This window comes from Serratia sp. NPDC087055 (assembly GCF_044900985.1).
Classification (GTDB): domain Bacteria; phylum Pseudomonadota; class Gammaproteobacteria; order Enterobacterales; family Enterobacteriaceae; genus Serratia.
This window is the reverse complement of the sequence record NZ_JBJDOG010000004.1, coordinates 115,343-230,685: the sequence shown is the minus strand read 5'-3', so window position 1 is coordinate 230,685 and position 115,343 is coordinate 115,343. Positions and strand designations below refer to the sequence as shown.

General features: G+C 54.7%; 93 protein-coding genes and 2 tRNA genes (2 of these 95 running past the window's edge). 63 read left to right on the top strand and 32 right to left on the bottom strand.

What is annotated here, in order from left to right:
- On the bottom strand, nucleotides 1–608 hold the start of the coding sequence (locus ACI2J2_RS19215; RefSeq protein WP_404760639.1) for an MFS transporter. It extends 727 nt beyond the left edge of the window; only the first 608 of its 1,335 coding nucleotides appear in the window; it begins with the start codon at nucleotides 606–608; its stop codon lies beyond the left edge, outside the window.
- A gap of 262 nt (nucleotides 609–870) precedes the next feature.
- Between ACI2J2_RS19215 and glyQ the strand changes: the two genes are divergently transcribed.
- The 6 genes from glyQ (at nucleotide 871) to ACI2J2_RS19185 (ending at nucleotide 9,265) form a co-directional block, all read left to right on the top strand.
- Nucleotides 871–1,785, top strand: a complete 915-nt coding sequence (gene glyQ / locus ACI2J2_RS19210) for a glycine--tRNA ligase subunit alpha (RefSeq protein WP_012004542.1) — start codon at nucleotides 871–873, stop codon at nucleotides 1,783–1,785.
- A 9-nt stretch (nucleotides 1,786–1,794) separates the two neighbouring features.
- Nucleotides 1,795–3,864, top strand: coding sequence for a glycine--tRNA ligase subunit beta (gene glyS, locus ACI2J2_RS19205; RefSeq protein WP_265556651.1), 2,070 nt, complete (start codon nucleotides 1,795–1,797; stop codon nucleotides 3,862–3,864).
- Nucleotides 3,865–4,139: 275 nt separating this feature from the next.
- On the top strand, nucleotides 4,140–4,859 hold the full coding sequence (locus ACI2J2_RS19200) for a DUF3053 domain-containing protein (protein WP_037421136.1): 720 nt from the start codon (nucleotides 4,140–4,142) through the stop codon (nucleotides 4,857–4,859).
- Nucleotides 4,860–5,407: 548 nt separating this feature from the next.
- A complete protein-coding gene (locus ACI2J2_RS19195; protein WP_209638019.1) occupies nucleotides 5,408–7,324 on the top strand; it encodes a PTS mannitol transporter subunit IICBA in 1,917 nt (638 codons plus the stop codon).
- A gap of 61 nt (nucleotides 7,325–7,385) precedes the next feature.
- On the top strand, nucleotides 7,386–8,540 hold the full coding sequence (locus tag ACI2J2_RS19190; protein ID WP_404760638.1) for a mannitol-1-phosphate 5-dehydrogenase: 1,155 nt from the start codon (nucleotides 7,386–7,388) through the stop codon (nucleotides 8,538–8,540).
- Nucleotides 8,541–8,713: 173 nt separating this feature from the next.
- Entirely contained in the window at nucleotides 8,714–9,265 is a 552-nt protein-coding gene (locus ACI2J2_RS19185; RefSeq protein WP_037421127.1) for an MltR family transcriptional regulator, read from the top strand.
- On the opposite strand, the gene ACI2J2_RS19180 is transcribed toward ACI2J2_RS19185, so the two are convergent.
- Nucleotides 9,262–9,870, bottom strand: a complete 609-nt coding sequence (locus tag ACI2J2_RS19180) for a LysE family translocator (protein WP_209638015.1) — start codon at nucleotides 9,868–9,870, stop codon at nucleotides 9,262–9,264. The two genes, ACI2J2_RS19185 and ACI2J2_RS19180, sit on opposite strands and share 4 nt — an antisense overlap.
- Nucleotides 9,871–10,009: 139 nt before the next feature.
- Between ACI2J2_RS19180 and ACI2J2_RS19175 the strand changes: the two genes are divergently transcribed.
- On the top strand, nucleotides 10,010–11,476 hold the full coding sequence (locus ACI2J2_RS19175) for a PLP-dependent aminotransferase family protein (protein ID WP_209638013.1): 1,467 nt from the start codon (nucleotides 10,010–10,012) through the stop codon (nucleotides 11,474–11,476).
- Nucleotides 11,477–11,548: 72 nt separating this feature from the next.
- Nucleotides 11,549–11,911, top strand: coding sequence for a YibL family ribosome-associated protein (locus ACI2J2_RS19170; RefSeq protein WP_209638011.1), 363 nt, complete (start codon nucleotides 11,549–11,551; stop codon nucleotides 11,909–11,911).
- 107 nt (nucleotides 11,912–12,018) lie between these two features.
- On the opposite strand, the gene ACI2J2_RS19165 is transcribed toward ACI2J2_RS19170, so the two are convergent.
- From ACI2J2_RS19165 to fdhD, 5 genes are all read right to left on the bottom strand, one after another.
- Entirely contained in the window at nucleotides 12,019–12,798 is a 780-nt protein-coding gene (locus ACI2J2_RS19165) for a class I SAM-dependent methyltransferase (protein WP_265556653.1), read from the bottom strand.
- Between the two features lie 111 nt (nucleotides 12,799–12,909).
- A complete protein-coding gene (gene yiiM / locus ACI2J2_RS19160) occupies nucleotides 12,910–13,581 on the bottom strand; it encodes a 6-hydroxyaminopurine reductase (protein ID WP_209638008.1) in 672 nt (223 codons plus the stop codon).
- A 93-nt stretch (nucleotides 13,582–13,674) separates the two neighbouring features.
- Nucleotides 13,675–15,603 (bottom strand): methyl-accepting chemotaxis protein, encoded by a 1,929-nt coding sequence (locus ACI2J2_RS19155; RefSeq protein WP_404760637.1) that lies wholly within the window; start codon nucleotides 15,601–15,603, stop codon nucleotides 13,675–13,677.
- Between the two features lie 124 nt (nucleotides 15,604–15,727).
- Nucleotides 15,728–16,348 carry a superoxide dismutase [Mn] gene (gene sodA, locus ACI2J2_RS19150; protein WP_037421110.1) on the bottom strand — a complete coding sequence of 207 codons (621 nt, stop codon included), beginning with the start codon at nucleotides 16,346–16,348 and terminating at the stop codon, nucleotides 15,728–15,730.
- A gap of 127 nt (nucleotides 16,349–16,475) precedes the next feature.
- Complete coding sequence (gene fdhD, locus ACI2J2_RS19145; RefSeq protein WP_265556673.1) at nucleotides 16,476–17,294, bottom strand: formate dehydrogenase accessory sulfurtransferase FdhD; 819 nt, start codon at nucleotides 17,292–17,294, stop codon at nucleotides 16,476–16,478.
- A 154-nt stretch (nucleotides 17,295–17,448) separates the two neighbouring features.
- On the opposite strand from fdhD, the gene fdnG reads away from it, so the two are divergent.
- The 8 genes from fdnG (at nucleotide 17,449) to selB (ending at nucleotide 27,914) form a co-directional block, all read left to right on the top strand.
- On the top strand, nucleotides 17,449–20,496 hold the full coding sequence (fdnG, locus tag ACI2J2_RS19140) for a formate dehydrogenase-N subunit alpha (protein ID WP_209638001.1): 3,048 nt from the start codon (nucleotides 17,449–17,451) through the stop codon (nucleotides 20,494–20,496).
- A gap of 12 nt (nucleotides 20,497–20,508) precedes the next feature.
- A complete protein-coding gene (gene fdxH / locus ACI2J2_RS19135) occupies nucleotides 20,509–21,408 on the top strand; it encodes a formate dehydrogenase subunit beta (protein ID WP_209637999.1) in 900 nt (299 codons plus the stop codon).
- A complete protein-coding gene (gene fdoI, locus ACI2J2_RS19130) occupies nucleotides 21,405–22,040 on the top strand; it encodes a formate dehydrogenase cytochrome b556 subunit (protein ID WP_209637997.1) in 636 nt (211 codons plus the stop codon). The genes fdxH and fdoI overlap by 4 nt, the downstream gene beginning before the upstream one ends.
- Entirely contained in the window at nucleotides 22,041–22,970 is a 930-nt protein-coding gene (fdhE, locus tag ACI2J2_RS19125; protein ID WP_209637995.1) for a formate dehydrogenase accessory protein FdhE, read from the top strand.
- Between the two features lie 358 nt (nucleotides 22,971–23,328).
- Complete coding sequence (locus ACI2J2_RS19120) at nucleotides 23,329–23,976, top strand: DcrB-related protein (protein WP_209637993.1); 648 nt, start codon at nucleotides 23,329–23,331, stop codon at nucleotides 23,974–23,976.
- A 34-nt stretch (nucleotides 23,977–24,010) separates the two neighbouring features.
- Nucleotides 24,011–24,616, top strand: coding sequence for a glutathione S-transferase (locus ACI2J2_RS19115; RefSeq protein ID WP_209637991.1), 606 nt, complete (start codon nucleotides 24,011–24,013; stop codon nucleotides 24,614–24,616).
- Nucleotides 24,617–24,684: 68 nt separating this feature from the next.
- A complete protein-coding gene (gene selA, locus ACI2J2_RS19110) occupies nucleotides 24,685–26,076 on the top strand; it encodes an L-seryl-tRNA(Sec) selenium transferase (RefSeq protein WP_404760636.1) in 1,392 nt (463 codons plus the stop codon).
- Nucleotides 26,073–27,914 carry a selenocysteine-specific translation elongation factor gene (gene selB / locus ACI2J2_RS19105; protein ID WP_404760635.1) on the top strand — a complete coding sequence of 614 codons (1,842 nt, stop codon included), beginning with the start codon at nucleotides 26,073–26,075 and terminating at the stop codon, nucleotides 27,912–27,914. The genes selA and selB overlap by 4 nt, the downstream gene beginning before the upstream one ends.
- Before the next feature lie 23 nt (nucleotides 27,915–27,937).
- On the opposite strand, the gene ACI2J2_RS19100 is transcribed toward selB, so the two are convergent.
- The gene (locus ACI2J2_RS19100) at nucleotides 27,938–29,185 is read right to left on the bottom strand and encodes an MFS transporter (protein ID WP_404760634.1); all 1,248 of its coding nucleotides are present in this window, start codon (nucleotides 29,183–29,185) and stop codon (nucleotides 27,938–27,940) included.
- 219 nt (nucleotides 29,186–29,404) lie between these two features.
- Between ACI2J2_RS19100 and ACI2J2_RS19095 the strand changes: the two genes are divergently transcribed.
- Entirely contained in the window at nucleotides 29,405–30,397 is a 993-nt protein-coding gene (locus ACI2J2_RS19095) for an acyltransferase (protein ID WP_209637984.1), read from the top strand.
- Here the strand turns inward: ACI2J2_RS19095 and ACI2J2_RS19090 are convergent.
- The 5 genes from ACI2J2_RS19090 to xylA all read right to left on the bottom strand — a co-directional run bounded on the left by ACI2J2_RS19090 (nucleotide 30,392) and on the right by xylA (nucleotide 36,469).
- Complete coding sequence (locus ACI2J2_RS19090; protein ID WP_404760633.1) at nucleotides 30,392–31,315, bottom strand: GlxA family transcriptional regulator; 924 nt, start codon at nucleotides 31,313–31,315, stop codon at nucleotides 30,392–30,394. The genes ACI2J2_RS19095 and ACI2J2_RS19090 overlap by 6 nt on opposite strands.
- Nucleotides 31,316–31,323: 8 nt before the next feature.
- The gene (locus tag ACI2J2_RS19085) at nucleotides 31,324–31,869 is read right to left on the bottom strand and encodes a cysteine hydrolase family protein (RefSeq protein WP_265556666.1); all 546 of its coding nucleotides are present in this window, start codon (nucleotides 31,867–31,869) and stop codon (nucleotides 31,324–31,326) included.
- A 100-nt stretch (nucleotides 31,870–31,969) separates the two neighbouring features.
- The gene (locus ACI2J2_RS19080; protein ID WP_404760632.1) at nucleotides 31,970–33,364 is read right to left on the bottom strand and encodes an amidohydrolase family protein; all 1,395 of its coding nucleotides are present in this window, start codon (nucleotides 33,362–33,364) and stop codon (nucleotides 31,970–31,972) included.
- A gap of 290 nt (nucleotides 33,365–33,654) precedes the next feature.
- The gene (gene xylB, locus ACI2J2_RS19075) at nucleotides 33,655–35,106 is read right to left on the bottom strand and encodes a xylulokinase (protein WP_404760631.1); all 1,452 of its coding nucleotides are present in this window, start codon (nucleotides 35,104–35,106) and stop codon (nucleotides 33,655–33,657) included.
- Nucleotides 35,107–35,149: 43 nt separating this feature from the next.
- Nucleotides 35,150–36,469 carry a xylose isomerase gene (gene xylA / locus ACI2J2_RS19070; RefSeq protein WP_209637974.1) on the bottom strand — a complete coding sequence of 440 codons (1,320 nt, stop codon included), beginning with the start codon at nucleotides 36,467–36,469 and terminating at the stop codon, nucleotides 35,150–35,152.
- 365 nt (nucleotides 36,470–36,834) lie between these two features.
- Here xylA and xylF point away from each other — a divergent pair, with 365 nt between their 5' ends.
- The 4 genes from xylF to xylR all read left to right on the top strand — a co-directional run bounded on the left by xylF (nucleotide 36,835) and on the right by xylR (nucleotide 42,040).
- Nucleotides 36,835–37,830: a D-xylose ABC transporter substrate-binding protein gene (gene xylF / locus ACI2J2_RS19065; protein WP_209637972.1), complete on the top strand. Its 996-nt coding sequence runs from the start codon at nucleotides 36,835–36,837 to the stop codon at nucleotides 37,828–37,830.
- Nucleotides 37,831–37,859: 29 nt separating this feature from the next.
- Nucleotides 37,860–39,401 carry a xylose ABC transporter ATP-binding protein gene (locus tag ACI2J2_RS19060; protein ID WP_265556669.1) on the top strand — a complete coding sequence of 514 codons (1,542 nt, stop codon included), beginning with the start codon at nucleotides 37,860–37,862 and terminating at the stop codon, nucleotides 39,399–39,401.
- On the top strand, nucleotides 39,379–40,563 hold the full coding sequence (xylH, locus tag ACI2J2_RS19055) for a xylose ABC transporter permease XylH (protein WP_404760630.1): 1,185 nt from the start codon (nucleotides 39,379–39,381) through the stop codon (nucleotides 40,561–40,563). Before ACI2J2_RS19060 ends, xylH begins: the two co-directional genes overlap by 23 nt.
- Before the next feature lie 298 nt (nucleotides 40,564–40,861).
- Complete coding sequence (gene xylR, locus ACI2J2_RS19050; protein WP_209637965.1) at nucleotides 40,862–42,040, top strand: D-xylose utilization transcriptional activator XylR; 1,179 nt, start codon at nucleotides 40,862–40,864, stop codon at nucleotides 42,038–42,040.
- A 53-nt stretch (nucleotides 42,041–42,093) separates the two neighbouring features.
- On the opposite strand, the gene ACI2J2_RS19045 is transcribed toward xylR, so the two are convergent.
- Nucleotides 42,094–42,948 (bottom strand): LysR family transcriptional regulator, encoded by an 855-nt coding sequence (locus ACI2J2_RS19045; protein WP_404760629.1) that lies wholly within the window; start codon nucleotides 42,946–42,948, stop codon nucleotides 42,094–42,096.
- Between the two features lie 126 nt (nucleotides 42,949–43,074).
- On the opposite strand from ACI2J2_RS19045, the gene ACI2J2_RS19040 reads away from it, so the two are divergent.
- The 8 genes from ACI2J2_RS19040 to ACI2J2_RS19005 all read left to right on the top strand — a co-directional run bounded on the left by ACI2J2_RS19040 (nucleotide 43,075) and on the right by ACI2J2_RS19005 (nucleotide 50,225).
- The gene (locus tag ACI2J2_RS19040) at nucleotides 43,075–44,274 is read left to right on the top strand and encodes a CynX/NimT family MFS transporter (RefSeq protein ID WP_404760628.1); all 1,200 of its coding nucleotides are present in this window, start codon (nucleotides 43,075–43,077) and stop codon (nucleotides 44,272–44,274) included.
- Nucleotides 44,275–44,350: 76 nt separating this feature from the next.
- Entirely contained in the window at nucleotides 44,351–45,697 is a 1,347-nt protein-coding gene (locus ACI2J2_RS19035) for an esterase-like activity of phytase family protein (protein ID WP_209637959.1), read from the top strand.
- 101 nt (nucleotides 45,698–45,798) lie between these two features.
- A tRNA-Sec gene (locus tag ACI2J2_RS19030) sits at nucleotides 45,799–45,893 on the top strand.
- 196 nt (nucleotides 45,894–46,089) lie between these two features.
- Nucleotides 46,090–46,458 (top strand): hypothetical protein, encoded by a 369-nt coding sequence (locus ACI2J2_RS19025; RefSeq protein ID WP_404760627.1) that lies wholly within the window; start codon nucleotides 46,090–46,092, stop codon nucleotides 46,456–46,458.
- Between the two features lie 2 nt (nucleotides 46,459–46,460).
- On the top strand, nucleotides 46,461–46,700 hold the full coding sequence (locus ACI2J2_RS19020) for an ogr/Delta-like zinc finger family protein (RefSeq protein WP_404760626.1): 240 nt from the start codon (nucleotides 46,461–46,463) through the stop codon (nucleotides 46,698–46,700).
- Nucleotides 46,701–47,071: 371 nt separating this feature from the next.
- A complete protein-coding gene (locus ACI2J2_RS19015; RefSeq protein WP_404760625.1) occupies nucleotides 47,072–48,154 on the top strand; it encodes a DUF262 domain-containing protein in 1,083 nt (360 codons plus the stop codon).
- Nucleotides 48,151–49,281: a DUF3696 domain-containing protein gene (locus ACI2J2_RS19010; protein ID WP_404760624.1), complete on the top strand. Its 1,131-nt coding sequence runs from the start codon at nucleotides 48,151–48,153 to the stop codon at nucleotides 49,279–49,281. The genes ACI2J2_RS19015 and ACI2J2_RS19010 overlap by 4 nt, the downstream gene beginning before the upstream one ends.
- Nucleotides 49,281–50,225: a hypothetical protein gene (locus ACI2J2_RS19005; RefSeq protein ID WP_404760623.1), complete on the top strand. Its 945-nt coding sequence runs from the start codon at nucleotides 49,281–49,283 to the stop codon at nucleotides 50,223–50,225. The genes ACI2J2_RS19010 and ACI2J2_RS19005 overlap by 1 nt, the downstream gene beginning before the upstream one ends.
- Nucleotides 50,226–50,527: 302 nt before the next feature.
- Here ACI2J2_RS19005 and ACI2J2_RS19000 read toward each other — a convergent pair whose 3' ends face one another.
- On the bottom strand, nucleotides 50,528–50,929 hold the full coding sequence (locus ACI2J2_RS19000) for a MerR family transcriptional regulator (protein ID WP_209637929.1): 402 nt from the start codon (nucleotides 50,927–50,929) through the stop codon (nucleotides 50,528–50,530).
- Between the two features lie 70 nt (nucleotides 50,930–50,999).
- On the opposite strand from ACI2J2_RS19000, the gene ACI2J2_RS18995 reads away from it, so the two are divergent.
- Nucleotides 51,000–52,223 carry an NADH:flavin oxidoreductase/NADH oxidase family protein gene (locus ACI2J2_RS18995; RefSeq protein ID WP_404760622.1) on the top strand — a complete coding sequence of 408 codons (1,224 nt, stop codon included), beginning with the start codon at nucleotides 51,000–51,002 and terminating at the stop codon, nucleotides 52,221–52,223.
- A gap of 355 nt (nucleotides 52,224–52,578) precedes the next feature.
- The gene (locus ACI2J2_RS18990; RefSeq protein WP_404760621.1) at nucleotides 52,579–53,319 is read left to right on the top strand and encodes an autoinducer binding domain-containing protein; all 741 of its coding nucleotides are present in this window, start codon (nucleotides 52,579–52,581) and stop codon (nucleotides 53,317–53,319) included.
- 42 nt (nucleotides 53,320–53,361) lie between these two features.
- On the opposite strand, the gene ACI2J2_RS18985 is transcribed toward ACI2J2_RS18990, so the two are convergent.
- Nucleotides 53,362–53,949, bottom strand: coding sequence for a histidine phosphatase family protein (locus ACI2J2_RS18985; protein WP_404760620.1), 588 nt, complete (start codon nucleotides 53,947–53,949; stop codon nucleotides 53,362–53,364).
- Between the two features lie 146 nt (nucleotides 53,950–54,095).
- On the opposite strand from ACI2J2_RS18985, the gene ACI2J2_RS18980 reads away from it, so the two are divergent.
- Nucleotides 54,096–54,332: a DUF4282 domain-containing protein gene (locus tag ACI2J2_RS18980; protein WP_404760619.1), complete on the top strand. Its 237-nt coding sequence runs from the start codon at nucleotides 54,096–54,098 to the stop codon at nucleotides 54,330–54,332.
- A gap of 35 nt (nucleotides 54,333–54,367) precedes the next feature.
- On the opposite strand, the gene ACI2J2_RS18975 is transcribed toward ACI2J2_RS18980, so the two are convergent.
- The 5 genes from ACI2J2_RS18975 to ACI2J2_RS18955 all read right to left on the bottom strand — a co-directional run bounded on the left by ACI2J2_RS18975 (nucleotide 54,368) and on the right by ACI2J2_RS18955 (nucleotide 59,692).
- Entirely contained in the window at nucleotides 54,368–54,790 is a 423-nt protein-coding gene (locus tag ACI2J2_RS18975) for an HIT family protein (protein ID WP_404760618.1), read from the bottom strand.
- Nucleotides 54,791–54,893: 103 nt separating this feature from the next.
- A complete protein-coding gene (locus ACI2J2_RS18970; protein WP_404760617.1) occupies nucleotides 54,894–55,931 on the bottom strand; it encodes a LacI family DNA-binding transcriptional regulator in 1,038 nt (345 codons plus the stop codon).
- A gap of 68 nt (nucleotides 55,932–55,999) precedes the next feature.
- Nucleotides 56,000–56,761, bottom strand: coding sequence for an SDR family NAD(P)-dependent oxidoreductase (locus tag ACI2J2_RS18965; RefSeq protein ID WP_404760616.1), 762 nt, complete (start codon nucleotides 56,759–56,761; stop codon nucleotides 56,000–56,002).
- A 22-nt stretch (nucleotides 56,762–56,783) separates the two neighbouring features.
- A complete protein-coding gene (locus ACI2J2_RS18960) occupies nucleotides 56,784–58,655 on the bottom strand; it encodes a TRAP transporter large permease subunit (RefSeq protein ID WP_404760615.1) in 1,872 nt (623 codons plus the stop codon).
- 23 nt (nucleotides 58,656–58,678) lie between these two features.
- Nucleotides 58,679–59,692, bottom strand: a complete 1,014-nt coding sequence (locus tag ACI2J2_RS18955; protein ID WP_404760614.1) for a TRAP transporter substrate-binding protein — start codon at nucleotides 59,690–59,692, stop codon at nucleotides 58,679–58,681.
- Between the two features lie 322 nt (nucleotides 59,693–60,014).
- Between ACI2J2_RS18955 and ACI2J2_RS18950 the strand changes: the two genes are divergently transcribed.
- Nucleotides 60,015–61,463 carry an alpha/beta hydrolase gene (locus ACI2J2_RS18950; RefSeq protein WP_404760613.1) on the top strand — a complete coding sequence of 483 codons (1,449 nt, stop codon included), beginning with the start codon at nucleotides 60,015–60,017 and terminating at the stop codon, nucleotides 61,461–61,463.
- Here ACI2J2_RS18950 and ACI2J2_RS18945 read toward each other — a convergent pair.
- Together ACI2J2_RS18945 and ACI2J2_RS18940 are read right to left on the bottom strand one after the other, a co-directional pair.
- Nucleotides 61,460–62,209 carry an NAD(P)-dependent oxidoreductase gene (locus ACI2J2_RS18945; RefSeq protein WP_209637916.1) on the bottom strand — a complete coding sequence of 250 codons (750 nt, stop codon included), beginning with the start codon at nucleotides 62,207–62,209 and terminating at the stop codon, nucleotides 61,460–61,462. The genes ACI2J2_RS18950 and ACI2J2_RS18945 overlap by 4 nt on opposite strands.
- Nucleotides 62,210–62,301: 92 nt before the next feature.
- The gene (locus ACI2J2_RS18940) at nucleotides 62,302–63,165 is read right to left on the bottom strand and encodes a LysR family transcriptional regulator (RefSeq protein WP_265556444.1); all 864 of its coding nucleotides are present in this window, start codon (nucleotides 63,163–63,165) and stop codon (nucleotides 62,302–62,304) included.
- A 114-nt stretch (nucleotides 63,166–63,279) separates the two neighbouring features.
- On the opposite strand from ACI2J2_RS18940, the gene ACI2J2_RS18935 reads away from it, so the two are divergent.
- The 4 genes from ACI2J2_RS18935 to ACI2J2_RS18920 all read left to right on the top strand — a co-directional run bounded on the left by ACI2J2_RS18935 (nucleotide 63,280) and on the right by ACI2J2_RS18920 (nucleotide 69,217).
- Nucleotides 63,280–64,038 (top strand): SDR family NAD(P)-dependent oxidoreductase, encoded by a 759-nt coding sequence (locus ACI2J2_RS18935; protein ID WP_404760612.1) that lies wholly within the window; start codon nucleotides 63,280–63,282, stop codon nucleotides 64,036–64,038.
- A gap of 261 nt (nucleotides 64,039–64,299) precedes the next feature.
- Nucleotides 64,300–66,159 (top strand): PTS beta-glucoside transporter subunit IIABC, encoded by a 1,860-nt coding sequence (bglF, locus tag ACI2J2_RS18930; protein WP_404760611.1) that lies wholly within the window; start codon nucleotides 64,300–64,302, stop codon nucleotides 66,157–66,159.
- Between the two features lie 14 nt (nucleotides 66,160–66,173).
- Complete coding sequence (locus ACI2J2_RS18925; protein WP_404760610.1) at nucleotides 66,174–67,577, top strand: glycoside hydrolase family 1 protein; 1,404 nt, start codon at nucleotides 66,174–66,176, stop codon at nucleotides 67,575–67,577.
- A 245-nt stretch (nucleotides 67,578–67,822) separates the two neighbouring features.
- A complete protein-coding gene (locus ACI2J2_RS18920; RefSeq protein ID WP_404760609.1) occupies nucleotides 67,823–69,217 on the top strand; it encodes a carbohydrate porin in 1,395 nt (464 codons plus the stop codon).
- A 3-nt stretch (nucleotides 69,218–69,220) separates the two neighbouring features.
- Here the strand turns inward: ACI2J2_RS18920 and ACI2J2_RS18915 are convergent, their stop codons facing one another.
- Nucleotides 69,221–69,820, bottom strand: a complete 600-nt coding sequence (locus ACI2J2_RS18915; RefSeq protein ID WP_209637904.1) for an HD domain-containing protein — start codon at nucleotides 69,818–69,820, stop codon at nucleotides 69,221–69,223.
- A 109-nt stretch (nucleotides 69,821–69,929) separates the two neighbouring features.
- Here ACI2J2_RS18915 and ACI2J2_RS18910 point away from each other — a divergent pair, with 109 nt between their 5' ends.
- The 7 genes from ACI2J2_RS18910 to ACI2J2_RS18880 all read left to right on the top strand — a co-directional run bounded on the left by ACI2J2_RS18910 (nucleotide 69,930) and on the right by ACI2J2_RS18880 (nucleotide 76,959).
- Nucleotides 69,930–70,394 (top strand): MarR family winged helix-turn-helix transcriptional regulator, encoded by a 465-nt coding sequence (locus tag ACI2J2_RS18910; RefSeq protein WP_265556438.1) that lies wholly within the window; start codon nucleotides 69,930–69,932, stop codon nucleotides 70,392–70,394.
- A gap of 158 nt (nucleotides 70,395–70,552) precedes the next feature.
- On the top strand, nucleotides 70,553–70,978 hold the full coding sequence (locus ACI2J2_RS18905) for an organic hydroperoxide resistance protein (protein WP_209637900.1): 426 nt from the start codon (nucleotides 70,553–70,555) through the stop codon (nucleotides 70,976–70,978).
- Between the two features lie 225 nt (nucleotides 70,979–71,203).
- A complete protein-coding gene (gene eptB, locus ACI2J2_RS18900) occupies nucleotides 71,204–72,898 on the top strand; it encodes a kdo(2)-lipid A phosphoethanolamine 7''-transferase (RefSeq protein WP_404760608.1) in 1,695 nt (564 codons plus the stop codon).
- Nucleotides 72,899–73,204: 306 nt separating this feature from the next.
- Nucleotides 73,205–73,795, top strand: coding sequence for a transcriptional regulator UhpA (gene uhpA, locus ACI2J2_RS18895; RefSeq protein WP_265556435.1), 591 nt, complete (start codon nucleotides 73,205–73,207; stop codon nucleotides 73,793–73,795).
- Nucleotides 73,795–75,336 carry a signal transduction histidine-protein kinase/phosphatase UhpB gene (gene uhpB, locus ACI2J2_RS18890; protein WP_404760660.1) on the top strand — a complete coding sequence of 514 codons (1,542 nt, stop codon included), beginning with the start codon at nucleotides 73,795–73,797 and terminating at the stop codon, nucleotides 75,334–75,336. Before uhpA ends, uhpB begins: the two co-directional genes overlap by 1 nt.
- Before the next feature lie 94 nt (nucleotides 75,337–75,430).
- Nucleotides 75,431–76,762, top strand: coding sequence for an MFS transporter (locus tag ACI2J2_RS18885; RefSeq protein WP_209637893.1), 1,332 nt, complete (start codon nucleotides 75,431–75,433; stop codon nucleotides 76,760–76,762).
- A 120-nt stretch (nucleotides 76,763–76,882) separates the two neighbouring features.
- Nucleotides 76,883–76,959 (top strand) — tRNA-Pro (locus ACI2J2_RS18880).
- 54 nt (nucleotides 76,960–77,013) lie between these two features.
- Here the strand turns inward: ACI2J2_RS18880 and ACI2J2_RS18875 are convergent.
- Nucleotides 77,014–77,370: a transcriptional regulator gene (locus tag ACI2J2_RS18875; RefSeq protein WP_265556433.1), complete on the bottom strand. Its 357-nt coding sequence runs from the start codon at nucleotides 77,368–77,370 to the stop codon at nucleotides 77,014–77,016.
- Complete coding sequence (locus tag ACI2J2_RS18870; protein WP_265556432.1) at nucleotides 77,358–77,654, bottom strand: DUF6516 family protein; 297 nt, start codon at nucleotides 77,652–77,654, stop codon at nucleotides 77,358–77,360. Before ACI2J2_RS18870 ends, ACI2J2_RS18875 begins: the two co-directional genes overlap by 13 nt.
- Before the next feature lie 372 nt (nucleotides 77,655–78,026).
- On the opposite strand from ACI2J2_RS18870, the gene ACI2J2_RS18865 reads away from it, so the two are divergent.
- From ACI2J2_RS18865 to dppF, 6 genes are all read left to right on the top strand, one after another.
- Nucleotides 78,027–79,718: a glycosyl hydrolase family 18 protein gene (locus ACI2J2_RS18865; RefSeq protein WP_265556431.1), complete on the top strand. Its 1,692-nt coding sequence runs from the start codon at nucleotides 78,027–78,029 to the stop codon at nucleotides 79,716–79,718.
- A gap of 720 nt (nucleotides 79,719–80,438) precedes the next feature.
- Nucleotides 80,439–82,046, top strand: coding sequence for a dipeptide ABC transporter periplasmic-binding protein DppA (dppA, locus tag ACI2J2_RS18860; protein WP_209637885.1), 1,608 nt, complete (start codon nucleotides 80,439–80,441; stop codon nucleotides 82,044–82,046).
- A 169-nt stretch (nucleotides 82,047–82,215) separates the two neighbouring features.
- Nucleotides 82,216–83,235 (top strand): dipeptide ABC transporter permease DppB, encoded by a 1,020-nt coding sequence (gene dppB / locus ACI2J2_RS18855; protein WP_209637883.1) that lies wholly within the window; start codon nucleotides 82,216–82,218, stop codon nucleotides 83,233–83,235.
- Between the two features lie 11 nt (nucleotides 83,236–83,246).
- Complete coding sequence (gene dppC, locus ACI2J2_RS18850) at nucleotides 83,247–84,149, top strand: dipeptide ABC transporter permease DppC (protein ID WP_209637881.1); 903 nt, start codon at nucleotides 83,247–83,249, stop codon at nucleotides 84,147–84,149.
- 15 nt (nucleotides 84,150–84,164) lie between these two features.
- Nucleotides 84,165–85,145, top strand: a complete 981-nt coding sequence (gene dppD, locus ACI2J2_RS18845; protein WP_209637879.1) for a dipeptide ABC transporter ATP-binding protein — start codon at nucleotides 84,165–84,167, stop codon at nucleotides 85,143–85,145.
- Nucleotides 85,142–86,131 (top strand): dipeptide ABC transporter ATP-binding subunit DppF, encoded by a 990-nt coding sequence (dppF, locus tag ACI2J2_RS18840; protein ID WP_209637877.1) that lies wholly within the window; start codon nucleotides 85,142–85,144, stop codon nucleotides 86,129–86,131. Before dppD ends, dppF begins: the two co-directional genes overlap by 4 nt.
- A gap of 336 nt (nucleotides 86,132–86,467) precedes the next feature.
- Here the strand turns inward: dppF and bcsG are convergent, their stop codons facing one another.
- From bcsG to bcsE, 3 genes are read right to left on the bottom strand one after another with little or no spacing between them, the layout of a single operon-like run.
- Nucleotides 86,468–88,123, bottom strand: a complete 1,656-nt coding sequence (bcsG, locus tag ACI2J2_RS18835) for a cellulose biosynthesis protein BcsG (RefSeq protein ID WP_404760607.1) — start codon at nucleotides 88,121–88,123, stop codon at nucleotides 86,468–86,470.
- Entirely contained in the window at nucleotides 88,120–88,323 is a 204-nt protein-coding gene (bcsF, locus tag ACI2J2_RS18830; protein WP_209637873.1) for a cellulose biosynthesis protein BcsF, read from the bottom strand. The genes bcsG and bcsF overlap by 4 nt, the downstream gene beginning before the upstream one ends.
- Complete coding sequence (bcsE, locus tag ACI2J2_RS18825; protein ID WP_404760606.1) at nucleotides 88,310–89,878, bottom strand: cellulose biosynthesis protein BcsE; 1,569 nt, start codon at nucleotides 89,876–89,878, stop codon at nucleotides 88,310–88,312. The genes bcsF and bcsE overlap by 14 nt, the downstream gene beginning before the upstream one ends.
- 199 nt (nucleotides 89,879–90,077) lie before the next feature.
- Here bcsE and bcsR point away from each other — a divergent pair, with 199 nt between their 5' ends.
- From bcsR to ACI2J2_RS18780, 9 genes are all read left to right on the top strand, one after another.
- Nucleotides 90,078–90,269, top strand: coding sequence for a cellulose biosynthesis protein BcsR (bcsR, locus tag ACI2J2_RS18820; RefSeq protein ID WP_209637870.1), 192 nt, complete (start codon nucleotides 90,078–90,080; stop codon nucleotides 90,267–90,269).
- Nucleotides 90,270–90,272: 3 nt separating this feature from the next.
- Entirely contained in the window at nucleotides 90,273–91,010 is a 738-nt protein-coding gene (gene bcsQ / locus ACI2J2_RS18815; protein WP_404760605.1) for a cellulose biosynthesis protein BcsQ, read from the top strand.
- On the top strand, nucleotides 91,007–93,610 hold the full coding sequence (gene bcsA / locus ACI2J2_RS18810) for a UDP-forming cellulose synthase catalytic subunit (protein WP_404760604.1): 2,604 nt from the start codon (nucleotides 91,007–91,009) through the stop codon (nucleotides 93,608–93,610). Before bcsQ ends, bcsA begins: the two co-directional genes overlap by 4 nt.
- A gap of 55 nt (nucleotides 93,611–93,665) precedes the next feature.
- Nucleotides 93,666–95,975 (top strand): cellulose biosynthesis cyclic di-GMP-binding regulatory protein BcsB, encoded by a 2,310-nt coding sequence (gene bcsB / locus ACI2J2_RS18805; RefSeq protein WP_404760603.1) that lies wholly within the window; start codon nucleotides 93,666–93,668, stop codon nucleotides 95,973–95,975.
- Nucleotides 95,976–95,980: 5 nt separating this feature from the next.
- Entirely contained in the window at nucleotides 95,981–97,093 is a 1,113-nt protein-coding gene (gene bcsZ / locus ACI2J2_RS18800) for a cellulose synthase complex periplasmic endoglucanase BcsZ (RefSeq protein WP_404760602.1), read from the top strand.
- Nucleotides 97,075–100,548 carry a cellulose synthase complex outer membrane protein BcsC gene (gene bcsC, locus ACI2J2_RS18795; protein ID WP_404760601.1) on the top strand — a complete coding sequence of 1,158 codons (3,474 nt, stop codon included), beginning with the start codon at nucleotides 97,075–97,077 and terminating at the stop codon, nucleotides 100,546–100,548. Before bcsZ ends, bcsC begins: the two co-directional genes overlap by 19 nt.
- Before the next feature lie 417 nt (nucleotides 100,549–100,965).
- On the top strand, nucleotides 100,966–102,972 hold the full coding sequence (gene hmsP / locus ACI2J2_RS18790; RefSeq protein WP_209637858.1) for a biofilm formation regulator HmsP: 2,007 nt from the start codon (nucleotides 100,966–100,968) through the stop codon (nucleotides 102,970–102,972).
- Nucleotides 102,973–103,265: 293 nt separating this feature from the next.
- Nucleotides 103,266–104,555: a dicarboxylate/amino acid:cation symporter gene (locus ACI2J2_RS18785; protein WP_209637856.1), complete on the top strand. Its 1,290-nt coding sequence runs from the start codon at nucleotides 103,266–103,268 to the stop codon at nucleotides 104,553–104,555.
- 279 nt (nucleotides 104,556–104,834) lie between these two features.
- Entirely contained in the window at nucleotides 104,835–106,328 is a 1,494-nt protein-coding gene (locus ACI2J2_RS18780; protein ID WP_404760600.1) for a M16 family metallopeptidase, read from the top strand.
- Nucleotides 106,329–106,351: 23 nt separating this feature from the next.
- Here the strand turns inward: ACI2J2_RS18780 and ppiC are convergent, their stop codons facing one another.
- Complete coding sequence (gene ppiC, locus ACI2J2_RS18775; RefSeq protein ID WP_037422904.1) at nucleotides 106,352–106,633, bottom strand: peptidylprolyl isomerase PpiC; 282 nt, start codon at nucleotides 106,631–106,633, stop codon at nucleotides 106,352–106,354.
- Nucleotides 106,634–106,851: 218 nt separating this feature from the next.
- On the opposite strand from ppiC, the gene rep reads away from it, so the two are divergent.
- A complete protein-coding gene (gene rep / locus ACI2J2_RS18770) occupies nucleotides 106,852–108,876 on the top strand; it encodes a DNA helicase Rep (RefSeq protein WP_404760599.1) in 2,025 nt (674 codons plus the stop codon).
- 31 nt (nucleotides 108,877–108,907) lie between these two features.
- Here the strand turns inward: rep and ppx are convergent, their stop codons facing one another.
- Together ppx and rhlB are read right to left on the bottom strand one after the other, a co-directional pair.
- Nucleotides 108,908–110,404: an exopolyphosphatase gene (gene ppx / locus ACI2J2_RS18765; RefSeq protein ID WP_209637850.1), complete on the bottom strand. Its 1,497-nt coding sequence runs from the start codon at nucleotides 110,402–110,404 to the stop codon at nucleotides 108,908–108,910.
- A gap of 6 nt (nucleotides 110,405–110,410) precedes the next feature.
- On the bottom strand, nucleotides 110,411–111,697 hold the full coding sequence (gene rhlB, locus ACI2J2_RS18760; RefSeq protein WP_209637847.1) for an ATP-dependent RNA helicase RhlB: 1,287 nt from the start codon (nucleotides 111,695–111,697) through the stop codon (nucleotides 110,411–110,413).
- Nucleotides 111,698–111,814: 117 nt separating this feature from the next.
- Here rhlB and trxA point away from each other — a divergent pair, with 117 nt between their 5' ends.
- From trxA to wecA, 3 genes are all read left to right on the top strand, one after another.
- Nucleotides 111,815–112,141, top strand: coding sequence for a thioredoxin TrxA (trxA, locus tag ACI2J2_RS18755; protein ID WP_209637845.1), 327 nt, complete (start codon nucleotides 111,815–111,817; stop codon nucleotides 112,139–112,141).
- A gap of 578 nt (nucleotides 112,142–112,719) precedes the next feature.
- A complete protein-coding gene (gene rho, locus ACI2J2_RS18750; RefSeq protein ID WP_037422810.1) occupies nucleotides 112,720–113,979 on the top strand; it encodes a transcription termination factor Rho in 1,260 nt (419 codons plus the stop codon).
- Between the two features lie 314 nt (nucleotides 113,980–114,293).
- Nucleotides 114,294–115,343: the 5' portion of a UDP-N-acetylglucosamine--undecaprenyl-phosphate N-acetylglucosaminephosphotransferase gene (wecA, locus tag ACI2J2_RS18745; protein WP_209637843.1), read on the top strand. 48 nt of this gene lie beyond the right edge of the window; 1,050 of the gene's 1,098 nt are visible here — the first part of the coding sequence; the start codon lies at nucleotides 114,294–114,296; its stop codon lies beyond the right edge, outside the window.

Here is a 115,343-nt window from a genome sequence, read left to right as displayed (position 1 = left end):
GGTGTGTCGGTGAAGAAACGTGCGAACAGCAAAATGGCGATTAACGAGAACAGGCCCAGCAGGATAAACATGCTGCGCCAGTCATCAGTTAACAGCAGCAATCCGACTGCCAGCGGTGCCGTCAACAGCGAACCCACCTGGGTACTCAATAGGCCTATGCCCAGAGAGAACCCTCGCTCTTTGCGCGGAGCCCAGTTGGCGATGGTTTTGTTCATCAGTGCATAGGCCGGGCCTTCGGCAAAGCCAAACATGATTCGCAGCGCGGCGAAACCCATGATTGCTGAGCCGCCAAACAGTGCCACACCCAGTTCACCAGCCCAGGCGGTGGCGATCTCCAACAGCGACCACAGCGCTCCGGCGAGCAGCCAGACCTTTTTGGTGCCGATGCGGTCGGCCAGAAGACCCCCACACAATGAGCCAAACAAATAGCCAAAGCCAAAGTAACCCAATACGGCACCCAGTTGAGCCTTGTCGAAGTTGAATTCATGGGAGATATCATTGGCGGCGAAGGACAGTGCCCCACGGTCGACGTAGTTAATCAGCGCAATAAAAAACACCATGGCGAAAATACGGTAGCGATAGCGGCTGTCGGTTAAGTCGGTAGTCATCAGCGAATCTCCTGAAATGTTGAATATCAGGACACTAGCAAGGTTGATGCCAGCCTCTGTGGCTACTGGGATAAGGGAGAATGGCGGTCAGCCGGGTATGAACAGGCGCTATGTGAGCGCATTTGCCCCAATTCAGTGCGCGAAAAGGCTGCGCTTCTTTGATGATTCGCACTTGTTGCTGGATTCAGGCTGTATATCTTACGGTCAACGGGTATACTGGCGCATCCCATTTAAATCCACTTGTATCGCGTGCGAATTCAACATGCAAAAGTTTGATACCAAGACCTTTCAGGGCCTGATCCTGACACTGCAGGACTATTGGGCGCGCCAAGGCTGCACCATCGTTCAACCGCTGGACATGGAAGTTGGCGCGGGAACCTCACACCCGATGACGTGCCTGCGCGCACTGGGGCCGGAGCCAATGGCCACCGCCTATGTGCAACCGTCCCGCCGTCCAACCGACGGCCGCTACGGTGAAAACCCGAACCGCCTGCAACATTACTACCAGTTCCAGGTCGTGATTAAGCCATCGCCGGACAACATTCAGGAACTGTACCTGGGCTCGTTGAAAGAGCTGGGTTTGGATCCGACCATTCACGACATCCGCTTCGTTGAAGACAACTGGGAAAACCCGACGCTCGGCGCCTGGGGCCTAGGTTGGGAAGTGTGGCTGAACGGCATGGAAGTGACGCAGTTCACTTACTTCCAGCAGGTTGGCGGTATGGAGTGCAAGCCAGTCACTGGCGAGATCACTTACGGCCTTGAACGTCTGGCGATGTACATTCAGGGCGTGGACAGCGTTTACGATCTGGTGTGGAGCGACGGCCCGTTGGGCGTTACCACCTATGGCGATGTGTTCCACCAGAACGAAGTGGAACAGTCCACTTACAACTTCGAATACGCTGACGTGGACTTCCTGTTCTCCTGCTTCGAGCAGTACGAGAAAGAAGCTCAGTCGCTGCTGGCGCTGGAAAAACCACTGCCGTTGCCGGCGTACGAACGTATTCTGAAGGCTGGCCACACCTTCAACCTGTTGGATGCGCGCAAGGCGATCTCCGTGACTGAGCGCCAGCGTTATATTCTGCGTATCCGCACGCTGACCAAAGCCGTTGCTGAGGCCTACTACGCTTCCCGCGAAGCGCTGGGCTTCCCAATGTGCAAAAAGAACAAGAGCTAAGAGGCAGCCATGACTCAACAGACTTTCCTGGTGGAAATCGGCACGGAAGAGCTGCCGCCGAAGGCTCTTCGTTCACTGGCAGAAGCTTTTGCCGCGAATTTTACCGCCGAGCTGGATAACGCCAATCTCGAACACGGCGAAGTGAGCTGGTTTGCCGCTCCGCGCCGTCTGGCGTTGAAAGTGGCTAACTTGAGCGCTGCACAGGCCGATCGCGAAGTCGAAAAACGCGGCCCGGCAATTGCTCAGGCGTTTGACGCCGAAGGCAAACCCAGCAAAGCGGCCGAAGGTTGGGCTCGCGGTTGTGGTATCACCGTCGATCAGGCCGAACGCCTGGCTACCGACAAAGGTGAATGGTTGCTGTATCGCGCCCATGTTAAAGGTCAGTCCGCACAAGCGCTGCTGGCGGGCATGGTCAGCAGTTCGCTGGCCAAGTTACCGATCCCGAAATTGATGCGCTGGGGTGATTCCGACGTGCAGTTCGTGCGTCCGGTCCACACCGTGACGATGCTGCTGGGTGCAGAGCTGATCCCGGGCACCGTGCTGGGTATTGATTCTGCCCGCACCCTTCGCGGCCATCGCTTTATGGGCGAAGCTGAATTCACTGTCGATAACGCCGACCAATACCCGCAGATCCTGCAGGAACGCGGCAAGGTCATCGCCGATTACGATACGCGCAAAGCGCTGATCAAGCGTGACGCGGAACTGGCGGCAGCGAAGCTTGGTGGTAAAGCCGATCTGAGCGAAAACCTGCTGGAAGAAGTGGCTTCGTTAGTAGAATGGCCGGTGGTATTGACCGCTAAATTCGAAGAAAAATTCCTGGCAGTACCGGCGGAAGCGTTGGTGTACACCATGAAGGGCGACCAAAAGTATTTCCCGGTGTATGACGCCGCGGGCAAACTGATGCCGAACTTTATCTTCGTCGCCAATATCGAATCCAAAGATCCGCAGCAAATCATCTCCGGTAACGAGAAGGTAGTGCGTCCGCGTTTGGCTGATGCCGAATTCTTCTTCAACACCGACCGCAAGAAACGTCTGGAAGACAATCTGCCGCGTCTGGAAACCGTGCTGTTCCAACAGCAACTGGGGACCCTGCGTGACAAGACTGACCGTATTCAGGCGTTGGCAGGCTGGGTTGCCGGCCAGATTGGTGCCGACGTTAACCACGCTACCCGTGCAGGCCTGCTGTCGAAGTGCGATCTGATGACCAACATGGTCTTCGAATTCACCGACACCCAGGGCGTGATGGGTATGCACTACGCGCGCCATGACGGCGAAGCGGAAGACGTTGCCGTAGCGCTGAACGAGCAGTACCAGCCACGTTTTGCTGGTGATGCGCTGCCAGAATCACTGGTGGCTTGCTCACTGGCGATCGCCGACAAGATGGACACCCTGGCCGGTATTTTCGGCATCGGGCAGCATCCAAAAGGGGATAAAGACCCGTTTGCGCTGCGTCGTGCCGCATTGGGCGTGCTGCGTATCATCGTTGAGAAGAACCTGACGCTGGATCTGCAGACACTGACCGAAGAGGCTGTGCGCCTGTATGGCAGCAAGCTGACCAACGCCAAGGTTGTCGATGACGTTGTCGAGTTCATGCTGGGTCGTTTCCGCGCTTGGTATCAGGAAGAAGGCCACGCGGTTGACACCATTCAGGCTGTGCTGGCACGCCGTCCAACCAAACCGGCTGACTTTGATGCGCGTGTGAAGGCGGTAACGCACTTCCGTACGTTGGAAGCCGCGGCAGCGTTGGCTGCGGCCAACAAACGCGTTTCCAATATTTTGGCTAAGTCTACCGATACCTTGAATGACCGTGTACATGCCTCGGTATTGAAAGAGTCGGCTGAGATCAAACTGGCGACCCATCTGGTGGTGTTGCGCGATAAGCTGGAGCCGTATTTCGCCGCAGGCAACTATCAAGATGCGTTGGTAGAGCTGGCTGACCTGCGTGAACCGGTCGACGCCTTCTTCGACAACGTGATGGTGATGGCAGAAGACGATGCGGTGCGTGTGAACCGTCTGACGTTGCTGAGCAAGCTGCGTGAGCTGTTCCTGCAGGTGGCGGATATTTCCGTACTGCAGTAAACCGTCCTGTCAGTAAAAGGCGCCTTAGGGCGCCTTTTTTATTGCTGCTGGCGTGCCCCCCGGTTTTTTCCTTTGGCATCGCCAATAGCCCGCCGATTTGGGGGGAAGGCTTTGTTTCAGATACTGCCATTAGCCGCTATTGCCAAAGAATAGCCCCTGAACGGTGAATCGCGTATCGGATCGCACTCAGTTGATCTATTCTTATAGGCGCAAGGAGTGCAGCAAAAGGGACGGAGTCCGATGAAAAAGCAGGTTTATAACAGGAGTTATGTCACATGGCGGTAGGGATCCAGAGCAGGAGTTTCGCGCGTTGGTTGGCCCCGGTATTGGCATTGTTGGTGGTCATGCAGCTGACTGCCTGCGGCGATAAAGAGCCGGAACAACGCAAGGCGTTTATTGATTACTTACAGAATACGGTGATGCGCAGCGGCGCGAAAATCCCGACGCTGAGCGAAGACCAGAAACAGAAATTCGGTAACTATGCCGGGGATTACGCCATCTTGGTCGGTTTTTCCCAGCAATTGTCCAAGTCATTGGATGCGAGCCTGACACCGGCGTTGGATCAGATTAACCAGATCCGCACCGCACAGGACTACATGAGCAAACGTGATACGTTGCAGCAGTCCGTTGGAGCGCTGAACCTGCTGGGGCAGCAGATTCAGTCGGCGAAGTCACAGGCAGACACTGCCCGGGCAGCACTGAAGCAACCCGACGATCTGAAAGCCGTATATAACCAGGCTTATGACAAGATTGTCACCGGGCCGGCCAATGCGCTGATGCCGGTTATTCCTACCACCGCCAGTTTCGTCCAGGATCTGGTTCAGGTCGGGGATTTCCTGCGTACCCAAGGTAATCAGGTTAGCTTCAACAATAACGGCGTGCAGTTCCGTACTTCCCAGCAGGCGACGCAGTACAACACCATGATGTCGAATCTGGTGGCCAAGCAGCAGGATTTACTGAATGCACAGAAAACCGTCTCAAGCGTGACCCAGTAATCGTAGAAAGGCAGAAGCCGATGTCCCGGCTTCTGCCTTTCTGTTCCAGGTATTCCCTTTCAGTCTTTCCAACGGCTTGCCCACTTCTTGCGCGACGCTTCTGTACTACACTTCAATTAATCATCGTTTTTCGACATGTAGTTTTCTTTCATTCATCGCCCCGTTATTTCCCGACGGGATGAATGCTCACAGGGAAGACCACCCCCAAGCCAGGATTCGGTAGTGACCGAAAAATAGATTGTGATAAACATCACAATTTAAAAACAAACACGCATCAATTAAATGTGACAAACATCACATTTAATTGAGTTTTAAGCGCATTTCGTTCTCGTTGTGGCTTTTTTACACTCATTAAATGTGAGCTGCATCACTATAAGTAACCTGTTTATGGGGGTGTTTGTGTGATGTTAATCACAAAAAATCCGTGAAGTTCGCGCGGTAAAAACAGCGTGATAGAGTCCATTGCGCATACAGCAACAACACGGCTGGATCGTAACAACAATAATCACGCGCTCTATTGTCAGCGCGTAACAATAGGGGTGTGTTTTATGTTTTCACCAGACATCAAAGTCAAAGTTCAAAACTTTGGCCGCTTCTTAAGCAACATGGTGATGCCCAACATTGGCGCATTTATCGCCTGGGGTATCATCACTGCCTTATTCATTCCTACAGGTTGGCTGCCTAACGAAACCTTAGCCAAGCTGGTTGGCCCAATGATCACCTATCTGCTGCCGTTGCTTATCGGTTTCACCGGTGGCCGGTTGGTCGGTGGCGATCGCGGTGGCGTGGTCGGTGCGATCACCACCATGGGGGTGATTGTCGGGGCTGACATGCCGATGTTCCTCGGCGCGATGATTGCGGGTCCGTTGGGTGGCTGGGCGATAAAGCATTTTGACCGCTGGGTAGACGGCAAGATCAAAAGCGGTTTTGAGATGCTGGTGAACAACTTCTCTGCCGGCATTATCGGCATGCTGCTGGCAATTCTGGCCTTCTTGGGCATAGGCCCACTGGTCGAAGTGCTGTCGAAGCTATTGGCAGCCGGCGTGCATGTGATGGTGGTGAACAACCTGCTGCCACTGGCGTCGATCTTCGTCGAACCGGCGAAAATTCTCTTCCTGAACAACGCTATCAACCACGGCATCTTCTCGCCACTGGGCATCCAGCAGGCGACCGAAGCCGGCAAATCTGTCTTCTTCCTGATCGAAGCTAACCCAGGCCCGGGTATGGGCGTGCTGATGGCCTACATGTTCTTTGGTCGCGGTAGTGCCAAGCAGTCTGCGGGCGGTGCGGCAATCATCCATTTCCTGGGGGGTATCCACGAAATCTACTTCCCGTACGTGCTGATGAATCCACGCCTGCTGCTGGCGGTAATTCTGGGCGGCATGACCGGCGTATTCACGCTCACCATGCTGAACGGCGGCCTGGTGTCCCCGGCCTCACCGGGTTCAATCCTGGCGGTGCTGGCAATGACGCCAAAAGGCGCTTACTTCGCCAACATTGCAGCCGTGGTCGCGGCCTTTGCCGTGTCCTTCGTGGTGTCAGCGTTCCTGCTGAAAACGTCAAAAGTGAAAGAAGAGGATGATCTGGAAGAAGCGACTCGCCGCATGCAGGAAATGAAGTCTCAGTCCAAAGGGGGGGCAGCGGCACACGCAGCGGTAGATGGTGATCTGACGACGGTGCGCAAAATCATCGTCGCCTGCGATGCCGGTATGGGGTCCAGTGCGATGGGCGCTGGCGTACTGCGCAAGAAGGTGGCGGACGCTGGGTTGAAAAACATTTCGGTGACCAACAGTGCCATCAACAGCCTGCCGGATGATGTCGATCTGGTGATCACCCACCGTGATCTGACTGAGCGTGCGATGCGCCATGCGCCTCAGGCTCAGCATATTTCGCTGACCAACTTCCTCGACAGCAAGCTGTACAGCGATCTGACCGAGCGCCTGGTGGCCGCTAACAAAACCACGGATAACCAGCAGAAAGTCATCAGCACACTGGACGATAGCTTTGAGGCATCCGAACAAAACCTGTTCAGACTCAGTGAAAGCAACGTGTTCCTTAACTTACAGGCCAGCGACAAAGAGCAGGCGATTCGCTTTGCCGGTGAACAGCTGGTCAAAGGCGGCTACGTTGAGCCGGAATACGTCCCGGCGATGCTGGAACGCGAAAAACTGACCTCTACCTACCTGGGTGAGTCGATCGCCGTACCGCACGGCACCATCGAAGCCAAAGACCGGGTATTGCGTACCGGTGTGGTGTTCTGCCAATACCCACAGGGTGTGCGTTTCGGTGATGAAGAGGATGAAGTGGCGCGGTTGGTTATCGGTATCGCAGCACGCAACAACGAACACATCCAGGTGATTACCAGCCTGACCAATGCATTGGATGACGACGGTGTCATCGAACGGCTGGCGAACACGACCAGCGTGCAGGAAGTGCTGGATCTGCTGGGCGGCAAAAAAGCCTGATAACAGAATCATTTTAAGGGGTGCAGCTTGCTGCACCCTTCGACATTAGAAAGGTAGGACTATGAAAGCATTACATTTCGGTGCGGGAAATATTGGGCGAGGTTTTATCGGCAAGCTGTTGGCGGATGCGCACGCCGAACTGACCTTTGCCGACGTTAACCAGACGGTGCTGGACCTGCTGAACAGCCGTAAAAGCTATCAGGTTCACGTGGTTGGCGAGCAGGCCCGGGTCGAACAGGTCAACAATGTCAGTGCAGTTAACAGCGGCAGTGACGAGGCGGTTGCATTGATCGCCGAAGCGGATATCGTGACCACCGCCGTGGGCCCACAAATCCTGGCTAAAATTGCGGGCACGATCGCCAAAGGGCTTAGCAAACGTCATCAGCAGGGTAACAGCCAACCGCTAAACATCATTGCCTGCGAGAACATGGTGCGTGGCACCAGCCAGTTAAAACAGCACGTGTTCGATGTGTTGCCGCAGGAAGATAAGGCGTGGGTCGAACAGCATGTTGGCTTCGTTGACTCGGCGGTTGACCGTATTGTGCCGCCGGCGGAAGCGGGTAGCAGCGATCCGTTGGAAGTGACGGTAGAAACCTTCAGCGAATGGATTGTTGACCAGACCCAGTTCAAAGGCCAACCACCGGCGATCGCCGGCATGGAACTGACCGATAACCTAATGGCATTTGTTGAGCGCAAGTTGTTTACGCTTAATACCGGCCATGCGATCACGGCTTATCTCGGGCAACAGGCTCGCTTGCTGACGATCCGCGATGCCATTCTCGACCCGGCGATCCGCCGCGTGGTAAAAGGCGCGATGGAAGAGAGCGGTGCCGTGTTGATCAAACGCTACGGCTTCGATGCTGCCAAGCACGCTGCTTACATCGACAAAATCCTCAGCCGTTTTGAGAACCCGTACCTGCATGACGACGTTGAGCGTGTGGGCCGTCAGCCGCTGCGTAAATTGAGTGCCGGCGACCGTCTGATCAAACCGTTACTCGGTACGCTGGAATATGGCTTACCGCATGCCAATCTGATTCAGGGCATTGCTGCCGCGATGAGCTACCGCAGCGAACAGGATCCGCAGGCCAAAGAGCTGGTAGAACTGTTGGCCGAGTTGGGGCCAAAAGCCGCGCTGGCGCAAATTTCCGGTCTGCAGGCTGAAAGTGAGGTTGTAGAACAGGCCATTGCTGTGTATAACGCCATGCAGCGCCAATAGGCTATTTTACTTGCCATTTTACGGTTGGGCAGTGCTCGAATTCCTCACGTACTACGTGTACGCTCCGGATTCTGCGCGCTGTCCGCTCGCAAACTGGCTGCGACAATAACGCCTATGGTATTAAATTAGTGACCGATACAGCATACCCCTCCCACGCCATTCGAAAAGCGACGATGGAAGAAGCACAGGCATTTGAAAATAAGGTTCTGGAAAGGCTGAACGCTGGCAAGACGGTGCGCAGTTTTCTGATCGCAGCGGTAGAGCTGTTGGCAGAAGCGCTCAACGTGCTGGTGGTGCAGGTGTTCCGTAAGGACGACTATGCGGTGAAGTATGCCGTCGAACCACTATTGTCCGGTGCGGGCCCGCTGGGTGAACTGTCGGTGCGTCTGAAGCTGATGTATGGGCTGGGCGTGATCTCTCGCCATGAGTACGAAGACGCCGAGCTGCTGATGGCAATGCGTGAAGAGCTGAACCACGACGGCTCGGAATACCGTTTTGTCGATGATGAAATCCTCGGGCCCTTCGGCGAACTGCACTGCGTGGCTGCGCTGCCGCCGGTACCGACCTTCCTGCAGCCCGGCGAAGCGGAAGAATCGCTGATCGCCATGCAGCGTCAGCGATACCAGCAGGTGTTGCGCTCTACTATGGTGCTGTCGGTGACCGATCTGATCGCCGGTATCGGTGCCAAACAACCCTCCCGGCTTTCACCTCTCGGTCGCAGTTAAGCAAAGGCCGCACGCCACTCGTCGAATAACAGCCACAGCGCCGTGGCTGCCATCAATCCTGCCATTACGCCATTGAACAACCGCAGTTTCCAGGTCACTCGTAGCGCATCACGCAGACGATCGCCCAATATCGCCCACACCAATACGCAAGGAATGTTCAATGCGGTAAAACCGGCAATGATCATCAGCGTGTGGCTGAGGCTGGTCCCTTCGCGTGGGGTGAAGAGAATAGCCACGTTAATTGCCATCAGCCAGGCCTTAGGGTTTACCGCCTGGAACAGGGCGCCGTTGATTAAGCGCATCGGTTGCGCCTGTTGTTTGCCGTCCGGTGACGCGGCCTGGAATAATTTCCATGATAGCCAGAGTAGATAGGTACAGCCGATCACCGCCAGCGGAAAGCGAATCATACCGGCCCAACTCAGGATGAGCGCCAGCAGGGTGGTGGTCAGGGCCAGCTGCACCGCGCAACCGACGCTAATGCCAAATACCATCGGCAGCGTGCGGCGCAGGCCAAAGTTCACTCCGGACGATGCCAGCAGCAGGTTGTTGGGACCCGGCGTAATCGACATAACGGTGACATAACTGATAAAGGCTGAGTCCAACATAACGGGTTCCTTAAAGGGGACGGGAGCAAAGGAACCAGCATAAAACCTGCGGACGGATGGTGACAGAACCAGAAACAAGCTATTGTCATGGGTACAGTTTCTGCAATATGAAACTGTACCCATTGCCTGGAGACAAACTGTGACCCTGCTCGATGAAATACCGGAAACGCGCTACCAGCAACTGGCGGATACGCTGGCGGAAGCCATACGCCGCGGTACCTTGCTGCCCGGCAGCCGTTTACCTTCGGTGCGCCGCTGCGCGCAGACCCATAACGTCAGTATCAACACCGTGGTGGCGGCTTACCGCACATTGGAAGATCGCGGGTTGATAGAGGCACGACCGCAGTCGGGCTTTTATGTCTGCAACACCCTACCGGCGTTAAAGGCGGCCTCGCCGACCAGTAACCGCATAGAGCCTCCGGCGGACGATGTGCTGGCGTTGATCGACACCGTGTTTGCCGCCCAGCAGAATCCGGCCTTCACCAACCTTTCGCTTGCCTGTCCCCAAACCTCAGATTTTTATCCCGGCGGCAAGTTGGGGCGGATGCTGTCGTCGCAACTGCGCCGTCAGCCAAACCTGATCGGGCAGTACGCGCTGCCGCCGGGGAGCCTGCGGCTGCGCCAGCAGATCACACGGCGTTCGATGGCGCTGGGCATGTTGCTGGAGCCAAACGACATCACGCTGACGCACGGCTGTATGGAAGCGCTGCAGCTGGCGCTGCGGGTGACGACCAAGCCGGGGGACTGCGTCGGGCTGGAGTCGCCGACCTATTTTTACCTGTTGCCGTTGCTGGCCAGTCTGGGGCTAAAGGCGTTGGAAATCCCAACCGATCCGCAACACGGGCTGTCGCTTGACGCGCTGGAACTGCTGCTGAACGAGAAGCGGCTGAACGCGGTCATTGCCATGCCGACGGTACAGAATCCGCTAGGCTGCACCATGCCGCTGGCGGCGAAAAAACGCCTGGCGCGGCTGATGAACGATCATCAGGTACCGCTCATTGAGGATGGGTTATACGCGGAGATCCAGTTCGGGGGGGCACTTTCTCCCGCGGTGAAGTCTTTCGATCGTGGTGGCTGGGTGCTGTTTTGTTCCAGCTTTACCAAGACGCTGGCTCCGGATTTCCGCATCGGCTGGATTAGCGGTGGGCGTTTCAACGACGCGTTGCGCAAACTGAAGGCGGTATCGTCGATGTCCGAGTCACAGTTACTGTCGGAAACGTTGGCGATGTTCCTGGAAACCGGCGGCTACGATCATCATCTGCGTAACCTGCGCAAACGCTACGCAGCCCAGGTGGATGAGGCACGGGCGTTGATCGCACGTCACTTCCCGCAGGGGACTCGAGCCACGCAGCCTGCAGGCGGCTTTGTCTTTTGGGTAGAATTCCCGAGCGGGGTCGACAGCGTGGCACTGTTCCACCAGTTACTGGAGGAGCAGATCTGTCTGACGCCGGGTACGCTGTACTCTCCCAGCGGTCGTTACCGCAATGCGCTGCGACTCTCCTGTTGTTATCCGTTTAATGCACGTTACAGCCAGGCGTTGGCGCGTGTCGGTGCCAAAGCCTGCGAGATGAGCGGCCTGCCGCCGGGCATTGCGCAAGACGGGTAACCACGCGCGCATTTTGCTACAATGTGGGCATCATTGATTAGCGTGCCGTACAGGCACAACAGGCCAGACACCATGAAAGAGATAGAAAAGGCAGAGATTAAGCGCCTTAGCGACCTGCTGGACGCACTGAACCACAAAGACACCCTGGTGATCCAACAGGGTAATCTTGATTTGATTGCGCAGCACACCAAAGAAAAAGAGAAGCTGGCAGCGGAAATCGAACGTTTGAAAGGCGTTCGCGTTGAGAAGCTGAGTGCAGAAGCGCAAAAGCTGAACCAATTGCCGTTCAGCCGTGAAATCACCAAGAAAGAACAGGCGGATATGGGCACGTTGAAGAAAAACGTGCGCGGCCTGATCGTGGTGCATCCGATGACTGCGCTGGGCCGTGAGATGGGCCTGAAAGTGGTCACCGGTTACGCCAAAAAAGCCTTCTGATCGTCGGTACCCGTCATCACTGACGTTGAATTCCCCGTCACTGACTTGAGTCTGTGACGGGAGTTCTTGCCGCAACGCCGATTATTTTGGCTATGTGGTGCCCAGCGTTATAGCTTGGTGGTGAAATACGCCTTGGTCTGATAGGGCACAGTGACGGTTTCTCTGCCTTGCAACTCCCCCTCTTCTGCCACCAATTGCCGAATCTGATCGATCACCTGTTCTTGCTGTTGCCGCGGCAACGCGGCGATAAAGCTGGTGGAACGCACCCGGTTATAAATCACATCCTCTATCGCGCCTTGATGGCCAAGCATAAATACCTGTTCTTGTAGCGCATCCAGCCCTTTGAACGGGAAAAGTTTACGCCATTCGCCGGTGTAAAAACGCGGTGCGTCGCCTTCGTGGCGGTCGACAATCTGATTCAGCTTACGTACCCAGCTCACGCGAGCATCACGCATATTCCACACCAAACCAAGCTTGCCACCGGGCTTGAGGATACGTTGGATCTCGGCCAACGCCTTCGGCGTGGCAAACCAATGGAAAGACTGCGCGCAGACCACTGCGTCAACCGACTCATCCGGCAGCGGGATCGACTCGGCCGTGCCCGCCAATGTCTTCACCTGCGGCAGCGCTGCCGAGAGTTTTTCCAGCATCTGTGCCACGGGTTCAACGGCGATGACCTGTGCCCCCGTTTCCAGTAAGCGTGGGGTGAACTTGCCGGTGCCGGCCCCAAGATCGATCACCGTCATACCTGCATGAAGGCCGATGGTATCGCGCAGCCAGGCAGCGATCTCCGGTGGATAATCCGGCCGTCCTTTAACGTAACGATCGGCGTTGGCCTGGTAACCCGCGGCTGCGGCATGGTGGATCGGATGAGACGAGGTGTTCATAACGTTGCTCCTGCCTGAAAGAGGTTGTCGGAACGACCGACGCTGAACAGTATAGGCGGATGAAAAGGGGTGGCGCAGCATGCCGCGCCACGTTTATTCCCAACAACCTATTTAGCGGCCCAACAAACGGCGATTAAAGTCTTCGAGACGGCCTTCGGTGATACGCGTGAGCATGGTTTTGCTCCAACTGGCAGATAGCCCAGCAACGGCCAGCAGGCGGCGATATTGTTCTTCATCAAACGGCATATGCCAGGCGATGCTAATGGCTTCGGCGACAGAAACATCACTGTTGCGCATGACCCGTTCCAGCGGATGATCGCCGCTGACTTTACCGGCAGACACCACGCGGTACAGCCAGCCACACCGGCCACTTTGCTGCATCAGCACTGAAATGTCATCGATATCAAAATGGTAGTTGAGCTTGAAGCAGGGGGAGCGTGGCTGGGTGACCTGGATCAGCGCTTCGCCCCAGCGGAAGATGTCACCCATAAACACGTTGTGTTCGGTCAGCCCCAGGGTAGAGATATTCTCGCCAAAAGCGGGTGCGCTGAACTGTTCGGCCTGCGCCGGGAACTGTTCACGCCAGTGGTCATAATGCTCACGTGGATAGTGGCACAGCGCGCGGTCTGGCCCGCCGTGATAACTTTTCTCCGCCTGTTCGTCGCCTTCCAGGCCAAGCGGGGTCAGCTTGACTGCACCGTCCACCAAGCGCTTGGCGATGCCGCTAGGCCGCCCGCCTTCATAGGGTTGGACAGTGCCGATATAAACCTCAGGTTGATGCATATGCGCCTCCATGTCTCGCGTCGATGGACAAGCATAGCCTGAGTTGGTAGAGGGGAACAATAACCCGCCCGAGAGGTTTCGGGCGGGAGATAATTAGAACGTAGTCCAGTTGTCTTGTGCGTCGGTATGGGGGGCAGGTTGTTTACTGGTTGAGGCTTTCGGTGCTGAGGTTCTCACCGCAACAGGTGCCTGCTGCTCCGCCAAACGGAACACCGACACGCTTTGCAGCAGCATTTCCGCCTGTTCTTCCAGGGAGTCGGCAGCGGCAGCAGATTCTTCCACCAACGCGGCGTTCTGCTGGGTGGTGTGATCCATTTCGACGATTGCCTGGCCGATTTGGGCGATGCCGCGGGTTTGCTCGTCGGAGGCTGCGGCGATTTCCGCCATAATGTCACGCACATGGGTAACCGACAGGACAATTTGTTCCATGGTATTGCCGGTGTTTTCCACCAGGGTGGTACCGGTCTGTACCCGACTGACGGATTCGGTAATCAGCCCTTCGATCTCTTTCGCTGCCTGGGCGCTGCGCTGTGCCAGATTACGGACCTCGCTGGCCACTACCGAGAAGCCGCGGCCTTGCTCCCCGGCGCGCGCGGCTTCTACTGCCGCGTTAAGCGCCAGAATATTGGTCTGGAAAGCAATGCCGTTGATCAGGGTGGTAATTTCGGCGATTCGCTGCGAACTGCTGGAAATGTCGCGCATCGTGCTGACCACGTTCTCGACCAGCTTGCCGCCCTGCTGGGCCGTTTGTGACGCATCGGTGGCCAGCTGATTGGCGTGGTGGGCGTTTTCGGCGTTTTGTTTCACCGTAGCGGTCAGTTGCTCCATGCTGGCGGCCGTCTCTTCCACTGCGGCAGCCTGTTGTTCAGTACGTGAGGACAAATCGGTATTACCCGCGGCAATCTCTGCGGCGGCGGTGGACACCTGGCTGACCCCCATCTGGATTTTCTCAATCATATCGCGCAGGTTTTGGCTCATGGCCGCGACGGCGTTCAGTAACTGGCCCAGTTCATCACGACGGGTGCTGGTCTGTGCCTGTCGCAGATCGCCACTGGCGATGCGTTCCGCCAGCGCGAGAGTGCTTTGCAACGGCCGGGTGATCTGCAATGTGATACGCCAGGCAACCAGCAAGCCGACGATGATGGCAATCAGCGTGGTAATGCCCATTTGCATCTGTGCCGAATTGATGTCGTTATGGGTTTGCGTCAATTCATCCTGTAAGAAGGCGTTGACCAGTGTGCCGACTTCCTGCGCACTGTTGCCCAGGCGTTGGCTGATTAACTGTTCCTGTTGATAGGCCGGCAGGTAGGCTTCAATGCGGTTTTTATAGTCGTCGAGAGCGGTCAGCAAGGGTTGCAGCAGAGGACGTTGGGCGTCGCTGAGCCGTCGGCTCAGCGCATTTGCGGCGCTACGTGCGTCGTCAATTGCTGCGATCAGCGGTGCTTCGGATTCGGCGCTCAGGCTCAGTAACAGGCCGCGAGCCCCGTAGCGCACCAGCGTCAGCTTCTGGTTCAACTGAATAAAGGCCAGTTGCAGGTCACCATTAGTGAGTTGGCGCTCCACCTGGTTCAGGTTGTCCTGCACTTCCGACATGTTCCAGCTTTGGCGCACGGCATCTTTCGCCGCCACCGCCTTTTCGAAGGCGTTTTGCTGCTGCTGGTATTGGCTGATCAGCACGACCAAACGCTGAAGGTCTTTTTTGCTCTGAGGATCCCAATTCAGGTTCTGGCCCTGGTTGATCAGCTTCACCGCATTTTCGATGCTGGTGCGGTTATTGTTGAGGTATTCCGGTTTGTAGGTTTGCCCGAAGAGCGCACGGTTATATTTGGCCTGATTGATTTCGTCGTTCAGACGATTGCTAAAATCGATGCGATAGGCCCGTGATTCAATGATATGGAGATACTGTGCGCCAGTACCGGCGATGATTGCGGTCAGCAACAGCATGAGACCAAATCCGAGACCGAGCTTTTTACCGACGGTGAGATGAACGAACTTTCCTGCCAATGTTTGCAATGCCGCCATAATGATTTTCCTTTCCGGGCGAACGTCAATTGAACAAACCATCGGCAAAGAGCGGTCAAACTTTAGCGAATTTTGGTCAAAAAAATACCCGCATTAAGCGGGTATCTTTATTGCCGGGTGCGAATTACTTCTTCGCAGCGAAGCGTGCAGCGGCTTCATCCCAGTTAACCACGTTCCAGAATGCTTTGATGTAGTCTGGACGTTTGTTTTGATATTTCAGGTAGTAAGCGTGTTCCCACACGTCCAGGCCCACGATTGGGAAACCTGAAGCGCCGGCAACGGCTTCGCCCATCAGCGGGCTGTCTTGGTTAGCGGTAGAGACTACAGCCAGTTTGTCGCCTTTCAGCACCAGCCAAGCCCAACCTGAACCGAAGCGGGTCGCTGCGGCTTTCTCGAACTCTTCCTGGAATTTCTCAACGCTGCCGAAATCACGTTCGATAGCCGCTTTCAGATCGCCACCCAGGGTGGTGCCGATTTTCAGGCCTTTCCAGAACAGGCTGTGGTTAGCGTGACCGCCAGCGTTGTTACGCATGAAGGTGCGCTTGTCAGCAGGCACTTTATCCAGATCCTGGATCAGTTCTTCAACGCTGTATTGAGCCAGTTCTGGGTAAGCTTCCAGCACGGTGTTGGCGTTGTTAACGTAAGTCTGGTGGTGTTTGGTGTGATGGATTTCCATCGTCTGCTTGTCGAAATGCGGTTCCAGTGCGTCGTAGGCGTACGGCAGGGATGGCAGTGAGTAACTCATAATCATCATCTCCAAGGGTATATGGGCGGCGCATTATGTGAGCACCGCGTAAGCAGTCGGATCATTATAGTTATTTAAATGATATTGAAAATGATTATCAATGCCCTACTTATTGTGTGGCTTTAGCCTAATCAACAATGCGCTGCGGGTGGGTAAACACCGTGGCACGGCCGGGTTTACTGAAGCCGACCAACGTGAGGTTGCTGCGTTCGGCGATCTCCACGGCTAATGAAGTGGCCGCCGACACCACGAACAAAATCTCCACGCCACACATCGCAGCCTTCTGCACCATTTCATAGCTGGCACGGCTGGACGTTAATACCGCGCCCTGCTGCCAACCCTGTTGTGCACGGACGCCGAGCAGTTTATCCAGGGCAACATGACGGCCGACGTCTTCACATCCACCGAGCAATTCCCCTTGCGGCGATAACCAGGCGGCGGCATGGGTGCAACCGGTCAGTTGCCCCACTTCCTGCACTTCTCGCAGTTGTTTCAATGCGGAATCAAGATGGGTGAGGGAAAAGCGCTGGGTGAAAGGTAGCGCAGGCAGCGGACGGAAAATATCCGCCAACTGTTCAATACCACATACGCCGCAGCCGGTGCGGCCTGCCATGGCGCGACGGCGTGCCTTCAAACCGGTAAAACGACGGCTGGAGAGCTCTATTTGTACCTCCAACCCGTTACAGGTTTGGTTAATCTCTATACTGTAGATATCGCGTGGTGATTCGATGATGCCTTCCGACAGGGAAAAACCCAGGGCGAATGCCTCCAGATCTTTGGGCGTGCACATCATGACCACGTGAGAGATGCCGTTATAGACCAGCGCAACCGGGACTTCTTCCGCCAGCCAGTCCGGCTGTGCGGTGGCGAGTTGCCCGCGTTGATGAACCTGAGCCTGGGTCACCCCTGTGAGCTGTGTCTCATTTATAAGTTGGTCTGAGTTTATATTGTTCACTTAACTGGCACCTGTTTGTAACAACCACATACACGCTGTGGTAATATTGCCACCGTAAAAACAACAGTAATTTTAGCGCTTCCCGCTTCCAGGGGGAAAGCGCCATTTGAAACAATGTGACAATCGCGAGTGAAAGGAGACCCCCATGCAGGTCAGCAGAAGGCAGTTCTTTAAGATCTGCGCTGGCGGTATGGCAGGAACGACGGTGGCTGCGCTGGGTTTTGCCCCAGAAGTCGCGTTAGCGGAAACCCGGCAGTACAAACTGCTGCGCGCCCGTGAAACCCGTAATACCTGTACGTATTGTTCCGTCGGCTGTGGGCTGTTGATGTACAGCCTTGGTGATGGCGCCAAAAACGCCAAAGAAAGCATTTTCCACATTGAAGGGGACCCGGATCACCCGGTCAACCGCGGCGCGCTTTGCCCGAAAGGCGCGGGTCTGGTCGACTTTATCCACAGTGCAAGCCGTCTTCAGTATCCAGAATACCGTGCGCCAGGCTCTGACAAATGGCAACGCCTCACTTGGGACGACGCCTTCACGCGCATCGCCAAGCTGATGAAAGAAGACCGTGACGCCAATTTTGTGAAAACGAACGAACAGGGCGTGACCGTCAACCGCTGGCTCAGCACCGGCATGTTGTGTGCCTCCGCGTCCAGTAACGAAACCGGGTATTTGACCCAAAAATTTAGTCGCGCTCTCGGCATGCTTGCCGTAGACAACCAAGCACGTGTCTGACACGGACCAACGGTAGCAAGTCTTGCTCCAACATTTGGTCGCGGTGCGATGACCAACCACTGGGTTGATATCAAGAACGCGAATCTGATTATCGTCATGGGCGGTAATGCGGCGGAAGCGCATCCGGTGGGGTTCCGCTGGGCGATGGAAGCCAAAATTCATAATAAAGCCAAGCTGATCGTGATCGATCCGCGCTTTACCCGTACCGCATCGGTGGCGGATTTTTACACGCCTATTCGTTCCGGGACCGACATTGCTTTCCTGTCGGGCGTGTTGCTGTACCTGATGACCAACGACAAAATTAACCGCGAATACGTTCACGCCTACACCAACGCCAGCTTGCTGGTGCGAGAAGACTTCACCTTCGAAGATGGCCTGTTCAGCGGTTACGATGCAGAAAACCGCAAGTACGATAAAACCACCTGGAACTACCAGCTCGATGAAAACGGCTTTGCCAAGCGTGATCTGACGCTGCAGGATCCGCGTTGCGTGTGGAACATGCTGAAACAGCACGTCAGCCGTTATACGCCAGAGGTGGTGAACAACATCTGCGGTACGCCTACCGACGATTTCATCAAGGTGTGCGAATACATTGCCGAAACGTGCGTGGCGGATAAAACCGCGTCGTTCCTGTACGCCCTGGGCTGGACTCAGCACTCGGTCGGCGCACAGAACATTCGCACCATGGCAATGATCCAGCTGTTGCTCGGCAACATGGGTATGGCTGGCGGTGGCGTCAATGCGCTACGTGGCCACTCCAATATCCAGGGGCTGACCGATCTGGGCCTGCTGTCACAGAGCCTGCCAGGCTATATGACATTACCTTCAGAAAAGCAGACCGATATCGACACTTACCTGAAAGCAAACACGCCGAAAGCGGTGTTGCCGGGCCAGGTGAACTACTGGAGCAACTATCCGAAATTCTTCGTCAGCATGATGAAGAGCTTCTACGGTGATAAGGCGCAGAAGGACAACAGTTGGGGCTTTGACTGGTTGCCGAAGTGGGACAAAGGCTACGATGTGTTGCAGTACTTCGAGCTGATGTCACAAGGCAAGGTCAACGGTTACTTCTGCCAGGGCTTCAACCCGGTGGCGTCGTTCCCGAACAAGAACAAGGTGGTGGCGTCGCTGTCAAAACTGAAGTTCCTTGTGACCATTGATCCACTCAATACCGAAACGTCCAACTTCTGGCAGAACCACGGTGAATTTAACGACGTCGATCCGTCGAAGATTCAAACCGAGGTATTCCGTTTGCCGTCCAGCTGCTTCGCCGAAGAAAACGGGTCTATCGTGAATTCCGGGCGCTGGCTGCAATGGCACTGGAAAGGGGCTGATGCCCCAGGTGAAGCGAAGCACGACGGGGAAATCCTGGCGGGCATCTTCATGCGTCTGCGTGAGATGTATGCGCGTGATGGCGGTGCAGTGCCGGAGCAGGTACTGAACATGACCTGGGATTACCTGACGCCGGAAGATCCCGCTTCGGAAGAAGTGGCGATGGAAAGCAACGGCAAGGCATTGGCAGATATCCTCGACGCTGACGGCAAAGTGTTGGCGAAGAAGGGTGAGCAACTCAGTACTTTTGCGCATCTGCGCGATGACGGTACCACTGCCAGCGGCTGTTGGATCTTCGCCGGTAGCTGGACGCAGGCCGGTAACCAGATGGCACGACGTGACAATGCCGATCCGTCTGGCCTCGGCAATACGCTGGGCTGGGCCTGGGCTTGGCCGCTCAATCGCCGCATTCTGTACAACCGTGCTTCGGCCGATCCGCAAGGCAAGCCTTGGGATCCAAAACGTCAGTTGCTGGAGTGGGACGGTGCCAAGTGGGGCGGGGTGGATATCCCGGACTACAGTGCCGCTGCACCAGGCAGTGATGTCGGACCATTCATCATGCAGCCAGAAGGCATGGGCCGCTTGTTTGCCGTCGATAAAATGGCGGAAGGGCCGTTCCCGGAACACTACGAGCCGTTTGAAACGCCGCTCGGCACTAACCCGCTGCACCCGAACGTGGTTTCCAACCCGGCGGCGCGGGTGTTCAAGGACGATCTGGCGGCGATGGGAACCTCCGACAAGTTCCCGTATGTCGGTACGACGTACCGGTTGACCGAACACTTCCACTACTGGACCAAGCATGCGGTGCTAAACGCTATCGCGCAGCCGGAGCAGTTTGTGGAAATTGGCGAGTCGCTGGCGGCGAAAAAAGGCATCCAGCATGGCGATACGGTGAAGGTCAGCTCCAACCGCGGCTTTATCAAGGCCAAGGCTGTAGTGACCAAGCGTATTCGTACCTTGCAGGTGCACGGTCAGGATGTGGACACCATCGGTATCCCGATCCACTGGGGTTACGAAGGGGTGGCGAAGAAAGGCTTTATTGCCAACACGCTGACGCCGTTTGTCGGTGATGCCAATACGCAGACGCCAGAGTTCAAGGCGTTCCTGGTTAACGTGGAAAAGGTGTAACGGAGACGAATTATGGCAATGCAATCTCAAGACATCATTCGTAAATCCGCCACCAATGGCTTCACGCCGGCGCCCCGCGCCCGTGACCACCAGGAAGAAGTGGCTAAACTGATCGATGTCACCACCTGTATCGGCTGTAAGGCCTGTCAGGTGGCTTGTTCCGAATGGAACGACATCCGCGATGAAATCGGTCACAACGTCGGGGTATACGATAACCCCGCCGATCTGACGGCCAAGTCGTGGACGGTGATGCGCTTCTCCGAAGTGGAGGAAAACGGCAAGCTGGAGTGGCTGATCCGCAAAGACGGCTGCATGCACTGTGCCGATCCGGGCTGCCTGAAGGCGTGCCCGTCGGAAGGGGCGATCATCCAGTACGCCAACGGCATTGTCGACTTCCAGTCAGAGCACTGCATCGGCTGTGGTTACTGCATCGCGGGTTGCCCCTTTGATGTGCCGCGCATGAACAAGGACGACAACCGGGTTTACAAATGTACCCTGTGCGTCGATCGCGTTGATGTCGGCCAGGAGCCCGCGTGTGTGAAGACCTGTCCGACCGGTGCCATCCATTTCGGCACCAAGGACGCCATGAAGGAGATCGCCGCCGAACGCGTCAGCGAGCTGAACAGCCGTGGTTATCAGAACGCCGGTCTGTACGATCCGGCAGGCGTAGGCGGCACCCATGTGATGTACGTGCTGCACCATGCCGACAAACCGCAGCTCTATCACGGTTTGCCAGATAACCCGACGATCAGCCCGGCGATCACGTTCTGGAAAGGCGTGTGGAAGCCCCTGGCGGCCATCGGCTTTGCCGCCACCTTTGCGGCCAGCGTGTTCCACTATGTCGGTGTCGGTCCTAACCGCGTCGACGAGGACGAAGACGATGAGCCGCACGATGAGGAGACGCGCAAATGAAGAAGGAAAAGCGTATTCAGCGTTATAGCGCGCCGGAACGAATCAACCATTGGATTGTGGCGTTCTGCTTTGTGTTTGCCGCCATCAGTGGGTTGGGGTTCTTTTTCCCCTCCTTCAACTGGTTGATGAACATTCTCGGTACGCCGCAGTTGGCGCGTATTCTGCACCCCTTTGTTGGGGTGATTATGTTTGCGGCCTTCCTGCTGATGTTCCTGCGTTACTGGAAGCACAATCTGATCAACCGTGAAGACATCGTCTGGGCTAAAAACATCCAAAAAATCGTCATGAACGAGGAAGTGGGTGACACCGGGCGTTATAATTTCGGTCAGAAGTGCGTATTCTGGGCGGCAATCATTAGCCTGGTGCTGCTGTTGGCCAGCGGTGTAGTGATCTGGCGGCCATACTTTGCGCCAGCCTTCCCGATACCGCTGATCCGTATCGCGCTGTTGGTGCATTCGCTGGCGGCGGTGGGTCTTATCATCGTGATTATGGTGCACATTTACGCCGCGCTTTGGGTAAAAGGCACCATTACTGCCATGGTGGAAGGCTGGGTGCCGGCGGCCTGGGCTAAAAAACATCACCCGCGCTGGTACCGAGAGGTCCGCGAGAAACAACAGGAAGACAAACCCTGAATGAGTATCCGCATTGTTCCTAAAGAGCAGCTAGGGGCACAGCGCGAGAAGTCCACAACGGCGGAAACCATCCCGCCGTTACTTTTCGCGAATCTGAAAAGCCTGTATAGCCGCCGCGCTGAACGTCTTCGCACGTTGGCGACTGATAATCCGCTGGGCGACTATCTGAACTTTGCCGCACAGTTGGCTGAAGCGCAGCACCACGCGCTGCATGACAACCCACTACAGCTTGATCTTACCGAAGCCCTGCAGCAAGGGGCCGCCAGCGGCAAACCGCCCTTGGATTTGAGCATTTACCCGCGTAGTGAGCATTGGCACAAGCTGTTGAACTCGCTGATCGCGGAGCTGCGCCCGGAAGCGCCAGAGCATGTTCTGGCGGTGCTGGATAATCTGGAAAAGGCATCGGCACATGAGTTGGAACTGATGGCTCAGGCGCTGCTTAACCAAGAATTCAGCAAAATCGGCAGTGAGAAGGCCCCCTTTATCTGGGCGGCGTTATCGCTCTATTGGGCGCAGATGGCCAGCCAGATCCCGGGCAAGGCACGGGCTGAATATGGTGAGCATCGCCAATTCTGCCCCGTGTGCGGTAGCATCCCGGTAGCCAGTGTTGTGCATATTGGCACCGTCAGCGGTCTGCGCTATTTGCACTGTAACCTGTGTGAAAGCGAGTGGCATGTGGTGCGGATAAAATGCAGCAACTGCGAACAGACCCGCGATCTCAACTACTGGTCGTTGGACAGCGAACTGGCTGCGGTGAAGGCGGAGAGCTGTGGCGACTGCGGCACCTACCTGAAAATTCTTTATCAGGAAAAAGACCCGCAGGTTGAGGCGGTGGCGGACGATTTGGCCACGCTGGTGCTCGATGCCAAAATGGAAGACGAAGGTTTTGCCCGTAGCAGCATCAACCCATTCCTGTTCCCTGGGGAATGATGGCCTCCGGCTACTGCGCTGCGGCATGTTGACCTTGGGCAGTGCCGGCCTCCTCAGATACTGCGTGTACGCTGCGGGGCCTGTGCGCTGTCCGCGCTCACACTGCCGTTGCTCGCTACGCGTCTTCGGCAGTGAACAACAATGATCAATTTCAGACTGGGCTTCTGGCATTCGCCCGGGCGAGTTGCTACGTTTATACCCGTCATACTTGAAGCAGCATCTTTGTTGGCTGCGCCTACTCACCCCTGTCACATAGTTGGCTATGTTCCCGGGGATTTGCAGACTTGCCGCCTCGATGCAGCTCCAATTATTTAAGGTATACGCAATGACGTGCAAAGCGAAAGGAAAGGGACGGACGATGTTGAAGACCATTGCGAAATTCACTGCGGTTGCTGTTGTCGCTATCGGGCTGGCGGCCTGTGACAACAAGGACGATACCAAACCGGCAGTACCAAAACCGGATACCAAACCGACCGTCACGCAACCCGCGCCGCCCCCAGCGGTAGTGGAGACCCAACCGGCCCCGGCTCCCGGGCTGAAAGTCTTGCTGCAAAAAGGCAGTATTAGCTTTGAACTGCCGCCGGGCTTTAGCGATCAGACCAAGAACAGCGGCATCATTAACGACAACAAGTCGACGATTCAACGCTTCCTCGACGGAAAATCGCGCCAAAGTACGGTATCTTCTGAGGTGATCCCGCCTGACGATATGAAGCTCAATACCAGCGATAAAATGCTCAAAGAGCTCACCCAGAGCATTATCACCGAGCTGGGGGATCGCTATCAAAATATCCAGACCACCAAAGAAGAGACGTTTACCGTGGGTAAACAGAAATTCCACCGGGTGGATACTGAGCAGAGCGTCAACGGGCAGAAGGTGGTGTCTACCATCGTGTTAACGGTGTTCAATAAGCGGGTGGTGACATTGCAAATGTTGTCGCCGGCCAAAACGCCGGAGGCGCATCAGGCGCTGGTTCAGCGGATTATCGACTCGCTGGCGGTGAAATAACAACGCTGTGGTTTGCAAGCCGAGGGGAAGACTGATGAAGCTTATAGGCAGTTACACCAGCCCTTTTGTCCGCAAGATTTCCGTGATGCTGCTGGAAAAGGAGATCGCGTTCGAATTTGTTAACGATCCGCCCTATGAGCCCGGCAGCCGGGTAGTGGAGCTAAATCCGCTTGCCAAGGTACCGGTGCTGGTGGCCGATGACGGCGCGGTATTTTACGATTCGCGCGTGATCGCCGAATACCTGGAAACCTTGCCCCTGGCGCCGGCGTTTTTACCTGCCGACCGCATGGCAGCACTGCATATCCGCCAGGTAGAAGCGTTAGCCGATGGCGTGACTGAGGCCGCCGCCACGCTGTTTCGCGAGAGCAAACGGGCATCGGAGAAACAGGACGAAAACTGGATCCTACGGCACCGTGACAAGCTGACACACGGGCTGGATGCGCTGGAAAAACTGGCGCAGGAAAAAAAACGCCTGAATGCCGAGGTGCTGACGCTGGCGGATATAGCGACCGGCTGCGCGCTGGGTTATCTCAATTTTCGCCGTATCATGCCTAACTGGTGCGTTGAGCGCCCTGCGTTGATCAAACTGGCCGAACGCTTGTTTGCCCGCGAAAGCTTTGCCCGCACGATGCCCCCCTGATTTTCTCTCACCCCGCTGCGGCGGGGTTCTGCTTTATGCCGAGACCACAACACTTAAACCGAGCGACCATGAGCACTGAATCCCAGCACCTTTACAGCCAGTTACCCGCCATTGATCGTCTGCTGCGTGACCCCGCGATCGAGCCCTTAGTGGCGCAGCATGGCCAAACGTTGATAAGCGAACTGTTGCGCCAACTGCAATTGCAGGCGCGTGAGACGATAAAACAACAGCAACAGTTACCCGACTGGTGCGGTGACTGGCCGCAGGCGCTTGGCGCCGCGTTGATGCAACGGCAGCGTTCAGCATTGGCGCCCGTGTTTAACCTGAGCGGTACCGTGCTGCACACTAACCTTGGCCGCGCCTTACTGGCGCAACCGGCTATCGAGGCGGTAACGCGCTCGATGGGCTCGGCGGTGACGCTGGAATATGATCTGGATGGTGCCGGGCGTGGGCATCGCGACCGTGCTATTGCAGATGTGCTGTGTCAGCTGACGGGGGCGGAGGATGCCTGCATCGTCAATAACAATGCGGCGGCAGTATTGCTGATGTTGGCGGCGATCGCGCCGGGTAAGCAGGTGGTCGTGTCACGCGGTGAGCTGGTAGAAATTGGCGGGGCTTTCCGTATCCCCGACGTGATGCGTCAGGCAGGCTGCCAGTTGGTCGAAGTGGGCACTACCAACCGCACTCATCTGAAAGACTACCGCAATGCGATTAACGATCAGACTGGCCTGCTGATGAAAGTACATACCAGTAATTACAGTATTCAAGGATTTACCGCTGCGGTAGACGAAGCTGAACTGGCGCAGCTTGGCGCAGAATATGGCCTGCCAACGGCTACCGATCTGGGCAGTGGCTCGCTGATTGATATGGCGCAGTACGGCCTGCCGGCCGAACCTATGCCACAACGGCTGCTGGCGGCCGGGGTGGATCTGGTGACATTTTCCGGCGACAAACTGCTGGGTGGCCCGCAGGCGGGCATTATCTTAGGCAAAAAGGCGCTGATTGCCCGGTTGCAGCAGCACCCACTGAAGCGCGCACTGCGCGTTGGCAAACTGACGCTGGCTGCGCTGGAGGCCACCTTGCGCCTCTATCAGCAACCCGAACTGCTGGCGCAACATCTGCCGACGCTGCGTTTATTGACGCGCCCACAGCAGGCAATGGAAGACGCCGCACAGCGTCTGTTACAGGCGCTCACACCGCAGTTCAGTGCGCAATTCCGCCTGCGAGCCGAACCCTGTTGGTCGCAGATTGGCAGTGGCTCGTTGCCGGTGGATCGGCTACCGAGCTATGCATTGACCTTTGAGCCGCTTGATGGCCGTGGGGCAACCCTGGAGGCATTGGCTGAGCGTTGGCGCCGTCTGCCGCAGCCGGTGATTGGCCGGATTAACGACGGCAGGCTCTGGCTGGATCTACGCTGTCTGGAGCAGGAAGACGCATTGATTGAGGCGCTGAGCGCATGATTATTGCCACCGCCGGCCATGTCGATCATGGCAAAACCACCCTGTTACAGGCGATCTCCGGGATCAACGCAGATCGCCTGCCGGAAGAAAAACGCCGTGGCATGACCATAGATCTGGGCTATGCCTACTGGCCACAGCCTGATGGCCGAGTGTTGGGTTTTATCGACGTGCCTGGCCATGAAAAATTCCTCGCCAATATGCTGGCGGGCGTTGGCGGCATCGATCATGCCTTATTGGTGGTGGCCTGCGACGATGGCGTGATGGCACAAACCCGAGAACATTTGGCTATCCTGCGTTTGAGCGGGCGCCCGGCATTGACGGTGGTACTCACCAAGGCCGATCGAGTAGATGACGCGCGTGTTGATGACGTGCGGCGGCAGATTGACGACGAGCTGACGCGGCAGGGCTGGCCTCAAACACCCCTGTTCGTGACGGCTGCACAACAGGCTCGGGGTATCGACGCATTACGTACGCACCTGCTGGCGTTGCAACCTGATGAACACGCGTTAACGCGCCGCTTCCGCCTGGCGGTGGATCGCGCGTTCAGCGTGAAAGGCGCAGGTTTGGTGGTGACAGGCACCGCGTTGGGGGGGCAGGTCGCGGTGGGCGATACCTTGTGGCTGACGGGCGCAGATGCCCCCGTGCGGGTACGCGGCTTGCACGCCCAAAACCAATCGGTTGAGCAGGCGCAGGCCGGGCAGCGTATCGCATTAAACATCAGCGGTGATATCAGTAAAGAACAGGTGGCGCGCGGTGACTGGCTGCTGGCCAAGAAACCGCGGGTGGCCACCGAGCGTATTCTTGTCGCGTTGGATGCCGACCAGCCGATACGGCACTGGCAGCCTTTGCATTTGCATCATGCTGCCAGCCATATCACCGGGCGGATTTCTCTGCTGAATGAGACGTTGGCGGAGCTTATCCTCGATCGCCCGCTGTGGTTGGCGGAAAACGACCGGCTGGTGCTGCGGGATATTGGCGCACGCCAGACACTGGGCGGCGCAAGGGTGTTGAGTTTGACGACGCCGAAGCGTGGCAAGCGCCAACCGGAATATCTGGCCTGGCTGGCATCACTGGCGCAGGCTGACAACGACCGGCAAGCCTTGGCACTGCATCTGCCCAATGGGGCGCTGGATCTGGCGGCGTTTGCCTGGGCACGGCAGCTCACCGACAGCGAGCTGGCAGCGATGTTGGCGGGCCACGAGCTGCTGATTGCCGGCGATATGGCGCTAGCGCAGGAGAATGCGCTGCAGAGCCAACAGAGGTTGTTGCAGGTATTGGCTGAGTATCACCAACAGCATGCCGATCAACTCGGCCTCGGGCGTGCCCGGCTGCGGCGTATGGCTCTGCCACAGCTCTCTGAACCACTGGTATTTATGATGATCGATCGGCTGTTGTCAGCCGGGTTGATCATTAATACGCGAGGCTGGTTGCACTTGCCGGAGCATGGCCTGGCGTTCAGTGCAGAAGAACAGACACTGTGGGCACGTATCGACCCCCTGTTCGGCGACGAGGCCTGGTGGGTGCGCGATCTGGCTGCTGAGTTGGGCGAGGACGAGGCGCGCGTGCGGGCGACATTGCGTAAAGCCGCACAGTTAGGCCAGGTTACGGCGGTGGTGGTGGATCGGTACTATTCAAGTCGGCGTATTGAACAGTTTGCCGCGTTGATTCGTGAGCTGGATGCGGCGCAGGGCAGTGCGAACGCGGCGGACTTCCGCGATCGGCTCGGCGTCGGCCGCAAGCTGGCCATTCAGGTATTGGAATTCTTCGATCGCAGCGGTTTTACCCGCCGCAAGGGTAACCAGCATCTGCTGCGAGATGCTGGTCTTTTTGGCGGGTAAGCGGGGCGAAGGCCCCGCTTGGTTTAAAGCGCTTCGGTCGGCGTCGAGGTTGCGTCGCCATTGCGGCGTTTGCTGAGGAACAGCGCCACCAGTGCCAGCCAACACAGGCCGCTTATCAGGTTGAACAGATTGAACACCCCACTGCCGCCCCACACGTAAGCCACTTTTGCCAGTTCGATGCCGACGGTAAATACCATCATGCTCAGCATGCCCATGGTGGCGGAGACGGTACCCTTACTGACGTTACTGGAGAACAGCGTCAGGCGGTACAACCCGGCGTTAGCCAGCCCAATACCGTAAGCGTACAGGCTCAGGCCCGCGGTCATCCACAGGTAAGCGTGGCTAGAGAATAGCGTAGCCAGTGCCGCAATCAGCAGCCCCAGCATCATGGGTACCGCACCCAGTTTGATCAGGCGTTGTACGCTGTTCTTACCGGTCATGCGTGCCAGCGTTAGGTTACCGAGGATCAGCGCGCCAAATACCGGGATTTGCAGCAGACCGTAGTCCAGCGTCGACAGTGACTCGCCGCTGATCAGGATCACCGGTGATTGGGCGATCCAGGCCAGCAGCGGCAGGCTGGCGAAGCCGATAGCCAGCGCTCCACAGATAAAGCGGCGGTTGGCCAGAACCTGGCGATAGTCGCGCCACAGATTGGCTGCCGAGAGTTTTTCACCCTGTAGCGAAGCGGTTTCCGGCATGGCTTTCCACAGGCCGTAAAACGCAAAAGCCGCCAATGCCGCAAACAGCACGAACATGCTCTGCCACGGCGCGACGTGGATCAGCGCGGCACCGGCCAGCGGCCCGAGCAGCGGGGCAATCAGCGCCACGTTGGCCATCAGCGCGGTGATTTTTATGCACACCGACTCTTCAAAGGATTCCTGTATCGTGGCGTACCCCACCGCACCGATAAAGCACAAGCCAATCCCCTGCAAGAAACGCATAAAGATAAACTGCTCGATGTTAGTCACCAGCAAAATGGCGAGACAGGCGACGATAAAGAACGCCACGCCAGCCAGCATCACCGGACGACGACCACGGCGATCCGACAACGGCCCCAGTAGCCATTGCAGGAAAATACCGCCAGCCAGATAGGCGGTCATTGAGGTTGGCACCCACTCTTCACCGGCGTTGAAATCTGCCACCACGGCCAGCATGCCCGGCTGGATCATATCGTTAGCGATATAGGTGGCAAATTCAAACAGCACCAGACAAAGAGGGAATAAAAGCGCCTGTCGACCCAAGCGAGCCGCAGGTGGTAATGTTGTTTTCATATTTATTGTACTGAAAGTAAAGAGAAAATAAGGAACTGTCAGGGCGGGAAGCGCAATCTGAGCGAGTTGTGGCGGCTATTTTGCCGCCAATTGTTCACCTTAGCAATAATAAGGTGTTGTTTCAGCACATTCTGATATTACCCGCCAGGGTTGCCACCCACACTTTCGCTCGTTAACCTCTTTTTAACAGACAAAGATGACAACACTGCGGACGACCTTTTGAGTAATAAAATTGGCTGGATAGATAACTTGCGTGCGGTGGCGTGCATGATGGTGGTGATGATCCACGCGACCACCTATTACGTCACCAGCGGGGTGACTGTGGGTGAGCATAACTGGGACATTGCCAACGTGCTCAATTCTATGTCGCGCGTCTCGGTGCCGTTATTTTTCATGATTTCCGGCTATCTGTTTTTCGGTGAAAAAAGTGCCGGCAAAAAGCATTTCATTCGCATTGGTTGTTGCATCCTGTTCTACAGCGCCATCGCGCTAATCTATATTGCTGCGTTCACTAAAATCGGTTTTTGGCCGTCGCTGCGCGGCATCCTGTTGAAGCCGGTGTTTTACCACCTGTGGTTCTTCTATGCGATCGCAGTGATTTATCTGCTGTCGCCGCTGATCAACGTCAAACCGGTATCACGTCGCTATCTGGCCGGCGTACTGGTGATCCTGGCGGTCATCGCCAACCCCAATACCCATTCCATGACGCTGGGGAATACTCACTTACTGCCGGTCAATTTGTACATCTACGGCGATACTTTTTACTACTTGCTGTATGCGTTGGCTGGCCGAGCCATTGGCATGATGAACACACAAGGGCGCGGTGTCAGCGGGTTGGCGGCATTGGGCTTTGTGGTGAGCGTGGTGTTGATCATCCATGGCACTAAAAGCCAGATGTTTATCAACGGCAACTTCGCCGATACCTACTACATCTACTGCGGCCCACTGGTGTTTATCGCGGCGGTATCACTGATGATCTGGTTTAAGAACTGTTTGCCGGAGCCGATTGGCTGGTTGAGCGTTTTTTCCCGACATTCGCTGGCGATATACGGTTTTCACGCCATTATCGTCAATTTTATGCGTAGCCGACACCTGGAGCTGACGCCCCACCCGTTATTGGATATTTTCTGGGTATTCGGTGTGGCACTGGCGCTCAGTCTACTGCTGTCGATGGGGTTACAGAAAATAGACGGCCGACGGCTGGTATCATAACAGCGTCGCACCGCGCTGCTGGGCGCGGCGCAGTTGGCGGCCAGAGGAAAACCCGGCGGCCAACGCCGCTTTCTCCAGCCCGTACCCTTGCTGCAAGCGCTGTTGCGCCACCGCCAGCCGCAGCTGCTCATGATATTCTCGCACGCTGATGCCGATATGGCTGCGGAACAAGCGCGCCAGATGGCGGCTGCTAACGTGGGCTTTTTCCGCCACCTGTGGCACTGACCATTCGGCTTCCGGTTCGGCGGCCATGACATCCTGTGCGCGATGCACCGCCGGGTGCAAATGGTTGCGGTAGCGCAGCCAGGGCGAAAGCTGTGGGTCGTCGCCGGAGCGGCGAAAATAGACCACCATCTCGCGAGCGATTTCCATCGCCCGTGTGGCACCGCACTGGCGGCTAATCAGGTGCAGCGCCAGATCGATCCCCGCGGTAATGCCTGCGCTGGTGTATAGGCTGCGATCTTCAACAAAGATACGGTTTTCTTTTACTAATGCGCTGGGTGCCTGCTGGCGCAGGCGTTCGATCACGTCGTGATGCGTCGTGCATTGATGGTTGTCGAGTAAACCCGCCTGTGCTGCCAGCAGCGCACCGGAACAGACGCAGACCAGCGTGATACGCTGCCGTTGCAAATCGGGTTGCAGTGTCGCCAGCCAGTGGCGGGCCTGCTCCGCCGGTTCATTGGCGAAGAAACGCTGCGAATCACCCACGCCAGGGACCACCAAAATAGCGCCGTCTTCCAGCCGTTCGGGCAAGGGCAGCAGCTGACTCAGCGTCATGCCTATAGAACAGGTTATCTGCGGTAGCGGGCTTATGTAGTGCAGACTGAACTGCCCGGCCAGACGCAAGGTTTCTGCCGGGCCGCTGACGTCCAGTGACAGCACGTTGGGCAGCATCAGAAAGTAGACGGCCTGCAGCATGATGACTCCTATGAGAGTTGCGCCAGCACCTCATCCACACTGGCGAGCTGGGCGAAGCGGTCGACCAGCACGGTCTCAGTATGCCGTTTGAGCTGTTCAGTGGTAAAGACTTCCCCGTTGGGGTGCTGCATTGGAAACGTCATCGTGGCTTCGGTGACGAAAGTCACCCGATAACCCAGATCGGACGCTACCCGAGTGGTGGTTTCGCAGCACTGTTCAGTGCGGATACCGGAGATAATGAGATGATCAATATTCCGTTCGCGCAACCAGGCGTCCAGGCCGGATTCGGTCAGCGCGTTGTGCACGTGTTTGTGTACTGTGATATCGGCCTGATGATCGAGGAACGGCAGGCGTTTCACCCAACCTGAGGCCAATGAAAAAGGCCCCTGTGGGGACACGTGGAATACATCAACCAGCGCGACACCTTGCTGGTGACACCCCGCGATCAGCCGCGTCAACGCCTGTTGGAAAGCGGGAACATCCTCCTCTTGCCAGAATGGACGGTGCTGGAATGATTGCTGAACATCGATGATCAATAACGCGCTACGTGACATTTTCGGCCCTCCGCCAATTAGGTATAACGCCATACTGCGCCGTTACCTTTCATGACAGAAGGCCAAAAACGGCCATCATAGTGACATCAGCGGACCAGCATCAGGCTTTGCCAACCTGACCTGCCACCAGGCGTCCCCGATGGAAGGTCGCACTGCGCGCCGGCAGGCGAGCGACGGCCTCGGCGGAACAACTGGCATTGACCAGCACGAACTCCGCGCTATCACCGGCTTTGGGCCAGACCCGTTGGCCTTTATCGTTCAACGGCAGCACACCGCCGGTGGAAATCGCCATGGCGCGTGACAGGTGGAACTCGTCGGAACTCCGATAGAGTTGGGCGTAAAGGTTGGCCTTTTCCAGGATGTCACCGGTGCCGAACGGCGACCAGTGGTCGATCACACTGTCGGTTCCGGTCATCACAAATACCCCTTTTTCACTGAGCTGCGGTAGCGGCATCATCAGCCCGCCAATCGGCACCGTAGAGGCAATGGTGATTTGCTGCGCTGCCAGTCGGGTGGCGGTTTCCTCCAGTTCTTTCGGGTTTAGCACGGTCAGGGCAAAGGCGTGGCTGATGGTGACTTTTCCGCGCAAAGAGGGGGTCTTTTCTACGGTGGCGATCATGTAATTGATTGCCGCCACGCCGGCCGGGCTGGTTTCATGCAGGTGAATATCGACGCCTTTACCGGTGTCGAGCGCAATCTGGAACATCGCGTCCAGCGACTTCTCCATGGCGCCGTCGACGTTGGTCGGATCCAGCCCGCCAACGTATTGCACCCCCATCTGCATAGCTTCACGCATCAAACCGTCGACTTTCGAATGCAGCAGGCCGTGCTGCGGGAAGGCAACGATTTCGCAGCTGAAGTCTGCCTGATGTTTTTCCAGTGCCAGTTGCAGGTGTTCCAGGCTTTTCAGCCCGCTGACCGGATCGATATTGCAGTGGCTGCGCGCCACGGTGCTGCCTTTGGATTGCAGCAGGGCGATCAGGTTTTCTGCGCGCTGTTGCGAGGTGGGCAAGAGTTTGGGGATCAGCGTCTGTTCCAGCGCGATCATGTCCATGATGGTTTTGCCCTGACGCGGGCGCGGTGCCTGCCATGGGCCGCTGTAAAAAGTTTTATCCAGATGGATATGCATGTCGCGAAATGCCGGAAGCAGCAACTGACCCTGCGCCTGATAGCGCGGTACACCGGCAGGTGCCGGCGCATCCTTGGCGTGGATAGCGGCAATGTTGCCGTCTTTGATTTCAAGCTGATAGAGCGCAGTGCGGGTGCCGATGACGGTGTCGCCGTCATACTCAAAACCCTCTTCCAGCCGAACGTCGCTCAGCCAGTAGTGGCTGTCGGTCAGGGTCATAGGTGTGGTCTCCGGGACGCATGTGCTGCCCGTTGGTGTGGCGGCCTGCGCCACGCCCCCCGTCAGGCCGATTACTGCACAGGCGGTGGTGATTTTACCGGTTTGGCTGAGGAAAGCTCTGCGGCTTTGTTGTTGGTTTTTTTCCACGTTCAGTTCCTTAATCCAGAGGTGAGGTGCGTCAAAAGACAGCCACCAATTTAGGAGAGGAACCGATGGGGTGGCAGTGACATTTGCCACTGGCGACTATTCGATTTGGCAATAATAGGGGGCGCTGTTTGCCCCCTGAGACTGCTGACAAAGTCCATTGCGGTTAAAAGCTCTGATCTGAGGGCTAATAAGAACAAAGGATTATATCTTCTGATTTACCCCAAACACCCGAAAACCACGTTTTTCGGGTGTTTGTCATCAATCTGGGGGCGCTTTGCCCCCTCCCGGTTTTACATCAAGGGTAACAGGCGGGAATAGAGCTCGCGGAAGGTGCTGCGCAGCGCGGTGTAATGCGAGTGGCGCTCGGCATCGGGGATATGCACCTGCTCCAGCGGCAACTCAGGCAGCAGCGCGCTGAGTGGGCGCTGCGGGTTCAGGGCAATTTGGGCCAGTCGGGCGGCACCCAGCGCCGGGCCAACGTCGCCGCCGGTGCGATACTCCAGCCGTTGACCACTGATATCTGCCAGCATCTGCCGCCAGAATGGGCTGCGTGCGCCGCCGCCAATCAGGGTGATGCCAGAGGGTTGCAAGCCGCTGGCATGCAAGACATCCATACCGTCCGCCAGGGCGAAGCCGACGCCCTCCAGCACGGCTCGCGCCAGATCGTTCGGCCCATGTTGATGGGTCAGGCCCCAGAAGGCGCCTTTGGCATTGGGGTTGTTGTGCGGCGTGCGTTCGCCGGACAGATAGGGCAAAAACCACAGCGGGGCCGCCGCCGGGGGGGCCTGTTCGACATTGCGCAGCAAAGTGGCGACGTCATCGACGTTGGTCAGTTTGCACACCCAGTCCAGACAGGATGCTGCACTGAGGGTAACTGACATCAGGTGCCAGGTGTCAGGCAGCGCATGGCAAAAGCTGTGCACCGCGCTGGCCGGGTTGCTGAGAAAGCCGTCGCTGACCGCAAAGTAGACGCCGGAAGTGCCAAGCGACAGCATTGCCTGTCCGGCCCGATACAACCCGACACCGATAGCCCCGGCGGCATTATCCCCACCGCCTGCCACGACGGGTACTGGCGGCATACCCCAGCGCCGGGCCAGGTCGGTATGCGTTTGCCCAGTAATCTGATTGCCCTCGAAGAGGTGTGGCATTTGGCGGCGGTTCAGGCCGCAGGCGGCCAGCATCTCGTCACTCCAGTCACGCTGCGCCACGTTCAGCCAGCCGGTGCCAGCGGCGTCCGACATGTCGCTGGCGAATTCACCGGTGATACACCAGCGTAAATAATCTTTCGGCAACAGTACTTTATCGATCTGTTCAAATAGCTGGGGTTCATGTTGTTGTACCCACAGCAGTTTAGGGGCGGTGAAACCCGGCATCATCAGGTTACCGGTGATTTGCCGTGATTGCGGCACCGCCTGTTCCAGCGCCTGGCATTGCGCACCACTTCTGCCGTCATTCCACAAGATTGCCGGGCGTAATACCTGTTGCCGCGCATCTAACAGCGTGGCGCCGTGCATCTGCCCGCTGAGGCCAATGGCTTTCACCTGTTGCAGGCTGTGTTGCTTACCCAGCGCCAGCATGGCGCGATCGGTGGCGAGCCACCAGTCCTGCGGCGCTTGTTCTGACCACAGGGGATGGGGGCGGGATATAGGCAACGACTCACCATGGCTGGCAAGCAGTTGGCCCTGCTCACTGAGCAAAATGACTTTTACGCCGGACGTGCCGAGATCGATGCCGATATACATTGAAAAGATCCTTAAAGGCGCGGCGAGTGCCGCGCGGGGTCAATTAGCCGAACAAATAGCGGTTCATCAGGTTTTCGAGCTGTTCCTGGCGGCCGCTGACGTGCTGTGGCGCCAGTGCATGTCCTTCAGCGTACTGTGCCAGCGCTTCGAGCGACAGTTTGCCCTGCAAAATTTGCTGGCCCAATTCACCATTCCAGCCGGCATAGCGTTTCGATACCTGCTGATGTAGCTGACCGTCAGCCACCATTTTTGCCGCAACCTTCAGTGCCAGAGCCATCGTATCCATGGCGCCGATATGGCCATAGAACAGATCGTACTTGTCGGTGCTTTGGCGACGGACCTTGGCATCGAAGTTCAACCCGCCGGTGGTAAAGCCCCCGGCCTTGAGGATCTCGAACATGACCAGCGCGTTCTCTTCTACGCTGATCGGGAACTGATCGGTATCCCAGCCCAGTTGCGGGTCACCCCGATTGGCATCGACAGAACCGAAGATACCCAGCGCGATGGCGGTGGCGATCTCATGGTGGAATGAGTGACCCGCCAGCGTGGCGTGGTTGGCTTCGATATTCACCTTAATCTCTTTTTCCAGGCCGAACTGCTTGAGGAAGCCGTAGACGGTGGCGACATCGTAGTCGTATTGGTGTTTGGTCGGCTCCTGCGGCTTGGGTTCAATCAGCAGGGTGCCCTGGAAGCCGGTTTTATGCTTGTGCTCCACCACCATTTGCATAAAGCGACCAATTTGTTCGCGCTCCTGCCGCAGATCGGTATTGAGCAGGGTTTCATAGCCTTCACGACCGCCCCACAACACGTAGTTTTCACCGCCCAGCCGCTGGGTGGCGTTCATGGCGGTGAACACTTGAGTGGCTGCCCAACTGAAGACCTCCGGATCCGGGTTGGTGGCGGCACCGGCACCGTAACGCGGATGGGTAAAGCAGTTGGCGGTGCCCCACAGCAGTTTCACGCCGCTGCTGTGCTGCTTTTCTTCCAGCACGTCGGTCATGACCGCAAAGTTGTGCAGATACTCTTTCAGCGAGGCGCCTTCCGGCGAGACGTCGACGTCATGGAAGCAGTAGTAGGGCACATTCAGCTTGTGGAAAAACTCGAACGCCACGTCGGCTTTGCGCTTGGCCAGTGCCAGTGCGTCGCCGGGTTGCTGCCAGGGGCGATCGAACGCGCCGACGCCGAACATGTCCGCACCGTTCCAGCAGAAGGTGTGCCAGTAGCAGGCGGCAAAGCGCAGGTGCTCCGCCATGCGCTTGCCGAGCACCAGTTCATCCGGGTTGTAATGATGAAAGGCCAGCGGATTATGACTGGTGGGGCCTTCGTAGCGCACTTGCTCAAGCTGATCAAAATAAGATTGCATTATCGACTCCTGGGTAGCAATGCCCGGTTTACGGGATGGCTTTATCTTCGGAGTTTGCGACAGGCGGCTCAATTACGTTATTTCACAGTTAAATTCACAGAATTATTAAATGTGCGGCAGATCTCATAATTGAATATAACCTCAGTCTATTTAAGGCTTAATTCATTTTTATTTGTCGACCTGCTGCTTTTCAGCGTGAAAGCATGACCGCCATCATAAAAACAACATTAAACCAAAAATCATAATTGGCCGGTAAAAATCAGTAATTGCCGAATAATAAATAAGCGATAACAATCCGCTCTAAGTTGCATCACCAGCCTGTTTCAATTATTGCCCTTACACGTTAAATAACAAAGGTATATAAGATGAAATTTAAACCTGTGTTCCTTTCGGTCTGCGCACTGCTGGCGCTGGCCAGCCAACCGGCATTCAGCAAAGAAGTCAAAATCGGCATGGCGATCGATGACCTGCGTCTTGAACGCTGGCAAAAAGATCGCGACATCTTCGTCAGCAAAGCCAAGTCGCTGGGAGCAGACGTGTTTGTCCAATCAGCCAACGGCAATGAAGAAACCCAAATGGCGCAGATTGAGAATATGATCAACCGCGGTGTCGACGTGCTGGTGATTATTCCCTACAACGGCCAGGTATTGAGTAACGTCATCAGCGAAGCCAAGCGGGAAGGCATTAAGGTCTTGGCTTACGACCGCATGATCAATAACGCCGATATTGATTTCTACATCTCCTTTGATAATGAAAAGGTCGGTGAGTTGCAGGCGAAAAGTCTGGTACAGCGGGTACCGCAGGGCAATTATTTCCTGATGGGCGGCTCGCCTGTAGATAACAACGCCAAACTGTTCCGTCAGGGCCAAATGAAGGTGCTGCAACCGCTGATCGACGACGGGAAAATCAAGCTGGTGGGCGATCAGTGGGTCGACGGATGGTTGCCGGAAAACGCATTAAAAATCATGGAAAATGCGCTGACTGCCAACAATAACAACATTGACGCGGTGGTCGCCTCTAACGACGCCACTGCCGGAGGCGCGATCCAGGCCCTGGCCGCACAGGGCCTGGCGGGCAAAGTGGCCATTTCCGGCCAGGACGCCGATCTGGCTGCGGTGAAGCGCATTGTCGCCGGTACCCAGACCATGACGGTCTATAAGCCGATCAGCAAATTGGCCGATGAGGCCGCGGACATTGCCGTGCAATTGGGCAAGGGCGAACAGCCGAAAACTAACGCCACCTTAAATAATGGCAACAAAGAAGTGGCATCCTGGTTATTAACACCGATCCCGGTTGATAAGACGAATATTGAAAGCACCATTATTGCCGACGGTTTCCATAAAAAAGCCGACATTAATTAATCAAGACAGCCGGTAATGTGGAGGGAATAATGCCCAGCCTATTAGAAATGAAAAATATTACCATGCAGTTCGGTGAGGTTAAGGCGGTGGATAATGTCAGTCTGAAATTGGAGGCCGGCCAGGTATTATCGCTGTGTGGTGAGAACGGTTCGGGAAAATCCACCCTGATGAAAGTGCTGTGCGGAATATATCCGCACGGCAGTTATCAGGGCGATATTTATTTCTCTGATGATTTATTGGCGGCGAAAAACATCCGCGACACGGAGCAGAAAGGCATCGCCATCATTCACCAGGAGCTGGCGCTGGTAAAGCAAATGACGGTGCTGGAAAACATGTTTCTCGGCAATGAATGGCGGCGGTACGGCGTGATGGATTATGACGCCATGTACCTGCGCTGCCGACGCATGCTGGCGCAGGTCAAGCTGGAGGTCGATCCCAATACCCCGATTGGCGAATTGGGGTTGGGGCAGCAACAGCTGGTGGAGATCGCCAAGGCGCTGAACAAACAGGTGCGGTTGCTGGTGTTGGATGAACCTACGGCGTCGCTGACTGAAAGCGAAACCGCAACGCTGCTGGCAATCATCGGTGATCTGCGGGATCACGGCATCGCCTGCATCTATATTTCGCACAAGCTGAACGAGGTGAAGGCGATCTCGGATCTGATCTGCGTGATCCGCGACGGCAAGCATATAGGGACACGTTCGGCGGCGTTGATGAGCGAGGACGACATTATCGCCATGATGGTGGGGCGTGAGCTGACCGAGCTGTATCCGCAACAACAGCATGAGATAGGCGAGGTGATCTTGCAGGTGGACAATCTGACCGCCTGGCATCCGGTAAACCGTCAGGTTCGCCGGGTGGATGATATTTCCTTCAGCCTACGGCGCGGCGAGATACTCGGCGTGGCTGGGCTGGTCGGCTCTGGGCGTACCGAGACCATGCAGTGCCTGTTCGGCGTCTACCCTGGCCGTTGGCAGGGCAGCATCACCCTCAATGGTCAGCCGGCCATCATAAATAATTGCCGCCAGGCGATAGGGTACGGCATCGCTATGGTACCGGAAGACCGCAAGCGCGATGGCATCGTTCCTGTGATGGGCGTGGGAGCCAATATGACATTGGCAGCGCTGAACGACTTCAGCGGCGTATTAACCGTGATCGACGATGCCCGGGAACAGGCGACCATTCGCCAATCCCTGGCTCAACTTAAGGTGAAAACCTCCTCTCCTGAATTGGCTATCGCCCGGTTGAGCGGTGGCAATCAACAGAAGGCGATTCTGGCCAAGTGCCTGCTGCTGAAGCCGAAGATTCTCATTCTGGATGAACCAACGCGCGGCATCGACATCGGTGCAAAACAGGAAATCTATAAGTTAATTAATCAACTGGTGCAGCAAGGCATTGCGGTGATTGTGGTGTCTTCCGAGTTGCCGGAAGTGCTGGGATTAAGCGATAGGGTACTGGTGATGCACCAGGGGCGCATCAAGGCGTCGTTGATCAACCGCGGCCTTACCCAGGAACAGGTGATGGAAGCCGCATTGAGGAGTGAAACAGATGTCGAAAAATACGCAGTCTGAGGCGATCGCGCCACCAAGGGTGGAGAAAACACCGACAGTGAAGCGGAACGCCATTAATTTGCAGGTGTTTGTCATGCTGGCGGCGATAGTCGTCATTATGCTGTTCTTTACCTTTACCACCGAAGGGGCCTATCTCAGCGCGCGTAATATCTCCAACCTGCTACGCCAGACGGCGATCACCGGCATTTTGGCGGTTGGCATGGTGTTTGTGATCGTTTCGGCTGAAATCGATCTGTCGGTCGGTTCGATGATGGGGTTATTGGGCGGCGCAGCGGCGATTTTTGACGTCTGGTTCGGTTGGCCGCTGCCGCTGACCATCGTGGTGACACTGCTGGCCGGTCTGTTGTTGGGTGCCTGGAACGGCTGGTGGGTTGCCTACCGCAAAGTCCCTTCGTTTATCGTCACTTTGGCGGGGATGCTGGCCTTTCGTGGCATCCTGATCGGCATCACTAATGGCACCACGGTGGCACCGACCAGCGGCGCTATGTCGCAAATCGGCCAGAGTTATCTGCCGAGTGGGCTGGGGTTCGGTATCGGCGCGGTGGGGCTGACACTGTTTGTGGTATGGCAATGGCGGCGGCGTAGCCGACGCGTACAGCTTGGCTTGCCCGTAGCGGCGCCTGCCGGTGACGTGACCAGGCAAAGCATTTTGGCGCTGCTGGTACTCGGCGCAATCTATTTGCTCAACGATTACCGCGGGGTACCTACGCCGGTGTTAATTCTGACCGCGTTGATGCTGGCGGGGATATTTATGGCTACCCGCACCGCCTTTGGCCGCCGGATCTACGCTATTGGCGGCAATATTGACGCTGCGCGCTTATCGGGGGTCAACGTCGAGCGCACCAAACTGGCGGTATTCGCCATTAACGGTCTCATGGTGGCGATTGCCGGTCTTATCCTCAGTTCGCGGTTAGGCGCCGGTTCGCCTTCGGCGGGCAATATCGCCGAGCTGGACGCTATCGCCGCCTGCGTGATCGGCGGCACCAGCCTGGCAGGCGGCATAGGCAGCGTGGCCGGGGCGGTGATGGGGGCGTTCATTATGGCATCGCTGGACAACGGCATGAGCATGCTGGACGTACCGACGTTCTGGCAGTACATCGTCAAGGGCGCCATTTTGCTGCTGGCGGTATGGATGGACTCCGCCACCAAACGCCGGGCTTAAGAATATATCCTTCATACTTGACGCTGTAGCTGTGTTGGCTGCGTTATTCAGCCCATCCCTGGGCCTCACCCCTGACGGGGCCGCTGCAAGCAGCGTTCAAATCTGCTCCTAGCAGATTTGTCACTCACCCGAATCACTTACTTAAGTAAGCTCATCGGAATGAGTTCCTTTGCCGCCTTGATACAACGTCAATTATTTTGGATATAGCTTTAGAGATCACAGTTATGAGGTGAGGCCTGCTGCTCCCACAGAGAGGTTGTGTTATCCCAGAGAGCAGTCTACTTACCGGGGATGTCGCATGTTCGAAAAGCGCTTTCGTATCACGTTGCTGTTCAACGCCAATAAAGTGTATGACCGCCAGGTGGTTGAGGGCGTTGGGGAGTATTTACAGGCTTCACAGTGCGACTGGGACATCTTTATCGAAGAGGATTTTCGCTGCCGTATCGACAACATCAAGGATTGGCTGGGTGATGGGGTGATTGCCGATTTCGACGACCGGGAAATCGAACATTTGCTGCATAACGTCAAGGTGCCGATTGTCGGTGTGGGCGGTTCTTATCACCGTGAAGAGGATTACCCGCCGGTGCACTATATCGCCACGGATAATCAGGCACTGATAGAGGCGGCGTTCACTCACCTGAAGGAAAAGGGCATTAATCGGTTTGCCTTCTACGGATTACCGAGCGAAGGCGGCAAGCGCTGGGCGCAGGAACGTGAATATGCTTTTCGTCAGCGGGTGCTGCTGGAGCAGTATCAGGGCGTGGTGTATCAGGGCATGGCCACCGCGCCGGAGAACTGGCAATACGCCCAGAACCGGCTGGCGGACTGGGTGCAGACGTTGCCACAGCAGACCGGCATTATCGCCGTGACCGATGCGCGTGCGCGCCATCTGCTTCAGGTTTGCGAACATCTGGATATCGCGGTGCCCGAAAAGCTGTGCGTAATTGGTATCGACAATGAAGAACTGACCCGTTACCTGTCGCGGGTGGCGTTGTCTTCGGTGGCGCAGGGCACCCGCCAGATGGGCTATCGTGCCGCCAAGCTGCTTCATCAACTGCTTGATAGCCGCGAGATGTCGCTACAACGCATTTTGGTGCCGCCGGTGAAGGTGATCGAGCGTCGTTCTACCGATTTCCGTTCGCTGCGTGACCCGGCGGTGATTCAGGCCATGCATTATATTCGTCACCACGCCTGCAAGGGCATCAAGGTCGAACAGGTGCTGGATGCGGTTGGCCTGTCGCGTTCCAATCTTGAAAAACGCTTCAGGGATGAAACCGGCGAAACCATCCACCATGTGATCCATCAGGAAAAGCTGGATCGAGCCTGTAACCTGCTGAAGGCAACCTCGTTGACCATCAACGAAATCTCGCAAATGTGCGGCTACCCGTCGTTGCAATATTTCTATTCGGTGTTCAAAAAAGGCTATGACATGACACCCAAAGAGTATCGCGAGCGCTATGGCGAGGTTAGCTATTAGGCCGGATGTAGCCATAATGGCTACATGTGTAGCTGATAAGGCAACAGGTTAGCTCATACCAACCCACAAAACGCTTTTAATCGTTCGGCCAGCGCGGGTGTTGCCGCGGGGGCGCCGTCGCGGTAATACAACGCCAGTTCAATGTTGTCTATCGGCGGTAACCCTTCGGCGCTGCCCAGCACCCGGTGGCTTGGCAAGCGACAGCCGGCGGGTAACAGCGTTACGCCCAATCCGGCGGCAGAAGCGGCCGTGAGTGCTGCCAGGCTGGTGCTGCTGTAGCCGATGCGCCACCGCTTGCCCAGATTATCCAATGCCTGGCACAAATCGTCGCGGTATAGCCCATTGAGCGGGAACACCGCCAACGGTACCGGTGATTGCTCAATCGCCGGGAAGGCCAGGCTATCGAGCCACAGCAGCGGTTCCGGTCTGGCGGCGCGCGGCGGTTGGTTACGGCGCTGTTTTACCAAAATCAGGTCCAGTTCTTCACGGGCGTAGGCGCTGTGCAGATCCGCGCTCAGGCCGCTGGTGACGTCCAACCGCAAATGCGGGTGGGCGCGGCTAAACTCTGCCAGCAATTCGGTGGTCGGTGCGGCAAAATCCTCGGGCATTCCCAGTCTTAACACGCCATCACGCCAGATGCCGGTTAAGGCATCGTGCGCTTCCTCATTCAGTGCAATGATCCGCCGCGCATAGCTCAACAGTTTCACCCCCTCTTCGGTGAGGAGCACCTGATGAGACGAGCGTTCAAACAGCGGCTTACCCAGCATATCCTCCAGCCGGCGCACCTGTTGGCTAACAGTGGATTGCGACAAAAACACCCGTTCTGCGGCGCGAGTGAAGCTGTTGCTGTCACACACGGCGACAAAGCTGAGCAGTAGCTGTGGATTAAACATCGGGTAGCGATTCATTTTTCCACTGTTGGCTATTTTATTATTTAATTTCCCAATACTAACGGGGGAGCCTACAGTTAGGCAACGCTGCGGCAGTGACTCTGTGACCCCGCACTCCTCATCCCGGAAGTTCAGGAATAGACCGTGTTAAATCATTTTGCAGTTCCCCCCCTTTTACGCCGCTGGTTCAACCCTCTGCTGTGGGTTTTGGTGCTTATTGGTTTGAATATGCGGCCGTTGCTGACCTCTATCGGCCCGCTGTTGCCGACGTTGCGGCAGGCGACCGGCCTGAGTTTTGGCGGTGCGGCACTGCTGACCACCTTGCCAGTGTTAATGATGGGGCTGATGGCGCTGGCAGGTGGGGCGATCAACCGCCTGTTCAGCGAGCGGACTAGCGTAGTGTTGAGCTTGCTGGCGATTGGCGTGGGTGCCGCCTGGCGGGAGCTGGCACCAGGCAGCACGCAATTGATGCTGAGTGCCGTACTGGGTGGGCTGGGGATAGGTGTGATCCAGGCGGTGATGCCCGGCATTATCAAACATCACTTTCTAAAACAAATGGCATTGGTGGCCGGGTTGTGGTCTGCGGCGCTGATGGGCGGTGGCGGGCTAGGGGCAGCGATTACCCCCTGGCTGATGAACATCGGTCATGACTGGCACAGCGCACTGGCCTGGTGGGCGGTGCCGGCATTAGTTGCCTTGATCGCCTGGTGGCCAGTGAGCCGTAGCTTGGCACGCCTGACGCCGTCGGGGACTTCCCACGGACCGAGCCTGTTGTTCAGCCGCCGAGCCTGGTTACTCGGTGCCTATTTTGGTTTGATCAATGGCGGTTATACCAGCCTGATCGCTTGGCTACCGCCCTATTATATGCAGCTCGGCTGGCAACCACAGGCCAGCGGAACTTTGCTGGCACTGATGACCTTTGGGCAGGTGGTGGGGGCGCTGCTGTTGCCAGCGCTGGCGCGTTCGGCGGATCGTCGCCCGCTGTTATTACTGGCGCTGGTCATGCAGTTGATTGGTTTCCTCGGGCTTATCTACCTGCCGCAGACACTGCCGTGGGTATGGGTATTGCTTTCCGGTTTAGGATTGGGCGGTGCTTTCCCGCTGTGCCTGGTGCTGGCGCTCGACCATATACCTCACCCTGCGGCAGCGGGGCGGTTGGTGGCGTTTATGCAGGGCATCGGCTTCTTGCTGGCGGGCACCACGCCCTATATTTCCGGCCTGCTGCGTGATTACAGCGGTGGTTTTGTGCTGGACTGGCAAATCCATGCATTGCTGGTGGTGGTGCTTATTGCGATTACCTGGCGCTTCCACCCGCACAGCTACCGGCGGGCGTTCGCCGAATAATATTTTTGTCATTGCGGCTCCCTATAGTGACGTTGCTTTTACCTCTGGGTAATAACAACAAAAAGGGAACCATGACATGCACATCACCAAAACCCGTCTGGCGCTGTTGGCTGGCTGTATGGCGCTGAGCACCAACCTGTGGGCTGACGCCCAACCGGTGCCGGCGACCTTGGCCGGGCACGCGCTATTGGCCGTAAAATCCAGCGTCACTGCGCCGCAGGATGCGCCTGCCGATTTACAGCAAAGCGGCAAATACACCAGCGGCAAACGCGTGACCGAACTGGGCAGCGTAGCGGGTAAATCCGCCGATCGCATGACCGGTATTGGCCTGCCGATCAACGGCCAGCCACTACAGGGGCATTCCGGCATCAAACATATGCCAGACGGTACCTACTGGGTACTGACCGACAACGGTTTTGGCAGCAAGGCCAACTCGCCGGATGCCATGCTGTACCTCAATCATTACAAAATCGACTTCAGCAACGGCACGGTGACGCCGCTGAAAACGGTATTCCTGCACGATCCCGATAAAAATGTACCCTTCCATATCATCAATGAGAGCACCGACAAGCGTTACCTGACCGGCAGCGATTTCGATCCGGAAAGCTTCCAGTTCGCCGACAATGCCCTGTGGATCGGCGACGAGTTCGGCCCTTATCTGATCAAGGCCGACCTGAACGGCAAGGTGCTGGCGGTGTTTGACACCAGGGTGGACGGCAAAGTCGTCAAATCGCCAGATAACCCGACGCTGACGCTGCCGGGGGCGCCGGACGGCAAACAGAACTTCCAGGTGGCGCGTTCTAAAGGCTTTGAAGGCATGGCGGCGTCGCCGGACGGCAGCAAGCTGTACCCCTTGCTTGAGGGCGCGCTGTGGGATGGCGAGAAGTTTGAAAACCTCGACGGCAAACGTTACCTGCGGGTGCTGGAGTTCGACGTGAAACAGCAGGCCTGGACCGGCCGCAGCTGGCAATACGTGTTGGAAGACAACCAAAACGCCATCGGTGACTTCAATATGATCGACGCCACCCATGGGCTGGTGATTGAACGTGATAACGGCGAAGGCACGCCGGACAAAGCCTGCGTTGCGGGTGCGCCGACCGACAATTGCTTCAGCCAGGTAGCGAAGTTCAAACGGGTGTATAAAATCGCTTTCTCGGATGCCAACGTCGGCAAACCGGTAGAAAAACTGGCATATATCGATCTGCTGAACATTCAGGACCCGAACAAGCTGGCGCGCAAGCCGCTGAACGACGGTGTACTGACCTTCCCGTTCTTCACCATTGAAAACGTGGACGTGGTGGACGGCAGTCATATCATCGTCGGTAACGATAATAACTTCCCGTTCTCATCCAGCCGCCAGCCAAACGTGGCGGATGACAACGAATTTATCTTGCTGGACGTGAAGGAACTGTTGAAGCCTTAACCCTGTATGCCTCCGGTGCATTGCCGGAGGCTACCGCCATTTCCCTCTTAGCGCCAAGGGCAAACTGCGCTATAATCAGCCCCTTGCTTCCGATTCCCGAAGGAAGATCATCGTCCCCGGTGGGGCGGCCGGACTTCAAATCCGGTTGGGGCCGCCAGCGGTCCTGGGCAGGTTCGACTCCTGTGATCTTCCGCCAAATATCCTCCTTCCATGCTTGCTAAAGTCTATTAATTTCATAAAAAAAAACAACAATATGTATTGGGTGTCGACCATATTGGTTACAACCAAAAGAAAACCGAGCTGAATGATATCCGTCAGGTCATTGCGACCACACATGATAAAAAACGTGCTGCGGAAGAGCAGGCCGTTATGACCAGAAACACCGCACGATTTTGCGAACCCACTCTGAGATGTCGCTGGAAATCGCACTGGATAAAGCCTCGTCACTGATCCGCGTGGTTGCCTTGCGAGTCCATGCTCAGTCTCGTCTCGGCCACGACGAAGAGCAGTTCCAGAACAATAATCTGTGTGCCCGAGATCCGCGAGGAGTCGTGATGCAGGAAATTATGCAGGCACTGATAGAACGTGCCGATAGCTACCCCCTGAGCACAGAGGGTGACCCCATTCTTGAGGCTATAGGGTTGTACGGCCCGGATTTCAGTGGTCTTGACCAGACGCTGATTAACAGCCCGGCCTCACGAATGAAACTCAGCAAGGAAATCGCCGAACGCAAAAAAGCCAAAGCGGCAGAGGAGGAATAATCATGATGCGCTGTCCTTTCTGCCGCAGAGGTGCGCATACGCGCACCAGTCGTTATCTGACGGAACAGACCAAAGAGGCCTACTACCAGTGCCAAAATATCGATTGCTCCAGCACCTTTAAAACACGGGAAAGTATTGAGCATGTGATCCGGCAACCTATACCCCCGGAAACTATTCCGGCACCACCGCCGCCGGAATACCGAACATTGAACCGTTATGGAAATAATAATTATCTACATTGATTAATAGCATCCGCCCCTTTCTGAAGGGGCGGTTTTTTTACTCCCTTCTGTGTTTGCTTTCTGCGGCTTTTTCTCTGGCGGGCCTCTCATTTTTGAGCTTGCATGTATAGGGTGCATGAATTTGCATGCCTATAATGGCCTTACAGCCCCCCTGTCGCCCCAGAGTTGGCGTGGTTTACGGACTGTCATGCAACTGCATGAAAAGTGACACAAGAAGCGGGCAGGCGAGGCGGGGATAGCATTGCGCGCCAGCCCATAAGAATATAATTTTCAGAGAATTATGAAAGAATCCACTTTCCCCAGAAAAACACTATTGTTAAGATGTTTAACGTCAGCAATTCGTGTTATTTGCAATAATTAAAAGGATTCATATGAACAATACAGAAAAAGAAAATATTGAAGGTTTGGATGATAGCTCGGAACTTTCATTAGGCGATTACCCTATAGATACTGTATTAATCAGAAATGAACCACGTACAGTTTACGATGTAATAAGAAGAATAGAAAAAGGTGGTTATGTAATGGATCCTGATTTCCAGAGGGAGTTCATATGGCCAGAGGATAAACAAAGTAAACTTATTGAATCTGTATTAATGAGAATTCCTTTGCCAGTATTCTATCTTGCAGAGAATAGCAGTGGTCAAATGGTTGTGGTTGATGGGCTTCAAAGGTTGTCTACCTTCCAGCGATTTTTGAATGATGATTTAAGATTAAAATTAAAAAATCAATCAGAGTTAGATGGGAAGAAATTTTCTGACTTACATCCTAAGTTGCAAAATCGCGTGGAAGATTGCAATTTAATTCTTTATTTAATTGATTCAAAGGTTCCTGCGCAGGCACTCTTGGATATTTTTGAGCGAGTAAATAGTGGGGTGCCATTGACACGCCAACAGATGCGCAATTGCCTATATATGGGCGATGCTACAAAATTCTTAAAAGCAGAGGCAAAAACCACATTATTTAAAAAGGCGACAGGAGAAAGCCTAACGCAAAAAACTATGCGAGATAGAGAGTTTGTAAATCGCTTTGTGGCATTCAAAACTCTTCCTCTATCCGAATACAAAGGTGATATGGATGACTTCCTTGCAAAAGCATTAGAAAATATAAATAATAAGAAGAATAATATTTCTCTTGAAAAAATATCAGCAGATTTCAGAACGAGTTTGAAAAATAATATTACGGTGTTTGGAAAACACGCATTTAGAAAGTATATTAACAAGAATAGTACACGAAGTGTAATTAACGCATCCCTGTGGGATGTTATGTCAGTGGTACTGTCAGAGATCCCTGAGCATATAGTAGATGCTCGAAAAAAATCGATTGAGGAAAGCATCCTTGGATTGTTTGCTGATGAAAATTTTTCCCAATCAATAACGCTGGGTACCAGTCAGGTTAATAAGGTTAAGTATAGATTTTCACGCGTAAGAAAAGCTTTGGAAGAGGCAGTTTTATGATTAAAAAATTAGGCCTAGAGTATTTTAAGTGTTTTGAAAATGTCAGATTAGATCTAAAAAATTTAAATATCTTATCTGGAGAAAATGCATCAGGAAAATCCTCACTTATACAATCGCTTCTCACCTTAAACCAAACCATGCACGCGAATGAATGGTCACGGAATCTAATTTTAAATGGTGATAATGTTAATTTGGGAACTGTATCTGATGTAATTGATAAGGTAAATGGAAGAAATAGCATTGGCATTTCTGTGGATGATGGGGAAAATAATATTATTTGGACGTTCGTAGGTGAAAGATCTCAGTTATCTATGCAAGTTGAAAAAGTAAATTTCAATAGCCAAACGTTTGAATCACCATCTTTGCTTCAGCGTTTAACTCCTCCTGAATTTAGCAACGAAAATATAATAACCACACTAAGTAATATGACATATATTAAAGCTGAAAGGTGTGGCCCGCGTGATTTTTATGCCTTAACAGATAAAGAAGAAAGAAGATTAACTTCAGCTGGAGAGCATTCAATTGCACTACTTTTCAATCGATTAGATGAGCTGGTTTCGGATGAGCTCAGATTAGAACAAGTACCTCCGACTCTTTTCCAACAAGTACAAGGGAGAATGCGTATGTTCTTTCCTGGATTTGAGTATAAAATCGAACCTTTAGAGAAAATAAATGCTGTTACACTAGGTATCAGAACATCGGAAGATACGGATTTTCATCGACCGATGAATGTGGGGTTTGGATTGACTCAAATATTACCTATTATAATATCTTGCCTAACTGCTCAAAAGGGGGACTTATTAATTATTGAGAACCCCGAAGTTCACTTGCACCCCAAGGGCCAAGCCTTGATGGGTGAATTTCTGGCTGAAGCTGCTAGTACAGGTGTTCAGATTATTATTGAAAGCCATAGTGACCATGTTCTGAATGGTATCAGGCGGGCAGTTAAGAGTAAAAAAATCATCAGCAATGATATCGCGTTCTACTTTTTTAACAATAGAGCATTTAGTGATAGTCAAATAATATCGCCTCAAATCGATGAGAATGGAAGAATAGACCATTGGCCAAATGGCTTTTTTGATCAGTTTGATAAGGATATTAGTTTTCTCGCAGGGTGGGATTCGTAATGACAATTATTTTCAATGAAAAATCTTTGAAAAATGAGATAAAAAGCTCGGAAGAGTTATTTGAAGAAATAAAAGTAATTATGAAAGCAAGACAGTTTTTATTAAAAAGAGAGATACATATACATTGCCACAGGAATTTCATAAATTATAAGTTTACAAATGACAAGACAATTTTAAGCTACATAATGAGCTTTGATAAAACAGAGCGAATAGATGTCATGAACTGGTTATCAAAGACTGGGCCTTTTTGGGATGATGCTCAATTACATTCATCAGAAGATCTTTATTTTCATGATGATGAAGCCGTAAGTGGAACCGCTCTAGCTGAAGCTGCCGCTCAAATATATTGCGGAGAGGAGTATGGTGTTTTCAGCTTGAAAAATGAAAGATACTCCGATAGAGAAATAACCATAACATGGAGGAATAATTCTTGTGATTTGAGTTTTAATATAGAAAATTATATATCAAAAGAGTCATTGGAGGATCAGGTAATATCGTCTGAAAAAAGTATTGAGAGTTGGAATCAATTAGAACGTATGGCGAGGAGTGTATTTTTAAATATAGAGTTCACCGAGGGGTGCTTTGTTCATTTAAATAAAATACCATTCTATAAAGCAGCATCAAAAAGTATTATGGAGAAACTCAAGGTGTTGGACAAAATAAAATCTTGTTTTGACGTAACGGGCGGGTTTACTCAGGAAGGAAACGAACTTAACCAAAACCATTTTATAGGTGATAAAGCATGGTTCAGTGATTCGTCGGATACTGAAAAAAGAGACTTCTCTAATGAAATGACTTTCAAAATAAAAAAAGATGATAACCGGCTTTGTCCGTGGCATGGTAAAGTTAAAACACCGCAAATAAGAATTCATTTCACTTATCCTATTGAACATCAATCTCCTCTATATATAGTTTATGTTGGAGAAAAAATAACCAAAAGATAACATAATGACGCACATAAATTTTTTACAAAGTTGCTATTTATAAAGAAAGGTTTTGCTTTTTGTGTTTTCTCCCATATAACAGTTTTTTGATAGAGTAAAGTGGTGGTATTTTTGGGGGGGAAACTTCTTTTTTAAATGCTTTTTCGTTATTTTTCAATGATGTTTGCAGTGTTACGTACTCCTGTGATCTTCCTCCAATCGAGTTCTTCTGTGATCTCCGCCAAAGCTATAATCAGCCGCCTGGCGCAGTCAGGCTGCGTCGAAGCCCCGCTGGAAGGAAAACGAGAAGGATCGTTTGGATTTTATCTTCTTCTTTTGGGGGGCAATATTGGTTCGGGTGTGTTCTGGCAAATCCCTGTCAGCCCTAATTCGAGCAGTTTCTGTCGGGCATCCAGCAACGCCTCACGTTGTTGACTCAGGGTTTCCATCAGTTGGTCAATCTCAACCAAGCGTAGATCCATGCCTTGCATCAACCCATCCTGGTATGCCGTGCCTTGCAGGGCAAGCACCTTGCGGATAGCTCCCAGCGTGAAACCCAGATTTTGTCCAATCTGAATCATATGCAAGCGCTCCAGAGCACCTTCTTCATAGACGCGATATCCATTGGCACCGCGCACCGTCTTGGGCAGTAACCCTTGCTGTTCGTAGTAACGTATCGCCGATGCGGCTAGCCCGGAACGTTCCGCCAGTTCGCCTATCTTCATGCCCTATTGACCTTAAAGTTAACTTTAAACTTAGTATAACTATTCTATTGTCGATTGAGGAGTCAGCATCATGTTCACCCCACTTACCCTGCCCAATGGCAGTATTTTGCCGAATCGCTTGGCCAAGGCCGCGATGGAAGAGAATATGGCTGAGTCAGGTCAACTGCCTGGCCTCACGCTGCAGCGCTTGTATCAATCCTGGGCTGATGGCGGTGCCGGTTTGATCATTACCGGCAACGTGATGATTGATGGCCGAGCCATGACCGGCCCTGGGGGGGTGGTGCTTGAGGAAAATACGCCGTTGGAACCGTTCAGGGCGTGGGCAAAAGTCGCACGCCAAAACGGGGCTCAGGTTTGGATGCAAATCAATCACCCGGGTCGCCAGGTGATGGCCAGCATGGGTGGCAACGCTTGGGCACCCTCCGCGATTCCGCTGGCGCTGGGGAAGCACAGTAAGCTGTTTGCGCAACCCATTGCCATGAGCTTGAAGCAAATCGACGAGGTGATCGAACGCTTTGCAGCCACCGCCTATGCCGCCGAGCAGGCAGGTTTTACCGGGGTGGAGATCCACGCGGCGCATGGTTATTTGATTTCTCAATTTTTGTCACCGCTCACTAACCAGCGTACCGATCAGTGGGGGGGTAATCTCAATAACCGTGCTCGTTTACTGGTGGAGATTGTACAGCGAGTAAGTGAGCGCGTGTCTCCCCATTTCTGCGTCGCGGTTAAGTTGAACTCTGCCGATTTCCAGCGCGGTGGATTCTCTGAATATGATGCGAAACAGGTAATTATGCTGCTGAATAAACTGCCGGTCGATCTGATCGAGTTGTCTGGCGGCAGTTACGAAAGCCCAGCGATGCAAGGCCAGACCGCAGACGGCCGTCGGCTAGCACGTGAGGCTTATTTTCTGGAGTTTGCCCGCGAACTTGCCGCCTTCGCCAGCATGCCGGTGATGACGACGGGCGGTATTGCACGTAAGTCTGTGGCTCAACAGGTGTTGGATAGCGGCGTCGCTGTTGTGGGTATCGCGACGGCCATGGCGGAGGTGCCGGATCTGCCACTGCAATGGAAAGCCGGCCATGAACCGCATGCATTACCAACCCCGGTAACATGGAAGAATCAAATGATGGCGGCGCTTGCCCGTATGGCATTGATCAAGCGGCGTCTCCGCGCCTTGGGGCGTGCCCGCTCTAAGAATGTACGCTATTCGCCGTTGTTCACATTGATAGTGGATCAGTGGCGAACCTCGCGTATCACCCGTCGCTACCGTGAATGGTTACAGTTACGCGGCTGACAGATAGGTAACGGGGAATTTCAATGGGTTTAATAGGATTCAGTATCAGAATCCTTGGTTGAGGCAATGGCGCTAGGCGGTTATGGATTCAGCGAAGGTGAGTTTGAAAGGGTAAATTAGCAGTGTTAAAGTAAAAATCCCGGTCAGTAATAGTTTTTTATATAATTCTTTCTGACCGGAAGGCTTTCCCTAGCGTTGTTGATGATCGTACAGGTCTGTTTTTTTACTCTGAGCTAATACGGCTTATTATAAACCCTGGTTCCCGATTTATAACCTGAACTTAAGTATAGTTGGTGCCTGTACTTAGGTATGGTTCTTCTCACCAAAAGGAAGAGTCAAACCGCCTGGAGCCTGTATGTTTGCCACTTTCAATGAACATCGAACAATAACGGAAACTCTCCAGGATCATATTGACAGGAAGCTGTCTCCGTTCGGAAGCCCGAAATACGCTTACACGGTTGTCAGAAAGAATAACCCATCAGATACTCTTATTATTTCAAGCTATCCCGGCGAGTGGGTGGACCTCTATCGTACCAACAATTTCCAATTGACTGACCCAGTGATACTGGCCGCGTTCAAACGCACCTCGCCTTTTGTATGGGACGAGAATGTAACCCTGATGACAGATAAGATCTTTTCTCTCTCCAAACGGTACAACATTGTTAATGGTTTCACCTTTGTATTGCATGACCCTCTGAGCAATTTGGCGTTGTTGTCCATCATCCTTGCCAGCAATGGAAGCGGGGAACTGGAAAAGCAGCTTTCGTCCGATCCTGGGGCCATACAGATGCTACTGATCGATATTAATGAACAGATGTATCGTCTAGCTGGATCGGCCATTTCCGGTATACAGAAGCGTGATATTGAGGCACGGAAACCCATTTTTACTCCACGAGAAAATGAGATGCTGTACTGGGCCAGCATGGGAAAAACCTATGGGGAGATAGCCGCCATTGCAGGGATTTCCGTGAGTACGGTGAAATTTCATATGGGTAATATTGTGAATAAGTTGGGTGTCAGCAATGCCCGCCAAGCCATCCGGCGGGGTGTTGAACTTGAGCTTATTACGCCGCTAACGATGTCGGCCAGGCAATAAGTAAAGTCTGTCGGTTCCGGCCAATGCGATCCTACCAAACCTTTATCCTGCAAAAGGGCAATTCTCTGACAACTGGGTCAAACCCTCACTTTCCTGCCTGAATGAAACCTTGCCCTGATCCAGCGTAACCACAAAGATGCTGTCGAAGTCGCTGCCTGGCCATTCGGGCACTAGACTGGCATCGCCACCGCGTGCGGCAACGATGTTCTTCACCGCCTTATCGAGATTCTTATGCTCCCAAGCGATGAAGATACGCGAGTTCTGGTATTTATCGCTGAGCAGTTCCTGCTGTAGCCCGGCGATATCATCGGCGTGGAACTGAAGGCCGATCGGTAACCCTACGCGCACGGCGGTGGGCATAATGGTCGACAGCGCCCGCAGCGAACTGCCGGTTTTATTCTCTTTCGGCCCGGCGGCAAAGATAAAGTCCGGCTTGCCATAACGGTTCAGTAGCACGTCTGGCAGCGCCAGCGCGCGGTTCAGCCCTTTGCAGGTTAACTGGCCGCTGTTGTCGGCGGGTTTTTCACCGTGGCGTACGAAGATCAGCGTTTCCTGTGCCAGTGCGCTTTGGCTGAACAGCAACAACGCCGCCAAACCGCCGAGTATTTTCTTGCCCGTTTTGTTAAGCATCCTCAACCCTTATGTAATGGCTTGTTGATTTCAGTGCGCTTTTCGTCGCGTTACTCGTTATCATAACCGGTGTGACAAAAAAGGGCGTGTCGCACCGATGCGGCGCCTCTGGGATAATTAAATACTGGCCTAAGGAAGGATTTACAATGAAAAACATTTTCTTTTTTGACGCGATGCTGACACCGAAAATCATCACCGGCGTTTACTGGCTTTGCCTGCTGGGCATTCTTCTCGGCGGGATCGGTTCTATGTTCTACGGTGAGTTCTTCCGTGGTCTGTTTGCTATCATTATCGGCGGCGTGTTCACTCGCGTTTGCTTCGAAATGATCATCATTGCGTTTAAAAATAACGAATACCTGCGCAAAATAGCCGAAAAACCGTAATTCAATTGAAAACGCCGGGCAAGCCCGGCGTTTTGTTATTCCCCCAACGTTATCGCCAGCCGTTCCCTCATTAATTCAATAAAATTCTCCGGCAGTATTTTCGTTGTGGGTGCTCGCAGCGCCTGGCTCCACACCGGTTCCGGGAAGTGCGAGTCGTCGAGGTAACGCGGGATGATATGCCAATGCAAATGCGGTAGCGCGGTGCCCAGACTGGCGATGTTGATCTTGGCTGGGGCCAACAATTGACGTAGTTGCGCTTCAACCTGCGCGACTACCGCCATGATGCTGTTGCGTTGGTCGTCACGCATATCGCTTAGCTCGGCAATATGCTCATGCCACACCACTCGGCACCAGCCGGGAAAAGGGCTGTCGACAATAAAAATGGCCCGGCAAAGCGGGTTTTGCCACAGCAGGATTTCATTGATTGGATGGCAGTAAACGCAGGATTCATTATTCATTTTTATTCTCCCGCTGCGGTTTTGGGCGCAGCGAAGCCCCGCCGCGCATGAGCGCAGCATGGATTCAGTATGAAAGAGAGCAGAGCCGCAGCTCCGCCGGGGATTACGCGTTAATGACCGACTGGCGGCGTACCAGGCTGGGAGCGAATAAAAACTCCTCCACCGGCAATTCGGGGTTTTCCAGCCGTCCCATCAACCGATCGACAATTTTCACCGCCATCTCGCGCAGCGGCGGCGCCACTGAGCTAAGCGCCGGGTTAAACAGCTCGGACAGAAACATGTTATCGATGCCGACAACCGAAATATCCTGCGGCACTTGCACGCCCAGCTGTTGGAAAGCGGAGATCATGCCGATGGCCAGCATGTCATTGAGTGCGACAATGCCATCTGGTCGTGGCTCACTTTGGCAAATCTGTTCGGCAAGCGTTTTCCCCAATTCGGCCATTTCGGCATCGCCAAAGGCGAACTGCGCCTTACCTTCGATCACCGTAGCGGGCAGCCCGGCCTCCGCCAAGGCCTGCCGATAACCGGCAATCTTGTTGGCGCGGCTGCTGGTCATGCCGGAGGCAGTAGCGAAGGCAATACGGTGGCAACCTTGGGCGATCAAATGCTGTGCCGCCATATTGCCGGCGGCGCAATTGTCCATCGACACACTGTCGACAGGCAGCACCGTCTCGCCAGGGGCGGCCAGGGTGCGCTCGTCGTAGTTAATCATTACCAGGCCGCGTTTTAGGGCATCACGGAAATGGGGGCGATCGTAAAACGTGGAGGCCACCACCACGCCGCGAATACCTAATGCCAGTAGGTCATCGAGAAAGCGGACCTCTTCTTCCTCTTGCCGGTGCGTATCGCCCAGCAGCACCTGATAGCCATAGTTCTGCTTGGCCGCCAGTTCAATCTCACGCACCAGTGCAGCGAAGCTAGGGTTGACGATAGAGGGCACCAGCAGGCCCAGCATTTTGACCTGCCCGGTTTTGAGCTGTTGCGCCGCGCGGTTCGGTTGATACTGCAACGCCGCCATCGCCTGTTCAATTCGGGCCAACGTATCCTTGCGCATCTGATCGACTCGGCCATTCAGCACGTTGGACACCGTACTGACCGACACCCCGGCATGACGTGCCACATCACGTATATTCGCCATCACATTCCCGTTTTGCATTAACCCATTGCGCCGACTTTATCACGCGGCCGAAAGTGAGTCACAGGCCCTTAGGGCGCGAGCTGACCGCCGTTGACATCGATAATCTGTCCGGTGATATAACCGCTGCAATTATGTGACGCCAGGAAGAGATAAGTGGGCGCTACTTCTTCGCTGCGGCCAAAGCGGCCCATCGGGATGGATGCGCGCATTTTACCCAGCACTTCGTCGCTTTTGCCGTGGTGGAAAGCGGTGTCGATGCTGCCCGGCGACACGATATTAAAACGGATATTGTCTTGGGTGAACTCCTTCACCCAGTTGCGGTGCATGTTATGCAGCCAGGCTTTGGCGCTGGCATAGAGACCTGCACCGATACCGCCGCCTTCACGTGCAGCAATGGAACCGGTGCTGATCACGCTGGCGGTAACGCCGTTTTCTCGTGCTGAAGTGCGCAGGTAAGGGATAGTGAATTTGGTGACCATCAGTGCGGAGCGGCAATTTAGATCCATCACCCGGTCGAAGAACTCGTCGTCGATCGCTTCCAGTCCATTGCGACCGCCCAGCCCACCGGCATTGTTGATCAGGATATCGATGCCGCCGAAGCGAGCGACAAAGGCCTCTACCAGAGCTTCACAGCCAGCAGAACGGGATAAGTCGGCGGAAAAGAACGCATGCTCGCCAGGGAAGGTGGCGATTTCTGCCGGCGGTTCATTGCGCATGCCGTTAATCCCCACTTTGGCACCCTGTTGGGCGAACAGGGCCGCGGTGGCCAGCCCGATACCGGCAGTGGAGCCGGTGATTAACACGCGTTTGTTGGTTAAATCAGAGAACATGGTGTAGCTCCTTTTGAGTCAATCAGTAGCCCAGCCACGTCGGCAGCCAGGTGGTGAGCGCCGGAAACAGCGCGATAACGATGATGCCGAGCAGTACGATCAGCAGGTATTTGGCCATCGGCTTGATCACGTCCTGCATGGGCACGCCGCAGATAGCGCAGGTGGTATACAGGCCGAGGCCGATCGGTGGGGAAAACAGACCAAAACCCATCGCCAGAATCATCACAATGGCGTAATGCAGGGCGTTGAAGCCGAGTTGAGTGGCAATCGGCACCAGGATTGGCGCGAAGATAATCAGTGCCGGAGCTCCTTCCAGCACCGCGCCGAAGATAATCAGAATGACGATCGACAGCAGCAGGAACAACCATGGGCCGTAGTTCGCACCGATGGCAACCAACAGTTGGGCACATTGTTGCGGGATCATCTCGATAGTCAGCGCGAAGGACAAACTGGTAGCACAGGCGACGATAAACAGCAGCATGCCGGACAGCGCGGCGGTATCGACAAACAGCGTTAGGGTGGCCTGCAGCGTCAGCTCACCAAAAGCCAGCCGACCGACCACGATGGCATAGACCACCGCGAAGGCGGAGATTTCGGTAGAGGTCGCGATACCGGCCACCACCCCCTTGCCGATCATCAATATCATCACCAACCCGACGGCGGCACCGATCAGCAGTTGGCGTGTCGGCATCCGTACCGGGTAGGCCTCATCCACGTTGATGCGTTTACCGAATATCACGGCGGCAATCAGCAGCAATATCAGTAGGCACAGGGCCGGGATCAATCCGGCGATAAACAGGGCGCCGATCGAAATGTTGGCGATAAAGCCCATCACGATCAGGTTGACGCAAGGGGGGATGGTCTCCGCCATAATGGCTGAGGCAGCGAATACACCGGCAGACTCTGCGGCGGGTTGACGCGCCCGCCGTACCGCCGGCATCAGTACGCCACCGACCGTGGCGACATCCGCCAGCTTGGAACCGGAAATGCCGGAGAAAAACGCCATCGACACAATCGTGGTCATGTTCAGTCCACCGCGATAACGGCCCATGCCCCGGACGATCAGCTCAACCAGGCGTGATGACATGCCGTTCACTTCCATAACTGCGCCAGCCAGTAAAAAGAAGGGAATGGCCAACAGGACAAAATGGTCAACGCCAGCGGTGACCTGTTGGGCAAAGAACACGAATGGCAGCGAGGGATCGCTAAGGAAGAACACCATTGCTGACATGCCGAGCGTAAAAGCGATCGGCACCCCGGCGAGGATGCCCAGAATAAAGCAGGCCAGCATCAGAGCGGCGGGCAGCGAGCCGAGTCCGGTTGCGGTATGCAAACTGAGGTAGCCTGTCCCCCCCAGCAAGGCGACGGCAACAGCGCTGATCAACACCACTTTCAGCGGTGCCTGGCAGGCGTGATCGAGCGCACTGACCAACATCACCGTTGCACCGATAAACACCGGCACCACAAAAATCGCCTGTGGCAAGCCGTGTTCGGTGGTTTGCGGCAGCGAAATACTGACCAAACTGAAGCTGGATACCGTCAACCCGAGCGCCACCAACACCAAAACCCAACGGCTGGCATGTACCACGTACGGTTGGGCTGTCGCCGGTAGCCAGCGTAAGAACAGATCGACGCCAATGTGTCGCCCACGGCCGGTGGAGGTGGCGACGCCAAAGAACACCAGCGTCACCATCAGCGCACGGGCCACTTCTTCGGCCCATTCGATCGGGCTGTGCAGCGCGTAGCGCCAAATCACCGAGGCGAATACCACTACCACGTTTATCAGCAGCGCCAATGCGCCGCCACAGGCGGTCAAGCGAGTCAGGAAGCGGCTTAACTGCGTCAGGATGGCCACTTTTTTTACGCTCATTTCAAGCGTGACAGGAAGGGTCATAGCAAATCCTCCACCGGGGCGCGTTACGGCTGCGTTGCGGCATGAATGGCATCCAACACCGCTTTGGCCTGCGGATATTTAGCGGAAAACGCCGCTTGCAGCGGCAGGGTTTGTTGGCGGAAAGCGTCGCGATCGGTTTCGGTGAAAATCACACCGGCCGCTTTCAGTTTGTCCATTGCCTGAGTTTCTTTTTCCGCCGCGATTTTGCGTTCATAAGCCGTGGCTTCGCTGGCGGCGGCCAATACGTCGGCTTGCAATGCTTGAGGGATGCGTTGGAACGCGGTCTGGCTGATGGTGGCGACAATGGGGTTATAGATGTGGCGAGTCAGGGTAGCGTGTTTGGCGATCTCGTAATACTTGCTGGTGTAGACGGTGGCGGCGTCGTGTTCTACACCGTCGATCACGCCCATTTGTAATGCGGAATACACTTCACCGCCGGGCATGGGGATCGCGGTGGCACCCATGCTTTTTAACGTGGCAATAAAGTTGGGTGCTGGCAGCACGCGTATTTTCATCCGGTTGAGATCGTGCGGTGATTGCAGTGGTTTTTTACTGTAAATGTTGCGCGCACCCAGACTGAAACCGTAGCCTAACACCTTGATGTTGCTTTGTTTAGCCAGCATGGCGCTCAGCAGTTGGCCTGCCTGACCGTCCAACGCCTGACCCAGTTGCTGGTTATCGTCAAACAGATAGCCCAGATCCAGTACGCCAATTTCCGGTACCAGGGTGGCCCAGATTGAGGTGCCGGAGATCATCATGTCGATTGCGCCGATACGTACCTGCTGGACGGCATCGGCCTCTTTGCCGAGCATGCCGTTAGGGAAATAGTTGAGGGCGATTTTGCCTGGCAGGCGTTTATCCAGGTTCTGTTTGAAACGGTTAAACCAAATGGCATGCGAAGAATACTCATCGTCGGGCAGTGATGAGTACACGCGCAGGTTCACGTCGGCAGCGTTGACCCGTAGCGGCAGGATAAAAAGGACGAAGAACAACGTAATAAACACGCGCAGAGTTAAGCGATTTATGAGTGATTTCATCAGCCTGGCTCCCGATCGCAGATAACCTGCGATGCTGGTGGTTAAGATGATTTCCCCTGCTGGGTATTGCGGTAGGGGCAGGGGGAACAGGGACGATACTTTGTTTCTGATATTTCACTGTAACGTTTTAGTGTATCGTTACAGAAAACCTACAAACATTCCGTCAGCAGATCAATTTTTATCCGCTAAAAGGGGTTGGAAATGTGGGTTCTGTGAGCGGGCTCTAATAATCGGCCGGTAGCCTTTGGCGATCGTCGGGCTGCCGCTGATGGCATTTAGCACCTATAATCGCTGCAGGATAACCGTGAATTCAGGAGTGGGTATGCCTTCCAGGGCGATAATCAAATGGACTAAACGGCTGACAATCGTGGTTGTTACCGTGTTACTCACACTGTTTGCGGTACGTATTTACGACACCCAAAGCGGTCCGGCGCTGGAGCCGTGGCATACTTTTGTGCCGCATGAGCTGTCTGCCGCCGAGATGGATAAGACCAATTGGCAGGGTTATCTGGCTGCCGAAAGCCGGGTATTTGATGACGTAAAGGCTAACGTCACGGACAAACTCTCCGCCAGCGAACGTATCCCCCTTAACCGCTATTTTGACGGCAGCCCGGTGTATCCAGAGCACTTTGTCCGGGACTGGAACCGTTCTTACGAACTGATGCCGCAAGGCGAACCACGTGGTGCTGTGGTGTTGCTGCACGGTTTGACTGATTCCCCTTACAGCCTGCGACACATTGCTGAGAACTATCGGCAACACGGTTATGTGGCGGTCGGTATTCGTCTGCCGGCACACGGCACGGTGCCGGGGGCATTGACCAATATTGAATGGCGCGACTGGTTGGCGGCGACGCGATTGGCCGTGCGTGAGGCGCGGAGTAAGGCCGGGGGTGATAAACCGTTGCATATCGTAGGCTTTTCCAACGGCGGGGCGCTGGCGATGAAGTATGCGTTGGATGCACTGGATGATCCGCAGTTGGCGGCGCCGCAGCGGTTGGTGTTGATTTCACCGATGATTGGCGTTACCAGTTTTGCTCGTTTCGCTGGCATTGCCGGCTGGCCTGCCGTGTTCCCTGCCTTTGCCAAAGCGGCGTGGCTCGGTGTGCTGCCGGAGTTTAATCCCTTTAAATACAATTCATTCCCAGTCAATGGTGCACGCCAGTCTTATCTGCTCAGTAACGGGCTGCAACAGCAAATTGCCCTGGCGGCACGTGACGGAAAGCTGGAGAAATTAGCCCCTGTGCTGACCTTCCAGTCTGTCATGGACTCCACCGTGAGCACCCGGGCGGTGATCCGGGCGTTATATAACGAACTACCGGCTAATGGCAGCGAACTGGTGCTATTTGACGTTAATCGTACGGTAAACTTTGGACCACTGCTGCGGCCAAATGCGGCGGCGGCGGTCAGTCAACTGCTGCCACCACCGCCACGTCGTTACCAGACCACGGTGATCGCTAATGCCTCACCAGAAAGCAGTGAGGCGATCGCCCGTGTTACACCGGCTGGAGCGACCACCGAAAGCGATCTACCGCTAGGTATGACCTACCCGACGGATATTTATTCGTTGTCGCACGTGGCGTTGCCCTTCCCGGTGAGTGATTCACTGTATGGCCGGTTCCCCGAGCAGCGCGATGAGTTCGGCATCAGCCTTGGCACCATCGCCGCGCGCGGCGAACGGTCAGTGTTGGTGGTCGATCTCGACTCGCTGATGCGCATTGCCTCCAACCCATTTTTCCCTTACGTGCTCCAGCGGATTGATAATAAGCTTTAGGCAAAACCGAGAATGCTGAACGCATCATCCTGCGGGTAGTAGCCGAGCAAGCGGCTGGTTTCCTCTAGCGACAGCCGCTTATAGCGGTTGTTGGAAACGCCGTGCACCACGGCATGGTGTACGCCTTCGATACGCAGGCAACGTTCCAGCAGATCGGCCGCGTCGCGGTGGCTCAGGAAAGCGCTCATATCACGAGCACTGAGCTGTTCGCCATATTCTAGCGTGGTGAAATTGGCGATGCGTACCGACAAGGCAGACAGCCCCTCTTGATGGGCAAAATAGGCGGCGATACCTTCGCCGAATGCTTTGCTTACCCCGTAGAGGTTTTTCGGTTTGGGGGCATCTTGTGGCCGAATTTGGTAATCCAGTGCGTAACCTTCCACCGCTTGCGCACTGCTGGCGAAGACCACGCGTTTGCAGCCTGCGTCTTTGGCTGCCCGAAAAATATTGAAGGTGCCGAGGATATTGTTATCCATCAGCGAGTGACAAAAGTCCGCATCGGGCGAGGGATCTGCCGCCAGGTGCAGCACCGTATCGATATTGGCGCAGGCCTCACGGCAGGCTGCGATATCGGCAATGTCGAAACTGATCACCTCATCGCCCGGTTGCAGATCGGTCAGCAGACCGAGCTCTTTTTCCGCCAGCCGCAGCTGATAGCGATTTCCTACCGATTGACGGAATGCCGTCGCGACCCGGCCACCTGCGCCGGTAATCAAAATTCGTCCAAACTCTGTACGTAAAGTCATGATCTCAGCCAGTCCTAAAGTCCATTATGCCGCGATCAGTAATAATCCCCTGCGTGAGTTTTGTCCAGCATCCAATTAGCAGTGCTGATGCTTTATGGCGTGGGCGGACATTTTTTTTCGATGATTTCAGTCAGGAACGTCATCACTGCGCGAATGGCTGGGGAGCGCGCCAGATCGGGATAAGTGACCAGCCATAGCTCGCGTGTTGGCGCGGCGATTGACGTGGGCAGTGTCACGAGTTCTGGGTCGCTATCGGCAACAAACGTCGGCAATACTACGGCCCCTAGCCCCGAACGTGCTGCTTCTTGCAGAGAGAAAAGATCGCTGGCCTCAAAGACCACCGGGCGACCCTGCAACAGCTGCTGCAGCCATTGTTGATGGGGCTGGTGTTGGTAGTGATGGTCGTAGGCGATAAAGGCCCGGGCGGCCTCTGGTAAGGCGGCGTGCTGCCGCGTGGCGTACAGCGCGTAGCGCATGATGCCGATGCGTTTTATCAACAGATCCGGCTGCTGTGGCCGCACCATGCGCACTGCCACTTCGGCGTCGCCGCGATCCAGTTCGGCGATCGCCGACTCGCCAGAGAGCACCAACGTAATATGCGGAAAAGCCTGATGAAATTGCGCAATATGCGGAGCGATAACCCGGGCGGCGACCGACGGCGGGGCACTGATGCGCACCTGGGTTTGCGGTGTGTCCCCGGCGCTGCGTGCATGACGCACAATGGCATGGCTTTGATTTTCAACGTCGGCTGCCAGCCCGGCAATCATTTTTCCGTCCTCGGTCAACGGCGTGCTGCGCGGCAGGCGGTGAATCAGCCGTAGCCCAAGCGATTTCTCCAGTGCCGCCACTCTCCGGCCAACCGTCGCGTGATCGCAGCCCAACTCCCGCGCCGCTGCCGACAATGAGCCGGTGCGTGCCAACACCACAAAGTGTTTTAAATCCTGCCAGTCGAACATCAGTGAATTCCTGCACAGTATCGTTGCAAATTTATGGAATATTCACACAGAGTGGGGTGTGATTCAATGGCATTATCGTTGTAACCAGATTGAATTATTCAATAAGGTAATCTTATGTATTTGCGGCTGAAGGGGCGTGTCGCGCTGGTGACCGGTGCGAGTGAGGGGATCGGTGCGGGTATGGTCCGGGTGCTGGCTGCGCAGGGGGTATCCGTGGTGGCGACCGCCCGCCGTGAAGATCGCTTACTGGCTCTGGCTGATGAGGTAGAACAAGCGGGTGGCGTACGGCCCTGGGTGATTGCGGCGGATATTACCGATGCGGGAGCGCTCGACCGCATGCTTACGCAAGCTATGGGCCGGTTTGGAACCATTGATATTGTGATTAATGCCGTCGGCGGTGCCCGCCCGACCGCATTGAGTGAAGGCGATGCGGGTTGGGAAGAGGCGTTTGCCCTGAACTTCACGCCGGCGCGTCGGGTGACTCACGCACTGTTGCCCGGCATGCAGGCGCAGGGATGGGGGCGGGTCATCAACATCAGCGGCTCGATGGAACCACGCAGTCTGAATGCTGCGACGGCTGCCAAGGGGGCAATACATTTGTGGGCCAAAGGGTTAGCGGGGGAAGTAGCGGCACAAGGCATTACCGTCAATACGCTGCAACCCGGGCGGATTAACAGCGAACAGGTACGTGAAAAGCTGCACCCGACCGAGGCGGCACGCCTGGCGTTTATCGCTCAGAACATCCCGATCGGTTACTTTGGCGAGCCGGAAGATGTGGCCAATCTGGCGGCGTTTCTGTGTTCCCCGCTCGCGCGATATATCACGGGTGCGGTTATCCCGGTAGACGGCGGTATGCACTATTTCGCCCACTGACGTGGTTTTGTCTGCTGGGTCACAGTTCAATAATTTGGCGCCGTAGGGTCTTGCTCCAGCAAAATAGGGAGTGTTAACGTCTTAGCTCAACCGATTTAGGGTTGTCACTGCTTCGGCAGGCAAAACCTAAACCTCGTGTTTCTGTTCCCGTCTGGGCGCAGAGACCATGAGGTTTAGGTTTTTTTTTGCGCTGAATTCCGTAACGGCGATGGGCCATCGCGCTACGGAGGTCGGTAGAACGTGGATTTTAAGGGTAACGCGATGAAATATGAAACATTAGCCAGTGAGATTTTGGCCGGCGTCGGTGGCCGCGACAACGTGAGAAGTTTGGTGCACTGTGCCACCCGCCTGCGGTTCAAACTGCGCGACAACCAGCGTGCCGATGCCGCTGCGCTGAAAAAAAATCCCGGTGTGATCATGGTGGTGGAAAGTGGCGGGCAGTTTCAGGTGGTTGTGGGTAATCACGTTGCGGAAGTTTATAACGCAGTCAATCAGGTCGGTAGCTTGGGTGATGGCGTGCCGGCGGATGATGACGGAAAAAAGGAAAACCTGTTCAGCCGATTCATTGACGTGGTGTCCGGCATTTTTACACCGCTGTTGGGGGTGATGGCGGCTTCGGGGATCCTGAAAGGTTTCCTGGCGTTGAGCCTGGCTTGTGGCTGGCTGCTGGAGAGCAGCGGTACCTATAAAATGTTGTTTGCCGCCAGCGATGCCCTGTTCTATTTCCTGCCGATTATGCTGGGTTATACCGCCGGTAAAAAGTTCGGCGGTAATCCCTTTATTACCATGGCAATCGGCGGTGCATTGACCCATCCGCTGATGATGGCGGCATTCAATGCCGCACAGCAGCCTGACGCGGTGCGTGAATATTTCTTCGGCATTCCGCTGACCTTTATCAACTACAGCTCGTCGGTGATTCCGATTATTTTCGCCGCCTGGGTTTCATGCCGGTTGGAGCCACTATTTAACCGGGTGATCCACAGTGCGTTGCGCAATTTTGTCACGCCCTTGTTGTGCCTGGTGATTACCGTTCCGCTGACATTCCTGCTGATTGGCCCCGCGGCAACCTGGCTTAGCCACCTGTTGGCCAACGGTTATCAGGGCATCTACGCGTTCAATCCCATCATTGCAGGCGCCTTTATGGGAGCGATGTGGCAGGTGTGCGTGATCTTCGGTCTGCATTGGGGGCTGGTGCCGTTGATGATCAACAACCTGAGCGTGTTTGGCCGCGACACCATGGTACCGCTGCTGTTGCCGGCCGTGATGGGGCAAGTAGGGGCGACGCTGGGTGTGATGTTGCGTACCCGTGATGCCAAATTGCGGGCGTTGGCAGGTTCCGCGATTGGCGCCGGGATCTTTGGTATCACCGAGCCGGCGGTGTATGGCGTGACCTTGCCGAACAAACGGCCGTTTATCTTTGGTTGTATTGGCGGTGCGCTTGGTGGGGCGGTGATCGGTTATTTCCATACCGCTACCTACTCCTTTGGCCTGGTGAACATCTTCACCTTTGCGCAGATCATTCCTTCCGCTGGCTTTGACGCCACGGTGTGGGGCGCAATCGCCGGTAGTTTACTGTCGTTTTGTTTCGCGGCGGTGGCCAGCTATCTGTTCGGTGTTGCACCTGCCGAAACTCACGAGGAACCGACACCTCCTGCCCCCCTTAACCGCAAAGAGTGCGTTGTTAGCCCGATTGCCGGTGACGTGATGCCGCTGGAACAGGTCAATGATGCCACTTTTGCCAGCGGTCTGTTGGGCAAGGGGGTAGCGATTGCCCCGCAGCAAGGCCGGGTGGTGTCGCCGGTCGCCGGGCGTGTGGCCTCATTGTTTAAAACCCGGCACGCCATCGGCATTGAGTCGGACGATGGCGCGGAGATTTTAATCCACGTCGGCATAGATACGGTCAAGCTCGACGGTCTGCATTTCAGCGCCCATGTGCAAGAGGGGGACCGGGTGCAACCAGGCGATCTACTTATTGAGTTTGACCAGGCGGCGATCCATGCCGCCGGCTTCGACACGACGACACCGATCATCATCAGCAACAGCGATGACTACGTCGAGGTCTTGGCCAGCGGCGAGAGCAGGGTGCAGGAACAGGCGCCACTGCTGACTTTATTACGTTAACCGAGGAGAAAACGATGAGCAGCAAATTCCCAGACCATTTTCTGTGGGGCGGTGCGGTCGCGGCCAATCAGGTGGAAGGAGCCTATCAGACCGACGGCAAAGGGCTGTCGACCTCTGATTTGCAGCCGCACGGCATCTTCGGCGCGATAGCACCGCGGGTCGAGGGCGACAGCGGTATCAAGGACGTGGCGATCGATTTTTATCATCGTTATCCCCAGGATATCGCGCTGTTCGCTGAAATGGGCTTTAAGTGCCTGCGCACCTCTATCGCCTGGACGCGTATTTTCCCGCAGGGCGATGAAGATGTCCCGAATGAAGCCGGCTTGGCGTTCTATGACCAGCTGTTCGATGAAATGGCAAAGTATGGCATTCAGCCATTGATCACCCTGTCACACTACGAAATGCCGTATGGCTTGGTGAAGAACTACGGCGGGTGGGGTAACCGCAAGACCATCGGATTTTTCGAGCACTACGCGCGTACTGTGTTCGAACGCTATAAGCATAAGGTGAAGCATTGGCTGACCTTTAACGAGATCAATATGTCGTTGCACGCGCCCTTTACCGGTGTCGGGCTGAAGGAAGACAGCAGCAAGAGCGAGATTTATCAGGCGATCCACCACCAGTTAGTGGCCAGCGCCAAAGCGGTAAAAGCCTGCCATGACCTTGTGCCGGGCGGCCAAATTGGCAATATGTTGCTGGGCGGCATTGTCTATCCGCTGAGCTGCAGACCGGAGGATGTGCTGGAAACCCAGCGCCAAAACCGTGACTGGTTGTTCTTTGGCGACGTACAGGCACGCGGCGATTATCCGGCCTATATGCGGCGTTATTTCCGCGAAAATGGCATTCAGGTCGAGATCACCGCCGAAGACCGCCAGGCACTGCGCGAAACCATCGATTTTATCTCCTTCAGCTATTACATGAGCGGCTGCGTCACTACCGACGAACAGCAAAACAACGCTGCCCGCGCCAACATTCTCAATATGGTGCCGAATCCGCACTTAGCCAGTTCAGAATGGGGCTGGCAGATCGATCCCGTTGGTCTGCGCTATTTGCTGAATGTGTTGTATGACCGCTACCAAAAACCGCTGTTTATCGTGGAAAACGGGCTGGGGGCGAAGGACCGCATCGACGCTGATGGCAGCATCAACGACGACTACCGTATCAATTATCTTAACGACCATCTGGTACAGGTGGCGGAAGCGATCGACGATGGCGTAGAAGTGATGGGCTACACCAGTTGGGGACCGATCGATCTGGTCAGTGCCTCGAAAGCCGAAATGTCCAAGCGCTACGGCTTTATTTATGTCGACCGCGACGATGCCGGTAACGGCAGCCTGGAACGCCGCCGCAAAAAGAGTTTCTACTGGTATCGTGACGTGATCCAAAGCAACGGTAACAGCCTGAAAGACAAAGCCTAAGTTTTATCCATCCCCCGGTGGCAACCACCGGGTTATTACCTTTATCTACTGCTGCCAATGTTTGGGGAATTACCCCCAGGGAATGCTGTTGCCCGCAGCTACCCCCGTATTTCAAACCGCCGCATTGTTGGCGACGCGTGCTCACCCTTGTCACTTACTTCAGTAAGCTCCAGGGGACTCCCACGCTTGCCGCCTTGCTGCAATTCGAAATCCGTCGGGTATCAATATGTTGGAGAAATATAATAATGAAATACCCATTACCTCACTTTGTTACCCTCGCCGGGTTATTGCTGGTCGGCGCCGGCGCACAGGCCGAAACCTTGCAGTCAGCCAAAGACGTGGAGGCACCCACAGCCAAATGGCAAGGTGTCGCACTTGGCTTTGAACCGCCGCAGGCAGGGCTGTTGGGGGATATGCTAGGGATCAGGCCGATCCTGGAAGATCATGGTTTTCACTATAATCTGGGTTACCTCAGTCAGCTTTCTTATAACGCTGGCGGTGGATATAACCACGACAAGCAGGCTTCTTATATCGATCAGTTCTCGCTGACCTTCAGTCAGGATCTGCAGGCGCTGACGGGTATTCCGGATGCGGTAATTGAAGGCAATATCGTTAACCGCAACCATGATAACAACCTGACACGCGATCGCCTGCAGGATCCCCGCGTCAACCCGACCGATCTGTCGCAGGAAAGCTATGGCGGCCAGTCGATCACCCGGTTGGGTTGGCTGACCTTTAGCCGCAGTTTTCTCGATCGCCGGCTGCAATGGCGCATCGGCATGATGAACAAGGTGCAGGATTTCGATCAGATCATTCCCTGCGATTTCCAAACGTTGACCCTGTGCGGCGGCAAATCGGCCAACTCGTTGACTTGGTATAACTGGAACGTCCACTACTGGGGCACCACCTTGCAATATAAACTGACCGATGGGCTGACCTTTAAAACCGGTGTGCTGGAGCAAAACCCGAGTGCCCCAAGCCGCAGCCATGCCTGGAGTTGGTCGACCAAGGGCAGCAAGGGCGTGTTGCTGCCGATGGAACTGGAATTGAAAACCAACGCGGTCAATCAGTTGCCGGGGGTCTACAATATTGGCGTGTTATTTACCAATGCCAGCCAGCAGGATTTGTATGAGGGGGTCTCTGGTGGCCCAGGGGCGAGCGATCCGAACGGCTATCGCAGCCATGATCGCACCTGGTTCCTGTACACCGGCTTTAACCAGCAGGTAACGCGCCACCCGGATGACGCTAATCGCGGTCTTAGTCTGTTCTACAGCCTGGGGCTGGCGGATCAACGCTCCAACTATATGCATTACTCCACTTCGACCGGCATTCGTTATCGCGGGCTGTTTGATGCGCGCCCGGATGATTGGCTGGGCTTGGGCATATCGATGGTCAAGCTGAGCAACCATTATCAGGATAACCAGCGCTATTTGAATCAAATCAACAAGGCTACCGACTATAACGATCCCAACTATCACCCGGTACCGGGGCACTCGGTGACGGCGGAACTCTATTACCGCTTCAACGTCACTCCGTGGCTGCAGTTACAACCGGGGGTGCAATATTGGCACCATCCGGCGGGCGTCAACGAAACGCAAGATGCCTGGGTGACGGCGCTTAAAACGGTGGTGACTTTCTGACGGTTACGCCGCGTCACTTTCCCGGTAGCGCTGGCGCGTATGTTCGAACCAGCTCGCCGGGACGTTATGCGGCGGTAATTGCAGCTTTTGCAACCCCTGTTCGACAATGTGGTGTGCTTGCTTCCACAGCGTCGGATCGCCTTCGGTCAGCACGTCCAGCAACCGCTGTTTTTCGATCAGGTAAGTCCGTGCAAAATGGCTATCGTATTCAAGCAGTGAGCGGGTGTTGTCGATCATATCTGCCAGTTTGATGGTTTTGGCCTCTGGAGAAGCCGTGGCGCTGTGGCGTCGATCGCGATTTTTGCGTTCGAAGCGGTTACCGCCGCCGGTGCTGCTGACGTTGGTCAGCATCGCAACCAGGGCGGCGACCTGCGGCCCAAAATGGCTTTCGATATCGCTGAGCGTTGTGGGTGTATCTTCTACCGTGTCGTGCAGCCAGGCCGCGGCCAGCATTTCTTCACTGTGCGGCACGCTACTGACAATTTCCATCACTGCCTGCGGGTGAACAATATAAGCGTCATTAGTATATTTTCGGCGCTGATCAATCGCCGCATGCGCTTTAGTGGCGTAACGGCGTGCACGCTCTGCCAATGTGTTTGTCATGTCCATTCCCTCCACACAGCACTTTGCTGTGACATCCTCTGTTTTAAAAACGTAGCACAGGGTTTAAAAATAGCTTGCGATTACATCGTGCGCTACCTATATTCACAATATGAAAATCAAAGACGCCGAACAACCCCTTGCGAAAAACCTGCTGCTGCTCGATCAGCAGCTGTGTTTTGCCCTGTACTCCGCCAATCTGGCGTTGCACAAGGTGTATCGCAAACTGCTGAGCCAGCTTGAGCTCACCTATCCGCAATATTTGGTGATGCTGGTGCTGTGGGAACGGGACGAAGTCAGAGTCACGGACATTGGCGAGCGGCTGTTTCTCGATTCGGCAACGTTAACGCCATTGCTGAAACGGCTCGAGAGCGCAGGGTTGTTGGTGCGTTACCGTGCCACTGCCGACGAGCGGCAGGTGATTATCGCGTTAACTGATGCCGGGCGCGCGCTGCGTGAGAAAGCGCAGGCGGTGCCGGAAGCGGTGATGTGTGCCACCGATTGCAGCCTCGATGAAATCGTGAATATCAAGCAGCAGCTGGAAAAGCTGCGTGGCAAGTTGATCGATCAGATTTGACGACCGGTGCCAGACGCAGGATCGACGATCCTGCGCTACACTGAGAATACGTGGTCAATATAAGTAGTGTGCGATTTAATCGCAAAAGATATACCTGTGACCGGATTCAGACAATGGGATCCGATGTCATGCCTCCAACCCAAAAGAAGGAATGATTTATGTCGATTGAAAAAGTTGTTTACCGCGCTCATGCCACAGCAACCGGTGGCCGCGATGGCCGTGCGACCTCATCCGACGGCGTGTTGGATGTCAAACTGGGCGTGCCGAAGGAAATGGGCGGTGCAGGCGGTGACGTCACCAACCCGGAACAGCTGTTTGCCGCCGGCTATTCGGCTTGCTTCCTGGGTGCGCTGAAGTTTGTCGCGGCGAAAGAAAAAGTGAAAATCCCGGCCGATGCCAAAATTGACGGCACCGTTGGTATTGGTGAAATCCCCAATGGGTTCGGTATCGAAGTACAACTGGATATTACTCTGCCGGGTATCGAGCGCAGTGTGGCGGAAGACCTGGTGAAAAAAGCCCATGTCGTTTGCCCCTATTCCAACGCTACCCGCGGCAATATTGATGTCACGCTGAACATTAAATAATTCTCTTACCGATACCATTAAAAAATGGAGGGTTTAATCTCTCCATTTTTTGTTTTGCCCACGCCGGTTTCGTCTCACAAAAAGCAGCAAAAAATGCCTGCCATTTGAGAATTCGCTTGATTATTACCCCCAAAATAGCGCTTATTGCCGAGCGGCTGAACCTGAGGCCACATTGAATGTCTGATTGATTCAGAACTGTTACAGTCCCCGGAGCCACCGCGTTAAATGAACAAAGTTAAATCGCTATCACAGCAGAATTTATCGTTATTGTTAGCGATCTATATCGGCATATTTTTAAACCTTTCCGTTTTTTATCGTCGCTTTGATTCGTTTTCACACGGCATTCAGGGGATTAAGGTTATTTCCGCGGTAACTGAGGTTATCGCCATCGTTCTATTCACCTTCTTTATTATGCGGCTGGTGTCGCTTGGCGGCCGGCTGTTCTACCGCATCACCGCTTCGTTGTTGGTTCTGATCTCCGTTGCGGCCAGTTATTACATGACGTTTTTTAACGTGGTGATTGGTTACGGCATTGTCGTTTCGGTGATGACCACGGATATCGATTTGTCTAAAGAAGTGGTAGGGATGCACTTTGTGTTGTGGATGGTGGTGCTCAGTGCATTGCCGCTACTGTGTATTTGGAAAAACAATCTGCGTTACACGCTGATTGAACAGCTAAAAACGCCTGGGCACCGAGTGAAGCCCTTGGTGGTGCTGGTGGCCGTGGTGGCACTCGTGTGGCTACCGCTGCGTATGCTGGACGACGAACAAAGTGCTCAGGAAAAAATCACCAATGTAGACCTGCCAAGCTACGGCGGCGTGGTGGCGCATTCCTATTTGCCATCCAACTGGCTGTCGGCGCTGGGGCTGTTTGCCTATACCCGTTACGACGAGAGCCAGGATCAGGCGACGCTGTTCGACCCGGCCAAAAATTTTACCTATGTGCCGCCAGCCGATATTGATGACACCTATGTCGTGTTTATCATTGGCGAAACCACGCGTTGGGATCACATGGGTATTCTTGGTTACGATCGTGATACCACCCCACGGTTGTCCAAAGAGAAAAATCTGGTGGCGTTCCGCGGTGAGTCCTGTGATACCGCCACCAAGCTTTCTCTGCGCTGTATGTTCGTGCGGGAAGGTGGGGCGGCCGATAATCCGCAACGTACCCTGAAAGAACAAAACGTGTTTGCGGTACTGAAGGAGCTGGGTTTCACTTCAGAGCTGTTCGCCATGCAGAGCGAGGTTTGGTTCTACAACAATACCGAAGTTAACAACTATTCGTTCCGCGAGATGATTGCCTCCGAGAAACGTAACGACGGTAAATCGGTTGACGATATGTTGCTGGTGGATGAAATGAAGGAGTCGCTGGCCCGCTATCCAAAGGGCAAACACATGGTGATCCTGCACACCAAAGGCTCACATTATCTCTATTCCCAACGTTATCCACGTAGCTATGCGCGCTATCAGCCTGAGTGTATCGGCGTCGATGACTTCTGTTCCAAGGATCAATTGATCAACGCCTTCGATAACTCGGTGCTGTATACCGACAGCTTTATCGCTAACGTGATTGATCAGGTGCGGGAGAAGAAGGCGATTGTGTTCTATTCGTCTGATCACGGTGAATCGATTGGCGAGAACTCGCACCTGCATGGCACGCCGCGTGAAATGGCCCCACCGGAGCAGTTCCGCGTGCCAATGATGGTGTGGGCGTCTGACAAGTTCCTGGAAGACCCGCAGCATCGCAGTGCATTTGAGCAATTGCAGGCTCAACAGCGTGTTGGCAAGACACATCGCCATGTCGAGCTGTTCGATACCATTCTCGGCTGCCTCGGTTACACCTCGCCAAACGGCGGCATCGTGGCGAAAAACAACTGGTGTAATATTCCTCAGGACAAAACGCCGGCAACACCGCTGTAACCTCTACAATACCGGGCGCGCATAGCGCCCGGTAAAATCTGTTAATACCTTTCCTTCATCAATTAATCCGGCTCAGGCTTGCGGTATATACCCGTCATCTTTCACGTTGCAGCGTTCAAATCTATTCCCGACAGATTTGTCGTTCACCCCAGTTACTGTAGGAGGCGAATAAATTCGCCCCGATTAATGCGGGCGCAGCATGCGGCGCCCCTACAATACCTGGGGATGAACGAGCTGTGCGCCTAGCTGCAACTTGAAAGCTATAGGGTATACTTGGGCACTTTCCCCCTCGAACTGGAGATTTCCATGACCTTGCGCGTGGCGTTTATTGACGATCATGACATTGTGCGATCGGGCTTTGTGCAACTGTTGTCGCTGGAGGCGGACATTCAAGTGGTCGGGGAATTCAGCAGCGCGACGCAGGCACGTGCCGGTTTGCCGGGTTTGGAGGCGGAGATCTGCATTTGTGACATTTCGATGCCGGACGGCAGCGGGCTGGATTTACTGGCGGATATTCCCTCCGGTATTCGCGTGGTGATGCTGTCGATGCATGATAACCCGGCGCTGGTGGAAATGGCCCTGGAACGCGGTGCCTGTGGTTTTTTGTCCAAGCGCTGTAAGCCAGAAGACCTGATCACCGCGGTGCGCACCGTCGCCAGTGGGGGCGTATACCTGATGCCTGAAATTGCCCAGCAGTTGGCGCGAGTCAAGGTCGATCCCCTGACGCGTCGCGAACGTGAAATCGCGCTGTTGCTGGCGCAGGGACAAGAGGTGCGGGAAATTGCTGCGGCGTTGGGATTATCGCCGAAAACGGTACACGTACACCGCGCCAATCTGTTTGCCAAGTTGGGCATTAACAATAATGTCGAACTGGCGAAGCGGATGCTAAACCTGTGATGCAGCGCCTGATTACCCAACTGGCGCTGTTTTTTATCTATGCCACCAGTGCATTTTGCCTGTGGGGTATCGGCACGGCGCTAATCGATCCGCCGTGGCAGGCGCTGTTGTTATTCCCGTTTGGCCTGCGCATGGGCATTCTGCTGCAAAGCCCTTACCGCTTCTGGCCGGGTATTTTGCTGGCTGACTTACTGCTGATGGTGTTGTTGGCAGATCAATTCGGTTACGGGCCGGCGCTGTGGGCTTCGGTCGTGGTACTGGTGTTGACGGTACTGCTCAGCCTGGTGGCTTCCCCTTGGTTGCTGCGGCATCAACAAAGTGACAGCGAATGGCAATGGCCGCTGATGCAGGGGGCGGTGGTAGCGGCTGCCGCATTGCTGCAGGCGTTGGTGTGGCAGGTGGTTAACGGTGAAGGTGCCCGTGCGCTGTTGCTTGGGTTGGCGGGCGGTTTCACTATTGCCCCGACCTGTCTGTTGCTGTGGCATTATCTGGCGCGGCAGATCTGGGTGCCGCTCGAGCCGGGCCTGATCCATAAACCTGTGACCTTGCGGCTGCGCCATCTGGCCAGCTATTTGCTGTTGTTCGCACTCAGTATCTGGCTGCAACAGCAGGTGAACGCCGCCGAACTGCGCCGATTCGCGCCGTTTTGTCTGGCCATCCCGATCGTTTTTATGTCCTATCGCTATGGCTGGCAGGGGGCGCTGCTGGCGACGCTGCTCAACGGTGTGGTGCTGGTGGCCAACGAGCCGCCTCAACCGGAATCGCATCGCGATCTGTTGCTGTCGCTATTGGCCCAGAGTCTCACCGGTTTGCTGCTCGGCGCGGGGATTCAGCGCCAACGAGAGCTAAATCAACAACTCCGTTTGCGCTTGGCAGAGAACCGTCAACTGGCACGCGCGTTGGTGACAGCGGAAGAGCAGACTCGGCGTGAGGTTGCGCGGGAGCTACACGACGAAGTCGGGCAAACTATCACCGTGATCCGTACCCAAGCCAGTATTATCAAGCGTCTGGCGCCGCAGCCGCAGGTCATTGGCTGTGCCGAGGCGATAGATACGTTGGCGCTGCGGGTGTATGACGGCGTCCACGACGTACTGACGCAATTGTGGCCCGCTGCGCTGAATAATCTGCCGCTGTCGGCGGCGGTCGCGGCAATGCTGCGTGAGTCGTTGCCGCAAGATACGTCGTTGGTGAGTACGATGCAGTGGCAGGTACCGGATGCGTTGCTGGATGAAACGCTGAAAATTACCCTGTATCGGGTCTGCCAAGAGGGAGTGACTAACGTCTGCCGCCATGCCGCCGCCAGCCGCATTGAGCTGGATGCACATCTTCGCCATCGTAAAGGGCAACCACCGCAAATCTTGCTGACCATTCGCGATAACGGCATCGGTATCGATTTGACCAATCATGAGCCGGGCTATGGTCTGCGCGGTATGCAAGAGCGTATCAGCGCACTGGGTGGCAGCCTGCGACTGACGTCGGGGAGCGGCACCTGTTTGAATGTGATCTTACCCACAGTTTCAGCGGCAGAAGGGCAAAACTAGGAAATACTCTTAGCCGCGTCGGGAATCCGGCGTACGTCATTTACGCGCGCGCGCAGCATGATAGCGGCACTTTTCCTATTCTCTGAGGTTTCACATGTGGTCTTTCCTTAAAAGCCGCCAGGATGTGCCGCCGGTTACCGATCAAAAACAGATCGATGCCAGCTATAAATACTGGCGTATCCAACTGATGTGGACGATGTACATCGGTTATGCCGCGTTTTACTTTACGCGCAAAAGCTTCAACTTCATCATGCCGGCGATGCTGAGCGATCTTGGCCTGACGATGTCCGATGTCGGCATCCTTGGCACGCTGTTTTACATCACCTACGGCTGTTCGAAATTTATCTCAGGCATGATCAGCGATCGTTCCAACCCGCGTTATTTTATGGGGTTGGGCCTGATCATGACCGGCATACTCAATATTTTCTTCGGACTTAGCTCTTCGTTGCTGATGCTGGGTACGCTGTGGATCCTCAACGCCTTCTTCCAGGGCTGGGGCTGGCCGCCATGCTCCAAAATTCTTACCAGCTGGTACTCCCGCTCCGAGCGCGGCGGCTGGTGGGCGATTTGGAACACCTCGCACAACTTTGGTGGCGCACTGATCCCCCTGCTGGTCGGCTTTATCTCGCTGCACTTCAGCTGGCGCTACGGCATGATTATTCCGGGCATCATCGGTGTGGTGTTGGGGCTGTTGATGTGCTGGCGTCTGCGCGACAAGCCGTCCACCATGGGGTTGCCTAGCGTCGGTAAGTGGCGTAACGACGCCATGGAGCTGGTGCAAGAATCGGAAGGCCAGGGGCTGAGCAACCGGGAAATCGTCAAGCGTTACGTGTTGACCAACAAATACATCTGGCTGCTGGCGGTCTCTTACGTCCTGGTGTACATCGTGCGTACCGCCATCAACGACTGGGGTAACCTGTACCTGACGCAGGAAAAAGGCTATTCGCTGATGACCGCCAACTCGGCCATCTCTCTGTTTGAAGTGGGCGGCTTTATTGGCTCGCTGGTGGCGGGCTGGGGGTCTGACAAACTGTTCCGCGGTAACCGTGGGCCAATGAACCTGATTTTCGCTATCGGTATCTTCCTGTCAGTCGCCGCGTTGTGGCTCATGCCGGGTGTGACCTTCCTGCTGCAGGCTGCCTGCTTCTTTGCCATCGGCTTCTTCATCTTTGGCCCGCAGATGCTGATCGGTATGGCGGCGGCGGAATGTTCGCACAAGGACGCTGCTGGCGCGGCAACCGGCTTTGTTGGCCTGTTTGCCTATCTGGGTGCGGCGTTGTCCGGTTATCCGATTGCCCGGATCATGGAAATTTGGCACTGGAACGGTTTCTTCGTGGTGATCTCAATCGCCGCCTGTTTGTCAGCGCTGTTCCTGCTGCCGTTCTTGCGCGCCCAATCACCGGCGTTGAAAACCGCGCAGGCGTAACGTCAAAGCGCGGTACAGGGCTCTGTACTGCGCTTTATGCCGCTTTTATCACCACTTGATTGGCCGGGGCAAGAAAGTGATTGACGCGTATTATCGTCAGCAGTAAGATGCGCCCCGCATCGGCGAGTAGCGCAGCTTGGTAGCGCAACTGGTTTGGGACCAGTGGGTCGGAGGTTCGAATCCTCTCTCGCCGACCACATTCGAAAAACCTGCTTTTTAAAGCAGGTTTTTTTTCGCCTGTTATTTGTTCTTCAGGCCGCTTTGCCTGTGACGAAGTCAAAATGGATTTCGTCATAAGAAAAGATTATCTTCGTGCCTTTCTTATCTAAGACACCTGCATTAAGCAAAGCCTGAACATCCGTATGCACGGCTTTGAAATCCCGATTGAGTCGTCTGGATAGCTCTCGAATTGACATGGCTTCCACGCCGGTCATTGTTTCTAGCAGCGTCATTCGATTCGTGTTCAGTAATACATAGGTCAGCGTTTTGACATCAGGGAATATTAGCCTGTTGCCTACATCAGTACCGGATAAGGCTTTGGAAAAATCCGTTTTAAGCCCATCAATCGCCTGTTGGACAGGCATTACACTTACCATCAGAGTGCGCATTTTGGCCTCCTGAGCTGGTTTACTTCCACAACAAAATCATCAACCAGCCTGTTAATATCAATAAACTCTATCGGGATCTCGGCTGCACCTTGGTGCTTATGATCACCTTTACCCGCTTCATTGTCATAGCGTAATACGCATTTACCCTCTACCACATAGGCCAAACGGTATTTGTACTTGTGATTGCTGCCTCTCACTGAGGGAGTGACATCCCAGACAACCAGGCTGAGCAAACTGTTTGCATCCAACCAAATGCGTCTGTTCATTACGAGTGTCGCAGGCATTGAACATTCCTTGTTGATGTTTACGTTACCATCAAGTTAAATTTGATGTCAATGATGACATCATTGCTATGAAAAATAGTTGTCCTTTCCCTGTAATTAATTCACATTCCTTATTCCTATTGGCAGCAGTTATTCATTATTAAATAAATTCATCGCTGATTAATAAAACCCGGTTGATAGCCATCTTGTTTTAACGATTATTTTATCTATAGTCTGAATGCACAACGCGAGAATGATAATTCCCGCCGCGTGAAAAGGTGCGTTTTTATTTACTTTAATCGGCCAGGATTATTGCGGGATTGTTTTGCTCCGATAATGGGCGGCCGTCATTAAATAGTTTACGTTTATCCTCTCGGAATAAAGGAATCAGTTATGCGCAAATTTAATAAACCTCTGTTGGCACTGTTGATCGGCAGCACGCTCTGCTCTGCTGCCCAGGCCGCCGCACCGGGCAAACCGACGTTGGCCTGGGGCAATACCAAGTTCGCCATTGTCGAGGTCGATCAGGCTGCGACGGCTTATAATAATCTGGTGAAGGTAAAAAATGCCGCCGATGTTTCTGTTTCATGGAATTTATGGAATGGCGATACCGGTACTACGGCAAAAGTCTTATTAAATGGCAAAGAAGTTTGGAGCGGTGCCTCAACCGGCGCTTCAGGTACGGCAAACTTTAAGGTGAATAAAGGTGGCCGTTATCAAATGCAGGTATCCTTATGCAATGCCGATGGTTGTACCGCCAGTGACGCAACCGAAATTGTTGTGGCCGATACCGACGGCAGTCATTTGGCTCCCTTAAAAGAACCGCTGTTGGAAAAAAATAAGCCTTATAAGCAAGACTCCGGGAAAGTGGTCGGTTCTTATTTTGTTGAATGGGGCGTTTACGGCCGTAATTTCACCGTCGATAAATTGCCGGCGCAAAACCTGACGCATTTGCTGTATGGGTTTATCCCGATCTGTGGCGGTGATGGCATCAACGACAGTCTGAAAGAGATCGAAGGCAGTTTCCAGGCGTTGCAGCGTTCCTGCCAGGGCCGTGAAGACTTTAAAGTGTCGATCCACGATCCGTTCGCGGCGCTGCAGAAAGGTCAAAAGGGCGTTACCGCCTGGGATGACCCCTACAAAGGGAACTTTGGTCAGTTGATGGCGCTGAAGCAGGCGCGTCCAGACCTGAAAATCCTGCCATCGATCGGCGGCTGGACACTGTCTGACCCATTCTTCTTCATGGGCGACAAGGTGAAGCGCGATCGTTTCGTCGGCTCGGTGAAGGAGTTCCTGCAAACCTGGAAGTTCTTTGACGGTGTGGATATCGACTGGGAATTCCCGGGCGGACAGGGTGCTAACCCGAAACTGGGCAATGCGCAGGATGGGGCGACCTATGTGCAATTGATGAAAGAGCTGCGGGCCATGCTGGACCAGCTTTCGGCAGAAACCGGTCGCAAGTATGAACTGACCTCTGCCATCAGCGCCGGCAAGGACAAGATCGACAAGGTAGATTACAACACCGCACAGAACTCGATGGACCACATCTTCCTGATGAGCTACGACTTCTATGGCGCGTTCGATCTGAAAAACCTGGGCCACCAGACGGCACTGAAAGCACCATCCTGGAAACCGGATACGGCATATACCACGGTGAATGGCGTTAATGCGTTGCTGACGCAGGGTGTGAAGCCGGGCAAAATCGTCGTGGGTACGGCCATGTATGGCCGTGGCTGGACCGGCGTGAATGGCTACCAGAACAACATTCCGTTCACTGGCACCGCGACCGGTCCGGTAAAAGGGACCTGGGAAAATGGCATCGTGGATTATCGCCAAATCGCCAATCAGTTCATGAGCGGTGAATGGCAGTACAGCTACGACGCCACCGCCGAAGCGCCTTACGTGTTCAAACCTTCAACGGGCGATTTGATCACGTTCGACGATGCACGCTCGGTGCAGGCAAAGGGCAAGTATGTGTTGGATAAGCAGTTGGGTGGGTTGTTCTCTTGGGAGATTGACGCTGACAACGGCGACATTCTGAACAACATGAATAGCAGCCTGGGCAACAGTGCCGGCACGCCATAAATCGGTTGTACGACGTTGCCGGGGGATATTTCTTTGCCCCCGGCTTTTTGGTAGAGGAAAGTTTTTTTACGGCGCAGTGATTGTGGCGTCTCTTCGATTAAAAAGTGCGGGAATGCCTCACCCTTTCGGGTAAGGAATCAGCATTTCATCCTGTCTTTAACGCCGATCACAAAAATAACCGTTCAGATATTCATCATTCAGCAACAAACTTTTTCCGTTTTTTATCGGAGTTAAACACCAGTAACTTTCAGGCATGTAGCCTATCGAACTAAAAATAACCGCATAGCATAATTTTTAATGCTGTAACTGTTAAAGAAAGGTTTTTTTTATGTTTGTTTGCTGTTTCTCACAGTCTGTGTAAATCCCTACTGGTTATATTGACGACACCCCAAACAGTTGGCAATTTGGTAGCCTCAGGGGTAAGAGCGAGAGTTGTTTGAGTGAATTCCACGCGCTCAGACGCCCCCACCGGGATACGTTCCACCCGGCTCTCTCGAGCAATTATCCCTTCCAGCCTTCGGGCACTGACTGCACAGGCCGCGCAATAAAAAATACAGGCTCTGGCGGTAATTACCCAATAGCTTTCGAGCTGCAGCAAGGCGGCAATCGAATGAATCCCCGGGAGCTTAGTTGACTGGGGTGAGAGAGCGCAGACAACGCCGCAGCAGTTTGAAAGATGCAGGGTATACACACATCACATCACATAATGGAGCACTCGCGATGACAAGTTCCTTGGGAAAAACAGGGATTCTGAAATTCGGTATCGGGCTGATTGCGCTGACCGTTGCGGCCAGCGTGCAAGCCAAGACGTTGGTTTACTGTTCTGAAGGTTCCCCGGAAGGGTTTAACCCGCAGTTGTTCACCTCGGGTACCACCTATGACGCCAGCTCGGTGCCAATTTACAACCGTCTGGTCGAATTCAAAATCGGTACCACCGAACTGCAGCCGGGCCTGGCTGAAAAATGGGACGTTAGCGAAGACGGCAAAGTCTACACCTTCCACCTGCGTAAAGGCGTGAAGTGGCAGAGCAGCAAAGACTTCAAGCCGACCCGTGACTTCAACGCCGACGACGTGGTGTTCTCCTTCGAACGCCAGTTGGACGCGAATAATGCCTATCACAAAGTCTCCGGCGGCAGCTATGAGTACTTTGAAGGCATGGACATGCCGAAGCTGATCGCCAAAATTGAAAAAGTGGATGATTCCACCGTGCGCTTCGTGCTGAACCGTCCGGAAGCGCCGTTCCTGGCTGACCTGGGCATGGACTTCGCTTCCATTCTGTCTGCCGAATACGCCGATGTGATGATGAAGGCCGGCACGCCAGAGAAAGTCGACCTGAACCCTATCGGCACCGGTCCGTTCCAACTGCTGCAATACCAGAAAGACTCCAAAATTCTGTATAAGGCCTTCGACGGTTTCTGGGGCACCAAGCCGAAAATCGATCGTTTAGTGTTCTCCATCACGCCTGACGCTTCAGTGCGTTACGCCAAGCTGCAGAAAAACGAATGCCAGGTCATGCCGTTCCCGAATCCGGCGGATATCGCACGCATGAAGCAGGACAAAACCATCAACCTGATGGAACAACCGGGGCTGAACGTGGGCTACCTGTCGTTCAACGTTGAGAAAAAACCGCTGGATAACCTGAAAGTGCGTCAGGCGCTGACCCTGGCCGTCAACAAGCAGGCGATCATCGATGCGGTGTATCAGGGTGCAGGCCAGGCGGCTAAAAACCTGATCCCACCGACCATGTGGGGCTATAACGACGCGGTGAAAGATTACACCTACGATCCGGTCAAGGCCAAAGAGCTGTTGAAAGAAGCGGGCATGGCAGACGGTTTCTCCATCGATCTGTGGGCGATGCCGGTACAACGTCCGTACAACCCGAACGCACGTCGCATGGCAGAAATGATCCAGAACGACTGGGCGAAAATCGGCGTGAAAGCCAAAATCGTGACCTATGAGTGGGGTGAATACCTCAAGCGCGCTAAAGCGGGCGAACATCAGACGGTGATGATGGGCTGGACCGGCGACAATGGGGATCCGGACAACTTCTTCGCCACGCTGTTTAGCTGTGCCGCAGCGAAGGACGGCTCCAACTATTCTCGCTGGTGCTACAAGCCGTTTGAAGATCTGATCCAACCGGCGCGCGCCGAATCGAACCACGAAAAACGTGTAGAACTTTACAAGCAAGCTCAGGTAGTGATGCACGATCAGGCTCCGGCACTGATTGTCGCCCACTCCACCGTGTACGAGCCAGTGCGTAAGGAAGTGAAGGGCTACGTCGTGGATCCGCTTGGTAAGCATCACTTTGAGAATGTCTCTCTAGATTAATTCTGACCGTTCAGTCGGCGACACACGAATGGACTTGGCAGGGGCGCAACAGGTTGCGCTCCTGCTGAGCAGTCTCCGGCGTACGGCATCAGGGTTTTTCAAAGTGTGTGAGCTTTAATAAGCCTGGCGGACGATGAGCTGCCGGGCATTGATACAGAGAGTTCGGGATATGTTGCAGTTCATACTCCGACGTTTGGGGTTAGTTATCCCAACGTTTATCGGCATCACTTTGCTGACTTTTGCATTCGTCCATATGATCCCGGGTGACCCGGTGACCATCATGGCCGGGGAACGCGGGATCTCCGCAGAACGCCATGCACAGCTGATGGCGGAAATGGGGCTGGATAAACCGCTCTATCAACAGTATTTCACTTACGTATCCAACGTATTGCATGGTGACCTGGGTACGTCCCTCAAAAGCCGTATTTCCGTATGGGAAGAGTTTGTCCCGCGTTTTAAAGCGACGTTGGAACTCGGCGTCTGCGCGATGCTTTTCGCCGTGCTGGTCGGGATCCCGGTGGGGGTACTGGCGGCGGTCAGGCGAGGCTCGATATTCGATCATACCGCAGTGGGCATTTCACTGACCGGCTATTCGATGCCGATTTTCTGGTGGGGCATGATGCTGATCATGCTGGTGTCGGTGCAGTTAAACCTGACGCCGGTCTCGGGACGGGTCAGCGACACGGTGTTCCTGGACGATACCTTGCCGTTAACCGGTTTTATGCTGATCGACACCCTGATCTGGGGCCAGCCTGGCGACTTCATTGATGCTGTGATGCACATGATTCTGCCGGCTATCGTATTGGGTACCATTCCTCTGGCCGTTATCGTGCGTATGACCCGCTCCTCAATGCTGGAAGTGCTCGGCGAAGACTACATCCGTACCGCGCGTGCGAAAGGTGTGAGCCGCATGCGAGTGATTGTGGTGCATGCGCTCCGTAATGCCTTGTTGCCGGTAGTGACGGTGATCGGTCTGCAGGTCGGTACGATGCTCGCCGGTGCGATTCTGACGGAGACCATCTTCTCCTGGCCGGGGCTGGGGCGTTGGCTGATGGATGCGCTGCAACGTCGCGACTATCCGGTCGTTCAGGGCGGCGTATTGCTGGTCGCCTGTATGATTATTCTGGTTAACCTGCTGGTAGATGTGCTCTACGGCGTGGTCAACCCGCGTATTCGCCACAAGAAATAAGGGGCGCTCTGATGTCTCAAATCACTGAGTCTGTAGTTAAAGGTGCGCCGAAGCCAATGAGCCCGTTTCAGGAGTTCTGGCACTATTTCAAGCGCAATAAAGGGGCCGTCGTTGGCCTGGTTTACATCATTTTGATGTTCGTGATTGCCATTGGCGCCGGGGTATTGGCACCGCATGCACCGGCGGATCAGTTCCGTGATGCGTTGCTTAAGCCCCCGGTCTGGCAGGAAGGCGGCAGCTGGCAATATCTTCTTGGTACCGATGATGTGGGCCGCGATGTGCTGTCACGCCTGATGTACGGCGCACGACTGTCGCTGCTGGTCGGCTGTCTGGTGGTGGTGCTTTCGCTGATCATGGGCGTGGTGTTGGGCCTGCTGGCCGGTTATTTCGGCGGCGTGGTGGATGCTATCATCATGCGTATCGTCGACATCATGTTGGCGTTGCCGAGCCTGCTGCTGGCGTTGGTGCTGGTAGCGATTTTCGGCCCGTCGATCGTCAATGCTTCGCTGGCGTTAACCTTCGTCGCCTTGCCGCATTACGTACGACTGACACGGGCGGCGGTGCTGGTGGAAGTGAACCGCGACTACGTCACCGCTTCGCGGGTGGCGGGGGCCGGTGCGCTGCGCCAAATGTTTATCAATATCTTGCCAAACTGCCTGGCACCGCTGATCGTTCAGGCTTCTCTTGGTTTCTCAAACGCCATTCTGGATATGGCCGCTCTCGGCTTTCTGGGTATGGGTGCGCAACCGCCAACGCCGGAGTGGGGCACCATGCTCTCCGACGTGCTGCAGTTTGCCCAAAGCGCCTGGTGGGTGGTGACCTTCCCCGGTGTGGCGATTCTGCTGACGGTGCTTGCATTTAACCTGATGGGGGACGGTTTGCGTGACGCTCTCGACCCCAAACTCAAGCAGTAACAGAGGACGAGAGAGATGGCGTTATTAAATGTAGACAAGCTTTCGGTGCACTTCGGTGACGAAGGCACTCCCTTCCGCGCGGTAGACCGTATCAGTTATAGCGTGGAGCAGGGTCAGGTGGTAGGTATTGTCGGTGAATCCGGCTCCGGCAAGTCGGTCAGTTCGCTGGCGATTATGGGGCTGATCGATTTCCCCGGTAAGGTCATGGCCGAAAAGCTGGAGTTTAACGGCCAAGATCTGCGCAAAATTTCCGAAAAAGAGCGCCGCCAACTGGTGGGCTCGGAAGTGGCGATGATTTTCCAGGATCCGATGACCAGCCTTAACCCGTGTTACACCGTCGGCTTCCAGATTATGGAAGCGCTGAAGGTGCATCAGGGCGGCAATCGTCGTACCCGTCGCCAACGGGCTATTGATCTGCTCACGCAGGTGGGCATCCCCGATCCGGCCTCGCGCTTGGACGTGTACCCGCATCAGCTTTCTGGTGGTATGAGCCAACGTGTGATGATCGCCATGGCGATTGCCTGTCGGCCGAAATTGCTGATTGCCGATGAGCCAACCACGGCACTCGACGTGACCATTCAGGCGCAAATTATCGAACTGCTGCTGGAGTTGCAGCAGCGTGAAAATATGGCGCTGTTGCTGATCACCCATGATTTGGCGCTGGTGTCCGAGGCCGCGCATCACATTATCGTGATGTATGCCGGTCAGGTGGTGGAGTCCGGTAAGGCGGCAGAAATCTTCCGTGCGCCGCGTCATCCTTACACTCAAGCGCTGTTGCGTGCGTTGCCGGAATTCGCTGCCGACAAGGCGCGTCTGGCTTCGTTGCCGGGTGTGGTGCCGGGTAAATATGACCGTCCAAGCGGCTGTTTGCTCAACCCACGTTGCCCCTATGCCACTGAGCGTTGCCGCACTGAGGAGCCGGAATTGCGTAGCATTCCCGGCCGCCAGGTTAAATGTCACACACCGCTGGATGATGCGGGGAGGCCGACCGTATGAGCCAGAACCAACCCTTATTGCAGGCGATTGACCTGAAGAAACACTACCCGGTCAAGAAGGGGATATTTGCCCCGGAACGGCTGGTTAAAGCGCTGGACGGTGTCTCTTTCACGCTTGAGCGTGGAAAAACGCTGGCAGTGGTGGGTGAGTCCGGGTGCGGCAAATCGACCCTGGGACGCCTGCTGACGATGATTGAAGTGCCGACGGGTGGTGAGCTGTACTACCAGGGGCAGGATTTGCTGAAGCCGGATGTGACCGCCGAGAAACTGCGCCGACAGAAGATCCAGATCGTGTTCCAGAATCCTTATGGATCGCTCAACCCGCGCAAAAAGGTTGGGCAGATCCTCGAGGAGCCGTTGCAGATCAATACCGGGCTGAGCAGTGCGGAGCGTCGTGAGAAAGCGCTGGAAATGATGGCCAAGGTTGGACTGAAAACCGAGCATTACGATCGCTATCCACACATGTTTTCTGGCGGTCAACGGCAGCGTATTGCAATCGCGCGCGGGTTGATGCTTAACCCTGACGTGGTAATTGCCGATGAACCTGTTTCCGCTCTGGATGTGTCGGTGCGTGCGCAGGTGCTGAACCTGATGATGGACCTGCAACAGGATCTGGGGCTGTCCTATGTGTTCATCTCACATGATTTATCGGTGGTGGAACACATTGCCGACGAAGTCATGGTGATGTATCTCGGCCGTTGCGTGGAGAAAGGCAGTAAAGACGCCATTTTCAACAACCCACGACATCCGTATACCCAGGCGCTGCTCTCTGCGACACCGCGTCTGAACCCGGATATGCGTCGCGAGCGCATCAAGTTGACCGGCGAACTGCCTAGCCCGATGAACCCGCCGCCAGGTTGCGCTTTCAATGCCCGGTGCCGTCGTGCGTTTGGGCCCTGCACCCAGTTACAACCTCAGTTGAAGCAATACGGCGAACAGATGGTGGCCTGCTTTGCGGTCGATCAGGATGAAAATCCTGCGGCATAGTATTGTTATTACTGAGCATTCATTTAAATGCCGGCATTTATGCCGGCATTTTTTATTTAGGGAGTCAGTCGATGAATTAGATTATTGATTGGATATTTTATCTTTATTAATTTCGCTTATTTCCCTTAACGATTTCCTTACGAATAATTGCCACTATTAGGAATCTTCGCAGGGTCATAATTAACGAGAGAGTGCGATTTCTTTTCGTGTTTTTTGTTTGTCAGGGATGAAAGAAAATGCCCGATGTTAATGTGAGGCTACTCATTGTTCCTCCCTGAATTAATACCCCTATAAAAAAAGCACGCCCGAAGGCGTGCCTGAGTGTCTTGCATTGAGTCACTGTGGATAAGGCACCCAATCGCCGCCGTTCAACCGGATATACGGCTTGCCTTGGTATTGCATCACAATAGCGTTGTCATTCTCCGAAATAACCGCAGTCTGCGGCAAGTTTTGCGTCAGCGCCTGCCAGTCCACACTCGGTGCCGTGAATGCTTTGCCATCGACCAAACGAGAGACCAGCTCTGACAGAGCCAAATAGCTGCTTGGTGTTTTGATCTCTAGAGGGCTCCCCTGATGTGGGGCTTTCATCCCAACCAGCTTGATACCCACGGGCGTGTGGGTAATGTTCGGGCTTGGGATATCACGCAAGCCGGACATCTGCATCTTGTCTCCGACCAGCGCTGCGCCGTGTTCCGGCACAATCACCACCATCACTTTGCGACCGGATTTCTCCAGCTGTTCAAGGAAAGTGTTTAGCTGATCAAACAGCTTTTGCGCGCGTGGCTGATAGTCTGCACTCTTGTTAGCGCCAACGAAGCGGTTGCCATCATGCAATGGAATGATGTTGAAGAAGGTGGCGGTGCGAGCGTCACCGGCTTTTTGCTGCTGATCCAACCAGCGATTGAGCAGCTCCAGATCGTTGTATATCGGTTCACCGTCGAATGAGGCGAGCTCATTGCTGATACCGGCCTGTGACATCAAGGGTGCCTGCATATCACCCTGCTCACGCAGTTCTTTCAGGAAGTTACCAAACACGCCGGAGTGATCCAGCATCAGCTGTTCTTTAAAGCCCAGTTTGGCAAGATTATCAAATAGATAACATTGCTGATTGACCGGCTGATACAGGTCGTGGTGCGAGAGCTGTCCGCAACTGGCGCGCAGCAGGCGTATCGCGGCCGGGCCGCTGTAGGCGGTCGCGGAGTTGAAGTTGTCGAACATGATGTCCATCTTCGACCACAGCGGATGGTTTTGCAGATTCACCGCATCCATATCGGCCCAGGCCAGCGAACAGATATTGATGACCAACAGGTCAAACGGTTGGGCATCGGCAGGCAAGGTCGCCGGGAACGCGGTGGCGCGGGCTTTTTCCTTGTCGTAGAACTGGTTCAGGTAGGCCGTCAGATTCGCGCTGGTTGGCGGCGCACTGTCTGCCGGTGCGTTATTTCCCCCGGCCGCCGGGGTTGTCGTCGCCGGTGTGCTGTTGGTGGACGCGGTGGTGACGCTGGTTGGCAGCAGCGATACTGCCGGCCCGGCGATGTTAACCAGGTTGAGCCACACCAGTGCAGCGACAGTGAATACGGTGACGCGCACCCATTGGGCCAGGAACAGATAGGCAATCAGCATCACAAAGGCGGCGCCGACCATCTGCCAGTTGATAAAGCGGTTTGTCAGTTCTAGCAGATATTGGGCACTGAAGCCGGTCAACTGCGAACCCTGACTCATAATGCTGTTGATGCCGGGGAGCCAGGTATCGTGGTAGAACAGCGCGATGCCTATCGGGATGGCAATGTAATGACGCCAGCGGTGCAGGCGAAGCGCCGGTATCGGCATCAGCAGGAATGCCATGAACACCAGATTCGGCAGCGCATGGAAGTTCAGGTAACCGAACCACAGCAGGCCAAACTTGGCCAGAAAGTAGTAGTTCCAGCCGCCCAGCCCACGCCAGTAGCGCCACAGGGAATTATCGGAAAGCGGGTTGTTTGTTGGCTTCATGGCTGTTTCTTACGCTTAATCTGAGATGAAGAACCTTCGCGCACCCATAACCCGACGGATTTTAAATAGCGCGGTGATAACAACAGGTTTTGCCAGTATTGACGCCAGTGAGGGAAGCGCCGGTGAAAGGCATAACCCAGCGGAATAAAAACGATCGCACACAGAATAATCAACTGAATAATATCGTTAAGATTCAACATGTTTATTCTCCTGTGTACCGCTAGCCAACGTGAAGGGCACCGGTTGACGACGCTCCTGTGGGCTGTCTGCGACAGCGGTAGCGTGGCGCGGCGTTGCAGGTGCGGCCATGGTGGCTAACGGTATAGTGGCGTTGTGCGCCATCCGTTTGATTTCTGAAAGAATATCTACATCCTGATGCCACACGACCCGATTACTGAACGCCTCGTCCACCGGCAGCCGGAAGATAAACTTCATCGCAGTATCCAGATCGTTAATCCGACAGGTGGAGAGAAACAGCACCAGCCGGCCCTGTACCACCGTCATGACGTCACCGAAACGGCGCAGATGACAGAGTGTCATCGCCTGTTCGGCGCGTAGCCCTGGTGCCGGACGGAGTGCAACCATCACGCCTTTGCCGTCTTCTGGCAGTAACGTGTTACCCATCAGCGAAACCACCGCTTGGCTAAAGTCATTTGGCCGCATATAGCCTTTCAGTTGCAATGGGCGCAGACCGGCCAACAGGGCATCAATATCTGCCGGAACGTGGCGAGAAAAGCGTTGACCCTGGATACCTTCAAGCATGGTTAAAAAGCGCGACAGCGGCGCCACGTGCGGCACAATCAGGTTTGCACCACAGGCCAGCAGCAGGCGCTCGTCGCTGTAACGCAGGCTGGCACTCATCTCGCGCACCACAATTTTCAAGCCGTTGCCTCGTTGACGGCGCAGGCTGTGAATTTGATGCGCGAGCGCATCGATTTCATCACTCTGGTAGAGCGCAAAGATCAGTGTGGCCGAGAGGGTCAGCATGCCGTGTTGTGCCAGCAGGGCGTTGCTTTCCAGCAGTTGCCAGTTGGCGGAGAGAGGGGGCGCACCTTCAAGGATACTCTGCTGAGCAAGATAACGGCCCTCATCGCTGCGGATAGAGGTTGGTGAAGGTTTGTTGCTGTCATCATCGCCCTGCCAGCCGTGTTCACCGGCATAGAGAGTCAGCAGTTGGTTGGCATTGATGCCGTTTTCGGTACTCCACCAATTCACCAGATACTGTGCGCTATCTTGTTGCCACTGCAGGTTGGACAGGCCGTTGAGAATACGGTGTTGTGCGCTGAGCTGCCCTTTGAGCTTGTTGACGCCCCCGCCGTGGCTGAGGATGAGCAGCGTGCAGCCCTGCTGCCGCAGCCAAATGGCGGTGGCGCGCGTCCAGCTGCGCAACTCTTCGCTGGTGAAGGTTTGCCACAAGCTGGCATGGGCCAACAGGATTAATAAGCGATTTTGCGGTTTTAAGGCGCGCATCAGGTCGTCGCTGAAATGCGTCAGCGCGGCTTTTTTTTCTGGTAATTGGTACAGCGGAATTTTTTTCAGGGCGGGGGAGGCCAGCTCAGCCAAAAGCCCGTCGGGTTTGTCTCCGCTGCAAATCAATGCCACCTGGCTGGTTGCAGCCTGGGCGGCTAAGATTTGTTGGCAGAGCAAACTGGCGTCGGTTTGACGATCGACATTCACCCAATAAAACCCCGGGGCCTGCATAACAGACAGTTCTTCCCAAATCTGCCGAATACCTAACGAGAAAGATTGCGCCATAGGATATGTTTCTACTTTCGTTGAAAGTGTCGTCAGTGGCTAACTGAGTGTCGCTATTCAGTTATAGTGTCGTTGGGATCATAATAACAAATCTAACAAACTGTGTAATAATATCTGTTAGGAATCATCTTATTGGCCATGTCTTTTTTTTACGTTGCTATAGTTAATTAACATTAGCCTATTTTTTAAAGGCGGAAGAATGAATAATCAATTAACGCGCTTTCATGCAGTGGCACCGCCGGAAACTCAGGATGATCTGCTGGCTCTCAGCCGCGCCTTTTCTTTACCAAAATTAAGTTATGTTGATATTTCGCGTCAGGAGCGTTTAACGCAAATGATGACGCGCTGGCCCTTGCTTGCTGAATTAGTGCAAACAACGGGGAGCCGCTAGTTTATGCCAGTGATTGCACTGCAGGGTTTGCGAGGCGGCATGGGGACGACGTCGGTCACCGCAGCGCTCGCTTGGGCATTACAACAGTTGGGCGAGTCGGTATTGGCGATAGATTTTGCGCCGGACAACCTGCTGCGCCTGCAGTTTAATATGCCGTTTGAGCTGCCGCGCGGTTGGGCACGTGCCGAGCAGGATGGTGGGGATTGGCGGCAGGGCGCGATGCGCTACTGCGAAAACCTCGATTTTTTACCCTTTGGCCAACTCACCCTAACGGAACGGTTGAATGTACAACAATCGTGTCGGCAACGTCCCACCCGCTGGCAGGACAATCTGGCACAGCTAACTGCCGGTGCTCAGTACAACTGGATCTTGTTGGATCTGCCAGCCGATGATGAGGCGCTGGCACGGCAGGCGCTGCCGCTGGCAGATTGTGTCTTTATGCTGATTGCCCCAGACGCCAACTGTCAGGTGCGTCTGCATCAGCAGGCATTGCCGGACGGCTGCCATTTCCTGATTAATCACTACGTTGCCGGCAGTCAGCTGCAGCAGGATTTGCACCAACTGTGGTTGCAAACCTTGGGCGGCCTGTTGCCGGTGGTGCTTCACCGCGATGAGGCGATGGCTGAAGCCATGGCCGTGAAGCAGCCATTGGGCGAGTATCGCCCGGAAAGCCTGGCTGCCGATGAGGTACTGACGCTGGCTAACTGGTGTTTGATCAACCTGAAGGATAAGGCGCCATGAGCCGGGTGATGAGCCTGCTATTGGTACCGCCTGTTCACCATGCGGTACAGGCGCGTTATCGTGCCTACCGCCGTCATGGGGCATCGGCGTTTACCGCTTTTTTCACCACGTTACTGGTGGCGTTGAGCTGGATTTTTCTGCGTTTGGAATCCCCCGGTTGGCAGCGCTTACGGGCAGGACGGACCTATTGGTTCCCGCATCTGTCGCCTAACCGCCCACGCCCGGCGGATGCGTTGCGTTATCTGGTACAAGGCCTGTGGTTGCTGGTATTCCGCACTGAGCGCGCGCCGAGAGAACACACTCGCTTCGCCGGTTGGCAGCGCTTGCAGCTACGCTATGCCAATTGGTTGAAAACTATCCCACAACGGTTAGAAAGCGCCGGGCTGGAGCAGCGCTCGGTGGCACGTTTGGGTCAGATGAACCGGCGCCTGCGCCGCGTACTCTTTATCATTGTCGGCGTCTTGGCGGCGGCCCTCGCTATTTTGTGCATTTCGCAGCCATTCGACCTGCCGGCGCAGTTTGTGTTTGTGCTGCTGCTGTGGGCGATTGCCATGGTGGTGCGCCGGGTGCCGGGGCGTTTGCCTGGGCTGATGCTGATTGTGCTGTCGCTGACTGTCTCTTGCCGCTATTTATGGTGGCGCTATACCGCCACGCTGAACTGGGACGACCCGCTCAGCCTGACCTGCGGTTTGCTGCTGCTGGTGGCGGAAACCTATGCCTGGGTGGTGCTGGTATTGGGCTATTTTCAGACGGTCTGGCCGCTCAACCGTCAGCCGGTGCCTATGCCCGCAGATAGCGCAACCTGGCCAACAATCGATCTGCTGGTGCCCACCTATAACGAAGATCTCGGGGTGGTGAAACCCACCATTTACGCTGCCCTGGGCATCGATTGGCCGAAAGAGAAAGTCACTATCTACATCCTCGATGACGGCAACCGGCCAGAGTTTAAGGCGTTTGCCGAAGAGGTGGGTGTTAAGTATATCGCCAGACCCACCCATGAACACGCCAAGGCCGGTAATATCAATAACGCGTTAAAGCAGGCAACCGGCGAGTTTGTGGCGATTTTTGACTGTGACCACGTGCCGACACGCTCGTTCCTGCAATTGACAATGGGGTGGTTCTTCAAAGACAAGAAACTGGCGATGCTGCAGACTCCGCATCATTTCTTCTCGCCGGATCCGTTTGAACGTAACCTCGGGCGTTTTCGCCAAACACCTAATGAAGGCACGCTGTTCTATGGCCTGGTCCAAGACGGCAACGATATGTGGGACGCGACGTTCTTCTGCGGCTCTTGTGCCATTTTGCGCCGGAGTGCGCTGGATGAAATCGGCGGTATTGCGGTGGAAACCGTCACTGAAGACGCCCACACGTCACTGCGTTTGCATCGTCGCGGACACACTTCGGCCTATATCCGCATTCCGCAGGCGGCGGGGTTGGCGACAGAAAGTCTGTCGGCACACATTGGCCAGCGTATTCGTTGGGCGCGTGGAATGGTGCAAATCTTCCGGCTGGATAACCCCCTGCTCGGCAAAGGGCTGAAGCTGGCGCAGCGCCTGTGCTATGCCAACGCCATGTTGCACTTCTTGTCCGGCATTCCTCGACTGATTTTCCTTACCGCGCCTTTGGCCTTCCTGTTACTGCACGCCTATATCATCTTTGCCCCGGCGCTGGCGATCGCGTTGTATGTGTTGCCGCATATGATTCACGCCAGCCTGACCAACTCACGCATTCAAGGGAAATACCGCCACTCCTTCTGGAGTGAGATCTACGAAACGGTATTGGCTTGGTACATCGCCCGACCGACCACGGTGGCGTTGTTCAATCCGCACAAGGGGAAATTCAACGTTACAGCGAAAGGCGGATTGGTGGAGGAAGAACATGTCGACTGGGTGATCACCCGGCCCTACATGTTCCTGGTGATATTAAATCTGGCCGGGTTGGCTTTCGGTATTTGGCGCTTGGGTTACGGCCCGGCGGACGAGGTCATGACGGTGATCATCAGCCTGGTATGGGTGCTGTACAACATGACGATACTCGGGGGTGCGGTGGCGGTGGCGGTCGAGGCCAAGCAGGTACGCCAAGCACATAGGGTGGAGATTGCCATGCCGGCCGCGATCGCGCGGGCCGATGGGCACCTGTTCCCCTGCACGTTGCGCGATTATTCCGACGGTGGTGTAGGGATTGAGATGCGCGTCGCGGATGTGCTGAAAGACGGTGACAAGGTGTCGCTGTTACTCAAGCGTGGCCAGCAAGAATACAGTTTCCCATGTGTTGTGACCCGCGCCTTCGGCAGCAAGGTCGGGGTCCGCATGGTTAACCTAAGCACCCGCGAACATATTGATTTTATTCAGTGTACCTTTGCCCGTGCCGATACCTGGGCGCTGTGGCAGGACGGGTTCCCTGAAGATAAACCGATCGAAAGCCTGCGCGACGTTCTGGCGTTGGGCTTCCGGGGTTACGTACGTATGGCGGATTACGCACCGCCGATGGTGCGCCGCCTGCTGGTCGGGTTCACGACGTTGATTGCGTGGATAGTGTCATTTATCCCGCACGGTGTCGGTAGGGCTCCGATCTTCAGCCAAAAAGAGACAGTGGTATAGGCAAATCGCCCGTTCACTTGCCTGGTGATCAGGCTCTAACATTGATGATGATACGATGACGAGAAAAATAACCTGGTTTACCGCCCTGGCCTTAGGCATCAGCACCTTGTCTCAGGCTGAAACTGCCACCGCACCGACCGTTGCGGCACAACCGCCGGTGACGGTGCCCGTCGACGCGTCGGTGACGACACCGATGGGCGCGGGTGCACCGCAGGATCCGAATGCGCCGGTACGTGACGTACAATTGCCGTTTGCCACTATTGCCCCACCGCCCGGTACCTTTACCCTGCGTGGTACTCGGCCTGATGGTCAGGTTGAATTTGGTGTGCGCAGCGATGAAGTGGTGTCGCAGGCGATGCTCGATTTGGAGTTCACCCCGTCGCCTTCGTTGATTCCGGTGGAATCGCACGTCAAGGTGTACCTCAATGATGAACTGATGGGCGTGACGACCATTGCCAAAGAGCAACTCGGCAAGCCGAATCGCATCCAGATGGCGATCGATCCCCGCTATATCACCGATTTTAACCGTGTAAGGTTAGTTTTCGTCGGACATTATCAGAATATTTGTGAAAACCCGGCCAGTACAACGCTGTGGCTTGAAATCAGTAAATCCAGCTCACTGAACTTGCGTTACCAGACCTTGCCGGTGAAAAACGAGTTATCGCATTTCCCTGAACCCTTCTTCGATAGCCGCGACAACCGGCCGTTGACGTTGCCGGTGGTGTTTGCGGGTCAGCCTGATGTTACCCAACAACGTGCTGCGGGCATTCTGGCGTCGTGGTTTGGCAGCAAAGCGCAGTGGCGTGGCCAGTCGTTCCCGGTACTCTATAACCAGCTGCCGAAACAGCATGCCATCGTTTTTGCCACCAATAAGCAACGCCCGGACTTCTTGCGCGATTATCCGCCGGTCAATGGCCCTACGGTGGAAATGATCAGCCATCCAGACAACCCGTACATCAAACTGCTGCTGGTGCAGGGGCGTGATGACAACGATTTGATCACTGCGGTGAAAGGTATTGCACAGGGCAACATTCTGTTCCGTGGGCAGAACGTCACGGTCGATAAAGTCGAACAATTGGCACCCCGTCAACCTTACGATGCACCTAACTGGGTACGTACCGATCGCCCTATGACTTTTGCCGAGCTGCAGCAGTATGCGGAACAACTGCAGACCAGTGGCATCGAACCGGGCCCGATCTCGCTCACCATGAACTTGCCGCCGGACCTGTTCCTGATTCGCAGCACCGGCATTGATATGCATTTGAAGTATCGCTACACCGCACCCCGTATTCAGGACGGTTCGCGTCTGAGTGTCAGCCTAAATAACCAGTTTGTGCAGGCGTACTCTTTGGTCCCTGAACACGAGCAGGGTACCCAGTTGCTGCGTTTGCCACTGACCCAAGGGCTGATCGACTCGGACAAAAACGTCAATATTCCGGCGCTGCGGCTGGGCGCGACTAACCAACTGCGTTTCGACTTCGACTACACCACGCTGCTGGCCAGCGGGGCGGAAGGGCGTTGTGAAACTTACTCCTTTACCGCTAACCATGCGGTAATCGATGGTGCATCAACGATCGATTTCTCCGGTTACCGCCACTTTATGGCGATGCCGGATCTACGAGCCTTCGCGAATGCCGGTTTCCCTTTCAGCCGTTTAGCTGATTTGTCGCAGACGCTGGTCTTGGTGAACAAGCAGCCGCAACCGCCACAGGTCAGCGCGTTGCTGAACGCACTGGGGGTTATTGGTGCACAGACCGGTTATCCGACCCTGGCGGTGACGGTGAGTGACGATTGGTCCCAGGCGAAGGATCGGGATGCCGATATTCTGATGATCGGCACCATTCCACCAGAGCTGCGGGACGACAAAAAAATCAGCCTGCTCGTGGATGCCACCCAAAGCTGGGTGAAGCAGCCCACACGCCAGTTGCCGTTACCGACGATGGACGTACTGGCGGAGGACACCAAGCCAGACAGCAAAACCGCCATCAGTTCGGAAGGGGCGATGTCGGCGATTATCGGGGTGCAATCACCGTTTAACGATCAACGCAGCATAGTCGCGTTACTGGCTGACAGCCCGCGTGGCTACGATCTGCTGAACAACGCCTTGTTGGACAGCGGCAAGCGTGCGGCCGTGTTTGGGTCTGTGGCGGTGATTCGTGAATCTGGCGTAAACAGCTTACGCGTGGGCGACATTTATTATGTCGGCCACTTGCCGTGGTGGGAGCGCATCTGGCATGCCTTGTCGACCCATCCGGTGTGGCTTGCAGTGATCGCGGTCGTGGTGGTGGTCATTCTGGCGCTGATGCTGTGGCGTGGCTTGAGGATCTTTAGCCGCCGTCGCCTGTCGCCTGAAGATCGGGATTAACCGCGATGCCTGTGGCATTGAAACGTCTGACATTCGGCATGCTGCTGCTGTGCGCTTTCAGCGCGGCGGCGGCTTGCGAGTGGCCAGCCTGGCAACAGTACAAACAATTTTATATCAGCGAGCAGGGGCGGGTGATCGACCCGAGTAGTCCGAACCGTATCACCACCTCGGAAGGGCAGAGCTATGGCATGTTCTTCGCCCTGGTAGCGAACGATCGGCCTGCGTTCGACCAATTGCTGACGTGGACGGAAAACAATTTGGCCGCGGGCGATCTCAGTGCCCATTTACCCGCCTGGCTGTGGGGCGAGAACGATAAAAAACAGTGGACGGTACTGGACAGTAATTCTGCATCCGACGCGGATTTATGGATTGCCTACAATCTGCTGGAAGCGGGGCGCTTATGGAACAGTCGCCGTTATCAAACCCTTGGCACGTTGCTGTTGCAGCGAATTGCCCGCGAAGAGGTGGCAGATATTCCCGGCCTGGGCCTGATGCTGTTGCCGGGAAAGGTAGGGTTTGTGGCTGAAGACCGTTGGCGACTCAACCCGAGCTACCTGCCACCCCAACTGCTGGCCCGCTTTGCCGCCTTGAATGGCCCGTGGCGGGCGATGGAGCAAACCTATCTGCGACTGTGGCTGGAAACCGCGCCACACGGCTTCTCACCCGACTGGGTCGTGTGGCAGGTCGGCAAAGGTTGGCAACCGGATACCGTCAAGCCGAACGTGGGCAGTTATGACGCTATCCGGGTTTATCTGTGGGCCGGCATGTTGGCGGATGACGATAAACACAAGGCAGCGCTACTCAAGCAATTGCAGCCAATGGCGCAAGCCACGCTGACACAGGGCGTCCCCCCGGAGAAAACGGATACGGCCAGTGGCAAAACCAGCGGTGACGGCCCGGTGGGCTTCTCTGCTGCTTTGTTGCCGATGCTGGCGAACCAACCTGAGGCGTTGCAGGTACAGCGCCAACGCATTAAGCAAAATCCACCGGGTGATAATGCCTATTTCAGTGCCTCGCTGGTGCTGTTCGGTCAGGGATGGGATCAACAACGTTATCGTTTTAATCGGCAGGGTGAACTTGAACCCTCCTGGGGCAGCCAATGCGTAACTTCAGAATAAACTGGCTAGGCCTGGTGCCTTTAAGTCTGGCAATGCTGCCGCAGGCGCAGGGAGCGGAAACCGTTGCGCCGGAGCAATGGTTGTTGGAGCAGGTGCGGGTTGGGGAGGCCAGTAATAAGGATGAATTGGTCCGTCAGTCGCTTTACCGGCTCGAGTTAATGGACCCAAACAACCCGGACGTGATTTCAGCACGTATGCGTTTGGCGTTGCGGCAGGGGAATCAGGCGTTGGCGCAGCAGCAGTTAGATAAGCTGAAAAAGATTGCCCCGCAGTCCAGCGCTTATCGTCAGGCAGAAATGAATATGCTGCTGACGCAACCCGAAACCCGACAGAAACTGCAGCAGGCGCGCTTAATGGCGACAGCCGGCCGCCTGCCGGAGGCGAAGGCCCAGTATGATGACCTGTTCCATGGTGACCCGCCGACGCTTGAACTGGCGGTGGAATATTGGCGACTGGTTGCGCGGTTACCGGGGCAAGAAGCCGCAGCACTGAAACAACTGCAGGCGCTGGATCAGCAATATTCTGGCAACGTGCCGCTGCGGATGTCGTTGGCACGGATGTTATTTAGTCAGGACCGTGACGCACAGGCTTATGATTTATTGCAGAAAGTGGCAGCCGATCCCGCAGGGCGCGGTGATGCTGCGGATCTGTGGTTGGAAAAAGTGAAAGCGATGCCGGTCAGCCCGCAAAGTGTTGCGGCCCTTAACCGTTTCCTCGGGGTATTTGAAACCGGCGATCAGGCCGTCAGTGCCCAGCAGGAGCTGGCGAGGCAACAGGCACTGCTGTCGGATCCGGCCTATCTGGCACGGGTGCGCGGGTTGGCTCAGGTGGAAAAAGGAGGAAGCCGCGCTGCCATTCCTGAACTGAGAAAAGCGCTGGCAGCTTCCCCCAACGATGCTGAAGTCCTTGGCGCACTCGGGCAGGCCTATTCCCGTGCCGGCAATCGTCCGCAAGCATTAAGCTTGTTCCGTCAGGCATTACAGGCTGATAAAAGCGGTTACGGCAGCAGTAAATGGCAGAGCCTGATCAAGAGCAACAGCTATTGGTTGGCGGTCGATGAAGGTGACAAGGCGTTGAAAGCCGGCAATTTGACGTTGGCACAGCAGAAATATCAACAGGCACGGCAGATAGACAACAGTGATAGCAGCGCAGCGATCGGTCTGGGTGACGTTGCCGTGGCGCGTAAAGATGACGCCGCGGCCGAGCGTTTTTATCAGCAGGCACTTCGGCTGGATCCGAGCAGCGGCAGCGCGGTACGCGGTTTAGTCAATATCTACCAGCGCCAATCGCCTGAAAAGGCGTTGGCTTATCTCAATAGTCTGCCGCGTAGCCAGCAAAATAAATTGCGTAGCACCTTAGAGGGTTTGCAGCTCGACATGCTCAAAGAGCAGGCCGATCGGCTTGCAGAGCAAAAACAGTGGCACCAGGCGGCAGAGAAATATCGCCGTGCCCAGCAGATGGATCCTGATGATGTGTGGCTGACGTATCACTATGCGCAGACTTTGCGTCAGGCAGGGCAACCTGGGCAGGCGGATGCCCTGTTCAGGCGACTGGCGCAAAAGCAGCAGGGTAACCCGCAGCTGGCGTATGCCTACGCGCTGTATCTTTCCGGTAGCGATCGCGATCGGCAAGCGCTGGCAGAGTTGAATACATTGCCTGGCGCACAGTGGAACGACAATATGCGGGAATTGGCGCAGCGACTGAAAATGCAGCAGACGTTGGATCATGCCGAGCAACTGCGTGCCGCAGGCGACGAACCGGGTGCGATCGCTTATCTGCGTCGGCAACCCACAGATACCCGTATCGATCTCCAGTTGGCAGATTGGGCGCTGGCACGTGGTGACTATGATGCAGCCCTGGCGGACTATCAACGGGTGCGGGCGCGCGAACCGAATAACCCGGATGTGCAACTGGGTGAAATCGAGGCGTATGTGGCGCAAGGTAAACTGAGCGAGGCGCGCCAGCGGCTACAAACAGAAACGACGGTGCCCAATCCATCCAGCAACACTGAGCGACGGGTGGCTAACGCTTGGTACGCCGTCGGTGAGCCACAAAAAGCGACGGATATCTTTACCCGGCTGAAAACGACGGCACAGCAAGCGCCGCCAAGCCAGGCAAAAGCGCTGATTTATCGCGATGCGGCACGGCTCGAACGCGACCAATTGCAGCCGGCATTGGCGCAACAGGACTATAAACAAGCGATGGTGGCCAGTGGCATTGCACCGAAGCTTCCGTCGGATAACGACAGCTATACCTATCTGACGCGTAACAACCCGGGTGATGACTGGCTCAAACGCGGTATCCGTTCGGATGCGGGGGATCTCTACCGTCAGCAGGATGTTAATGTCACGCTCGATCATGACTACTGGGGGTCCAGCGGTACCGGTGGTATCTCTGATTACAAAGCCCACGACACCATGTTGCAGGTGGACATGCCGTTGTACGACGGACGGGCATTTTTCCGTTCGGATACCGTTCAGTTGGATGCCGGCAGGTTCTCCACCGACAGCAACGGCAAATATTATGAGACCTTTGGCACCTGTAATACTCAGGGCTGTAGCGGCGACGAACATCAGAAAGCTACCGGAACGAGCGTGGCGGTTGGCTGGAAGAACGATCGCTGGGAAGGTGATGTCGGCACTACACCTATGGGTTTTGATGTCGTCGATTGGGTGGGCGGACTGGCTTACAGCAACGACTGGAACCACATTGGTTGGACATTGGCGGCCTCGCGCCGGCCGATATCCAGCTCGCTGCTGGCATTTGGCGGTACCAAAGATCCGAACACCGGCACGACCTGGGGTGGAGTACGCGCCACTGGGGTCAGTCTGAGCGCCAGTTACGATCGCGGCGAGGCACACGGCGTTTGGGCCAACCTCAGTGCGCATCAACTGACCGGTAAAAATGTCGAAGATAACCAGCGCGAGCGTTTTATGGCGGGTTATTACTACAAATTGATCAACGAAGATAACCGCAGAGTGACCGTCGGGTTGAACACCATGCTGTGGCATTATCAGAAGGATTTGAGCGGTTACTCTCTCGGCCAGGGCGGTTACTACAGTCCGCAGCAATATATGTCGCTGGCGGTGCCGGTCAATTATCGCCAGCGTACCGAGAACTGGTCATGGGAGCTGGGTGGATCGGTGTCCTTGTCCCATTCGAAAACCAACAGCCAGGCGCGTTATCCGTTGCAGGGGCTGATTCCGGACTCGTTGCCGGACAAGTTTGCCGTGGAGGACGGCAGTTCCTCTTCCGGTTTCGGTTATACCCTGCGGGCCATTGTTGAGCGTCGCCTCAGTTCACACTGGACACTGGGCGCCGGGATCGATATTCAACAGGCGAAAGACTATACGCCGAGCCATGCATTGCTCTATTTACGCTATTCGATGGCCGGTTGGCAGGGCGACCTGGATTTACCGCCTCAACCGCTGACGCCGTACGCTGATTTTAAGTAACCCTCCTCAGGTGGATTCGGAGTGTCGAACACAGGGGAGTTTTGCTACCCTGTGTGAGTTTGAAGGCGACGTTGTCTTTGAACTCGAGATTCCCGGGTCTAGCGCCCCGGAGGTGCTCCGGCGGACAAGCCGCGACGGCCCCTTCGGCACGCTCTCCCTAATAACGGACTTTGTCAGCAGCCTGAACACGAGGTAGTTTTATTACCCTGAGTTCAGGCTGCGTCCCGCCAACGACGTTCACGGACAATGGCGGGGCGCGACCTTTCATTAGGAAAAGACTGAAACCCGCGGTTTTCTTAGGGAGCCAGCGGTTTGGCAGGGTAAAAGCGTTAGACAATCGAGTATACTCAGACCGGTTCAAGGGATGGGTATTATTCATCCCTTTTTTATTTCAGCCCGAATTAGCGGAGAGCAGGTTTGCGGGTCAGGCGTTCATTAACGATTAAACAGATGGCAACGGTGTCCGGTGTGGCGCTGGTGACGATCTGCATCTTTATCGTGATCCAGTTATTCCATTTTGTGCAGCAGCGCAGGGATGACTATGCCCAGCAACTGGAAAATATTGCTCACTCCGTGCGCCAGCCTCTGGCGGAGGCGGTGCTGCGCATGGATATACCCGAAACCAAACGTGTGTTGAACACATTGTTGCCGGTAGGGATTCTGACGCGTGCAGATATCGTGCTGCCGAATGAATTTCAGGCGTTACACGCCAATTTCCCACCGGAACGGCCAGTACCCACGCTGATCGCTCGCCTGTTTGAGTTGCCAATTCAGATTTCTGTTCCGCTCTATTCACTGGAGCGTGTGCCGGCTAACCCACAGCCGTTGGCTTATTTGGTACTGCAGGCCGATTCGTTCCGCATGTACCAATTTATTCTCAGCATATTGTCGACCATGCTGTCGACTTACTTACTGTTGGCGTTAATCCTGTCGATTGCCATTAGCTGGTGTATGAACCGACTGATGGTGCACCCGCTGCGCGCAATGGCCAAAGAGCTGGAAAATATTTCGCAGGAAGAAGCACCCTACCACCAACTGATGCTGCCAGCGTTGCATCAGGACGATGAGTTGGGGTTGTTGGTGCGTAACTACAACCGCAATCAGCAGCGGCTGGCAAGAGCCTATGCGGAGATGAGCCGCATGAGCACTCGCCATCCGGTGACAGAGTTGCCGAACCAGGCGCTGTTTACCGCGTTGCTGGAACAGCATATTGCCTCCAGTCTGCGGCCCGAGCGCTTTAATCTGCTGGTGATTGGCATTGAAACCTTGCACGAAGCATCGGGTGTGCTCAATCCGGCGATGAGAGAGTCACTGTTACTGACGCTGGCCAAAAAGCTACGTGCGTGTATCGATGAAAACGGCGTATTGGCGCAGTTGAGCAACACCGAGTTTGCCATTCTGGCCAAAGGCGTTGAGCGCCCCTTCCATGCGATGCAGCTGGCACGCCGCATCATGGCGCAGATCAATGCGCCGCTGAGCTTGCAGGAAATGCCGTTGAGGCCAAGTGCCAGCATCGGTATCGCGCATTACCTTAATTCGGGAGAGAGTGCGGAACAACTGCTGCGTAGCGCGACTTCGGCCATGATGTCAGCACATCGTGAAGGTAAAAATCAGGTGCTGTTTTTCGAGCCGAGCCTGACGGAGCGTACCCAAAAGCGGCTGACGCAGGAAAGTGAAATTCTGCAGGCCATTGAACAGCGTCGATTTACGCTATTTTTGCAGCCACAGATAGATATGCAGTCCAATGCGGTGATAGGCGCAGAAGCGCTGCTGCGTTGGCAGCAGTATGACGGCAGCTATACCCTTCCGGCAGATGTAATCCCGTTAGCTGAAGAGCTTGGGGTGATTGTGCCACTCGGTAACTGGGTGCTGGAGGAGGCATGCCGTATTTTGGCTGATTGGCAGAGCCGTGGTATCAGCATGCCGCTGGCGGTCAATGTGTCTCCCATCCAGATGCAGCATGAAGATTTTGTCCCGCATCTGAAAAGTGTGCTTGCGCAGCACCACATTGATCCGCGTAAGTTGCTGCTGGAAATTACCGAAACGGTACGTATTGACGATCTCGATCGTGCACTGGCCTTGCTACGTGAATTGCACGACCTGGGGCTGTCCATCGCATTGGATGACTTTGGTATGGGATATTCCAGCCTGAATTATCTGAACCGATTGAAATGCCTGCCGATCGATTTGATTAAAATCGACAAGAGCTTTATTCAGGGCCTGCCGACAGATGACGCCATGGTGCGTATCGTCAGTTCTATTTCTGAGGTATTGGCGCTGCCGGTGATGGCTGAAGGTGTCGAAAATGCCGAACAACGCGATTGGCTGCTACGACACGGTATTCATAGCGGGCAGGGCTTCCTGTTTGCCCGCCCGTTGCCGCGCAGTGAGTTTGAAGCCGAATTCTGCCAGCCACCCGCCTGATTTTACCTTTCTGATCTTTCGGGCGATTCCTGTGTCGCCCGCCCGCTGCCTCGTCCGAGAATGCCTGTCTTTACTACCGCTTTTGAGTTAATGCAAAGAAATGCTTACGCAATTTACAGCCTTGCATTTGGGCTGGCGCGTTTCAGCTCTTAAATTCGTATCAACATGTATCTATTGGTGCAACAAATTATTTCCATGTTGTTAGGTGGGTGTTATTTTCCGCGCAAGCGATGAACAGGCGAGATAACGAGAATACCGCCTGGTGCGTGTCTTCCCCCCCAAAGGATGTTCATATGAAATTCACTATCTTTAAGAGCCTCTATTTTCAGGTGTTGACGGCGATTACGCTGGGCATCCTGCTTGGTCATTTCTATCCTGACATTGGCGCACAGATGAAACCTCTGGGCGATGGATTCGTTAAACTGATTAAAATGATCATCGCGCCGGTGATCTTCTGTACCGTGGTGACGGGTATCGCGGGTATGGAGAGTATGAAAGCCGTCGGCCGTACCGGTGCGATCGCACTGCTCTATTTTGAAATCGTCAGTACCATTGCACTGTTGATTGGCCTGCTGATTGTTAACCTGGCCCAACCGGGCGCCGGGATGAACATCGATCCAGGGACTTTGGATGCCAAGGCGGTGGCCGTTTATGCTGAACAGGCCCAACAACAGGGCATTATTCCGTTCTTGCTGGATATCATCCCTGGTAGCGTCATCGGTGCCTTCGCCAGTGGCAACATTCTTCAGGTGTTGCTGTTCGCCGTACTGTTCGGTTTTGCCCTGCATCGTCTGGGTGATAAAGGCCAGCTGATCTTCAACGTTATCGACAGCTTCTCCCGCGTGATTTTCGGCATTATCAATATGATTATGCGCCTGGCGCCACTGGGTGCCTTCGGGGCGATGGCGTTTACTATCGGTAAATATGGCGTGGGTACGCTGTTGCAACTGGGTCAGCTGATCGCCTGTTTCTACATTACCTGCATTCTGTTTGTGGTGGTGGTGCTGGGCTCCATTGCCCGCGCCAACGGTTTCAGCATCTTCAAATTCGTTCGTTATATAAAAGAAGAACTGCTGATCGTGCTGGGGACTTCTTCTTCCGAGTCGGTGCTGCCGCGCATGCTCGACAAAATGGAGAAGCTGGGCTGTAAGAAATCGGTGGTGGGCTTGGTGATTCCGACCGGCTACTCGTTTAACCTGGACGGGACCTCTATCTACCTGACTATGGCGGCCGTGTTTATCGCGCAGGCGACCAACACCCATATGGACATCGTGCATCAGGTAACGCTGTTGGTGGTGTTGTTGCTGTCCTCTAAAGGGGCTGCAGGGGTGACCGGCAGCGGCTTTATCGTGCTGGCTGCCACTATTTCTGCTGTCGGCCACTTGCCGCTGGCCGGTCTCGCGTTAATTCTGGGCATTGACCGCTTCATGTCTGAAGCCCGTGCGTTGACTAACCTGGTCGGTAATGGTGTGGCAACGGTCGTCGTGGCTAAATGGTGTAAACAGTTGGATGAAAAGCAGTTGCAAGACACCCTGTCCAACAAGCAGGTAACAGGTGCCGATAAAACGCTGCCTTCAGCCTGATTGACTCCTCAAATCACCGGTTGCAGCCGCAACCGGTGACGTTTTATCCCCCCGCGTAATGAATTCTTGCATTAAAAAATCGGTTATCCATTATTTTTCACACTAATGAGTGACATCCGCAAAGGCGCGCGGTCTAACTCGATGGTACACTTTCTGCTTTCCGCCCCACTGTGAAACTCAGGGCGTATTTGTAGGTTGTTTGTCGCAGCCTAATATTCCGGTGAATGGAATATCCGCATTTGCATAAAGAAATTGGATAGTAATTAAGTAGGGGTTCACATGCAGGGCACCAGAATTCATCTCATAGTAGGTGGGCTGCTGTTGGCTGCAGCCAACAGCAGCGTGCAGGCTGAAGCACTACAACCCGATCCTGCCTGGCAGCAGGGGGCGTTGGCCAACGGGTTTTCATGGCAGATACTCGATACGCCGCAACGGCCGAGCGATCGCGTCGAGTTGCGGTTGATGGTCAACACTGGCTCGCTCGTCGAGTCTTCGCAGCAGATTGGCTTTGCCCATCTGCTGCCGCGCCTGTCATTGGCGCGCAGCGAAAGCTTTACCCCACCGCAGTTACGTTCACTGTGGCAACAGAGCGTGGACAGCGAGCGACCTTTGCCTCCGGCCATCAGCTCTTATGACTTCACCATTTATAATCTCAGCTTGCCGAATAACCGCCCAGACTTGCTGAAAGAGGCGCTGACGTGGCTTTCCGACACCACCGGCAAACTGGCGATTGACGAACATACGTTGCACGCGGTGATGAACGCTAGTGTCGATCCGGTTGGCACGTTCCCGCCAAACCCAAAAGATGCCTGGTGGCGCTATCGCCTAAAAGGCTCAACGCTGTTGGCGCACGATCCGGCTCAACCGCCGAAACGGCCTGTGAATGTCGACCAATTGAAGAAATTCTACCAGCAATGGTACACCCCCGACGCGATGACGTTATACGTTGTGGGCAAGGCGGACAGCCGCAGCTTGGGTGAGCAAATCAACAAAGCTTTCTCACCACTGAAAGGCAAGCGTGAAACTCCCGCTCTGATGCCGACGTTGACGCCGCTGCCACCGCAGCCGGTTAGCCTGATCAGTGAACAGGTTAAGCAGGATACGTTGTCGATTATGTGGGATGCGCCATGGCACCCGATCCGCGATTCGCAAAACCTGAGCCGTTATTGGCGTGGTGATATGGCGCGTGAGGCGTTGTTCTGGCATCTCCAACAGGTGCTGGAAAAAAGCGACCAGAAAAACCTGCATTTGGGCTTTGATTGCCGTGTGCAATACCAGCGTGCCCAATGTGCTATCCATCTCGACACGCCGAATAACAACCTGAACAACAGCCTGAGCTTTATTGCACGAGAGCTGGCTAACGTGCGTGACAATGGCCTGTCGCAGGATGAGTTTAACGCGCTGCTGGCGCAGAAAACCGATCAACTGAGCAAGCTGTTCGCCACCTATGCCCGTACCGATACGGACGTGCTGATGAGCCAGCGCTTGCGCTCGCAGCAGAGTGGCGTTGTGGATATCGCACCGGAGCAGTATCAGAAACTGCGTCAGGAGTTCTTGAGCGGGTTAACGCTTGAGGCGCTGAATCAGGAATTGAAACTACAGCTTTCGCAAGATGCGACGTTGGTGTTGATGCAGCCGAAGGGCGAGCCAGAGATGAGCATGAAGCAGCTACAGGAAACCTATAGCGGCATTATGTCTCCGGCCCCTGCCGTGGTGTCGGAAGAGGTCAAGCCGACCGACACCGCGCCCGCACCAGAGACCAGCGCACAGTAACGACAGAGGGGGCGTTTGCCCCCTTAGTTACGGTACAGCACTTTGATGATGTGGTAGCCGAACTGGGTTTTCACCGGGCCGTAGGGCTTCAACAATGGAATGCTGAACACCGCTTTATCAAAGGCGGCCACCATGGTGCCCTTGTTGAATTCACCCAAAGAGCCACCGTTGCGTTTTGACGGGCAGGTCGAGTATTTGCGCGCCAGCGTGTCAAAGCTGACACCACGTTTAAGCTTGGCCAGCAGTTCATCGGCCAGTTTTTCATTGTCTACCAGAATGTGCAGAGCGCACGCCGTCTTTGCCATGGTATTGCCTTTATCGATACAGAAATTGCGCTGATTATATACCCTAAATAATTGGAGGTGTATCAAGGCGGCAAGGGCGCTCTCAGGTCAGTGATTCGGGGGAGTGAATGCAGCCAACACAGGTGCAGCTTCAAGTATGACGGGTATACCCGTTAAATCTCATCGGGGCTTTCTGCTACAATCCCTTTCCACGTTATAAAGTCGAGCAATAAAGCGCCATGCGATTAAACCCCAGCCAACAACAAGCCGTCGAATTCGTTACCGGGCCCTGCCTGGTGCTGGCCGGTGCAGGTTCCGGCAAGACGCGCGTCATCACCAACAAAATCGCTCACCTGATCCACAACTGTGGTTATCAGGCGCGGCACATCGCCGCCGTGACCTTTACCAATAAGGCCGCACGAGAGATGAAAGAGCGTGTGGCGCAAACCATGGGGCGCAAAGAAGCGCGCGGGCTGATGATATCCACCTTCCACACGTTGGGCCTGGAAATCATTAAACGTGAATATGCCGCGTTGCAGATGAAGTCTAACTTTTCGCTGTTCGACGATCAGGATCAGCTGGCATTGCTGAAAGACCTGACCGAGAAATGGCTGGAGAATGACAAAACGCTGGTGGCGCAGCTGATCTCGACTATCTCCAATTGGAAAAATGACCTGGTCGATCCCAAAAAGGCTATGGAGCTGGCGCGTTCGGAACGCGACAAACTTTTTGCGCATTGCTATGGCCTGTATCACGCGCACATGCGTGCCTGTAACGTGCTGGATTTTGACGATTTGATCCTGCTGCCAACCTTGCTGTTGCAGCGTAATGAAGAGGTCCGCGAACGCTGGCAGAACCGTATTCGTTACCTGCTGGTGGATGAATATCAGGATACCAACACCAGTCAGTACGAGCTGGTGAAACTGTTGGTGGGCAACCGTGCGCGCTTTACCGTGGTGGGGGACGATGATCAGTCGATCTACTCCTGGCGCGGTGCACGTCCGCAGAACCTGGTGCTGTTGAAGGAAGACTTCCCAGCGTTGCAGGTGATCAAACTGGAACAGAACTACCGTTCGAGCGAGCGCATTCTGAAGGCGGCGAATATTTTGATCGCCAACAATCCACACGTGTTTGAAAAAAGGCTATTTTCCGAGCTGGGCTATGGCGAAGAACTGAAGGTAGTGACCGCCAATAACGAGGATCATGAGGCTGAGCGGGTCGTGGGGGAACTGATTGCCCATCACTTCGTGAAACGAACCAATTACGGTGATTATGCGATTCTTTATCGCGGCAACCATCAGTCGCGGCTGTTTGAAAAAATGCTGATGCAAAACCGTATCCCTTACAAGATTTCCGGCGGTACCTCGTTTTTCTCACGACCAGAAATCAAGGATCTGCTGGCCTACCTGCGCGTCCTGACTAACCCGGATGATGACAGCGCGTTTCTGCGTATCGTCAATACGCCGAAGCGTGAAATTGGCCCGGCAACGCTGCAAAAGCTGGGGGAGTGGGCTAACCAACGTAACAAAAGCCTTTTCCGTGCCAGTTTTGATCTCGGGTTGAGTCAGCATCTGACCGGCCGTGGGCTGGAGTCTTTGCAGCGCTTCACCCATTGGCTGGACGGCATTGCCCAGTTGGCGGAGCGCGAGCCGGTAGCCGCGGTACGCGATTTAATTCATGGCGTAGACTATGAAAGCTGGCTGTTTGAAACCTCGCCCAGCCCGAAAGCCGCCGAAATGCGCATGAAAAACGTTAATACCCTGTTTGGTTGGATGACGGAAATGCTGGAAGGCAGCGAGCTGGATGAACCCATGACGCTGACGCAGGTGGTGACGCGCTTTACGCTGCGGGACATGATGGAACGCGGTGAAAGTGATGAGGAGCTGGATCAGGTTCAGTTAATGACACTGCATGCCTCCAAAGGGTTGGAGTTCCCTTATGTCTTCCTGGTGGGGATGGAAGAGGGGCTGTTGCCACATCAGAGCAGCATTGACGAGGATAACGTTGATGAAGAGCGTCGCCTGGCTTATGTGGGGATCACGCGAGCCCAAAAAGAGCTGATTTTCACGCTGTGCCGTGAGCGTCGCCAGTATGGCGAGCTGGTGCGACCGGAACCGAGCCGTTTCTTGCTAGAACTGCCGCAGGATGATCTGGCGTGGGAAAGTGAACGTAAGGTGGTTAGTCCGCAAGAGCGAATGCAAAAAGGGCAGAGCCATTTGGCCAATATTCGTGCCCAGTTGGCCAAGGCCAAAGGCGAAAACTAAAAGAATGGGCGCGGTGAGCGCCCTTGTCATATCAACGTTGTTCTTCCAGGATGAGCGGCCAGTGCACATAGCTTTGCCAATGGCTTTCCTGATCCAGCGCTTCTGCGCGTAATGGATGCTGTTCAAGCCAGCCCGGTGGCAGGATCACTGTCAGTTCGTCATCATTATTGGCACGCAGGCGTACCGCAGGCAGCGTGTCGTCGCGACGACGGCTGGCAAAGATAATGGCCAAGCGCAGAATCCGGCATAAACGTTGCGCCATACGCGGTGGCAGTGCGTTTTGCTGGCTGAGCAGCGGCAGATCGATGGTGTTGCTTTGGTTTTGCAGCAGGGTGGCGAGCAGCTTTTTTTGCGCCGGGGTAAAACCGGGTAAATCCAGATGGCGGATCAGATAAGCGGCGTGTTGCGGCGCTTGCTTGAAATCAACACTGAGGCCAATTTCGTGGATCAGGCAGGCGCTGTGCAATAACTCGCGACATCGCGCATCCAATTGCCATTCATTACTGACCTGCTGCGAAAAGTTGGCAGCCAATTGGCTGACGCGTTCGGCCTGCTCGGTGTCCAACAGATAGCGACGTTGCAGGTTGCGAATCGTGCGGCTGCGAATATCCTGTTCCACTGGCAGGTGCAGCATGCCGTAGACCAAGCCTTCGCGCAGTGCGCCGCCAGCCAGCATCATGCTTTCAATACCCAGTTCCTGGAATATCGCCAGCAGGATGGATAGCCCACTGGGAAATACCAGCGCGCGTTCCAGCGTCAGCCCTTCAATTTCCAGCTCTTCCAACTTACCGCACTGAATGGCACGTTGTTTCAACTGACGCAGTTTGGACAGGGTGATACGTTCATCCATACCCTGCGCAACCATGATTTCCTGCAGTGCCTGGACGGTGCCGGAAGCGCCGACGCAGATCTGCCAACCGTGTTGACGCAGCTGTGGCGCAATAGGGCGCACCATTTCACGCGCAGCCTGTTCAGCCCGTTCGAAATTCTCCTGCCCCAGATTGCGATCGCTGAAAAAACGCTCCAGCCAGGTGACACACCCCATCGACAGGCTATACAGCTGGGCTGCTTGTGCGCCGGTACCTGTGACTAATTCGGTACTGCCGCCACCGATATCGACCACTAAACGTTGGTCTGGTCCACCGGTAGTATGGGCAACACCGTGGTAGATCAGGCGGGCTTCTTCCTCGCCGCTGATCACCTGGATCGGGCAACCAAGGATCTGCTCGGCAGTCTGTAGGAATTCATCGGCATTGCACGCCAGACGCAGCGTAGCCGTGGCGACTACGCGAATCTGTTCACGGGGAATGTCCTGCAGGCGTTCAGAGAACAGCTTCAAACATTGCCAACCGCGCTGCATGGCTTCTTGCGACAGGTGGTTGTTCTGATCCAGCCCGGCTGCCAGGCGCACTTTGCGCTTAATGCGCGCCAGTGTTTGAATACTGCCGGCTACCTCGCGCACCACCAACATGTGGAAGCTATTGGAGCCAAGGTCGATCGCGGCATAAAGTGCGCTGGAACTGAGCATTGTCTATCAGCCTGAACGTTTACGGTTGTTGCGCGGTGCACCGCCACGACGTGGCGAAGAGTTACGACGCGGGCCGTTGCCACCGCGTGGGCGAGCCAGGCGCTTAGGCGCAGGCAAGTCACTCATTAAGGCATCGCTGTTGTACTTGCTCACTGGAATGCTGTGGCCGGTATAGGTTTCGATCGCCGGCAGGTTGAGCGCATACTCTTCACAGGCCAGACTGATGGAGTGACCGCTTTCGCCGGCACGACCGGTACGACCAATACGGTGGACATAGTCCTCGCAGTCGTCAGGCAGATCGTAGTTGAATACGTGCGTAACCAGCGGGATGTGAAGACCGCGGGCGGCGACGTCGGTGGCAACCAGAATATCCAGGTTACCCTTGGTGAAATCGTCCAGAATACGCAGACGCTTCTTCTGCGCGACATCGCCGGTCAACAGGCCTACACGGTGACCATCGGCGGCCAGATGGCCCCAAATGTCTTCACAGCGATGCTTGGTGTTGGCGAAGATGATGCAGCGGTCAGGCCATTCTTCTTCGATCAGCGTCTGTAACAGGCGCATTTTTTCTTCGTTGGACGGGTAGAACAACTCTTCTTTAATGCGGTGGCCGGTTTTCTGTTCCGGTTCCACTTCAACATATTCAGCGTTGTTCATTTGTTCGAAAGCCAGCTCGCGTACGCGATAAGACAACGTGGCAGAGAACAGCATGTTCAGGCGTTGATCGACCGGAGGCATACGACGGAACAACCAGCGGATATCTTTGATAAAGCCCAGATCGTACATACGATCGGCCTCATCCAATACCACAACCTGGATTGCGCTCAGGTCAATATAGTTTTGTTTGGCGTAATCGATCAAACGACCGGTAGTACCGACCAGGATATCCACGCCGCTTTCCAGCACTTTCAGCTGTTTGTCGTAGCCGTCGCCACCGTATGCCAGGCCAAGTTTCAGGCCGGTAGATTTGGACAGGGCTTCTGCGTCGGAGTGGATCTGTACCGCCAGCTCACGCGTTGGCGCCATGATCAAGGCGCGCGGCTGATTGGTCTGGCGATCCTGTTTCGCCGGGTGAGAAAGCAAATAGTGAAAAGTAGACGCTAAAAATGCCAGCGTCTTTCCGGTACCGGTTTGCGCCTGACCTGCAACGTCACGCCCAGAGAGCGTGAGCGGCAATGCTAACGCCTGGATAGGCGTGCAATGTTGAAACCCTTTCTTTTCAAGGGCTTCAAGGACTAACGGGTGCAGGGCGAAGTCGGAAAACTTCTGTTCGGTCAAGTGTGTTTTGCTCATAGTGTGGTAGAATATCAGCTAACTATTGCTTTACGAAAGCGTATCCGGTGAAATAAAGTCACCTTAGGTTGGTTAATGCTACACCAACAAGGTAGACACAATCCTTTGGAGTAGAACATGAGCGATAAAATTATTCACCTGACTGACAGCAGCTTCGACACCGACGTGCTGAAAGCTGAAGGGCCAATCCTGGTCGATTTCTGGGCTGAATGGTGTGGGCCGTGCAAGATGATTGCTCCGATTCTGGATGAGATTGCCGAGGAGTTCGAAGGCAAGCTGACCATCACCAAGCTGAATATCGACCAAAACCCGGCAACCGCACCTAAGTACGGTATCCGTGGTATCCCTACGCTGTTGTTGTTCAAGAACGGTGAAGTGGCTGCGACCAAGGTTGGTGCGTTGTCCAAAGGCCAGCTCAAAGATTTCCTTAACGCGAATCTGTAATTGGGCGAGAAGCCGTATGCCCAATGGATTTGACACTGCGGTTCACAACGTCGCAGTGTGAGAGGCAACGGGGATATACAGGCGTCTGGCGGGGATGTTCAATTCACCGCTAGACGCCTGCCAAGAAGCGTGTTAAGTTTAACCATACTGCATATAGAACTTGCCCGAAGTTTTAAATCTAAAGAGTCTAAATCTAAAGCGTTACTCTGTGTTGAACCGCTGGCGTTGAAAGAAAAATGAACTCAGCCCGTGTTTTAACAATCAAACGGTTTTGCAAAATCAATTTTAAGGTACCTTCGATCTTAAACCGTCAATGCGCGCGTCCTCTGTAAGCCATTTCTTACCGTGACAGCTCAGCGCCCGGTGATCGAACGTCCAGTAAACAGGCACGAATATCCAATGGATTTCAGGGTGTGGCCAGTCGGCAACCGAACGAATCTCCGTAGCTTAGTCCGCTAAGTGGCTGGGGTTAACACGGGAAGCCAACGCAACCACCAGAAAGCCGAAAGATATATCCCGCTGCCATACCATTCACGATATAAGTTCGAGACATACCCCGAGTTTAAGAACCCACCACTATGAATCTTACCGAATTAAAGAATACGCCGGTTTCTGAGCTGATTACTCTCGGCGAAAATATGGGGCTGGAAAACCTTGCCCGTATGCGCAAGCAGGACATTATCTTCTCTATCCTTAAGCAGCATGCGAAAAGTGGAGAAGATATCTTCGGCGATGGCGTGTTGGAGATATTGCAAGATGGATTTGGTTTCCTCCGCTCTGGAGACAGCTCCTACCTTGCAGGCCCCGACGACATCTACGTATCCCCTAGCCAAATCCGCCGTTTCAACCTCCGTACAGGTGACACCATTTCCGGTAAGATTCGTCCGCCAAAAGAAGGCGAGCGTTACTTTGCCCTGTTGAAAGTTAATGAAGTTAACTACGACAAACCGGAAAACGCCCGCAGCAAGATCCTGTTCGAGAACTTAACACCACTGCATGCCAACTCCCGTCTGCGGATGGAACGCGGTAACGGCTCAACCGAAGACTTGACCGCACGCGTGCTGGACCTGGCTTCACCGATTGGTCGTGGTCAACGTGGTCTGATTGTTGCTCCGCCGAAAGCCGGTAAAACCATGCTGCTGCAGAACATTGCGCAGAGCATCGCCTACAACCATCCAGACTGCGTGCTGATGGTTCTGCTGATCGACGAACGTCCGGAAGAAGTGACCGAGATGCAGCGTCTGGTTAAGGGCGAAGTTATTGCTTCTACCTTTGATGAACCAGCCTCGCGCCACGTTCAGGTTGCAGAAATGGTGATCGAGAAGGCCAAGCGCCTGGTCGAGCACAAAAAAGACGTTATCATCTTGCTTGACTCCATTACTCGTCTGGCGCGTGCCTACAACACCGTAGTACCGGCTTCCGGTAAAGTGTTGACCGGTGGTGTGGATGCCAACGCCCTGCATCGTCCTAAGCGTTTCTTCGGTGCGGCACGTAACGTTGAGGAAGGCGGCAGCCTGACCATCATCGCTACTGCGCTGGTCGACACCGGGTCGAAAATGGACGAAGTTATCTACGAAGAGTTTAAAGGTACCGGCAACATGGAATTACACCTGGCGCGTAAAATCGCCGAGAAGCGTGTATTCCCTGCGATCGACTACAACCGCTCGGGTACACGTAAAGAAGAATTACTTACCACGTCTGAAGAGCTGCAGAAAATGTGGATCCTGCGTAAAATCATTCACCCAATGGGTGAGATTGATGCGATGGAGTTCCTCATTAACAAGTTGGCCATGACCAAGACCAATGATGAATTCTTCGATATGATGAAGCGCTCATAATGACGATGCGCTCATAATTGAGTAAAAAATTCAGAGAACGCCACGCCTAGTCGTGGCGTTTTTTGCTTTTGGCAGATACGATAAGTAACAGAAATGGAAACGTAAGTCATTTTCGTGACTTACTGAGAATTCATCTTATTTGCGGTCGATGTTTCGTCGTTCGCGCTTTGTTACTGTCGAAACAGCAAGCAGGCAAGGTGAAATAAGAATGAGTGGCTGTTGTCATAGGAAATGACTGAAAGGTAGCGGGATCCCATGGCGCAACCTGTCGCCCGTGTTAAGCTGCCTTATCTTCTACAGAGATCTTGTTAACTGTGAACTTACTCACTATGAGTACTGAAATTCTATTTGTTTTCCTGTTTTCTTTGGCTTTTCTCTTTGTTGCCCGTAAAGCAGCAAAACGTATTGGTCTGGTTGATAAACCGAATTACCGTAAACGGCATCAGGGGCTCATTCCTCTGGTCGGGGGTATTTCTGTTTATGCCGGATTGTGCTTTGCCTTCCTTATTTCTGACCAAACGATTGCGCATGGCAAACTCTACCTCGCTTGTGCGGGGATATTAGTGTTCGTTGGTGCTCTTGACGATCGTTTCGACATCAGCGTTAAAATTCGTGCGCTGGTTCAGGCACTGGTTGGCATTGCGATGATGGTCTTTGCTGGGCTCTACTTGCGCAGTTTTGGCCATGTGCTGGGTGACTGGGAAATGCAGCTGGGGCCGTTCGGCTACCTGGTGACGCTGTTCGCCGTTTGGGCGGCCATCAATGCTTTTAACATGGTGGATGGCATTGACGGCCTGCTGGGAGGGCTGTCATGCGTATCTTTCGGTGCGCTGGGCGTATTGTTATATCTGAGCGGTCATTCTGATCTGGCCTTCTGGTGTTTCGCGATGATTGCCGCCATCGTGCCTTATATCCTGCTTAACCTCGGCATTCTTGGTCGGCGGTATAAGGTGTTTATGGGCGATGCCGGCAGTACGTTGATCGGTTTCACCGCCATTTGGCTGCTGCTGCAAAGCTCGCAGGGTAAAGCTCATTCTATTAACCCTGTCACTGCGTTGTGGATTATCGCTATTCCGCTGATGGACATGATTGCCATCATGTACCGTCGCTTACGTAAGGGGATGAGTCCCTTTTCCCCAGACCGTCAACATATTCACCATTTGATCATGCGTGCGGGCTTCACGCCGCGGCAGGCTTTTGTGCTGATTACGCTGGCAGCTGCGCTGCTGGCTGCCATCGGTGTGTTGGGTGAACGCCTTACTTTCATCCCTGAATGGGTAATGTTGGCATTATTCTTGCTTGCTTTCTTCTTATACGGTTACTGCATTAAACGCGCCTGGCGTGTTGCACGTTACATTAAGCGT

Coding starts and splice junctions, on each gene's coding strand:
- ACI2J2_RS18945 (WP_209637916.1), bottom strand. CDS start 62,209: ATGACTTTACGTACAGAGTTTGGACGAATTTTGATTACCGGCGCAGGT.
- dppC (WP_209637881.1), top strand. CDS start 83,247: ATGTCTCAAATCACTGAGTCTGTAGTTAAAGGTGCGCCGAAGCCAATG.
- ACI2J2_RS19155 (WP_404760637.1), bottom strand. CDS start 15,603: ATGGCGGCATTGCAAACATTGGCAGGAAAGTTCGTTCATCTCACCGTC.
- fdxH (WP_209637999.1), top strand. CDS start 20,509: ATGGCAATGCAATCTCAAGACATCATTCGTAAATCCGCCACCAATGGC.
- dppD (WP_209637879.1), top strand. CDS start 84,165: ATGGCGTTATTAAATGTAGACAAGCTTTCGGTGCACTTCGGTGACGAA.
- ACI2J2_RS19170 (WP_209638011.1), top strand. CDS start 11,549: ATGAAAGAGATAGAAAAGGCAGAGATTAAGCGCCTTAGCGACCTGCTG.
- ACI2J2_RS19090 (WP_404760633.1), bottom strand. CDS start 31,315: ATGCTGCAGGCCGTCTACTTTCTGATGCTGCCCAACGTGCTGTCACTG.
- ACI2J2_RS19100 (WP_404760634.1), bottom strand. CDS start 29,185: ATGAAAACAACATTACCACCTGCGGCTCGCTTGGGTCGACAGGCGCTT.
- ACI2J2_RS18905 (WP_209637900.1), top strand. CDS start 70,553: ATGTCGATTGAAAAAGTTGTTTACCGCGCTCATGCCACAGCAACCGGT.
- trxA (WP_209637845.1), top strand. CDS start 111,815: ATGAGCGATAAAATTATTCACCTGACTGACAGCAGCTTCGACACCGAC.
- ACI2J2_RS19045 (WP_404760629.1), bottom strand. CDS start 42,948: ATGAATCGCTACCCGATGTTTAATCCACAGCTACTGCTCAGCTTTGTC.
- ACI2J2_RS18925 (WP_404760610.1), top strand. CDS start 66,174: ATGAGCAGCAAATTCCCAGACCATTTTCTGTGGGGCGGTGCGGTCGCG.
- bglF (WP_404760611.1), top strand. CDS start 64,300: ATGAAATATGAAACATTAGCCAGTGAGATTTTGGCCGGCGTCGGTGGC.
- ppx (WP_209637850.1), bottom strand. CDS start 110,404: ATGCTCAGTTCCAGCGCACTTTATGCCGCGATCGACCTTGGCTCCAAT.
- glyS (WP_265556651.1), top strand. CDS start 1,795: ATGACTCAACAGACTTTCCTGGTGGAAATCGGCACGGAAGAGCTGCCG.
- ACI2J2_RS18960 (WP_404760615.1), bottom strand. CDS start 58,655: ATGACCCTTCCTGTCACGCTTGAAATGAGCGTAAAAAAAGTGGCCATC.
- bcsG (WP_404760607.1), bottom strand. CDS start 88,123: ATGAAGCCAACAAACAACCCGCTTTCCGATAATTCCCTGTGGCGCTAC.
- fdoI (WP_209637997.1), top strand. CDS start 21,405: ATGAAGAAGGAAAAGCGTATTCAGCGTTATAGCGCGCCGGAACGAATC.
- ACI2J2_RS18780 (WP_404760600.1), top strand. CDS start 104,835: ATGCAGGGCACCAGAATTCATCTCATAGTAGGTGGGCTGCTGTTGGCT.
- selB (WP_404760635.1), top strand. CDS start 26,073: ATGATTATTGCCACCGCCGGCCATGTCGATCATGGCAAAACCACCCTG.
- dppF (WP_209637877.1), top strand. CDS start 85,142: ATGAGCCAGAACCAACCCTTATTGCAGGCGATTGACCTGAAGAAACAC.
- xylA (WP_209637974.1), bottom strand. CDS start 36,469: ATGCAATCTTATTTTGATCAGCTTGAGCAAGTGCGCTACGAAGGCCCC.
- xylH (WP_404760630.1), top strand. CDS start 39,379: ATGTCGAAAAATACGCAGTCTGAGGCGATCGCGCCACCAAGGGTGGAG.
- ACI2J2_RS19015 (WP_404760625.1), top strand. CDS start 47,072: ATGAACAATACAGAAAAAGAAAATATTGAAGGTTTGGATGATAGCTCG.
- bcsE (WP_404760606.1), bottom strand. CDS start 89,878: ATGGCGCAATCTTTCTCGTTAGGTATTCGGCAGATTTGGGAAGAACTG.
- ACI2J2_RS18980 (WP_404760619.1), top strand. CDS start 54,096: ATGAAAAACATTTTCTTTTTTGACGCGATGCTGACACCGAAAATCATC.
- bcsB (WP_404760603.1), top strand. CDS start 93,666: ATGACGAGAAAAATAACCTGGTTTACCGCCCTGGCCTTAGGCATCAGC.
- ACI2J2_RS19195 (WP_209638019.1), top strand. CDS start 5,408: ATGTTTTCACCAGACATCAAAGTCAAAGTTCAAAACTTTGGCCGCTTC.
- ACI2J2_RS19085 (WP_265556666.1), bottom strand. CDS start 31,869: ATGTCACGTAGCGCGTTATTGATCATCGATGTTCAGCAATCATTCCAG.
- ACI2J2_RS19035 (WP_209637959.1), top strand. CDS start 44,351: ATGCACATCACCAAAACCCGTCTGGCGCTGTTGGCTGGCTGTATGGCG.
- ACI2J2_RS18875 (WP_265556433.1), bottom strand. CDS start 77,370: ATGCGCACTCTGATGGTAAGTGTAATGCCTGTCCAACAGGCGATTGAT.
- xylF (WP_209637972.1), top strand. CDS start 36,835: ATGAAATTTAAACCTGTGTTCCTTTCGGTCTGCGCACTGCTGGCGCTG.
- rho (WP_037422810.1), top strand. CDS start 112,720: ATGAATCTTACCGAATTAAAGAATACGCCGGTTTCTGAGCTGATTACT.
- dppA (WP_209637885.1), top strand. CDS start 80,439: ATGACAAGTTCCTTGGGAAAAACAGGGATTCTGAAATTCGGTATCGGG.
- ACI2J2_RS18970 (WP_404760617.1), bottom strand. CDS start 55,931: ATGGCGAATATACGTGATGTGGCACGTCATGCCGGGGTGTCGGTCAGT.
- bcsZ (WP_404760602.1), top strand. CDS start 95,981: ATGCCTGTGGCATTGAAACGTCTGACATTCGGCATGCTGCTGCTGTGC.
- rep (WP_404760599.1), top strand. CDS start 106,852: ATGCGATTAAACCCCAGCCAACAACAAGCCGTCGAATTCGTTACCGGG.
- ACI2J2_RS18915 (WP_209637904.1), bottom strand. CDS start 69,820: ATGACAAACACATTGGCAGAGCGTGCACGCCGTTACGCCACTAAAGCG.
- ACI2J2_RS19190 (WP_404760638.1), top strand. CDS start 7,386: ATGAAAGCATTACATTTCGGTGCGGGAAATATTGGGCGAGGTTTTATC.
- ACI2J2_RS19180 (WP_209638015.1), bottom strand. CDS start 9,870: ATGTTGGACTCAGCCTTTATCAGTTATGTCACCGTTATGTCGATTACG.
- ACI2J2_RS19010 (WP_404760624.1), top strand. CDS start 48,151: ATGATTAAAAAATTAGGCCTAGAGTATTTTAAGTGTTTTGAAAATGTC.
- ACI2J2_RS18990 (WP_404760621.1), top strand. CDS start 52,579: ATGTTTGCCACTTTCAATGAACATCGAACAATAACGGAAACTCTCCAG.
- ACI2J2_RS18870 (WP_265556432.1), bottom strand. CDS start 77,654: ATGCCTGCGACACTCGTAATGAACAGACGCATTTGGTTGGATGCAAAC.
- uhpB (WP_404760660.1), top strand. CDS start 73,795: ATGCAGCGCCTGATTACCCAACTGGCGCTGTTTTTTATCTATGCCACC.
- ACI2J2_RS19005 (WP_404760623.1), top strand. CDS start 49,281: ATGACAATTATTTTCAATGAAAAATCTTTGAAAAATGAGATAAAAAGC.
- eptB (WP_404760608.1), top strand. CDS start 71,204: ATGAACAAAGTTAAATCGCTATCACAGCAGAATTTATCGTTATTGTTA.
- uhpA (WP_265556435.1), top strand. CDS start 73,205: ATGACCTTGCGCGTGGCGTTTATTGACGATCATGACATTGTGCGATCG.
- dppB (WP_209637883.1), top strand. CDS start 82,216: ATGTTGCAGTTCATACTCCGACGTTTGGGGTTAGTTATCCCAACGTTT.
- xylB (WP_404760631.1), bottom strand. CDS start 35,106: ATGTATATCGGCATCGATCTCGGCACGTCCGGCGTAAAAGTCATTTTG.
- rhlB (WP_209637847.1), bottom strand. CDS start 111,697: ATGAGCAAAACACACTTGACCGAACAGAAGTTTTCCGACTTCGCCCTG.
- fdhE (WP_209637995.1), top strand. CDS start 22,041: ATGAGTATCCGCATTGTTCCTAAAGAGCAGCTAGGGGCACAGCGCGAG.
- ACI2J2_RS18935 (WP_404760612.1), top strand. CDS start 63,280: ATGTATTTGCGGCTGAAGGGGCGTGTCGCGCTGGTGACCGGTGCGAGT.
- ACI2J2_RS19185 (WP_037421127.1), top strand. CDS start 8,714: ATGGAAGAAGCACAGGCATTTGAAAATAAGGTTCTGGAAAGGCTGAAC.
- ACI2J2_RS19000 (WP_209637929.1), bottom strand. CDS start 50,929: ATGAAGATAGGCGAACTGGCGGAACGTTCCGGGCTAGCCGCATCGGCG.
- ACI2J2_RS18955 (WP_404760614.1), bottom strand. CDS start 59,692: ATGAAATCACTCATAAATCGCTTAACTCTGCGCGTGTTTATTACGTTG.
- ACI2J2_RS19120 (WP_209637993.1), top strand. CDS start 23,329: ATGTTGAAGACCATTGCGAAATTCACTGCGGTTGCTGTTGTCGCTATC.
- selA (WP_404760636.1), top strand. CDS start 24,685: ATGAGCACTGAATCCCAGCACCTTTACAGCCAGTTACCCGCCATTGAT.
- ACI2J2_RS18950 (WP_404760613.1), top strand. CDS start 60,015: ATGCCTTCCAGGGCGATAATCAAATGGACTAAACGGCTGACAATCGTG.
- sodA (WP_037421110.1), bottom strand. CDS start 16,348: ATGAGTTACTCACTGCCATCCCTGCCGTACGCCTACGACGCACTGGAA.
- ACI2J2_RS18920 (WP_404760609.1), top strand. CDS start 67,823: ATGAAATACCCATTACCTCACTTTGTTACCCTCGCCGGGTTATTGCTG.
- bcsC (WP_404760601.1), top strand. CDS start 97,075: ATGCGTAACTTCAGAATAAACTGGCTAGGCCTGGTGCCTTTAAGTCTG.
- yiiM (WP_209638008.1), bottom strand. CDS start 13,581: ATGCATCAACCTGAGGTTTATATCGGCACTGTCCAACCCTATGAAGGC.
- bcsR (WP_209637870.1), top strand. CDS start 90,078: ATGAATAATCAATTAACGCGCTTTCATGCAGTGGCACCGCCGGAAACT.
- bcsQ (WP_404760605.1), top strand. CDS start 90,273: ATGCCAGTGATTGCACTGCAGGGTTTGCGAGGCGGCATGGGGACGACG.
- ppiC (WP_037422904.1), bottom strand. CDS start 106,633: ATGGCAAAGACGGCGTGCGCTCTGCACATTCTGGTAGACAATGAAAAA.
- ACI2J2_RS19115 (WP_209637991.1), top strand. CDS start 24,011: ATGAAGCTTATAGGCAGTTACACCAGCCCTTTTGTCCGCAAGATTTCC.
- ACI2J2_RS18965 (WP_404760616.1), bottom strand. CDS start 56,761: ATGTTCTCTGATTTAACCAACAAACGCGTGTTAATCACCGGCTCCACT.
- ACI2J2_RS18995 (WP_404760622.1), top strand. CDS start 51,000: ATGTTCACCCCACTTACCCTGCCCAATGGCAGTATTTTGCCGAATCGC.
- ACI2J2_RS18975 (WP_404760618.1), bottom strand. CDS start 54,790: ATGAATAATGAATCCTGCGTTTACTGCCATCCAATCAATGAAATCCTG.
- xylR (WP_209637965.1), top strand. CDS start 40,862: ATGTTCGAAAAGCGCTTTCGTATCACGTTGCTGTTCAACGCCAATAAA.
- ACI2J2_RS18940 (WP_265556444.1), bottom strand. CDS start 63,165: ATGTTCGACTGGCAGGATTTAAAACACTTTGTGGTGTTGGCACGCACC.
- bcsA (WP_404760604.1), top strand. CDS start 91,007: ATGAGCCGGGTGATGAGCCTGCTATTGGTACCGCCTGTTCACCATGCG.
- ACI2J2_RS19165 (WP_265556653.1), bottom strand. CDS start 12,798: ATGAACACCTCGTCTCATCCGATCCACCATGCCGCAGCCGCGGGTTAC.
- ACI2J2_RS18885 (WP_209637893.1), top strand. CDS start 75,431: ATGTGGTCTTTCCTTAAAAGCCGCCAGGATGTGCCGCCGGTTACCGAT.
- ACI2J2_RS19020 (WP_404760626.1), top strand. CDS start 46,461: ATGATGCGCTGTCCTTTCTGCCGCAGAGGTGCGCATACGCGCACCAGT.
- ACI2J2_RS19060 (WP_265556669.1), top strand. CDS start 37,860: ATGCCCAGCCTATTAGAAATGAAAAATATTACCATGCAGTTCGGTGAG.
- ACI2J2_RS18910 (WP_265556438.1), top strand. CDS start 69,930: ATGAAAATCAAAGACGCCGAACAACCCCTTGCGAAAAACCTGCTGCTG.
- ACI2J2_RS18985 (WP_404760620.1), bottom strand. CDS start 53,949: ATGCTTAACAAAACGGGCAAGAAAATACTCGGCGGTTTGGCGGCGTTG.
- bcsF (WP_209637873.1), bottom strand. CDS start 88,323: ATGTTGAATCTTAACGATATTATTCAGTTGATTATTCTGTGTGCGATC.
- ACI2J2_RS19200 (WP_037421136.1), top strand. CDS start 4,140: ATGGCGGTAGGGATCCAGAGCAGGAGTTTCGCGCGTTGGTTGGCCCCG.
- ACI2J2_RS18865 (WP_265556431.1), top strand. CDS start 78,027: ATGCGCAAATTTAATAAACCTCTGTTGGCACTGTTGATCGGCAGCACG.
- glyQ (WP_012004542.1), top strand. CDS start 871: ATGCAAAAGTTTGATACCAAGACCTTTCAGGGCCTGATCCTGACACTG.
- ACI2J2_RS18785 (WP_209637856.1), top strand. CDS start 103,266: ATGAAATTCACTATCTTTAAGAGCCTCTATTTTCAGGTGTTGACGGCG.